This window comes from Pseudomonas sp. GM21, assembly GCF_000282215.1.
In the GTDB taxonomy this organism is placed as follows: Bacteria; Pseudomonadota; Gammaproteobacteria; order Pseudomonadales; family Pseudomonadaceae; genus Aquipseudomonas.
In genome coordinates, this window is the sequence record NZ_AKJS01000118.1 from 1 (window position 1) to 111952 (window position 111952).

General features: G+C 58.5%; 110 protein-coding genes, 2 tRNA genes and 1 pseudogene. 50 read left to right on the plus strand and 63 right to left on the minus strand.

The features are described 5' to 3' along the window. Positions 1-242 precede the first annotated feature (242 nt). The 5 genes from PMI22_RS09555 (at position 243) to recX (ending at position 3802) form a co-directional block, all read left to right on the plus strand. Positions 243-977, plus strand: a complete 735-nt coding sequence (locus PMI22_RS09555; protein ID WP_033049466.1) for a LexA family transcriptional regulator — start codon at positions 243-245, stop codon at positions 975-977. A 203-nt stretch (positions 978-1180) separates the two neighbouring features. Further along, on the plus strand, positions 1181-1531 hold the full coding sequence (locus PMI22_RS09550; RefSeq protein ID WP_007947172.1) for a phage holin family protein: 351 nt from the start codon (positions 1181-1183) through the stop codon (positions 1529-1531). Positions 1532-1689: 158 nt separating this feature from the next. Then, positions 1690-2190 (plus strand): CinA family protein, encoded by a 501-nt coding sequence (locus tag PMI22_RS09545; protein WP_007947173.1) that lies wholly within the window; start codon positions 1690-1692, stop codon positions 2188-2190. An 83-nt stretch (positions 2191-2273) separates the two neighbouring features. Further along, entirely contained in the window at positions 2274-3326 is a 1053-nt protein-coding gene (gene recA / locus PMI22_RS09540; RefSeq protein WP_007947175.1) for a recombinase RecA, read from the plus strand. An 8-nt stretch (positions 3327-3334) separates the two neighbouring features. After that, the gene (gene recX / locus PMI22_RS09535; RefSeq protein ID WP_007947176.1) at positions 3335-3802 is read left to right on the plus strand and encodes a recombination regulator RecX; all 468 of its coding nucleotides are present in this window, start codon (positions 3335-3337) and stop codon (positions 3800-3802) included. A 44-nt stretch (positions 3803-3846) separates the two neighbouring features. Here recX and PMI22_RS09530 read toward each other — a convergent pair whose 3' ends face one another. Further along, positions 3847-4965, minus strand: a complete 1119-nt coding sequence (locus PMI22_RS09530) for a TIGR00730 family Rossman fold protein (RefSeq protein ID WP_007947177.1) — start codon at positions 4963-4965, stop codon at positions 3847-3849. Between the two features lie 361 nt (positions 4966-5326). Between PMI22_RS09530 and PMI22_RS09525 the strand changes: the two genes are divergently transcribed. Continuing rightward, a complete protein-coding gene (locus PMI22_RS09525; RefSeq protein WP_007947178.1) occupies positions 5327-5521 on the plus strand; it encodes a hypothetical protein in 195 nt (64 codons plus the stop codon). Here the strand turns inward: PMI22_RS09525 and PMI22_RS09520 are convergent, their stop codons facing one another. Then, the gene (locus tag PMI22_RS09520) at positions 5522-5947 is read right to left on the minus strand and encodes a PA3611 family quorum-sensing-regulated virulence factor (protein ID WP_007947179.1); all 426 of its coding nucleotides are present in this window, start codon (positions 5945-5947) and stop codon (positions 5522-5524) included. It abuts the gene before it with no gap. Positions 5948-6136: 189 nt separating this feature from the next. Between PMI22_RS09520 and PMI22_RS09515 the strand changes: the two genes are divergently transcribed. The 3 genes from PMI22_RS09515 (at position 6137) to PMI22_RS09505 (ending at position 8176) form a co-directional block, all read left to right on the plus strand. Further along, a complete protein-coding gene (locus tag PMI22_RS09515; protein WP_007947180.1) occupies positions 6137-6895 on the plus strand; it encodes a tRNA-uridine aminocarboxypropyltransferase in 759 nt (252 codons plus the stop codon). 192 nt (positions 6896-7087) lie between these two features. Beyond that, positions 7088-7738 carry a response regulator transcription factor ErdR gene (gene erdR / locus PMI22_RS09510; RefSeq protein WP_007947181.1) on the plus strand — a complete coding sequence of 217 codons (651 nt, stop codon included), beginning with the start codon at positions 7088-7090 and terminating at the stop codon, positions 7736-7738. Between the two features lie 75 nt (positions 7739-7813). Continuing rightward, a complete protein-coding gene (locus PMI22_RS09505) occupies positions 7814-8176 on the plus strand; it encodes a diacylglycerol kinase (protein ID WP_007947182.1) in 363 nt (120 codons plus the stop codon). Here PMI22_RS09505 and PMI22_RS09500 read toward each other — a convergent pair. Then, the gene (locus tag PMI22_RS09500) at positions 8173-9099 is read right to left on the minus strand and encodes a LysR family transcriptional regulator (RefSeq protein ID WP_007947183.1); all 927 of its coding nucleotides are present in this window, start codon (positions 9097-9099) and stop codon (positions 8173-8175) included. The two genes, PMI22_RS09505 and PMI22_RS09500, sit on opposite strands and share 4 nt — an antisense overlap. A 122-nt stretch (positions 9100-9221) precedes the next feature. Here PMI22_RS09500 and fpr point away from each other — a divergent pair, with 122 nt between their 5' ends. After that, entirely contained in the window at positions 9222-10001 is a 780-nt protein-coding gene (fpr, locus tag PMI22_RS09495; protein WP_007947184.1) for a ferredoxin-NADP reductase, read from the plus strand. 122 nt (positions 10002-10123) lie between these two features. Here the strand turns inward: fpr and tsaA are convergent, their stop codons facing one another. From tsaA to rimO, 6 genes are all read right to left on the minus strand, one after another. Beyond that, on the minus strand, positions 10124-10822 hold the full coding sequence (tsaA, locus tag PMI22_RS09490; RefSeq protein WP_033049461.1) for a tRNA (N6-threonylcarbamoyladenosine(37)-N6)-methyltransferase TrmO: 699 nt from the start codon (positions 10820-10822) through the stop codon (positions 10124-10126). 170 nt (positions 10823-10992) lie between these two features. After that, positions 10993-11763, minus strand: a complete 771-nt coding sequence (locus tag PMI22_RS09485) for an SDR family oxidoreductase (RefSeq protein WP_007947186.1) — start codon at positions 11761-11763, stop codon at positions 10993-10995. 173 nt (positions 11764-11936) lie between these two features. Beyond that, entirely contained in the window at positions 11937-12404 is a 468-nt protein-coding gene (locus tag PMI22_RS09480) for a DUF1456 family protein (protein ID WP_007947187.1), read from the minus strand. A 76-nt stretch (positions 12405-12480) separates the two neighbouring features. Then, positions 12481-13191, minus strand: a complete 711-nt coding sequence (locus tag PMI22_RS09475; RefSeq protein ID WP_007947188.1) for an rRNA pseudouridine synthase — start codon at positions 13189-13191, stop codon at positions 12481-12483. Positions 13192-13381: 190 nt separating this feature from the next. Then, entirely contained in the window at positions 13382-13855 is a 474-nt protein-coding gene (locus PMI22_RS09470; RefSeq protein WP_007947189.1) for a GNAT family N-acetyltransferase, read from the minus strand. Positions 13856-13966: 111 nt separating this feature from the next. After that, positions 13967-15304 carry a 30S ribosomal protein S12 methylthiotransferase RimO gene (gene rimO / locus PMI22_RS09465; RefSeq protein ID WP_007947190.1) on the minus strand — a complete coding sequence of 446 codons (1338 nt, stop codon included), beginning with the start codon at positions 15302-15304 and terminating at the stop codon, positions 13967-13969. Between the two features lie 289 nt (positions 15305-15593). Here rimO and PMI22_RS09460 point away from each other — a divergent pair, with 289 nt between their 5' ends. Beyond that, the gene (locus PMI22_RS09460; RefSeq protein ID WP_007947191.1) at positions 15594-17495 is read left to right on the plus strand and encodes a potassium transporter Kup; all 1902 of its coding nucleotides are present in this window, start codon (positions 15594-15596) and stop codon (positions 17493-17495) included. Positions 17496-18009: 514 nt separating this feature from the next. On the opposite strand, the gene PMI22_RS09455 is transcribed toward PMI22_RS09460, so the two are convergent. Then, a complete protein-coding gene (locus PMI22_RS09455) occupies positions 18010-18336 on the minus strand; it encodes a DUF3077 domain-containing protein (protein WP_007947193.1) in 327 nt (108 codons plus the stop codon). 487 nt (positions 18337-18823) lie between these two features. Between PMI22_RS09455 and PMI22_RS09450 the strand changes: the two genes are divergently transcribed. The 3 genes from PMI22_RS09450 to PMI22_RS09440 are packed head-to-tail and all read left to right on the plus strand — an operon-like array spanning position 18824 to position 20959. Then, positions 18824-19591, plus strand: a complete 768-nt coding sequence (locus tag PMI22_RS09450) for a hypothetical protein (RefSeq protein ID WP_007947195.1) — start codon at positions 18824-18826, stop codon at positions 19589-19591. A 1-nt stretch (position 19592) separates the two neighbouring features. Beyond that, positions 19593-20291: a hypothetical protein gene (locus PMI22_RS09445; RefSeq protein WP_007947196.1), complete on the plus strand. Its 699-nt coding sequence runs from the start codon at positions 19593-19595 to the stop codon at positions 20289-20291. Beyond that, positions 20288-20959 carry a PP2C family protein-serine/threonine phosphatase gene (locus PMI22_RS09440; RefSeq protein ID WP_007947197.1) on the plus strand — a complete coding sequence of 224 codons (672 nt, stop codon included), beginning with the start codon at positions 20288-20290 and terminating at the stop codon, positions 20957-20959. The genes PMI22_RS09445 and PMI22_RS09440 overlap by 4 nt, the downstream gene beginning before the upstream one ends. 83 nt (positions 20960-21042) lie before the next feature. Here PMI22_RS09440 and PMI22_RS09435 read toward each other — a convergent pair whose 3' ends face one another. From PMI22_RS09435 to PMI22_RS09420, 4 genes are all read right to left on the minus strand, one after another. Next, positions 21043-22341, minus strand: coding sequence for a virulence factor family protein (locus PMI22_RS09435; RefSeq protein WP_007947198.1), 1299 nt, complete (start codon positions 22339-22341; stop codon positions 21043-21045). Continuing rightward, on the minus strand, positions 22341-24983 hold the full coding sequence (gene mprF / locus PMI22_RS09430; RefSeq protein ID WP_007947199.1) for a bifunctional lysylphosphatidylglycerol flippase/synthetase MprF: 2643 nt from the start codon (positions 24981-24983) through the stop codon (positions 22341-22343). The genes PMI22_RS09435 and mprF overlap by 1 nt, the downstream gene beginning before the upstream one ends. Positions 24984-25261: 278 nt before the next feature. Beyond that, positions 25262-25338: transfer RNA gene (locus PMI22_RS09425), tRNA-Met, on the minus strand. Between the two features lie 232 nt (positions 25339-25570). Next, a tRNA-Met gene (locus PMI22_RS09420) sits at positions 25571-25647 on the minus strand. 300 nt (positions 25648-25947) lie between these two features. Here PMI22_RS09420 and dinB point away from each other — a divergent pair. Further along, a complete protein-coding gene (dinB, locus tag PMI22_RS09415; RefSeq protein WP_007947200.1) occupies positions 25948-27009 on the plus strand; it encodes a DNA polymerase IV in 1062 nt (353 codons plus the stop codon). A gap of 113 nt (positions 27010-27122) precedes the next feature. Here dinB and PMI22_RS09410 read toward each other — a convergent pair whose 3' ends face one another. The 4 genes from PMI22_RS09410 to PMI22_RS09395 form a co-directional block, all read right to left on the minus strand. Next, positions 27123-28076, minus strand: coding sequence for a hypothetical protein (locus PMI22_RS09410; RefSeq protein WP_007947201.1), 954 nt, complete (start codon positions 28074-28076; stop codon positions 27123-27125). A gap of 17 nt (positions 28077-28093) precedes the next feature. Next, positions 28094-29809, minus strand: coding sequence for a proline--tRNA ligase (locus PMI22_RS09405; protein ID WP_007947202.1), 1716 nt, complete (start codon positions 29807-29809; stop codon positions 28094-28096). Positions 29810-29939: 130 nt separating this feature from the next. Further along, positions 29940-31499 carry an AmpG family muropeptide MFS transporter gene (locus PMI22_RS09400; protein ID WP_007947204.1) on the minus strand — a complete coding sequence of 520 codons (1560 nt, stop codon included), beginning with the start codon at positions 31497-31499 and terminating at the stop codon, positions 29940-29942. Between the two features lie 44 nt (positions 31500-31543). Next, positions 31544-31897, minus strand: coding sequence for an MGMT family protein (locus tag PMI22_RS09395; RefSeq protein ID WP_007947205.1), 354 nt, complete (start codon positions 31895-31897; stop codon positions 31544-31546). A gap of 163 nt (positions 31898-32060) precedes the next feature. Between PMI22_RS09395 and PMI22_RS09390 the strand changes: the two genes are divergently transcribed. Beyond that, positions 32061-33068: a DUF481 domain-containing protein gene (locus PMI22_RS09390; RefSeq protein WP_033049468.1), complete on the plus strand. Its 1008-nt coding sequence runs from the start codon at positions 32061-32063 to the stop codon at positions 33066-33068. 110 nt (positions 33069-33178) lie between these two features. On the opposite strand, the gene PMI22_RS09385 is transcribed toward PMI22_RS09390, so the two are convergent. Beyond that, positions 33179-33388 (minus strand): cold-shock protein, encoded by a 210-nt coding sequence (locus PMI22_RS09385; protein WP_002554837.1) that lies wholly within the window; start codon positions 33386-33388, stop codon positions 33179-33181. A 354-nt stretch (positions 33389-33742) separates the two neighbouring features. Between PMI22_RS09385 and dcd the strand changes: the two genes are divergently transcribed. Both dcd and PMI22_RS09375 read left to right on the plus strand, forming a co-directional pair. Further along, a complete protein-coding gene (dcd, locus tag PMI22_RS09380) occupies positions 33743-34309 on the plus strand; it encodes a dCTP deaminase (RefSeq protein WP_007947207.1) in 567 nt (188 codons plus the stop codon). Between the two features lie 107 nt (positions 34310-34416). Then, a complete protein-coding gene (locus tag PMI22_RS09375) occupies positions 34417-34626 on the plus strand; it encodes a hypothetical protein (RefSeq protein ID WP_007947208.1) in 210 nt (69 codons plus the stop codon). A 46-nt stretch (positions 34627-34672) separates the two neighbouring features. Here the strand turns inward: PMI22_RS09375 and pdeM are convergent, their stop codons facing one another. From pdeM to PMI22_RS09325, 10 genes are all read right to left on the minus strand, one after another. Beyond that, on the minus strand, positions 34673-35329 hold the full coding sequence (gene pdeM / locus PMI22_RS09370; RefSeq protein WP_007947210.1) for a ligase-associated DNA damage response endonuclease PdeM: 657 nt from the start codon (positions 35327-35329) through the stop codon (positions 34673-34675). Further along, complete coding sequence (locus tag PMI22_RS09365; protein WP_007947211.1) at positions 35326-37815, minus strand: ligase-associated DNA damage response DEXH box helicase; 2490 nt, start codon at positions 37813-37815, stop codon at positions 35326-35328. Before PMI22_RS09365 ends, pdeM begins: the two co-directional genes overlap by 4 nt. 157 nt (positions 37816-37972) lie before the next feature. Continuing rightward, a complete protein-coding gene (locus PMI22_RS09360) occupies positions 37973-38737 on the minus strand; it encodes an ABC transporter ATP-binding protein (RefSeq protein WP_007947212.1) in 765 nt (254 codons plus the stop codon). Between the two features lie 13 nt (positions 38738-38750). Then, positions 38751-39869, minus strand: coding sequence for a succinylglutamate desuccinylase/aspartoacylase family protein (locus PMI22_RS09355; RefSeq protein ID WP_007947213.1), 1119 nt, complete (start codon positions 39867-39869; stop codon positions 38751-38753). 24 nt (positions 39870-39893) lie between these two features. Next, on the minus strand, positions 39894-40604 hold the full coding sequence (locus PMI22_RS09350; protein ID WP_007947214.1) for an ABC transporter permease: 711 nt from the start codon (positions 40602-40604) through the stop codon (positions 39894-39896). Beyond that, positions 40601-41329, minus strand: coding sequence for an ABC transporter permease (locus PMI22_RS09345; RefSeq protein ID WP_007947215.1), 729 nt, complete (start codon positions 41327-41329; stop codon positions 40601-40603). Before PMI22_RS09345 ends, PMI22_RS09350 begins: the two co-directional genes overlap by 4 nt. A gap of 56 nt (positions 41330-41385) precedes the next feature. Beyond that, on the minus strand, positions 41386-42168 hold the full coding sequence (locus PMI22_RS09340; protein WP_007947217.1) for a transporter substrate-binding domain-containing protein: 783 nt from the start codon (positions 42166-42168) through the stop codon (positions 41386-41388). Between the two features lie 309 nt (positions 42169-42477). Continuing rightward, positions 42478-44166, minus strand: a complete 1689-nt coding sequence (locus PMI22_RS09335; protein ID WP_007947218.1) for an ATP-dependent DNA ligase — start codon at positions 44164-44166, stop codon at positions 42478-42480. Then, positions 44163-45197 (minus strand): ligase-associated DNA damage response exonuclease, encoded by a 1035-nt coding sequence (locus tag PMI22_RS09330; RefSeq protein ID WP_007947219.1) that lies wholly within the window; start codon positions 45195-45197, stop codon positions 44163-44165. The genes PMI22_RS09335 and PMI22_RS09330 overlap by 4 nt, the downstream gene beginning before the upstream one ends. A 191-nt stretch (positions 45198-45388) precedes the next feature. After that, positions 45389-47839: a penicillin acylase family protein gene (locus PMI22_RS09325; RefSeq protein ID WP_007947220.1), complete on the minus strand. Its 2451-nt coding sequence runs from the start codon at positions 47837-47839 to the stop codon at positions 45389-45391. Between the two features lie 294 nt (positions 47840-48133). Between PMI22_RS09325 and PMI22_RS09320 the strand changes: the two genes are divergently transcribed. Next, positions 48134-48691 (plus strand): cysteine hydrolase family protein, encoded by a 558-nt coding sequence (locus PMI22_RS09320; protein WP_007947221.1) that lies wholly within the window; start codon positions 48134-48136, stop codon positions 48689-48691. 144 nt (positions 48692-48835) lie between these two features. On the opposite strand, the gene PMI22_RS09315 is transcribed toward PMI22_RS09320, so the two are convergent. The 4 genes from PMI22_RS09315 to PMI22_RS09300 form a co-directional block, all read right to left on the minus strand. Next, positions 48836-49045 (minus strand): SEC-C metal-binding domain-containing protein, encoded by a 210-nt coding sequence (locus PMI22_RS09315; protein WP_007947222.1) that lies wholly within the window; start codon positions 49043-49045, stop codon positions 48836-48838. Next, complete coding sequence (locus tag PMI22_RS09310) at positions 49042-49536, minus strand: LEA type 2 family protein (RefSeq protein ID WP_007947224.1); 495 nt, start codon at positions 49534-49536, stop codon at positions 49042-49044. The genes PMI22_RS09315 and PMI22_RS09310 overlap by 4 nt, the downstream gene beginning before the upstream one ends. A 162-nt stretch (positions 49537-49698) precedes the next feature. Then, a complete protein-coding gene (locus PMI22_RS09305; protein ID WP_007947225.1) occupies positions 49699-50175 on the minus strand; it encodes a YchJ family protein in 477 nt (158 codons plus the stop codon). Between the two features lie 4 nt (positions 50176-50179). Next, entirely contained in the window at positions 50180-50677 is a 498-nt protein-coding gene (locus PMI22_RS09300; RefSeq protein WP_007947227.1) for a DUF6231 family protein, read from the minus strand. A 188-nt stretch (positions 50678-50865) separates the two neighbouring features. On the opposite strand from PMI22_RS09300, the gene PMI22_RS09295 reads away from it, so the two are divergent. The 4 genes from PMI22_RS09295 (at position 50866) to PMI22_RS09280 (ending at position 53541) form a co-directional block, all read left to right on the plus strand. Then, entirely contained in the window at positions 50866-51555 is a 690-nt protein-coding gene (locus PMI22_RS09295) for an OmpA family protein (RefSeq protein WP_007947228.1), read from the plus strand. 91 nt (positions 51556-51646) lie between these two features. Next, the gene (locus PMI22_RS09290) at positions 51647-52366 is read left to right on the plus strand and encodes an OmpA family protein (RefSeq protein WP_007947230.1); all 720 of its coding nucleotides are present in this window, start codon (positions 51647-51649) and stop codon (positions 52364-52366) included. Between the two features lie 145 nt (positions 52367-52511). Beyond that, entirely contained in the window at positions 52512-52790 is a 279-nt protein-coding gene (locus tag PMI22_RS09285; protein WP_033049463.1) for a DUF1145 domain-containing protein, read from the plus strand. Continuing rightward, entirely contained in the window at positions 52783-53541 is a 759-nt protein-coding gene (locus PMI22_RS09280) for a hypothetical protein (protein ID WP_007947232.1), read from the plus strand. The genes PMI22_RS09285 and PMI22_RS09280 overlap by 8 nt, the downstream gene beginning before the upstream one ends. Before the next feature lie 115 nt (positions 53542-53656). Here the strand turns inward: PMI22_RS09280 and PMI22_RS09275 are convergent, their stop codons facing one another. Next, a complete protein-coding gene (locus PMI22_RS09275; RefSeq protein WP_007947233.1) occupies positions 53657-54121 on the minus strand; it encodes a CopD family protein in 465 nt (154 codons plus the stop codon). 98 nt (positions 54122-54219) lie between these two features. Between PMI22_RS09275 and dinG the strand changes: the two genes are divergently transcribed. The 5 genes from dinG to pdxH all read left to right on the plus strand — a co-directional run bounded on the left by dinG (position 54220) and on the right by pdxH (position 62132). Next, positions 54220-56364: an ATP-dependent DNA helicase DinG gene (gene dinG, locus PMI22_RS09270; protein WP_007947234.1), complete on the plus strand. Its 2145-nt coding sequence runs from the start codon at positions 54220-54222 to the stop codon at positions 56362-56364. 95 nt (positions 56365-56459) lie between these two features. Further along, positions 56460-58961: a beta-galactosidase gene (locus PMI22_RS09265; protein WP_007947236.1), complete on the plus strand. Its 2502-nt coding sequence runs from the start codon at positions 56460-56462 to the stop codon at positions 58959-58961. A 130-nt stretch (positions 58962-59091) separates the two neighbouring features. Next, the gene (locus tag PMI22_RS09260; protein ID WP_033049469.1) at positions 59092-60237 is read left to right on the plus strand and encodes an EstA family serine hydrolase; all 1146 of its coding nucleotides are present in this window, start codon (positions 59092-59094) and stop codon (positions 60235-60237) included. Positions 60238-60350: 113 nt separating this feature from the next. After that, positions 60351-61460, plus strand: a complete 1110-nt coding sequence (locus PMI22_RS09255) for an OmpA family protein (protein ID WP_007947238.1) — start codon at positions 60351-60353, stop codon at positions 61458-61460. A gap of 24 nt (positions 61461-61484) precedes the next feature. Then, positions 61485-62132 (plus strand): pyridoxamine 5'-phosphate oxidase, encoded by a 648-nt coding sequence (gene pdxH / locus PMI22_RS09250; protein ID WP_007947239.1) that lies wholly within the window; start codon positions 61485-61487, stop codon positions 62130-62132. A gap of 5 nt (positions 62133-62137) precedes the next feature. Here pdxH and PMI22_RS09245 read toward each other — a convergent pair whose 3' ends face one another. After that, positions 62138-62374 carry a hypothetical protein gene (locus PMI22_RS09245; protein WP_007947241.1) on the minus strand — a complete coding sequence of 79 codons (237 nt, stop codon included), beginning with the start codon at positions 62372-62374 and terminating at the stop codon, positions 62138-62140. Between the two features lie 169 nt (positions 62375-62543). Between PMI22_RS09245 and PMI22_RS09240 the strand changes: the two genes are divergently transcribed. Beyond that, on the plus strand, positions 62544-63008 hold the full coding sequence (locus PMI22_RS09240) for a glycine zipper 2TM domain-containing protein (RefSeq protein ID WP_007947242.1): 465 nt from the start codon (positions 62544-62546) through the stop codon (positions 63006-63008). Positions 63009-63072: 64 nt separating this feature from the next. Here PMI22_RS09240 and PMI22_RS09235 read toward each other — a convergent pair whose 3' ends face one another. The 4 genes and pseudogenes from PMI22_RS09235 to nhaA form a co-directional block, all read right to left on the minus strand. Further along, positions 63073-63330, minus strand: a complete 258-nt coding sequence (locus PMI22_RS09235; RefSeq protein ID WP_007947243.1) for a DUF7683 domain-containing protein — start codon at positions 63328-63330, stop codon at positions 63073-63075. Beyond that, positions 63327-63557 (minus strand): DUF7683 domain-containing protein, encoded by a 231-nt coding sequence (locus tag PMI22_RS09230; RefSeq protein WP_007947244.1) that lies wholly within the window; start codon positions 63555-63557, stop codon positions 63327-63329. Before PMI22_RS09230 ends, PMI22_RS09235 begins: the two co-directional genes overlap by 4 nt. Further along, positions 63554-64740 (minus strand): annotated as a pseudogene (locus tag PMI22_RS0129545) (colicin E3/pyocin S6 family cytotoxin). Before PMI22_RS0129545 ends, PMI22_RS09230 begins: the two are co-directional and overlap by 4 nt. Positions 64741-64860: 120 nt before the next feature. Continuing rightward, a complete protein-coding gene (gene nhaA, locus PMI22_RS09225) occupies positions 64861-66048 on the minus strand; it encodes a Na+/H+ antiporter NhaA (RefSeq protein WP_007947247.1) in 1188 nt (395 codons plus the stop codon). A gap of 237 nt (positions 66049-66285) precedes the next feature. Here nhaA and PMI22_RS09220 point away from each other — a divergent pair, with 237 nt between their 5' ends. Next, a complete protein-coding gene (locus PMI22_RS09220) occupies positions 66286-67383 on the plus strand; it encodes a PLP-dependent cysteine synthase family protein (RefSeq protein ID WP_177323440.1) in 1098 nt (365 codons plus the stop codon). 123 nt (positions 67384-67506) lie between these two features. On the opposite strand, the gene PMI22_RS09215 is transcribed toward PMI22_RS09220, so the two are convergent. The 3 genes from PMI22_RS09215 to PMI22_RS09205 all read right to left on the minus strand — a co-directional run bounded on the left by PMI22_RS09215 (position 67507) and on the right by PMI22_RS09205 (position 70528). Next, on the minus strand, positions 67507-69120 hold the full coding sequence (locus PMI22_RS09215; protein ID WP_007947249.1) for an NAD(P)/FAD-dependent oxidoreductase: 1614 nt from the start codon (positions 69118-69120) through the stop codon (positions 67507-67509). 95 nt (positions 69121-69215) lie between these two features. Further along, a complete protein-coding gene (locus tag PMI22_RS09210; protein WP_007947250.1) occupies positions 69216-69869 on the minus strand; it encodes a COG3650 family protein in 654 nt (217 codons plus the stop codon). A 59-nt stretch (positions 69870-69928) separates the two neighbouring features. Continuing rightward, positions 69929-70528 (minus strand): short chain dehydrogenase, encoded by a 600-nt coding sequence (locus PMI22_RS09205; protein ID WP_007947251.1) that lies wholly within the window; start codon positions 70526-70528, stop codon positions 69929-69931. Between the two features lie 104 nt (positions 70529-70632). On the opposite strand from PMI22_RS09205, the gene PMI22_RS09200 reads away from it, so the two are divergent. Further along, a complete protein-coding gene (locus PMI22_RS09200; RefSeq protein WP_007947252.1) occupies positions 70633-71559 on the plus strand; it encodes a LysR family transcriptional regulator in 927 nt (308 codons plus the stop codon). A gap of 183 nt (positions 71560-71742) precedes the next feature. Here PMI22_RS09200 and PMI22_RS09195 read toward each other — a convergent pair whose 3' ends face one another. Genes PMI22_RS09195 through PMI22_RS09180 form a run of 4 tightly spaced genes read right to left on the minus strand, consistent with a single transcriptional unit; the run spans position 71743 to position 74171 of the window. Continuing rightward, the gene (locus PMI22_RS09195) at positions 71743-72225 is read right to left on the minus strand and encodes a DoxX family protein (protein ID WP_007947253.1); all 483 of its coding nucleotides are present in this window, start codon (positions 72223-72225) and stop codon (positions 71743-71745) included. After that, positions 72222-72983: an HvfC/BufC N-terminal domain-containing protein gene (locus tag PMI22_RS09190; RefSeq protein ID WP_007947254.1), complete on the minus strand. Its 762-nt coding sequence runs from the start codon at positions 72981-72983 to the stop codon at positions 72222-72224. The genes PMI22_RS09195 and PMI22_RS09190 overlap by 4 nt, the downstream gene beginning before the upstream one ends. Beyond that, the gene (gene bufB, locus PMI22_RS09185; RefSeq protein ID WP_007947255.1) at positions 72980-73834 is read right to left on the minus strand and encodes an MNIO family bufferin maturase; all 855 of its coding nucleotides are present in this window, start codon (positions 73832-73834) and stop codon (positions 72980-72982) included. The genes PMI22_RS09190 and bufB overlap by 4 nt, the downstream gene beginning before the upstream one ends. A 25-nt stretch (positions 73835-73859) precedes the next feature. Further along, positions 73860-74171 (minus strand): BufA1 family periplasmic bufferin-type metallophore, encoded by a 312-nt coding sequence (locus PMI22_RS09180; protein ID WP_007947256.1) that lies wholly within the window; start codon positions 74169-74171, stop codon positions 73860-73862. A gap of 271 nt (positions 74172-74442) precedes the next feature. Here PMI22_RS09180 and PMI22_RS09175 point away from each other — a divergent pair, with 271 nt between their 5' ends. Both PMI22_RS09175 and PMI22_RS09170 read left to right on the plus strand, forming a co-directional pair. Then, positions 74443-75909, plus strand: coding sequence for a DUF2599 domain-containing protein (locus tag PMI22_RS09175; protein WP_007947258.1), 1467 nt, complete (start codon positions 74443-74445; stop codon positions 75907-75909). Positions 75910-75943: 34 nt separating this feature from the next. Continuing rightward, on the plus strand, positions 75944-77182 hold the full coding sequence (locus tag PMI22_RS09170) for a DUF2599 domain-containing protein (protein WP_007947259.1): 1239 nt from the start codon (positions 75944-75946) through the stop codon (positions 77180-77182). 101 nt (positions 77183-77283) lie between these two features. On the opposite strand, the gene PMI22_RS09165 is transcribed toward PMI22_RS09170, so the two are convergent. The 5 genes from PMI22_RS09165 to PMI22_RS09145 all read right to left on the minus strand — a co-directional run bounded on the left by PMI22_RS09165 (position 77284) and on the right by PMI22_RS09145 (position 82286). After that, on the minus strand, positions 77284-77985 hold the full coding sequence (locus PMI22_RS09165) for an ABC transporter ATP-binding protein (RefSeq protein WP_007947260.1): 702 nt from the start codon (positions 77983-77985) through the stop codon (positions 77284-77286). Further along, on the minus strand, positions 77986-78753 hold the full coding sequence (livG, locus tag PMI22_RS09160) for a high-affinity branched-chain amino acid ABC transporter ATP-binding protein LivG (RefSeq protein ID WP_007947261.1): 768 nt from the start codon (positions 78751-78753) through the stop codon (positions 77986-77988). Further along, complete coding sequence (locus tag PMI22_RS09155; protein WP_007947262.1) at positions 78750-80006, minus strand: high-affinity branched-chain amino acid ABC transporter permease LivM; 1257 nt, start codon at positions 80004-80006, stop codon at positions 78750-78752. The genes livG and PMI22_RS09155 overlap by 4 nt, the downstream gene beginning before the upstream one ends. Further along, positions 80003-80926, minus strand: coding sequence for a high-affinity branched-chain amino acid ABC transporter permease LivH (gene livH, locus PMI22_RS09150; protein ID WP_007947264.1), 924 nt, complete (start codon positions 80924-80926; stop codon positions 80003-80005). Before livH ends, PMI22_RS09155 begins: the two co-directional genes overlap by 4 nt. Positions 80927-81158: 232 nt before the next feature. Further along, positions 81159-82286: a branched-chain amino acid ABC transporter substrate-binding protein gene (locus PMI22_RS09145; RefSeq protein ID WP_007947265.1), complete on the minus strand. Its 1128-nt coding sequence runs from the start codon at positions 82284-82286 to the stop codon at positions 81159-81161. A gap of 350 nt (positions 82287-82636) precedes the next feature. Here PMI22_RS09145 and PMI22_RS09140 point away from each other — a divergent pair, with 350 nt between their 5' ends. After that, on the plus strand, positions 82637-82942 hold the full coding sequence (locus tag PMI22_RS09140; protein WP_007947267.1) for a DUF2288 domain-containing protein: 306 nt from the start codon (positions 82637-82639) through the stop codon (positions 82940-82942). A 309-nt stretch (positions 82943-83251) separates the two neighbouring features. Here the strand turns inward: PMI22_RS09140 and PMI22_RS09135 are convergent, their stop codons facing one another. Then, the gene (locus PMI22_RS09135; protein WP_007947269.1) at positions 83252-85447 is read right to left on the minus strand and encodes a hypothetical protein; all 2196 of its coding nucleotides are present in this window, start codon (positions 85445-85447) and stop codon (positions 83252-83254) included. A 196-nt stretch (positions 85448-85643) separates the two neighbouring features. Here PMI22_RS09135 and PMI22_RS09130 point away from each other — a divergent pair, with 196 nt between their 5' ends. Then, the gene (locus tag PMI22_RS09130; protein WP_007947270.1) at positions 85644-86531 is read left to right on the plus strand and encodes an NAD(P)-dependent oxidoreductase; all 888 of its coding nucleotides are present in this window, start codon (positions 85644-85646) and stop codon (positions 86529-86531) included. Positions 86532-86534: 3 nt separating this feature from the next. Here PMI22_RS09130 and PMI22_RS09125 read toward each other — a convergent pair whose 3' ends face one another. Further along, entirely contained in the window at positions 86535-86900 is a 366-nt protein-coding gene (locus PMI22_RS09125) for a YkgJ family cysteine cluster protein (protein WP_007947272.1), read from the minus strand. Between the two features lie 292 nt (positions 86901-87192). Between PMI22_RS09125 and PMI22_RS09120 the strand changes: the two genes are divergently transcribed. Further along, on the plus strand, positions 87193-88542 hold the full coding sequence (locus tag PMI22_RS09120; protein ID WP_007947273.1) for a spinster family MFS transporter: 1350 nt from the start codon (positions 87193-87195) through the stop codon (positions 88540-88542). An 18-nt stretch (positions 88543-88560) separates the two neighbouring features. Here PMI22_RS09120 and PMI22_RS09115 read toward each other — a convergent pair whose 3' ends face one another. The 3 genes from PMI22_RS09115 to rapA form a co-directional block, all read right to left on the minus strand. Then, positions 88561-88983: a hypothetical protein gene (locus tag PMI22_RS09115; protein WP_007947274.1), complete on the minus strand. Its 423-nt coding sequence runs from the start codon at positions 88981-88983 to the stop codon at positions 88561-88563. 101 nt (positions 88984-89084) lie between these two features. After that, the gene (locus tag PMI22_RS29985; protein ID WP_007947275.1) at positions 89085-89915 is read right to left on the minus strand and encodes a lipid II-degrading bacteriocin; all 831 of its coding nucleotides are present in this window, start codon (positions 89913-89915) and stop codon (positions 89085-89087) included. A 350-nt stretch (positions 89916-90265) separates the two neighbouring features. Then, positions 90266-93112 carry an RNA polymerase-associated protein RapA gene (gene rapA / locus PMI22_RS09110; protein WP_007947276.1) on the minus strand — a complete coding sequence of 949 codons (2847 nt, stop codon included), beginning with the start codon at positions 93110-93112 and terminating at the stop codon, positions 90266-90268. Between the two features lie 216 nt (positions 93113-93328). Here rapA and PMI22_RS09105 point away from each other — a divergent pair, with 216 nt between their 5' ends. The 3 genes from PMI22_RS09105 to ccoM all read left to right on the plus strand — a co-directional run bounded on the left by PMI22_RS09105 (position 93329) and on the right by ccoM (position 94162). Then, positions 93329-93670, plus strand: coding sequence for a hypothetical protein (locus PMI22_RS09105; protein WP_007947277.1), 342 nt, complete (start codon positions 93329-93331; stop codon positions 93668-93670). 72 nt (positions 93671-93742) lie between these two features. Next, the gene (locus tag PMI22_RS31650; protein WP_007935839.1) at positions 93743-93904 is read left to right on the plus strand and encodes a hypothetical protein; all 162 of its coding nucleotides are present in this window, start codon (positions 93743-93745) and stop codon (positions 93902-93904) included. Positions 93905-94048: 144 nt separating this feature from the next. Further along, the gene (gene ccoM, locus PMI22_RS32345; protein WP_007947278.1) at positions 94049-94162 is read left to right on the plus strand and encodes a cytochrome c oxidase subunit CcoM; all 114 of its coding nucleotides are present in this window, start codon (positions 94049-94051) and stop codon (positions 94160-94162) included. A gap of 181 nt (positions 94163-94343) precedes the next feature. Here the strand turns inward: ccoM and PMI22_RS09095 are convergent, their stop codons facing one another. Then, positions 94344-95819 carry an inorganic phosphate transporter gene (locus PMI22_RS09095; protein ID WP_033049464.1) on the minus strand — a complete coding sequence of 492 codons (1476 nt, stop codon included), beginning with the start codon at positions 95817-95819 and terminating at the stop codon, positions 94344-94346. Positions 95820-96196: 377 nt separating this feature from the next. After that, entirely contained in the window at positions 96197-96397 is a 201-nt protein-coding gene (locus tag PMI22_RS0129555) for a hypothetical protein (RefSeq protein ID WP_007935837.1), read from the minus strand. A gap of 682 nt (positions 96398-97079) precedes the next feature. On the opposite strand from PMI22_RS0129555, the gene pcaR reads away from it, so the two are divergent. From pcaR to pcaC, 11 genes are all read left to right on the plus strand, one after another. Next, positions 97080-97922 carry a pca regulon transcriptional regulator PcaR gene (gene pcaR, locus PMI22_RS09090; RefSeq protein ID WP_007947281.1) on the plus strand — a complete coding sequence of 281 codons (843 nt, stop codon included), beginning with the start codon at positions 97080-97082 and terminating at the stop codon, positions 97920-97922. Positions 97923-98075: 153 nt separating this feature from the next. After that, positions 98076-99422: an MFS transporter gene (locus tag PMI22_RS09085; protein WP_007947282.1), complete on the plus strand. Its 1347-nt coding sequence runs from the start codon at positions 98076-98078 to the stop codon at positions 99420-99422. Between the two features lie 273 nt (positions 99423-99695). Further along, complete coding sequence (locus tag PMI22_RS09080; protein ID WP_007947285.1) at positions 99696-100553, plus strand: CoA transferase subunit A; 858 nt, start codon at positions 99696-99698, stop codon at positions 100551-100553. Beyond that, entirely contained in the window at positions 100553-101332 is a 780-nt protein-coding gene (locus tag PMI22_RS09075) for a CoA-transferase subunit beta (RefSeq protein WP_007947286.1), read from the plus strand. The genes PMI22_RS09080 and PMI22_RS09075 overlap by 1 nt, the downstream gene beginning before the upstream one ends. Beyond that, positions 101329-102534 carry a 3-oxoadipyl-CoA thiolase gene (gene pcaF, locus PMI22_RS09070; protein WP_177323442.1) on the plus strand — a complete coding sequence of 402 codons (1206 nt, stop codon included), beginning with the start codon at positions 101329-101331 and terminating at the stop codon, positions 102532-102534. The genes PMI22_RS09075 and pcaF overlap by 4 nt, the downstream gene beginning before the upstream one ends. Positions 102535-102571: 37 nt before the next feature. Then, positions 102572-103276, plus strand: a complete 705-nt coding sequence (gene pcaH, locus PMI22_RS09065) for a protocatechuate 3,4-dioxygenase subunit beta (RefSeq protein WP_007947288.1) — start codon at positions 102572-102574, stop codon at positions 103274-103276. A gap of 1 nt (position 103277) precedes the next feature. Beyond that, complete coding sequence (gene pcaG / locus PMI22_RS09060) at positions 103278-103844, plus strand: protocatechuate 3,4-dioxygenase subunit alpha (RefSeq protein WP_007947290.1); 567 nt, start codon at positions 103278-103280, stop codon at positions 103842-103844. Positions 103845-104083: 239 nt separating this feature from the next. Next, positions 104084-105388: an MFS family transporter gene (locus PMI22_RS09055; protein ID WP_007947291.1), complete on the plus strand. Its 1305-nt coding sequence runs from the start codon at positions 104084-104086 to the stop codon at positions 105386-105388. A 46-nt stretch (positions 105389-105434) separates the two neighbouring features. Beyond that, entirely contained in the window at positions 105435-106799 is a 1365-nt protein-coding gene (locus tag PMI22_RS09050) for a 3-carboxy-cis,cis-muconate cycloisomerase (protein ID WP_007947292.1), read from the plus strand. Between the two features lie 11 nt (positions 106800-106810). Next, positions 106811-107602 carry a 3-oxoadipate enol-lactonase gene (gene pcaD, locus PMI22_RS09045; protein ID WP_007947293.1) on the plus strand — a complete coding sequence of 264 codons (792 nt, stop codon included), beginning with the start codon at positions 106811-106813 and terminating at the stop codon, positions 107600-107602. A 10-nt stretch (positions 107603-107612) separates the two neighbouring features. After that, positions 107613-108005 carry a 4-carboxymuconolactone decarboxylase gene (pcaC, locus tag PMI22_RS09040; protein ID WP_007947294.1) on the plus strand — a complete coding sequence of 131 codons (393 nt, stop codon included), beginning with the start codon at positions 107613-107615 and terminating at the stop codon, positions 108003-108005. Between the two features lie 127 nt (positions 108006-108132). On the opposite strand, the gene PMI22_RS09035 is transcribed toward pcaC, so the two are convergent. From PMI22_RS09035 to PMI22_RS09015, 5 genes are all read right to left on the minus strand, one after another. Continuing rightward, entirely contained in the window at positions 108133-108954 is an 822-nt protein-coding gene (locus tag PMI22_RS09035) for a methyltransferase domain-containing protein (protein ID WP_007947295.1), read from the minus strand. A 37-nt stretch (positions 108955-108991) separates the two neighbouring features. Further along, entirely contained in the window at positions 108992-109753 is a 762-nt protein-coding gene (locus tag PMI22_RS09030) for a DUF3050 domain-containing protein (RefSeq protein WP_007947296.1), read from the minus strand. Positions 109754-109985: 232 nt separating this feature from the next. Further along, a complete protein-coding gene (locus PMI22_RS09025; protein ID WP_007947297.1) occupies positions 109986-110360 on the minus strand; it encodes a DUF1641 domain-containing protein in 375 nt (124 codons plus the stop codon). 23 nt (positions 110361-110383) lie between these two features. Beyond that, the gene (locus tag PMI22_RS09020; RefSeq protein ID WP_007947299.1) at positions 110384-111574 is read right to left on the minus strand and encodes an NAD(P)/FAD-dependent oxidoreductase; all 1191 of its coding nucleotides are present in this window, start codon (positions 111572-111574) and stop codon (positions 110384-110386) included. Between the two features lie 190 nt (positions 111575-111764). Next, a partial coding sequence (locus PMI22_RS09015) for an OprD family outer membrane porin (RefSeq protein WP_007947300.1) occupies positions 111765-111952 on the minus strand: 188 nt, incomplete at its 5' end.

The following is a 111952-nucleotide window of genomic DNA, read 5'->3' on the forward strand; positions in this document are numbered from 1 at the left end:
CATCGCCTGATTTCACGACTGCTGCGCAGCCGAACGCAGGCTTCGCCAGCTGCTACGGACAGCGTTATGGCTTAACTGATCGGCATTAGGCAGTGGCCCGGCTTTTCCGCAATGGGCGCAAGATTACCATGGGCGGTCCGCCCGACGCAGGCATGAAAGCCCTGCGGCACATTTCTGCTGGCTATGCACTGAATATGCAAAACAGCATTGTTTTCGACAAAAAGAACACGCAGTATTCGGTGATGCAAAAACGCAATGTTTCTACCGTCTTAAGAGCACTGCTCGATCAACACGGGATCTCCCCCACGGAGCTTCACCGTCGTACCGGCGTGCCTCAATCCACACTGTCGCGGATTCTCGGCGGAAAGATCGTCGATCCTTCGGATAAACACATTTCGAAGATCGCTGAGTACTTCGCCGTAAGCACCGATCAGTTGCGTGGCCGCGCGGATTTGTCGATGAGCGTCGACAGGGCGCGCGACGCAGTGCATTCCGAACTCAAGGATATAAGTCTGTGGGACGACGATACACCCGTCGATGACGATGAGGTGTCGGTCCCCTTTCTTCGCGAGGTTGAATTGGCTGCGGGATCGGGAAGATTCGTCATTGAAGAAAGCGAGCGCTCTAGCCTGCGCTTCGGCAAGCGCAGCTTGCGCCACAATGGCGTGCAATTTGATCAGGCCAAATGCGTGACGGTGCGTGGCAACAGCATGTTGCCGGTGTTGCGCGATGGCGCAACCGTTGGTGTGAACGCCGGCAAGTGCGGGATTGGCGACATCGTTGATGGCGACCTGTATGCGATCAACCACAATGGTCAATTGCGGGTGAAACAGCTTTATCGCCTGCCGTCCGGGATCCGCCTGCGCAGCTTCAACCGCGATGAGCACCCGGACGAGGACTACACCTTCCAGGAAATCCAGGAAGAGCAGATCGTCATTCTGGGGCACGTTTTTTGGTGGGGCATGTACGCCCGCTAGCCTTGTCGTGTTCAGATAAAAACCGCCATCCGGCGGTTTTTTTTCGCCTGTAAAAAATCGTCGGCACCTTTGTTTACGGTGTTTGTTATGCGTCAGTGCATTGTTGTTTTTCAAGTCAATGCATTTGCGCATTGGCTGTATATGCATCCATGCATATTCTCCGTTTGAAAGAACCCCTTATCACTCACACCAGGAGGCGAGATATGACGATCGAGCAACAAGTGTTGCTGGACATGCCGAGCTGGCTCGTCATTGTCCTTGCTCTGGTGGGCGGGGTGTCTGGCGAAATGTGGCGTGCCGACAAGGACGGTGCTCGCGGCTGGTCACTCCTGCGGCGGCTGGCCTTGCGTTCTGGAGCCTGCATGATCTGCGGGATCTCGGCCATCATGCTGCTGTATGCCGCTGGCATGTCGATCTGGGCCGCAGGGGCATTTGGATGCCTCACCGCCATGGCCGGGGCAGATGTCGCCATCGGGCTTTATGAGCGCTGGGCTGCCAAGCGGATTGGTGTTTGCGAAGTGCCGTCGCGCGATTCTCGTTCTGATCAACAGTGAGCGGGAGTCGCCGAACGCGGACTGATTGCCTTGCAGGCTTGTCAGGCCCGTATCAGAGCCCTCACACCCTCACATTTTGATTGATCCTGCGCCTTGCAAGCGCGATACGCTCGTGTACGGTAGTTCTAATTCCACTTCCGTTTTCTCAGGAGATGACCGTGAAAGAAATCACCCAACTGGCCGCTGAACTGGGCAGGCGCTTGCAGGTTCTCAATGCCCACGTTACGGCGGCCGAGTCCTGCACCGGCGGCGGCATCTCAGAGGCGATCACTCGCATCCCGGGGAGTTCGGCGTGGTTCGAGGTCGGTTATGTCACTTACTCCAACCGGCAGAAAACCGAGCAATTGAACGTTCCGGCCGAGTTGTTTTCGACCGTGGGCGCGGTCAGTCGCGAGGTGGTCGAGGCGATGGTGCGGGGTGCTCAGAAAAAGAGCCGGGCGCATTTTGCCGTGGCGGTCAGTGGTGTGGCGGGGCCGGATGGCGGTTCTCCGAGTAAACCGGTGGGCACGGTCTGGCTGGCCTGGGGCGTTGGCGAGCGGATGTTCAGCGAAGAACAACACTTCGCCGGTAATCGCGATGAGGTCCGCCGACAAACGGTGAAGGCCGCGCTAGAGGGGCTGCTGCGCCATGCTGCCGCAGAAATCTCAAATCAGGGGTAGGCGATCCTGAAACGCTGTGGAATAATACTGGCTACTTATACAGGTGTTGGCCGTCAGGCCTTATTGATTACGTGAGGACTTTAATGGACGACAACAAGAAGAAAGCCTTGGCTGCGGCCCTGGGTCAGATCGAACGTCAATTCGGCAAGGGTGCCGTAATGCGTATGGGCGATCAGGACCGTCAGGCGATCCCGGCTATCTCCACTGGCTCTCTGGGTCTGGACATCGCGCTTGGCATTGGCGGTCTGCCAAAAGGCCGTATCGTTGAAATCTACGGTCCTGAATCCTCCGGTAAAACCACACTGACCCTGTCCGTGATCGCCCAGGCTCAAAAAGCCGGCGCGACCTGCGCATTCGTCGATGCCGAACACGCCCTTGATCCTGAGTACGCCGGCAAGCTGGGCGTCAACGTCGACGACCTGCTGGTTTCCCAGCCGGACACCGGTGAACAGGCTCTGGAAATCACCGACATGCTGGTGCGTTCCAACGCCGTTGATGTGATCATCGTCGACTCCGTGGCCGCTCTGGTGCCAAAGGCCGAAATCGAAGGCGAAATGGGCGACATGCACGTCGGCCTGCAAGCCCGTCTGATGTCCCAGGCGCTGCGTAAAATCACCGGTAACATCAAGAACGCCAACTGCCTGGTAATCTTCATCAACCAGATCCGCATGAAAATCGGCGTGATGTTCGGCAGCCCGGAAACCACCACCGGTGGTAACGCGCTGAAGTTCTACGCTTCGGTTCGTCTGGACATTCGTCGTACTGGCGCGGTGAAAGAAGGTGATGAAGTCGTCGGTAGTGAAACCCGCGTCAAAGTCGTGAAGAACAAAGTGGCTTCGCCGTTCCGCCAGGCCGAGTTCCAGATCCTTTACGGCAAAGGCATCTACCTCAATGGCGAGATGATCGACCTGGGTGTTCTGCACGGTTTCGTGGAGAAATCCGGTGCCTGGTATGCCTATAACGGCACCAAGATCGGTCAGGGCAAGGCCAACTCGGCCAAGTTCCTGGCGGACAACCCGGAAATCGCCGCGACGCTTGAGAAGCAACTGCGTGACAAGTTGCTGACCCCGGCGCCGGACGTCAAAGCATCGCCAGTCAAAGAGACTGCTGATGACCTGGCTGACGCTGATATCTGATTGATCCGATGACCGCCGTACTCGATACACTCGTCGCGGTGCGGCGAACCGCAATGGACCTGCTCGCACGACGCGAGCACGGTCGGGTCGAGCTGACGCGTAAACTGCGTCAGCGCGGCGCCCTCCCTGAAATGATCGACACCGCACTCGACCGCTTGACGGAAGAGGGGCTGCTGTCCGAATCCCGTTACCTCGAAAGTTTTGTTTCCTACCGCGCCCGTTCCGGTTATGGCCCTTTGCGTATTCGCGAGGAGCTTGGCCAGCGCGGCCTGCAACGTACTGATATTGAACTCGCGTTACGCGAAAGCGGTATCAACTGGCAGGAACAACTGGAGGATACCTGGCGGCGTAAATTTTCCGGGCATCTACCGATAGACGCTCGGGAGCGCGCCAAACAGGGCCGGTTCCTGAGTTATCGGGGATATTCCATGGAGATGATCGGTCGCTTGTTTAGTGGCCGGGGAATGGATGATTGATAAAAAGTGGCTCGCTATTTCGATAGCGAGCCATTTTTTTTGCCTCAGGTCACCCTGGAGGGCTTGCGCGTCCGCTGTTGCGCCAAGGGTTTGGAGTGGGCCCGGTTTTCCGGCAGGTTGATGTAGTCCACCAGTTCGCGCAGTCGACCATGATCACGGGCGTTGAAGTTGAAGGCCAGTCGCGCCAGGTGGCTGAACTGCGCTTCGTCATGCTCCTCGCCGCTGTAGGCGTGCTGATGAAAACTATCGCTCAGGCACAGGTCGGCAAATGCCTCCTGCATGTGTTCGAGCGCATGCTCGCTGAGTGCGTGGTTCATGCGAATCACGAACTGATGCTTGAGCCAGCGGCTGGAGTGGAAGTTACTGTAGAACTGGTTGATCTGCTCCACCGCTTCTTCGGCTGTGTAGACCAGGCTCACGAGTTTCATGTCGGTCGGCAGGATGTAGCGATTTTCCTCCAGTTGATGGTGAATGAAGTCCAGCGCACCTTGCCAGAACTTACCGCCCGGCGCGTCCAGCAATACCACCGGGACCAACGGGCTTTTGCCGGTCTGAATCAGAGTCAGCACTTCCAGTGCCTCATCCAGGGTGCCGAAACCACCGGGGCACAGGACCAGTGCATCGGCTTCTTTGACGAAGAACAGCTTGCGGGTAAAAAAGAAGTGGAAGGGCAGCAGATTGGCGGTGCCTTGCACGGTGGGGTTGGCATGCTGCTCGAAGGGCAGGGTGATGTTGAAGCCCAGGCTGTGCTCCCTGCCGGCCCCTTCGTGCGCGGCCGCCATAATGCCGCCGCCCGCGCCAGTGATGACCATCAGGTCCGAGCGCGCGAGCGCAGCGCCCAGTTCTCGGGCCAGTCCATACAGCGGGTGTTCGATCGGTGTTCGGGCCGAGCCAAACACGGTGACTTTGCGCCGGCCGCGGAACTGTTCGAGCACACGGAAGGCGTGCTCCAGTTCGCGCAGCGCTTGAAGGGTGATCTTGGCATTCCAGCGGTTGTGATCTTCCTGGGCCATGCGCAGCACAGTCAGGATCATGTCGCGGTAGATAGGGATATTGGGACTGTTGGGTGAAACCAGGTTGAGTTGTTCTTCGACCTTGCTGGTGAGGTCGTGGCCGCTTTCTTCAAAATGACGGCTTAGCAGGTCATTCGGTTGGTAAGGCATCAATTTCTCCTTCCATACTGGCTCTGTTTTCCCTTGGATGAAGGAAACATTTGCACAACAAGACGCGTCGCGGGCGGCCCCTTTCCAGCCCGGAATTGAATGGGAACACTATGAATCTAGACCCTCGCAGTGATTTTCGCTGCCTCGATCATTGCGCCGCAAAGTCTTTCCTGGCAACCGCTTATTGCCGATTTGCAAGGTGATTTCACCGCTCGTCTGAACTCAGTCCGAGTGCCCGGTGCTCTGATTTACTAAGCTACAGGTATGACACGACAACTTTGCGTCAAAGGCAGGGCGCGCGGTTCAAGAAGTTGAAGGATTTTTCGCTCAAGCAGGGCGAGGAGCAAGGAGGCGGGACGTTATGACCAGAGTCATTCTGGAGATCGATACGCAACTGTATCGATTGCTCAAGTCATCAGCCGAGACCCATCATCTGAGTCTCGAAGAGGAGTGCTGCCGACGCCTGGAGGAGACTAAGCGGCGATCAAGTTACTTGCAGGCATTGCTGGCAGAGCTGCGCGCCGAGGATGAACAGCGGCGCGCCAATTCCGAGTGATTACTTTTTCTTGGTCGGAGCCGCTTTCGGGCAGTCCGATTCCTGATAGCTAGCGGAGCCGACCGCCTTGTTGGTTTTCACTTCCGTGAAGTCATAACGCATGATCGCGCCCTTGGCCATCAGTTTGCGGAACGACGGGTTGTTGCAAACGGAGGCGCCAAGCTGGAAATACACGGCTTTCGGATCAGCACGCATCTTGTTGGCGTGGCTGCTCTGTACGCTCAGGTGGTTGATCAGCGTTTTGCCTTCGACGGTGTAGCCCTGATCAAGAATGTCTTCGTTGATCGCCCGTGGAGTGCCAACACTGCTTTGTGAGGCGACGTTTTGCAGCTCTCTGTTGAGATTCTGCTCACTCAAGGACGCAGCCTGAGCGCTGAAGGACAACGCCAGCAAAATGGCAGCGGTGGGAACGATAAGGCGCAGCATGAAACTCTCCTGGTTCAGTGACTGGTGCTTCGACCCGTCACATGACTGTGCGTTCAGTGGCGGCGAATTATAGGGGACGCGTTCCGGACGGTACAGGCTTGCGCTGGCGCCTCTGATAAACTGGCGCCACTTTTTGCCCTGCCGAGTGCTTTTCGTGTCGATTTTCCTCTCCTGCCGGCGTTGCCTGCGATGAACCCTTCCACTCCACCCTTTGCTCCAAATGCCGTGGCCCGCTTGCGCGATGCGCGAGAGGAAGAGGGTATCAAGCCGATTCAGGCCCGAGGCTGGAGGGCGCCGCGTTGTCGTGCCTGCCGCGTGATCGAAAGCCATTGCCTGTGCGCCTGGCGCCCGCAAGTCGAGGCGCGCTCGGGCGTGTGCCTGATCATGACCAACAAGGAAGTGTTCAAGCCGAGTAACACCGGCTGGCTGATTGCCGATGTGGTGCGCGACAACCATGCGTTTATCTGGTCGCGTAAAGAGGTTGATGAACAACTGCTGGCCCTGCTGGCCGACCCGCAGTGGCAGCCGTATCTGGTGTTTCCGGGTGAGTACGTCGAACCGGAGCGTGTCACCAACAGCGTCGACACGGACAGTTCCAAGCGCCCGCTGTTCATACTGCTGGACGCCACTTGGACAGAAGCCCGAAAGATTTTTCGCAAAAGCCCCTATTTTGATCGTTTGCCGATCCTGAGCCTGCTGCCCGAAAAGCTGTCGCGATACCGGTTGCGCAGGTCGACCCGTAGCGAGCATTTGTGCACGGCTGAAGTAGCCGCACTGTGTCTCGATCTGGCGGGTGATACGGCGGCAGCATCGGCACTGGACGCTTATTTTGATGTGTTCAGCCAGCACTACCTCGACGCAAAACATCAGCTGGACATGGACATTGCAACCCCCGCTCACGCCGAACTGATGCCCTTCGTGCAAAGCTCGGCCCCGGTCATCTGCTGATTGTCGCCCATACTGCAAAGAACTGTACTCCCCATGCACCTTGACCACCCCGGTTTCGCTGGGCATGCTTGGCGCCGATTAGGGCGCGGCCAGGTTTGAGACGCTGTTTTTTTGATTGGCGTTGAGCGTGCCCTGTTGGTTCAGCTCCGTGGCTGTGCCTAGAGTTGTTTGAAAAACAGGATCATTTGAAAAATGGCCACATACGAAATCCTGATTGCCGACGATCACCCGCTTTTTCGTAGCGCGCTGCACCAAGCCGTGACCCTGGGCCTGGGCCCGGATGTACGGCTGGTGGAAGTGGCGAGCATTGCCGAGCTGGAAGCCCGTCTGGGTGAAAAGTCCGATTGGGATCTGGTGCTGCTGGACCTGAACATGCCGGGTGCCTACGGTTTTTCCGGGCTCGTGCTGTTGCGCGGTCAATACCCGCAAATTCCAGTGGTGATGGTGTCCGCGCAAGAAGAAGCGTCGATCATGGTCAAGTCCCGTGAATTCGGTGCCAGTGGATTCATTCCAAAATCCAGCGACCTGAGTGTTATCCAGAAAGCCGTACGCGCGGTGCTCAACGGAGATGTATTCTGGCCTCCTCAGGCGTTTGAAGCGGTCAGCGTTTCCGATGAAGCCAAGGCTGCCAGTGAAGGTCTTGCGAGCCTGACGCCTCAGCAATTCAGGGTATTGACCATGGTCTGTGAAGGGTTGCTGAACAAACAGATCGCTTACGAGCTGAGCGTCTCCGAAGCGACGATCAAGGCCCACGTCACGGCGATCTTTCGCAAACTGAATGTGCGGACCCGGACTCAGGCAGCGTTGCTCTTGCAACAACTTGAGTCAATTCCGAGCCACTAAACGGCTACCTGTTCACGCTTTTTTAACCTTGCTTCATCTAGCGTTCCCACTTCTATTCGATCAGTTGCCTACTCTATGTCTCCTTTCAAAGGCCAAACCGGCCTAAAACGCATCCTCAACGCCTCCGGATATTCGCTGGATGGCCTGCGCGCCGCTTTCACCGGTGAAGCGGCTTTTCGGCAACTGGTGTTGCTCAACGTCATCCTGATTCCGATTTCGTTCTTCTTGAACGTCAGCCGCGTCGAGCAGGCGTTGCTGATTGCCGTCTGCCTGTTGGCACTGATCGTCGAGCTGCTGAACTCGGCAGTAGAAGCGGCCATCGATCGCATTTCCCTCGAGTTGCACCCGCTGTCCAAGAACGCCAAGGACATGGGCAGCGCTGCTCAATTCGTGGCGTTGACCATGATCGCGCTGGTGTGGGCCGTCATCCTGCTTTAAGCAATGTTCGGCAGAACGATCTCGTCGCTGCGCTGGACCCCTGCGGTGAACGCGCGGCACAGGTCGAGGAATTCGCGCATCGCCGATGTCTGATATTTCTGTTTGTGCCAGATGAAATAGAATTGCCGCGCCAGGTCCAGGTCCGGGGTCTCCACCGGGACCAGGCTGCCACGGCGAATGGCATCGCGTAGCGCCAGCCGCGAAATACAACCAATCCCCAGTCCCGACTCCACGGCGCGCTTGATCGCTTCGGTATGTTCAAGCTCCAGGCGAATGTTCAGCGCACTGTGATGGTGGCGCATGGCCTGGTCGAAGGTCAGCCGTGTGCCAGAGCCTTGCTCTCGCAATATCCACGCCTCGTGACTCAGTTCCTCCATGGTCGCGATACCGCGTTTGGCCAGTGGATGCTGGGGCGCGCAAAACACCACCAGTTCATCCTCGACCCAACTCTGCACTTCGATATCCGGATGGCTGCAATCGCCTTCGATTAGACCCAGATCAATTTCATAGTGGGCCACTTGCTGCACGATATTGGCCGTGTTCTGCACGTGCAGCTTCACCTGGCTTTCCGGGTGGCGTTGCATGAAGCTGCCGATCAGCAGAGTGGCCAGGTAATTGCCGATAGTCAGGGTCGCGCCGACCGCCAACGAACCGAAACCGGTCTTGCCGTTGAGCAAGTCTTCGATTTCCTTGGACTGATCGAGCAGTGCCACGGCCTGTGGCAGCAGCTGCTTGCCGAGGGCGTTGAGGCTCAGCCGCTTGCCGGCGCGGTCGAACAGCTGGCAGCTGGACTGGCGCTCCAGTTCGGTGATCGAGGTGCTCGCCGCCGATTGCGACAGGTTGAGCAAGCCCGCAGCACGGGACACGCTTTCCTGCTGGGCGACGGCGACGAATACTTGAAGTTGACGGAGAGTAAATCGCATATCTATATAACCGATAACCCTTATCTTAATAATCCATTTAACAGATATTGTCTCTGCCTTTAGAATGCGATGCAATTGCGCATATCGATGGCGCAGGCAAAATCTCCAGGAGTCCCACGTACATGAGCAACATGAACCACGAGCGTGTCCTCAGTGTTCATCACTGGAACGACACTCTGTTCAGCTTCAAGTGCACCCGCGATCCGGGCCTGCGCTTCGAGAACGGTCAGTTCGTGATGATCGGCCTGCAACAGCCCAACGGCCGCCCGCTTATGCGTGCTTACTCGATTGCCAGCCCGAACTGGGAAGAGCATCTCGAGTTCTTCAGCATCAAGGTGCCTGATGGCCCGCTGACTTCCCAGCTGCAGCATCTGAAGGAAGGCGACGAGATCATCATCAGCAAAAAGCCTACCGGCACGCTGGTGCTGGATGACTTGAAGCCTGGCAAACATCTGTACCTGCTCAGCACCGGTACCGGTCTGGCGCCGTTCATGAGCGTCATCCAGGACCCGGAAACCTACGAGCGTTTCGAAAAAGTGATCCTGTGCCACGGCGTGCGTTACGTCAACGAAGTCGCTTACCGCGAGTTCATCACCGAGCACTTGCCGCAGAACGAGTTCTTCGGCGAGTCTTTGCGTGACAAGTTGATCTACTACCCGACCGTGACCCGCGAGCCGTTCGAGAACGAAGGTCGCCTGACCGACCTGATGCGCAGCGGCAAACTGTTCAGCGACATCGGCCTGCCTCCGATCAACCCGCAGGACGACCGCGCCATGCTGTGCGGCAGCCCGAGCATGCTCGACGAGACCAGCGAAGTGTTGAACAGCTTCGGCCTGAAAGTTTCGCCGCGGATGCGCGAGCCGGGTGATTACCTGATCGAGCGTGCGTTTGTCGAGAAGTAAGCAACAACTCTGATTTACCTGTGGGAGCGAGCCTGCTCGCGATAGCGGAGTGTCGGTCGACATCAATGTTGGCTGACAGACCGCATCGCGATCAGGCTCGCTCCCACAGTTGTTTCTGGTATTCAGACCTTTGCGGGAATGACTTCAAGGACTCGGATAATCCCGGCCTCTGGATAATGCCAACGCACATCCAGGTCCCAGAACTGCGCGCCATATTCCCGTTCAGGCGTAGGCGTCTGGTAAGCCGGGCGCGGATCTTGTGCCAAACACTGCTCGATCAATGCCACCAAGGGTTCGTCAAGGCGCTGAGCATGGCCATGAGCCTGTTGCAGCGCTGAGTCTGTCCACTGGACGGGAATCAGCTGTGGCGCGGCGCTGGCGATGCTGTTGGAGGCGCTGTCGATGATGTCGGCGTAAGGTACGTAGGGTTTGATGTCGAGAATCGGCGTGCCGTCCAGCAGGTCGATACCGGATATCCACAGGCGATTGGCTTCCACCTTGTCGAGTTTGACCACGGATTGCCCGATGCCATTGGGTCGATGCGTGGCGCGGGTGGCGAACACGCCCATGGTTTTGTTGCCGCCGAGGCGAGGCGGGCGGACTTTCAGGCGAGGTTTTTCTTCCAGTGCCTGATGGAACAGGAACAGCAGCCAGACGTGACTGACCTGCTCCAGGCCCTGCACCGCATCACCCTGATCGAACGGCGCGACCAATTCCAGAACACCGCGAGCGGCCGGGGCCAGTTGCGGCTGGCGCGGGATGGCGAACTTCTCCTTGAAGCAGGAGCGCACGAAGCCGATGGGGGAAACGCTGTAGGTCATGGTCTGGATCGAAGCGGGGGAGAGGGTGGGCATGATAACCCGAGCGGCCACAGGATCGGTGGTGCCTGTCAGTCCGCCATCGCGAGCAGGCTCGCTCCCACAGTAGATCTATGGTGCTCAGGAGATCCAGTGTGGGAGCGAGCCTGCTCGCGATGGCCGCGCCGCCGATCTCAGAGACTGAACCCACCATCCAAAGGAATAATATTCCCTGTCATATACGCACCGGCCGTGCTCGCCAGGCTGATCGCCAAGGCAGCCATCTCTTCCTCCCGCCCCCAGCGCTTCATGGGAATCAACGCCGTGTCGTCCGCCAGCGCCTGTTCATCATTGCCGATATGCTGGGTCATCTTGCTCGGGAAACGTCCCGGCGCAATCACGTTGACGTTGATGTGCTGGCTCACCAGCTCCCGCGCCAGAATCCGCGACAATTGGTGTAAGGCAGCTTTACTTGGGCCGTAGGCATACGCCTGTTCACCAAAGGAAGAAATCCCCGCTACGGAGCCGATGTTGATGATCCGCGCCGGATTCGCCTCTGAACCGGCTTTTCGCAACAGCGGCAAAAACTGCTGAATGCAGTTGAACACCGACGTCACGTTCAGCTGCATCACCTTTTCCCAGCCTTTGATCGGGTAGCTTTCCAGCGGCGCACCCCAAGTGGTGCCAGCGTTGTTTACCAGAATATCCAGATGAGTGATCTGCTCGCCCAGACGCATAGCTAGCTCAAGAACGCCTTCTTCGGTCGCCAGGTTGGCCGCCACTCCGTGGCAATGCCCGAATGCGCTCAATTCGTCAGCCGTTTGCTGGCAGGCTTCAGCATCCCGGGCGCAGACGTACACGGTTGCGCCGGCTTCGACATAAGACTTGGCGATCATTTTGCCGATACCACGGGTGCCGCCGGTCACCAGTGCGGTGCGGCCTTGCAGGGAAAAGTAGGGGTGCATGGCGAATCCTGAGAGCTGAGGGTTGATACACCCTAGTCGTCAGCCGCCGTCAGCGGAGCCACTATTTTTGCGAGGAATGGGGGGGCATTCGGCCCAGCTGCAAGCTACAAGCTACAAGCTAGGCACTATCCGCTTGCGGCTTGTAGCTTGTAGCTTGTAGCTTGCAGCTGCTTTTATGCTCTCACTCGAAGAGTGAGCCCTTTCAGGAAGTTGCGCAGCAACTGGTCGCCGCAGGTGCGGTAGTTGGTGTGGCCGAACTTGCGGAACAGTGCGCTCAGCTCAGGCTTGGATACCGGAAACTCGGCAGCCTTGAGGATGGCGTGCATGTCGTCTTCTTTCAATTCGAAGGCCACGCGCAGTTTTTTCAGGATGATGTTGTTGGTCACCGGGATTTCAATCGGCTGCGGGGGACGGCTTTCGTCCTTGCCGCGCTTGAAGATCACCAGGCCATCGAGGAAGTGCGCCATGACATCGTCCGGGCAGCGGACGAAGCCTTCCTCGTCTTCCTCTTTCTTGTCGAGGTAAGTCAGCAGGTCGGCGAGGGTCACGTCCATGCCGCCGAGCTTGATGATCTCGATGACTTTCTTGTCGCTGATGTCCAGCATGTAGCGAACGCTGCGCAATACGTCGTTGTGAATCATGGTGTGCAATCCTGATATTCAGCAGTGGGTGCCGCATCAAACAGCGGCGCCGGAATGTGTGGCGGCGGGAGAAGCCTTAGAACTTCTCTTTGCCGGACAGGTAGCGCCATTGCCCCAAAGGCACTTTGCCGATGGACACGCCGCCGATGCGGATGCGGCGGATGGCGACGACCTTCAGGCCAACGGCCTGGCAAAACAGGGCGATCACGCCCGGTTGCGGGTTCTTCATCGCAAAACGCAGGCGGTTTTCGTTCTGCCAGCTGGCTTTGACTGGCGGCAGTTCCTTGCCCTTGTAGGTCAGGCCGTGGTTCAGGCGGTTGAGGCCGTGAGCCACCATGTCGCCTTCGACCTCGACCACATACTCTTGCTCGATCTTGCTGGCATCGGCGGTGAGTTTGCGCAGGATCTTCCAGTCCTGGGTGAACACCAGCAAACCGCTGGCATTGGCCTGCAGGTCGGTGCTGGCGGTCAGGCGCAGGAAGTGGCCCTTGAGCGGGCGTTTGCTGAAGCGGTGTTCTTCGCTCAGCGTCTCGGCGCTCAGGGTAGCCATGGCGGTTTCCGCGTCCATGCCCACGGGTACGTTCAACAGAATGGTCACCGGTTCCGGTGCGGTGGCCTTGGCCTCTGGATCGAGTTCGACTTTTTGCGTGTCGACCTTGAACTGCGGCTCGTCGATGACTTCACCGTCCACGGTCACCCAGCCGCCCTCGATGAACAGCTCAGCCTCCCGACGGGAACAGCCGACGAGTTCGATGAGGCGTTTGGAGAGACGAATCGGGTCAGTCATGACAGGGCCGTAACAAAAAAGGGGTGGGCATTGTACCTGCCTGGCGCCGGTTAATCCCGGCTCCATTTGCGAGGTTCGGCTTTTTGTGGGAGCGGGCTTGCTCGCGAATGCGATTTATCAGTCAACATTGATGTTGAAAGTGATGGCCCTTTCGCGAGCAAGCCCGCTCCCACACTTGTTCTGTGTTGTGTCAGCCGTGCTTTGAGACCTGCTGACTTTGGCGCAAGCGCATGTGCAACAGCGGATAAGGCTGGCCCATGCCGTCAAATTCCGAGCGGCCAATCACTTCAAAGCCTTGTTTGAAATAGAACCCCAGTGCTTGTGAGTTCTGTTCGTTCACGTCCAGCGTATCTGCATTCATGTGTTCCAGGGCATAGCCTAGCAACTGTTTGCCCAGACCCTGGCCACGGTGAGCCGGATCGATGAAGAGCATTTCGACCTTGCCGGCGGCGACCCCGGCGAACCCGGTGATGCGCTGGCGCGGGTCTTTGGTGCAAATCAGCATCACGGCATCAAGGTAACGGGTCAGCACCAGGTCCTTGAGCAACAGGATGTAGCTGTTCGGTAGAAAATCATGGGTGGCGCGCACCGAGGCTTCCCAGACCCGGGCGAGTTCTTCGTAGTCACTTTGTTTCGGTGTATGGATGACCGAATGATGGCGCATGGCCGGGTGTCCTGTGTGCAATTGATTGTGCGAGTCCCTTCCCACAAAACGATAGACGTAAAAAAGCCCCGCATCTCGTCAAGAGAGCGGGGCTTTTGGTATTTTTTACGTCTAGATCTGTTCAGCCCACAGGTCGTATTCGTCGGCATCGGTCACTTTGCACCAGACTTTGTCGCCCGGCTTCAAGTTGCTGCCGTTGTCGATGAACACGTTACCGTCGATTTCCGGGGCATCGAAGAAGCAGCGGCCAACCGCGCCTTGCTCGTCGACTTCGTCCACCAGCACTTCGATTTCACGGCCGATGCGCATTTGCAGGCGCGCCGAGCTGATAGCTTGTTGGTGCGCCATGAAGCGGTCCCAACGGTCTTGCTTGACGTCGTCCGGCACGATCTCCAGGTCCAGGTCATTGGCGGGTGCGCCTTCGACCGGGGAGTACTGGAAGCAGCCGACGCGGTCGAGCTGGGCTTCGGTCAGCCAGTTCAGCAGGTACTGGAAGTCTTCTTCGGTTTCGCCGGGGAAGCCGACGATGAAGGTCGAACGGATGATCAGGTCCGGGCAGATTTCGCGCCAGTTCTTGATCCGCGCCAGGGTCTTGTCTTCGAAGGCCGGGCGTTTCATCGACTTCAATACTTTCGGGCTGGCGTGCTGGAACGGGATGTCCAGGTACGGCAGAATTTTGCCGGCGGCCATCAATGGGATCAGCTCGTCGACGTGCGGGTACGGGTAAACGTAGTGCAAGCGAACCCAGACGCCGAGCGTGCTCAGGGCTTCGCAGAGTTCGGTCATGCGGGTTTTCACCGGCGCGCCGTTCCAGAAACCGGTGCGATATTTCACATCAACGCCGTAGGCGCTGGTGTCCTGGGAAATCACCAACAGCTCTTTGACGCCGGCCTTGACCAGGCGCTGGGCTTCGTCGAGCACATCACCGACCGGACGGCTAACCAGCTTGCCGCGCATCGACGGGATGATGCAGAAGCTGCAGCTGTGGTTGCAGCCTTCGGAGATCTTCAGGTAGGCGTAATGGCGCGGGGTCAGCTTGATGCCTTGCGGTGGCACCAGGTCGATCAGCGGGTTGTGATCCTGACGCGGCGGCACGACGTCGTGCACGGCGTTGACCACTTGCTCGTACTGCTGCGGACCGGTCACGGCCAGCACGCTTGGGTGCACGTTACGAATGTTGCCTTCTTCGACGCCCATGCAGCCGGTCACGATGACCTTGCCGTTTTCCTTGATGGCTTCGCCGATCACTTCCAGGGATTCGGCCTTGGCCGAGTCGATGAAACCGCAGGTGTTGACCACCACGACGTCAGCGTCCTGATAGGTGGACACAACGTCATAGCCTTCCATGCGCAGCTGGGTAAGGATGCGCTCGGAGTCGACCAGTGCTTTGGGGCAACCCAGGGATACGAAGCCAACCTTTGGATTGGCCGGCGCAGGAGTGGTGGACATGTCTAACCTCGGTATTTGGGACGCCTCCAGCCGAAAACGGCAAGGCGACAGACGGGCACTTTGCGTGCCTCTGATCAAAAAGTGCGCAATTCTAGCGATGAGTCGCTCACTTGACCAGCTTTATGCAGGGAAATACGACGAGTGCTGCGCTATGCTTCGCGCCGTTAGGCTTTATCGAATTTTTACAGTCAAAAAATCGTCTGTAACCGTAAGTAAAACAGCGCATGCTGCACGACAAAGCATAGTGCTTCTTTCAAAGAAGCCCGGGTCTGGGAATCAGGAGTGGTGGATGGGTCAGGCAAGTAGTCAGGCGGCGGGTGCCGAGCATTCAGCGGCAAAGCCGATCGGCATGCTGGTCGCGGCGGTCGGGGTGGTTTATGGCGATATCGGCACGAGCCCGCTGTACACCCTCAAAGAAGTGTTTTCCGGTGCCTACGGCGTACCGGTCAACCATGACGGCGTGCTGGGGATACTGGCGCTGATCTTCTGGTCGCTGATCTGGGTCGTTTCGATCAAGTACATGATGTTTGTCCTGCGCGCCGACAACCAGGGCGAAGGCGGGATCATGGCGTTGACCGCGCTGGCCCGAAGGGCGGCGGCGGGGCATCCGAAATTGCGCACGTTGCTGGTGGTCTGCGGGTTGATCGGTGCGGCGCTGTTCTACGGCGACAGCATGATCACCCCGGCGATTTCCGTGCTCTCGGCCATTGAAGGGCTGGGGCTGGCCTTTGATGGCATCGACCATTGGGTGGTGCCACTGTCGCTGATCGTACTGGTGGCGCTGTTCCTGATCCAGAGCCACGGTACTGCGCGCATTGGCATTCTGTTCGGGCCGATCATGGTCACCTGGTTTGTGGTGCTGGGCGCGTTGGGCGTCTACGGGATCATGCAGCACCCGGAAGTGTTACAAGCGATGAACCCGGTGTGGGGCGTGCGTTTCTTCGTCGTGCACCCGGGCATGGGTGTCGCGATTCTTGGCGCGGTGGTGCTGGCGTTGACCGGTGCCGAAGCGCTGTACGCCGACATGGGCCACTTCGGTCGCAAGCCGATTGCCCGCGCGTGGTTCATCCTCGTGCTGCCGGCGCTGGTGCTGAACTACTTTGGTCAGGGCGCGCTGCTGCTGGGTGACCCGGAGGCCGCTCGTAATCCGTTCTACCTGTTAGCGCCAAGCTGGGCGTTGATTCCGTTGGTGGGCTTGTCGACCCTGGCCACGGTGATTGCCTCGCAAGCGGTGATTTCGGGTGCATTCTCCCTGACCCGTCAGGCGATCCAGCTCGGCTACATTCCGCGCATGCACATTCGACACACCTCCAGCGCCGAACAAGGCCAGATCTACATTGGCGCGGTGAACTGGGCGCTGATGGTCGGTGTGATTCTGCTGGTGTTGGGCTTCGAATCCTCCGGTGCTCTGGCCTCGGCCTACGGCGTGGCGGTGACGGGCACAATGCTGATGACCACCATCCTGGTGTCGGCGGTGATGTTGCTGCTGTGGAAATGGCCACCGGTCCTCGCCGTGCCGGTGTTGCTCGGATTCCTGCTGGTGGACGGTCTGTACTTCGCCGCCAACGTGCCGAAAATCGTGCAGGGCGGCGCCTTCCCGGTGATCGCCGGTATCGCGCTGTTCGTGCTGATGACCACTTGGAAACGCGGCAAGCAACTACTGGTGGAGCGCATGGACGAAGGCGGGCTGCCTCTGCCGATCTTCATCAGCAGTATCGCCGTGCAACCACCGCATCGCGTACAAGGCACCGCCGTGTTCCTGACCGCGCGCCCGGATGCCGTGCCTCACGCGTTGTTGCACAACCTGCTGCATAACCAGGTACTGCACGAGCAAGTGGTGCTGCTGACCGTGGTGTATGAAGACATTCCGCGCGTGCCCACGACCCGGCGCTTCGAGGTGGAGTCCCATGGCCAGGGTTTCTTCCGGGTGATCCTGCATTTCGGCTTCATCGACGAACCGGACGTGCCGCAAGCACTGAAGTTGTGTCATCTCGATGACCTGGACTTCAGCCCGATGCGCACCACCTACTTCCTCAGCCGCGAGACGGTCATCGCCTCCAAGCTGGAAGGCATGGCGCGCTGGCGGGAAGGGTTGTTCGCCTTTATGTTGAAGAACGCTAACGGCAATTTGCGCTTCTTCAATCTGCCACTGAACCGGGTGATTGAGCTGGGTACTCAGGTAGAAATGTAAGCCCAACAAAAAGCCCCCGTTGCCGTGAAGGTGGCGGGGGCTTTTTTGTGTCTGGGTTTTTCTTATGTTTCTCGTCTGCTGGCTTTGATCTATGTTCCGTCGACGCAATATTTTGCGATCACATAGGCGTGCATGCGCACAATAGTGAGGGAAAGGTGAGTATGGAGGCAGAGATAAAGCAGAAAGTGCTCGATGAGCTTGAGGAGCTTCGGATTGAAGCTGCTGCCCGGGAGCGACTGACTGGGTTTGATCAAGCCGAGGCGGTTAGTCACGATGAAATGCGGGCTCGGTACACGCAAAAAGACTGACGGCCGTGTTTTTTGCACCACAGCAAATTCCGTTGATGCAATGAAGATCCCTGTGGGAGCGAGCCTGCTCGCGAAAGCGGTCTGTCAGATACATCAATGGTAAATGTCAGTCTGCATTCGCGAGCAGGCTCGCTCCCACAGGGATTTTCGGTGTCTGCTGGAACGAAAAAGCCGCGTGGTTACGCGGCTTTTTCGTTTCCGTGAACTTACTTACTTTGGGGTAGCTCTTCTTCGGATTCGGTTTTTGTCCGGGCAGGCCGCGGGGTCAGGACCTTCAGCACATCATCAATGACTGCCTTACCCATCGCCGTCAGGTAATGCGCGGCCCAGGCATGGCGGTCGGTGTCTTTTGCGTAGGCGGCATCCTCGGCGAATGATTTGCCGAGGAATAGAAGGTCGGCGGCTTGTGACAGTGCTTCGACGATGGGGACGCCGGCGCGGACGTTGAATAGCGCCTGATCGGAGCAGTAGATGAGGGGGGTGAAGCCGATGGTTTTTAAATCTGAAATCGCGGAAGCATCTGTTTTGGTCATAGTCAATTTCCTAGTTGAGGAGCTAACCCACTCGTTTCCAAGCGAATGGGTGGCAGCTGTACGCAGGTTGGAAACCGGGAACTAGGAAACCGGCACGCCCGAGGGCGTCCCACGCACAGCTGCCATAACTCATGATCACAAAAAACGCATGCGATCATGAGGGGCACTGTTGCGGCTCGTATCCGACGGGTTTCCAAGCCCGATCGCTGAATGGTCAGCGACGTCCGGAGACTACCCCGTCGAAGAAAAGCGCAACAAGGCATCAAAGTGCCCAAACGTACGATTCGGAGTTTGCCTACAAGGTCTGCGGGCGTCATCCGATATTGCGACCCCTCAAAGTAAACGAAACTAAACGCGGTGAGGAATTTGACAAGTCGCGGGAGATTTCGCGTTGTTGCAAATATCGAAAGATCTTGACGGCTCAATATTTCCAATGAGACAAGTGTCCACGTTTTATGGAATGTGGACACTTGGAGTTCATGGCTTCATGAAGAGTCAAGACATTTTGCTTTTGTTCAAAATGGCCAGCCTGCACGCCCAAGAGGAAAACCTCGTTGGGAAGATGGAGTTTGAGTCGAATTCGAACACGGTTGAGGAGTTGTTGAAGCCCCAGCAGATAAATCGAATGACGGCAGGGGGGCGAGTGGGACAGTCGCTAATCACCTACCCCGCTGAGGGTGAAGAAATTGTATTCAACCGCAAGGCGTTCGACTCATCCATGGGTGATGAGGATGGCTGGGAAGGGTGGTCGGAGCCTGTGCCTTCTGCATCGCTGGCGAGTTGGAGTGAAGGCTACTCGTTGCGTGCGTTGTCTGCGTCTCTTGGGCTAAGCAAAAGCGAGGTTTCAAACGCTATAGCCAGGTGCCGTGAGTCCGGATTGCTCTCCAATGACTACGACACCGGGCTCCCGAAAGTTAATCGGCGAGAGCTGCTGAAAATTACCGAGCACGCTCTGAAATATTTTTTCCCCGTGAAGCCGGGCGCGATGGTTCGCGGGATTCCAACAGGCTTCGCTGCCCCCGCGCTATCCAAAAGCATCAAGAGCGCTGGCGGGTTGATTCCGGTTTGGCCTGATGCTCTCGGAACTGAGCGTGGCCAGGCGATAGAACCGCTCTACAAGACAGTTCCGGAAGCGGTGAAGCGGGACAGGATCCTTTATCACTATCTTGCGCTGGCTGATGCGATCCGTCTTGGTGGTCCGCGAGAGTGCGGTGTCGCGGTTAACATTTTAAAAGCAGGGATGGGCCTGAAATAACATGTCTTCAAACGCTGATCACAACTACGAGCTCATAGAATTTGTTGCAGACGGCTTGGGAGCGGCGTTTCTCACTGAGATTGCTTTTGTCGGCGGTTGCACCACTGCCATGCTGGTCACTGATGCTGCCGTGCTCGACGACATTCGTTTCACCGATGATGTTGACTTGGTGATCGAGCTGGCAGGCATTAGCGCCTGGCAACACCTCATAGAGCGGTTGGCGGCGAAGGACTTCAAAATTACCGGTGAAGATGAAGTCAACTGTCGTTTCCGTTTCAACGACGTCGTCGTAGATGTGATGCCTTCTGACTCTGCTGTTCTCGGGTATGCCAACCGTTGGTTCGTAGAGGGGCTGGCGAGGGCCGATAAGTTTGCGTTACCCAGCGGTACCGTCATCCAGATATTTAAACCGACTTACTTTCTAGCGACGAAACTAGAGGCATTTAGCGGTCGGGGTGGGGGTGACCCTTACCACAAAGATGTCGAAGACATCCTCATCTTGATTGATGGTCGTACAGAGCTTTTGGAAGAGGTTCGCCAGGCTGAACCTGAGCTCAAGGAGTTCATCACGTCTGGAATTCGAGAACTCATGGGGCTCAGTGGTATCGACTACGTGATTGAAAGTTCGGGCTCAGTGCAGGCCAATCCGGATAGAGGTCGAATCATTTACATGCGCATGAAAAACCTGAGCAACGCATGAGATACATCACCAGATCGGTGACAGGACGGACCAGGAAAGCCAATCATGACTCCGCTGGCGCTCTTTGCGACGGCGGCAGAGGGCTGTTCGTCATTACGGACGGTACGTCGAAGCCCGGGAGTGGGCAACTGGCTGAATGCTTCGTAAAAGGTGTTTTAGCGGCCTACCCGAAACACATGGATCAGAGGGGCGAAATCACCGAGCACGGAGCAGTTGGGCAGTTACTTGGTTCAGTGCTGGCGGAGCTTCACCCCATTTTGTTTGCGGATCAGACAGGGACCACGTGTTACCTGATCGGTTTCGCTGCTCATGGGAAGCTCACGCTTGCGTATGAAGGTGACTGTTCGTGCGGAGTAGTGACATCGGCAGGCACAATCGAGTGGATTACGCCGCCCCACTGCAAGGCCAATTGGAGGCGCGACCGTTCGCACCTTGAGTTGGCGCAAGACCCTGCTCGAAACCGGGTAACCCGATGCCTGAAGGTTAGTCGTGCTCCGGACCCTGAATTTGTTTTTCACCCATTGGCTGTGGGTGAGCGACTGGTGTTCGTAACCGATGGCTTCTGGGCAGAGTTAACGGAGTCGCAGCAAAGCAGCTTGTTGGCAGCACCGGATAGAGACTTTATCGCTGTTGAAGATGACGTAACGTGGATAGATGTCCAGCTTTAACCTGGAAGCACTTCACGTTTGCACATGTAAAAAAGCCCCCGCAACCAAACAGCTGCGGGGGCTTTTTCGTGGCGACGCTCAGATCACTCCTGCGCCGTCGCCTCTTCCTTGGCTTGCCGCTTCTCGATGATGTCCACCAAGCGCTTGGCCAATGCCGGGTAATTCTCATCAAAGTGATGGCCGCCAGGCAGTTTCATCGTTTCGCCCACGGCGGTCTTGTCGGTGCAGCCGCTTTCGTCGACTTCTTCTTCACCGTAGATGCACACCACTTTCTCTGGTGGCAGCTTGGCCATTTCCGGGCCTGTGGCGGCTTCTTTGCCGGCGTTGCCGAGCCAGCCTTCGACTTCGATTTCGAAGCTGCCGGTGCGGGCGAAGGCCAACAGGATGATGGCATCGACGCGCTGTTGTTCCGATTCGGCCAGGCGGTTGTAGATCGCCGGCAGTACGTCAGCGCCGAACGAGTAGCCGGTCAGGATGAAGCGCTTGGTGCCCCATTTCTGCCGGTAGTGTTGCATCAGTTCGGCGAGGTCCAGGGCGCTTTGCTCCGGGCTCTTGTGCTGCCAGTAGTAGCGCAGGGTGTCGATGCCGACTACCGGATAGCCGATCTTGGCCATTTCGCCCGCGACGTCGCGGTCGAGGTCACGCCAGCCGCCGTCGCCGGAGAGGAACAGGGTGACGGTGTCCTTGGCTTGGCCGGCCGGTACTTCGACTACAGGGATTTGCAGGCCGCCGGCGGCTTTGTCGCCGCCGACGAGGAGTTTGCGCAGTTCGTTGTTCAGCACCTGCGGCAGGTTGATGTCGTAGTCGCTGATGCTGGTTTCGGCGTTCGGTTGATCGCGCACGAAGCCGGCACTGGTGTCGTCCGGGTTGTCGTTCCACGCCACCAACCAGTGGCCGTGAGCAGCGGTTTTCGGCAGCTGGTGAGTGCAGCCCGGTTTTTCCAGGGCCAGGTCAACGGAGATGGCCTGAGCCTTGTCATTCTTCTGTTCGGACAACCAGCGCCAGGCCAACACAGCGCCAGGGCCGATACCGCTGACCAGGGTCGCCGGGCCTTTGAGTTCTCTCAGGCCAGATTGCAGTGCGCGGCTTTGCAGCAGGCAGTCTTTAGGCAGAATCACTTGAACAATCTGCGCCGAACCGGAGCGGCTCAGGGTGATCAGTTGTTGATCGCTGAGCTTCTGGTCTTCATTGACCGCCACCAGCACCTGAGCCTTCGGCGTGGTGCCGGGAATCACACGGGTCATGGCGGCGCCATCGGCGGGCGTCAACAGTTCGAGGGTCGGTGCCGGTGCCGGGCGTTTCAGGTACCAGAAACCGCCACCGAGAATCAGGGCCAGCACTACCAGTGTGGCCAGTACGTACCGCAAGGAGCGTTGAATCATCAGCGTTTCACCAATCCAGTCAAGCCGCCCGCAATCAGGGCAGCAGTATCGGCCAGGGCCACCAGCGGATCGAGTCCGGCGGGCACGGCCATATAACGGGGTTCCCAGTCAGGCTGGAACTTGTCTTTGAAGCGGCGCAAGCCTTGGAAGTTGTAGAGCTGCTCACCACGGCGGAACACCATCGAGCCCAGACGCTGGGTCAGTGGTGCGCCCCGACGGGGTTGCAACCCCGACAACGGCACCATGCCCAGGCTGAAACGCGCGTATCCATGATTTTTATAATGTTGAATCAGGCCGACCATCATGAATTCCATCGTCAGCTTCGGCGCGTCCGGGTGCGCACGCATCAGGTCGAGGCTGGCCAACTCATGGCCGTAGGTCTCGAGCAAGTTGGCGAAGGCTACCGGGCGACCTTCAAAGCGGATCACCGCAATGCGAAAGTGCTTGAGGTAGTCATCGCTGAAACGGCCGAGCGAGAAGCCTTTCTCGCGGACATTCTTGCCGGTCAGCCAGGCATCGGAAATCACCTTGAGCTCATCCATGGGTGCCTGGCCGGGCTCGTGGATTTCCAGCGACAGGCCATCGCGGGTGCCACGGTTCCAGGTGTAGCGCAGGTCTTTCATCTCTTTGCCCTTGGCTTCGAGATCAAAGCGATGCAGATCGACCCGGGCTTCTTCGCCCAGTTTTATCGCGGTCAGGCCGATGTCCATGTAGTACGGCAGGTTCTCGGCGCGTACCTGATAGAACACAGGGCGGGCGTGGTGGACGTCGCAGAGGTCGCGGAACTGCCAGATCATCTCAGCGCGTTGCTGCGTCGGGCCGATTGGGTCGTACAACGCCACCAGGCTGCGCCCACGGCGGGCGTACATCAGAAACGCCTCGTCGTCAGGGTGGAACAGCAGCGCCTTGTCGCCGGTCAGGGCCAGGCCGCCATCCGGTTGGGCGGAAGCCATGAGGATTTTTACTGCACGGTCGAGTTCATCCTGCGTGGGCAGGTGAATGACCGGGCGAGCGGTGCGCAGCAGCCATGTCAGCGACACCACGACCAACAGCACAGCGGCGCCCAGCAGCGAGCGCAAGCCGCGCGGCGCATCGGCATCCAGGGTGAATTGCCACCAGAGTTGATGGCTGTACGGAACGTCCTGATACGCAAACAGCAGCAACCAGATCGAGGCGCCCAGCACGCAGAGGCTGGACACCAGATACAGCGGTGAAAATGGCAGTTCGGTCAGGCGGCTAGGGCGATAGAAGGAGCTGCGGAATACCCCCAGCAAGCTGGCGGTAAGGGTCATCAGGCAGGCTTCTTCCCAGTCAAAACCCTTGAGCAGGGAAAGCAGGGCGCCGACCAGCAGCAAAATGGTGGTCAGCATCCAGGCGGCAGAGAGGCGTCGACGCAGGCCTTGAGCCAGCAACAGGCACAGCACGCCGATCAGGCTCGCGCCGAAGTGCGAGGCGTCGACCAGGCGATGGGGGATCAGAAAACCGATGTGTTCCAGGCGGGTGTCGATTTCCGGGGTCACGCCGGAAAACAGCAGGACCACACCGGACAGGAACACCAAAACCGCCAGAATCGGTGCCGCCAGGCCCGACGCTGCCCGCAGGGACTGACGCGACTGAAACAGGCGCTGGCCTTCGTTGATCAGCAGGAACAGGCAAGCCACCAGCAGGGGCAGCACCACATAGATCAGTCGATACAACAGCAAGGCGGCGGCCAGTGGTGCCGCGCCCAGTGAATCGGCAAAGGCGGCCAGCAGGATCGCTTCGAATACACCAACCCCGCCCGGCACGTGGCTGAGCACGCCGGCGGCCAATGCCAGCAGGTACACCAGCAGGAAAGCGCCAAAGGGCGGTGCCTCGGGCAACAATAGATAGAGCACGGTCGCGGCGGCTGCCACGTCCAGGGCGGTGATGATCAGTTGCAGGAAGGTCAGGCGGCGGCCGGGCAGGCGCAAGGTGCGGCGGCCGACTTTGACCAGGAGGTTGTCTGGTGAAGGTTGTTCCGGCAGGCGACGGCGGTAGATACCGATGGCCAGGACGCTGAAGAGCAGCAGGACTGCCGAGGCAATCGTGCCGAGCAATGTCTGCGACAACCCCAAGGCAACAGAAGCGGCAGGCAGGTTGCTGAGGGTTGCCAGGGCAGCCAGTGGTGGCAGGGCGCAACCGAGCGACAGGCTGGCAAACAACGTCATGTGAGCGACTTCTGATGCCCCCAGGCCATGACGTGCATATAAACGGTAACGAACCGAGCCCCCCGAGAGCATCGAAAGGCCGATCGCATTCCCGATCGCAAAGGCCGTGAACCCGCCGAGCGCCAATATTCGAGGCGCCAGCGTTACACCCGCATAGCGGCTGGCCGACCACTCGTAACCCAACAGAATAATGAAGCCGACCACGGTCGCACCCAAGGCACCCAGCAGTGCCGGTTTCGGGACTTCCAGAATCGAGTCGTGCAAAGCGTACAGGTCGAGTTCGCTCAGCAAGTGACGACAGGCGATCAGCGCGATAGCGAACAACAGCAGAGTGACCGCCAGGCCGATGGGCTGGCGATATTTGCTGATCAGATCGAGCAGGCGCAAGCGCTCGGCCTTGATCGGGTGTGTCGCTGTGACGGTGTCTTGTGGGTCAGACGAGTTGGCGCGCATCAATCACCTCTTGAATCGTGCGCGACAGGATGGAGGTATCGAGCCAAGTTACCAATCCCTGTAGTAAAAAATAATCACGAATATTAACGCCTCTTACCGGGTTCCGGCGATGGCACGTTATGAGTCGAAGAGGGGGCGGCCTGCGTTCCGGCAAGATGTGAAACCGGCATTTTGATGATCCCTGACGCTTCGCCACACTGTGACAGATCATTGTTGCGAAAGGACTTTTTCGGCAGATACAAAAAAGGCCACTCTTTCGAGTAGCCTTTTTTGATGTTTGGTTGCGGGAGCCGGATTTGAACCGACGACCTTCGGGTTATGAGCCCGACGAGCTACCAGACTGCTCCATCCCGCGTCTGTGTGGCGGCATTCTACAGGCGAACGGCGGGGTGTCAACCGTTAATCCCAAGATGGGTCAAATAAGTGCAAATGAGCGGCGAACGGTCGCAGGGGAGGCCTAAGTTTCGGAATCAGAACGATTTCTCGTTTTGGTGCGCTTAAGCGTAACGGCCTCATTTCTTCGCGGGAGCCTACAAAACAGACGCGCACAAAAAAGGCCACTCTTTCGAGTAGCCTTTTTTGATGTTTGGTTGCGGGAGCCGGATTTGAACCGACGACCTTCGGGTTATGAGCCCGACGAGCTACCAGACTGCTCCATCCCGCGTCTGTGTGTCGGCATTCTACAGAGGATCGCGGGGGTGTCAACCTTCAATATCTGAAAAACCTCTTCCTGTTCAACCGCTTAGCCTGAAATCAGGATGGGGTTGGTGGCTGTAAGGTAGACGTGGCAAGGCCTGTAGCTCTATTGGCAGGTTGCATTCGATTGAAAAAATAAATGCACAGAGTACTTTCCTACGTGTGAAAAAGAACATTCCGAGTACTGGTGCTATATACAGGTGTCGGTGAGATACTGCTTGTCCGACACCCCAATGCTCCATTTCTTCGTCATGAACTGCGCTTTTATATGACCCAGCGAAAAATCATCCACGTCGACTGTGACTGCTTCTACGCCGCCATCGAGATGCGTGATGACCCGCGCCTGGCCGGTAAGCCATTGGCAGTGGGTGGTTCGGCGGATCGACGGGGAGTGATTGCGACCTGCAACTATGAGGCGCGGGCCTATGGTGTACGGTCGGCCATGTCTTCCGGGCATGCGTTGAAGCTGTGCCCGGACCTGACCATCGTCAAGCCGCGCATGGACGCTTATAGAGAAGCCTCGAAGGAAATTCACACGATCTTTCGCGATTACACTGACATGATCGAGCCACTGTCCCTCGATGAGGCCTATCTCGACGTGTCGGACAGCGCGCATTTCGGCGGCAGCGCTACGCGTATCGCCCAAGACATTCGTCGGCGAGTGTCCAATCAATTGCACATCACCGTGTCGGCCGGTGTGGCGCCGAACAAGTTTCTGGCCAAGATCGCCAGTGACTGGAAGAAGCCCAATGGCTTGTTTGTCATCACACCGGATCAAGTGGAAGACTTTGTCAGTGGCTTGCCGGTGAGCAAGTTGCACGGTGTGGGCAAAGTCACTGCCGATAAGCTGGGAAGGCTTGGCATCGTCGATTGCTCGCATTTGCGCGAGTGGGACAAATTGGCGCTGGTGCGCGAATTCGGCAGTTTCGGCGAACGACTCTGGAGCCTGGCCCGGGGAATTGATGAACGTTTGGTCCACAACGACAGTCGTCGGCAGTCGATCAGCGTCGAAAACACCTATGACGTGGACCTGCCGGATCTGGTGAGCTGTCTGGATAAACTACCCGAGCTGTTGGAAACCCTGGCGGGGCGCATGGCGCGAATCGACAGCAGCTATCGGCCCGGCAAGCCGTTCGTGAAAGTGAAATTCCATGACTTTACCCAGACCACGCTGGAGCAGGCGGGCGCAGGGCGGGATTTGGGGAGTTATCAGTTGCTGCTGACCCAGGCGTTCAATCGCGGCGGGAAACCGGTGCGGTTGTTGGGGGTTGGGGTCAGGCTTGAGGATTTGCGGAGAGGGTTTGAACAGATGGAGTTGTTTGAGCGGTAGTTTTGTAGTGAATTTCAGGGCCTCATCGCGGGCAAGTCGGATCGCCGCACCGCCGCTCCCGCAAGAATGACGCGGTGCCTGTGGGAGCGGGCTTGCCAGCGATGCTTTAAGTCTTAATTCGGTCCCGGATCCGCCACCAAACGCCCGGCATCCTTGGTCAACGACTTGAGGAATTCGCTCTGCAACTCGGGGTCGTTGCGTGTCAGTTCGATCAGGCTTTGCTCAAGCTCGCTGGCTTCTTCCTCCAGACCCAGTTCTGACAGGCGCTTGACTCGGTGTACCCACTGGCTCACTTCGTCATCTTCAAGGTCGTCATAAATCAGCCCGTGGGCTTCGAGCAGCTTGCCACGCAAAGAACTGCTGACTTCCAGGGATGTGTTGGTGTGCACATCGTCGTTGCCATCTTCGACGCTGATCAGCAGGCGGCTCAGATGATTGATGTCATGTTCGGCAAACGGGCTGTCCAGCAGGTTCACGCGCAAAACGCCGTTTTTGTCGGTGCTCAGGTCGAACGTTTCCTTGCCAGCCTTGACCTCTACCGGACGTTCGCTCCAGGGCAGGCTCGAGTATTCAGTACGCTTGTCGAGCTGAACCTCATCGATGCCGGCCAGGTTTTGCTGGGCTCGGCCGTGAGACTGCACGTTCATGAACGGGTTGAGTCCGGCGAAACCGTAGCTCAGCCAATCCTTGGTCGCGCTGTCCGGCAGATTACCGAGGGTCAACACGTTGACGACGTTCGCGCCAGCACCGGCCACTACCGCCACCGCGCCCAGCGGGATCTCATAGACCTCCCGCCAGGGTTGGTAAGGTGTGTAGCGATCATAGTGGCGCGTGACTTCGAATTCGGTGACTTCGAATGTCTTCTGCTCGTGGATTTTCACCCGACGTTGCGGCAGATCAAGCACCTTGGGATCACCCACATCGATCTGCAGGCTGTGATCGAGCAATTTGCGCTCGACACGTTCCTCGTGCTCGCTGCGTTGCGACATCTGATTGGCACAGCCGCTGACCAGCAGGGTGCCGCACAGGGCAGCACCACCGAGGCCTAAGGTGTTTCGCTTGAACATGACTTCTCTATCTGGTGTCAGCGGCGGATACGGGCCTGGAGGAAAGACAACACGTCAGCGACCGGCAGCGCTTGCGCGTCAGGTTCGGTGCGGCTCTTGTATTCCAGATTGCCTTCGGCAAGGCCGCGGTCACTGACCACGATCCGGTGAGGAATGCCGATCAGCTCCATGTCCGCGAACTTGATGCCCGGACTGGTCTTTTTGTCGCGGTCGTCCAGCAGTACTTCGAAGCCGGCTGCGGTCAGTTCTGCATACAGCTTGTCGGTCGCTTCGCGAACCTGTTCGGTTTCGTAGCGCAATGGCACCAGAGCCACCTGGAACGGCGCAAGCGTGTCGCTCCAGATGATCCCGTTGGCGTCGTTGTTCTGCTCGATGGCGGCCGCCACCACGCGGGAAACGCCGATGCCGTAGCAACCCATTTCCAGGGTGACCGGCTTGCCGTTCTCGCCCAGCACTTCGCATTTCATCGCTTTGCTGTATTTGTTGCCCAGCTGGAAGATGTGCCCGACTTCAATGCCACGTTTGATTTCCAGCGTGCCCTTGCCATCAGGGCTTGGGTCGCCGGCCACCACGTTGCGCAGGTCGGCAACGGTCGGAACAGGCAGATCACGCTCCCAGTTCACGCCGAAGTAGTGTTTGTCGTCGATGTTGGCACCAATGCCGAAGTCGCTCATCAGTTCGACGGAACGGTCGATGATGATTGGCAGTGGCAGGTTCAGCGGGCCCAGAGAGCCAGCGCCGGCGCCAATGGCGTCACGCAGTTCGCTTTCGGACGCCATGACCAGCGGGCTGGCAACGCCTGGCTGGTTGGCGGCCTTGATTTCGTTCAGTTCGTGGTCGCCACGGATGATCAGGGCAATCAGCTTGCCTGGCTCTTCAGCGTGAACCACCAGGGTCTTGATGGTCTTTTCGATCGGCAGGTTGAAGCCTTCGACCAGTTGCGCAATGGTCTTGGCGTTCGGGGTGTCGACCAGACGCAGCTCTTCGGCAGGCAGCGCGCGCGAAGTTTCCCGTGGTACCGCTTCGGCTTTCTCGATGTTCGCCGCGTAGTCGGAACCGTTGCTGAAGACGATGTCGTCTTCGCCGGATTCGGCCAGTACGTGGAATTCGTGAGAGCCAGCACCGCCGATGGAGCCGTTGTCGGCTTCTACAGGACGGAACTTCAGGCCCAGACGGGTGAACACGTTGCAGTAAGCCTGGTGCATGCGGTCGTAGGTGACTTGCAGCGAAGGCTGGTCAGCGTGGAACGAATAGGCATCCTTCATGATGAATTCACGACCGCGCATCAAACCGAAGCGTGGGCGGATTTCATCGCGGAACTTGGTCTGGATTTGGTACAGGTTGATCGGCAGCTGTTTGTAGCTGCTCAACTCGTTGCGCATCAGATCGGTGATCACTTCTTCGTGGGTCGGGCCCGCGCAGAAATCACGACCATGGCGATCCTTGAAACGCAGCAATTCAGGGCCGTACTCTTCCCAGCGACCGGATTCCTGCCACAGCTCAGCCGGTTGTGTGCTCGGCATCAACACTTCAAGAGAGCCCGCGGCGTTCATTTCTTCACGAACGACGGCTTCGACCTTGCGCATGACTCGCAAGCCCATCGGCAGCCAGGTATAGAGGCCCGAGGCGAGTTTGCGGATCATGCCGGCGCGCAGCATCAGCTGATGGCTGATCACGACCGCATCGGAAGGCGTTTCTTTCTGTGTGGCGAGCAAAAATTGACTGGTGCGCATGGTTGGCCGTTGTCGGTTGCTGATGACGAGAAATGACGGAGCATTGTACGGGCGAGATCCGCTGGCGTACAGGCGTGCGGTCGGTGGCGTGGCAGGAGGGCGGGAATCACACCGCCCTTTGCGAAGATTCCTACGATTCTTCCACGATCTGGGTCGGAGCCGGCTCTGGCGTCGGCGTCGGACCTGCCCGACGGCTCTCCTGGTACCAGTGGAGGGCGATCAGCAGCAGTGTCGGAACGCCGAGCAGGGCGGTGATCAAGAAGAAATTGTGATAGCCGAATTTTTCGACCATGACTCCCGAGTAGCCGCCGATCAGGCGTGGCAGCAGCAGCATGATCGAACTGAGCAGGGCGTACTGGGTGGCGGAGAACTTGAGGTTGGTGAGGCTCGACAGGTACGCAACAAACGCCGATGTCGCCAGGCCCGAGCTGAAGTTGTCCAGGGAAATGGTGAGGATCAGCATGTTCAGGTTGGCGCCCATGTCGGCGAGCATCAGGAACAGCAGGTTGGTGCCGGCCGACGAAATGCCGCCGATCAGCAGAATCGGCAAGATACCGAAACGCACAATCAGCAAGCCGCCCATGCCGGCGCCGACCAGGGTCATGATCAGGCCGAAGACTTTACTGACCCCGGCTATCTGATCCTTGGTGAATCCCTGATCGATATAGAACACGTTGGCCATCACGCCCATGACCGTATCGGACATGCGGTAGGTGGCGATCAAGCCGAGCAGTAGCAACGCTTGCCAGCGATACCGCGTGATGAAGTCATTGACCGGCGTCAGCACCGGCGCCAGACCGCGGCGGCCCATGGCCGACAGGCACATGGCTGTCAGCATGATGTAGAGGATCGCCCGCAGGAGCGCCCGGTCTTCGAGTACCAGGTCGAGCAGGCTCACGCCTTCGAATAGCACGCTGGCGAAGTCGGTGTTGTAGAGCTGGGTGAACATGGCGGGCACGGACACCAGCAGCACGATCAGCACAAACACGGACGCCAGTTGATGCGCAAAACTGTAACGGCCGGCCTGAAGCTGAGTGCGCAGTGGCACAGGTGGTTCGCGCATGAACAGTGAGGTGATCAATGCCGGAAGCATCAGCGCGCCGAACAGTATGTAGGTACCCGCCCAGGCCGAATGCTGATAATTGAAACCGGTGGATCCGAAGCCTTCAGCGAAGAACAATGCGCCGGCCGTCGCCAACAGCGCGGCGATCCGATAACCCGACATGTAGCTGGCGGCGAGTGCCGCCTGACGACTGTCCTCGGCGATTTCCAGACGATAGGCGTCGACCGCAATGTCCTGCGTCGCCGAGGCGAAGGCGACGACCACTGCGATGGCGATCAGCCAGGACAAATGCTTTTGTGGGTCGCAAAAACCCATGCCTACCAGACCGAGGATCACCAGCGCCTGCGACAGCACCAGCCACGAGCGTCGTCGCCCCAGCTTGCCGAGAAATGGCAGGCGCCATTGGTCGAGCAGGGGGGACCAGACCCATTTAAAGGCGTAGGCCAAGCCGATGAGACTTGCATAACCAATGGTCTCGCGAGCTACACCTGCCTCGCGGAGCCAGACGGAAAGCGTCGAAAACACCAGCATGTAGGGCAGGCCGGCGGCGAAACCAAGCAGCAACAACACAAGCGTCGAGGGGCTGGCATAGGCGGCGAGCGCGGCGCGCCAGGTTTTACGGGGCATGGGCTGGAGTCTGCCTCAAGAATTACGGAAACAAAGGGCGCACTCTAACCGCTGTGCTCTACCGGGCGCCAGCCATGGCGCTGAATATCAACACGATTATTCTGGATGCTGACACCTTCCGAGCGCAATCGCGCGCGCTGTTCATCCCCCGAAGGGCTGCCCACAGGCAGGCTGATCCGACCGCCGGCACCGAGAACCCGATGCCAGGGTAATTTGGTATCGCCCGGCAATTGGCTCAACGTGCGTCCGACCCAGCGGGCAGCGCGACCGAGTCCGGCCAGCTCCGCGAGTTGACCATAGCTCACCACTTTGCCTTCAGGCACTTGGGCCAGGGTCAGGTAGAGCGCCGTGCGTCGGATCTGCGCCGCACTTTCGGTTTCCGAGGTTGGTTCGATCACGTGCGCAATTCCAGAAAAAAGGTCGCATTGCCGTTTGTAGAGTAAGTCCCGGATCACTGTTTGAGAAATGAACTCAATAGAAATAGTCGGGTCATTCCTTGCTAGGGTCTTATTCCTGAGGATAATGCCGACGTTTTTCGCAAACTTGAGTCTGTTTTTGCTTATGTTGTCCAGAACACTGCTTTGCCTCGCTGTCCTGAGTGCTTCCACACCTTTGCTCGCCGATACCGTCTGGTTGAAAAACGGTGACAAGTTGAGTGGCAAGATCACGTTATTCGATGGCGGAAAATTGGTAATCCAGACCGAGTACGCAGGTTCGATCGCGATCGACTGGAAACAGGTCAAAACCCTGGAAAGCGATCAGGAGGTGCTGGTCAAGCAGGATGCGTACACAGGCGAGAAAACCAAGTCGCTGCATGCGGCAGGCGACGGCAAGGTAACGCTGGAAAACGGCGAGGCTCCCAAGACGGTAGAGCTGGCCAGTATTCAGCAGATTCTCAAGCCCAAGCCGGTGGTCGAAGATCTGGTGTGGAAAGGGAATATCGACGCGGCGCTGGATTACCAGCGGGCGGAAAACAACACCGACGATTACAGTATCGACTTCAAGACGACGGCGCGCCATGGCAAATGGCGGCACACGGCGGAAGGTGAGTACAACCGCGAATTCCAGGATGACGTTGTTACGACTGACAACTGGCGGGGCGAATACTCGCTCGACCGCTTCCTGACAGAGAAATGGTTCTGGCAGGGTCGGGCAGTCTATAAGCGCGATAAAGTCGAAAACCTTTCCCGTCAGCGCACCCTCGGTACCGGTCCGGGTTACCAGTTCTGGGATGACGAATTGGGCGCATTCTCCTTGGGCTCGCTGGTCAACCGCACGGACTATGAGTTCACGGACGGCGGCAAGGACGACTTCTATGCCTTGGCAATGACGTGGGATTACAACCGTTACCTGATCGGCAAGAAGGTGGAACTCTTCACCAATGGCGAAGTGGGCAAGCCGTTGTCAGACGTGGCCAATTATGCGCTCGATGCGGAATTGGGCTTGCGCTACAAGGTGACCGAATGGGCGTCGCTTAACCTGAAGGCCGAGCGAGACGTCGTCAGCGGTACCGAAGACGCTGATCAGGACCAGATTCGCTACACCGCAGGGTTTGGCGTAGCCTGGTAAGGCAAAAAAAATCGCAGTCATGGGCTGCGATTTTTTTGTACCTGTAAATCAGTCAGGCACAAAAAAGCCCCGCTTTTGAGGGCGGGGCTTTTTACTAAAGCAAGTACAAGTTAGATAACTTGAACTTCTTCAGCTTGCATGCCTTTCTGACCGCGGGTAGCGATGAAAGAAACCTGTTGGCCTTCTTTCAGGCTTTTGAAGCCGTCGGATTGGATAGCTTTGAAGTGAACGAACAGGTCGTCACCGGATTGTGGAGTGATGAAGCCGAAGCCTTTTTCATCGTTGAACCACTTAACGGTACCGGTTTGGCGATTAGACATGGTGTAACTCCTTGAACAAAGATAACTGCGACTCAGGAAGAACCCTGGCCGAGACTGAGTGCAAAGAGCAGGAAAAATTCTTGTAGATGGTTGGATCGAAATTCAACATATCGTGTAGAGATTCTCAGTGACACAAGCAGCACAGTGGCGCCACCTTAACCCTTTTTCCCGAACGTGCCAATGCTTCTTGCGAAGGTTTCTCTGAATTCAGGACTGACGGTCTATCGGATTTTGGGAAAGGCCCCGAATTCACGGGGGATCCGCGAGAATTGCGCCTCGGACTTTGAACCCGGAGCGCGCGGCCGGTAAGATGCCGGACAGAATTTTTCCACCTCGCTATTCAGGACACCCGCCATGAGCATCAAATCGGACAAGTGGATTCGCCGCATGGCGCAAGAGCACGGCATGATCGAACCCTTCGTTGAGCGCCAGGTGCGCGGCGAAGGTGCCGAGCGCGTGATTTCCTACGGTGTTTCGAGCTATGGCTACGATGTGCGCTGCGCCGATGAATTCAAGGTGTTCACCAACATCAATTCGGCCACCGTTGATCCGAAGAATTTCGACGAGAAGAGCTTCGTCGACGTTAAAAGCGATGTTTGCATCATTCCACCCAACTCCTTTGCCCTGGCCCGTACCGTGGAATTCTTCCGCATTCCACGCAACGTGCTGACCATCTGCCTGGGTAAAAGCACCTACGCGCGCTGCGGCATTATCGTCAACGTGACGCCGCTTGAGCCTGAGTGGGAAGGGCATGTGACGCTGGAGTTCTCCAACACCACGACGCTGCCGGCGAAAATCTACGCCAACGAAGGCGTCGCACAGATGCTGTTCTTCGAATCCGACGAAGAGTGCGAAGTGTCCTATAAGGACCGTGGCGGCAAGTATCAGGGCCAGCTCGGCGTCACCCTGCCGCGCACCTGATCCGTTCATCTGGTCAATCAGCGGGAATTCTTGAGCGGGTAGACACTCTATGGGGTGTACTGCCCGGTTCGCGCACAGCGGACGGGGCCTTCGCTCAGGAGTGCTTTATGAAGATCGATCCGCGAATAAGTGCCGAACTGGCAAGGCTTGAGCCCAATCAGATTGGCGTTTTGGCCTGGTCCTTGTTGGCACATCCGCCCGTCAGCATGGCGGGGGGCATCCCCGGTCAGCCAGACCCCGATACCCCGAATGAACAGCCGACAGAACCCGGTGAACCCACCTTGCCGGATGAGCCGCCTCCCGCGCCGGTAGCCTGATCTGCTGTCGAAAGGAATGGCCAGTCAGCTGATGTCTGTAAAGACTTCAGCTGACTGGCCATATTTCGTTGTCGCCAATGACAAAGATCCTGCAGTTGTCGTCCCGCTCGATCTGATACCCGCCGGTAAACACGCCGAAGGCCGGCAGCAGGCTGATGGCTTCTCCCAACCTGAAACACGCCAATCGCAAGCATTGTCGACCTCTGCCTCTTAGGCGATATACGGGATGTACGTGCCCGGCGAGTACAGGCCGATCAGGATGAGGATGCGGTTCATGCTGCAAGGCGAACGGCCCCAGCAGCAACGGTTCAGGCACCACACGAATGTTTAACGAGGCAGGTGGGTCGCCCGCTCGTTTATCGTGGTTGCCGCGGATCAGTGTCATTGGCAAATCAGGATGCCCCGCTCGCCATTCGGTCAATGCGCTCAACGTGGCCATTGCATGAGAGCCAGGCCCGTGAAGAAAGTCGCCGAGGAAAATCAGCTGCCGACAGGGTAGGGCCGCCAGCAACCTTTCCAATACAGCGATATTGCTGGCGGTGGTGCCATGAGGCACCGGCTGACCAAGGCTTCGATACGCAGCAGCTTTACCGAAATGCACATCGGCGATCAGCAGGGCTTGTTGCTTTGGCCAATAGATAGCTTTTTCCGGCAGCAGCCACAATTCCTCGCCAGCCAGGTTCACGGGATAGGGCGTACTCATCCTGTTTTCCCGTTAGCGGCGGATTTCTCAAGATCACTGACCATGCGTCGGATACGGTCCGCGAGTTTTTCCGAACTCATGCTTTCGCGCATGCGTTCCACCCATAGTGGAAAGGCCAGCGGTGTGGGGCGTTTGATCTGATGCAGGTCCATTTTCAACCGAGTAACCCGCTCCAACGTCTGTTCCAGTCGATGAATATCCAGTTCATTGCGCAGGACTTCTTCCCCGGCCTGGGCCAGCAGCAGATTCCCGGCGTCGTACTGTTTGAATACTTCGAAGAACAACCCGCTCGACGCCTGAACCTGACGTGTACTTTTCGGCGCGCCGGGATAGCCGGCAAACACCAGCCCGGCGATCCGCGCGATTTCACGAAAGCGTCGCAGAGCAAGTTCGCCGGCATTCAGACTGGCGAGCACATCTTCCAACAAATGATTGGGACTCAAAAATTCGCCGTTCAGGATCTGCGACCAATCCACGCGCGTGGCGCTGAGCAACTCCAGCCCGTAGTCATTTACCGCGATGGAAAACGTCACCGTCTGCAGTTGACTGACGCGCCACGCCAGCAGACTCGCAAGCCCCAGATGCACCTGGCGCCCGGCAAAGGGATAAAGAAACAGGTGCCAGCCTTCGCGGGATTTCAGCGCTTCGGCGAGCAAGGAGTATGAGGTCGGCAATCCGGACCAGCGCTGTTGCACCTCCAGCAATGGCCGTAATGCCTGCATTTCGAGACCAATGAACTCGCCCCGCGCCGCCGCACTGAATTGCTCGATCACCGCTTGGGCCAATTCGTTGGATAGCGGCATCCGTCCGCCATTCCAGCGTGGCACAGCGGCTTTTTTCGCGGCACTGCGTTTGACATAAGCGGTCATGTTTTCCACCCGGACCAATTCCAGCAAACGCCCGGCAAACAGAAAGCCGTCACCCGGCTTGAGCCGCGCGATAAACCCTTCCTCGACACTGCCCAGCTGTTTGCCGCCGCCACCCTTGCTCCAGAACTTCAGCTGGATGCTCGCATCGCTGACGATGGTGCCGATGCTCATGCGATGTCGTCGGGCGAGGCGCGCATCCGGCACGCGCCAGACACCGTGTTCATCCGGTTCGACCCGGCGGTAATCCGGATAGGCTGTGAGAGATAGTCCGCCATGGCGTACGAATGCCAGTGCCCAGGTCCAGTCCGCCAAGGTGAGGTCGCGATAAGCCCACGCACTGCGTACTTCTTCGTACAACTGATCAGGTAAAAACCCACCGCCCAGGGCCATGCTGACCAGATGCTGAACCAGCACATCCAGAGGTTTTTCGGGCGACTCGCGGGGTTCGATACGTCGTTGCGCCACGGCAACTTGCGCGGCAGCCGCCTCGATCAATTCCAGACTGTGGGTCGGCACCAGCGTCACCCGCGAAACCCGTCCTGGCGCGTGCCCGGAACGGCCCGCCCGCTGCATCAATCGCGCCACGCCTTTGGCTGAGCCGATTTGCAGCACGCGCTCCACCGGCAGAAAATCCACGCCCAAGTCCAGGCTTGAAGTACAGACCACCGCCTTGAGTAGACCTTCCTTCAGTGCGCGTTCGACCCAGTCGCGGGTGTCCCGTGACAGGGAGCTGTGATGCAAGGCGATCCGCCCGGCCCAATCGGGGCGTGCATCCAGCAAGGCCTGATACCAAATCTCGGATTGGGCACGGGTGTTGGTGAAGACCAGGCTGCTGGGGCTGGTCTCCAACTCCGCGAGGACCTGAGGCAACATCTTCAAACCGATATGTCCGGCCCATGGAAATCGTTCGATGGCCGGGGGTAACAAGGTGTCGACCTGCAGCACCTTGGACGTTTGACCCTGGACGCTGACACCACCACCTTGAGGGAGCAATACCTGTTCGGCGTGGGACTGATTGCCGAGGGTGGCGGAAACACCCCATACAATCAGCTCCGGATGCCAGCAACGCAGGCGGGCGAGCGCGAGCTGCAATTGCACGCCGCGTTTATTGCCAAGCAGTTCATGCCATTCGTCGACCACTACCATGCGCAATGTCGCCAGCGCTGTTTGCGCATCGGCATGGGCGAGCAGCAGGGTCAGACTTTCCGGCGTGGTGATCAGGGTGGTGGGTAATCGCCGACTCTGGCGAGCACGTTCACTGCTGCTGGTGTCACCGGTGCGCAGGCCGACGCTCCATGGAATGGGTAAATCCAGCAGTGTCGTTTCCAGCGCACGAGCAGTGTCGGCCGCCAGTGCGCGCATGGGGGTTATCCACAGCACCGTCAGTGGTTGGGCGACCGGTTTTCGTTTACGAGGGGGGGCAGCGGGTGTGACAGACGTGGCAAAGCGATTGAGCGCTGCAAACCAGACCGCATAGGTTTTACCAGCGCCGGTGCTGGCATGCAGTAATCCGGATTGGCCGCGTTTAACCGCCGCCCACACCTGTTTTTGAAAGGCGAAAGGTTTCCAGCCGCGATCGGTAAACCATTGTTTTGCGTAGTCGGGGGAGGTTCCCATGCCGGCGGTGTGCGCTCTGAACGTCTTCTTTCAGTGACCGCGCAGGGATGCGAAAGGTTTAATGCAACAACGCGATCCCGTAGGAGCACGGCTTGCCGGCGATGGCGGTCTCAAGGATTCCATCGCGAGCAGGCTCGCTCCCACAGGTTTTGCGGTGTTACTTCAGGTTGCCGCTGAGGAATTGCTTCAACCGTTCACTCTTCGGGTTGCCCAGTACGTCTTCCGGCGCGCCTTCTTCCTCTACCAGCCCTTGGTGCAGGAACAGCACCTGGTTGGAGACTTTGCGGGCGAAGCTCATTTCATGCGTCACCATGATCATGGTCCGGCCTTCTTCGGCCAGGCCCTGGATCACTCGCAATACTTCACCCACCAGTTCCGGGTCGAGTGCCGATGTCGGTTCGTCAAACAGCATGACTTCCGGTTCCATGGCCAGCGCCCGGGCAATGGCGACCCGCTGTTGCTGACCGCCAGACAGAAACGCCGGGTACTGGTCGGCAACGCGCGCGGCCAGGCCAACCTTGTCCAGATAGCGCCGGGCTCGGTCTTCGGCCTCTTCCTTGCTGCAGCCCAACACCCGGCGCGGGGCCATGGTGATGTTTTCCAGCACGGTCATGTGGCTCCACAGGTTGAAGTGCTGGAACACCATGGCCAGGCGGGTGCGGATCCGTTGCAGCTCATTGGCATCGGCCACGTGCATGCCGTGACGATCCTTGATCATGCGGATGTTCTGCCCGTCGAGGCTCATGGCGCCGTCGTTGGGCTGTTCAAGAAAGTTGATGCAGCGCAGGAACGTACTTTTGCCCGAGCCGCTGGCGCCGATCAGGCTGATGACGTCACCGGTATTGGCCTTGAGCGAAACGCCTTTGAGAACTTCATGATCGCCATAGCTTTTATGCAGGCCTTCGATGGTCAGTTTGTACATGGGGCATGCATCCTCAAGGCGAAAGTAGGTAGCCGCTGCGATAGGCTTCGGCGCCCGCGACGTGCGCGATCACCATGCCGGCAGTGGCCATGCGCCGTAGCGAGCGGGCGTACATCAGCCCGGCGGCGGTGCAATGAACAGGGGTGACGCGATCGTTGATCGGGTCAATGATTTCGGCGATCAGTTGTCCGGCTTCCAGGTACTCCCCCGGCAGCGCGTTGAACACCAGCAGCCCGCCGACCGGTGTCGCCACAGGCTCTACACCCGCCAGCGGCGTGGCCGGGTAGGGCAGCTCGGGCAGTGGAGCCGGTTCGCCGGCAATGGCGCCGAAGTGAATCAGGTAATCGATCATCGCCTGGCAATCGAGGCTGGCCAGCGGATGATTGACGTCACCCTGGCCGCGTAATTCGACCGTCACTGAAAAACTGCCCAGCGGTATGTCGAAGTGTTCGCCGAAGCGTTCCTTCAACTGCCACCACAGCAGGGTGAAGCATTCATCAAATGATTGGCCGCCGGAGTCGGTAGCCAGCAAGCTCGCCTCGGCACCGATGTATCGCGCCAAGGGCTCGACCTGTGGCCAGGCTTGCGGCGTGGTGTAAAGGTGCGCGACGGCTTCGAAATCGCAATGCAGGTCCAGCACCATGTCCGCATCGCAGGCCAGGCGTTGCAGGGTCAGGCGCAGGGATTGCAGTTGGGTGCTGGCGGTTTGCCTGGCCAGGGCATTGCGCAAACTGTCGCGGATCAGCCCGAGGTTGTGTTGTGGATCGTCACTGAGTTGGCCTTCGATCTCATTGCCGACCGCTTCGCTCACATCGACGAACCAGCGATTGAAGTTTTGGCCGCTTTCGAGCTCGAAGCGACCCAGCGGGACCTCCAGCAGCACTTGTTCCAGGCCCACCGGGTTGGCGACCGGCACCAGCACGATTTCGCTGCGCAGCCGGCCGGCGGCTTCGAGTTCGGCCAGGCGCTGCTTGAGGTGCCAGGCCACCAGCATGCCTGGCATTTCATCGGCGTGCAGGGACGACTGGATGTAAATCTTGCCGTTGGCCGATGTCGGGCCGAAGTGGAAGCTGTGAATTTGTCGTGCGGTCCCCGGCAGTGGGGCCAGCAGGTCATGAATCTGGTGGCGCATGTTTCTTTATTCCTAAAGCGGGTCCTAGTGAGTCGGCCCGAGGAAGGCCAGCCATCGCCGTTCGGCGAGACGGAACAGGCCGACCAGCGCAAAGGTCACAGTCAGGTAGATCAGTGCGGCAATGCCGAACGACTGAAAGGTCAGGAAGGTCGCCGAGTTGGCGTCCCGAGCGACTTTCAAGACGTCCGGAATGGTCGCGGTGAACGCTACGGTGGTCGAGTGCAGCATCAGAATCACTTCGTTGCTGTAATACGGCAACGAGCGACGCAGGGCCGACGGCATGATGACGTAGGCATACAGCTTCCAGCCGGTCAGGCCATACGCCTTGGCGGCTTCGACTTCACCGTGGTTCATGCTGCGAATCGCCCCGGCGAAAATCTCCGTGGTGTAGGCGCAGGTGTTCAGGGCGAAGGCGAGGATGGTGCAGTTCATCGCATCGCGAAAGAACGCATCCAGCACCGGTTGGGCGCGAATGGCCGCCAGGCTATAAATCCCGGTGTAGCAAATCAGCAGCTGAATATAGAGCGGCGTACCCCGAAACAGATAGGTGTAGAACTGCACCGGCCAACGGATGTAGAAGTGCGGCGACACCCGAGCGATGGACAGCGGGATCGACACCAGGAAACCGATGACGATCGAGGCGGTCAGGAGCCACAGGGTCATGGCCAGGCCGGTGATGTTGTTGCCGTCGGTATAAAGGAAGGGTTTCCAGTACTCCTGCAAGAGTTCGATCATCGTACGGCCTCCCGGGAACCGGCGGCGTAACGGCGTTCAAGCCAGCGCAAGACGAAGTTGGAGGCGCTGGTAATCAGCAGGTAAATCACCGCGGCCACCACCAGGAAATAGAACAGTTGATAGGTGCTTTTGCCGGCGTCCTGAGCGGCCTTGACCAGGTCGGCGAGGCCGATGATCGACACCAGCGCAGTGGCCTTGAGCATCACCATCCAGTTATTGCCGATACCCGGCAGGGCAAAGCGCATCATTTGCGGGAACACCACGATCCAGAAACGCTGGCCACGCTTGAGGCCATAAGCGGTTGCGGCTTCGACCTGGCCACGCGGGACTGCGAGGATCGCGCCACGGAAGGTCTCGGTGAAGTACGCGCCATAGATGAAGCCCAGGGTGATGACCCCGGCGCTGAACGGGTTGATCTCGATGTATTCCCATTCCATGAAGTCGGTGAACGACGTCAGCCAGGTTTGCAGGCTGTAGAAGATCAACAGCATCAGCACCAGGTCCGGCACGCCGCGAATCAGCGTGGTGTAGACCTGCGCCGGCACGCGCACCAGTTTGACTTTGGACAGTTTGGCACTGGCGCCCAGCAAGCCGAGCAAGACGGCCACCAAGAGCGACAACGCCGATAATTTGATGGTCATCCAGGTGCCTTCCATCAGCAACGGACCGAAGCCCTTGAGGCTGAAGGCAGAGAGCCCCAGATTTTGTAATAGGTTTTCGAACATAAATCAGCAACCTGATCGGATAAAAAAAGCGCCCATCGCGAGATGGGCGCCGGGCATTATTTGCCGCTGTACAGGTTCAGATCGCCAAAGTGTTTCTTTTGAATCTCGGCGTATTTGCCGTCATCGTGTAACGCTTTGATACCTTTATCCAAAAGCGCTTTCAGCTCGGTGTTACCTTTCTTAATACCGACAGCCGTTTTGGCCGGCAGCAAAGCGTTGTCGACTGGCTTGCTGACATCGTAATCGGCACCCTGTGGCGACTTCAGGAAGCCCAGTTCGGCTTGCAGCATGTCCTGAATCCCTGCGTCGAGACGCCCGGAAGTCAAGTCGGCATAGACCTGGTCCTGGTTGGCGTAGGCCTGGGTTTTAACGCCGGCCTTGTCCAGTACGGCTTTGGCATAGGCCTCCTGGATGGTGCCTTGTTCGTAGCCGACGGTCTTGCCCTTGAGCGAGGCGACGTCTTCAGTCACGCCAGAACCTTTTTTGAACACGTAGGCGGTCGGGCCGGAGAACAGTTCGCTGGAGAAGTCGATGACTTTTTCGCGGGCTTCGGTGACGGTCATCGAAGAGATCACACCGTCGAATTTATTGGCCTTGAGGCCCGGAATCATGCCGTCGAAATCGCTTTCGACCCATTTGCACTTGACCTTCAGCTCGGCGCAAATCGCGTTCCCCAGATCGATGTCAAAGCCTACCAGGCTACCGTCGGCCGCTTTGGACTCGAAAGGTGCGTAGGAAGGGTCAACGCCAAAACGCAATTCTTTGTATTCCTTGGCCAGTGCGGAACCCGCAGCCATGCACAATGCGAGTGCAGAAAAGGTCAGCAATGCTTTTTTCATTATTCAATCCCTAAGAACCAATATGAGCGCTTGTGGCGCAGAATTATTGTTACTGGAAAGCGTAAGACCCGATGAAAGTAGCAATTTCCGAACCAGAGTCCCGAACAAGCGTTTTAAAAGGTCATACAAGAAATGACGGCGCAGGGATTGTGCACGAAAACGGGCGTCGTGGAACTACTGCACCAAGTTGGTTCGGGTTGGCACAAATCCCTGTGGGAGCGAGCTTGCTCGCGATAGCGGTGTATCAGTCACAAAAAGGATGAATGACACGGCCTCATCGCGAGCAAGTTCGCTCCCACGGGGATGGGGTCAGCTTAATAAATTCTGCAACGTGCCGAGGTCGTCAGCCTCTTCAACCGACTTGTCCTGGCGCCAGCGCAGCATCCTCGGAAAACGCACGGCGATCCCGCTCTTGTGTCGTTTCGAAAGGGCAATGCCTTCAAATCCCAGTTCAAAGACCAGGCTCGGTTTCACACTGCTCACCGGCCCGAATTTCTCCACGGTGGTTTTGCGCACGATGCTGTCGACCTGGCGCATTTCTTCATCGGTCAGCCCTGAATAGGCTTTGGCGAAGGGCACTAGCGTGCGTTCGCTGGAGTCGGGTGGGCCATCCCAGACCGCGAAGGTGTAATCACTAAAGAGGTTCGCCCGGCGTCCGTGGCCTCGTTGTGCATAGATCAGCACCGCGTCAACGCTGAACGGGTCGACTTTCCATTTCCACCACACGCCCATGTCCTTTGTTCGACCAACGCCGTACAGCGCATCCCGCGCCTTGAGCATCATGCCTTCGACGCCGAGACGGCGGGACGCTTCCCTTTGGCGGGCGAGGTCGAACCAGTTGTCGCCGGTCAATACCGGTGAGACGAGTAACGCCGGGCTGTGACAGGTGGCGACGAGTGTTTCCAGCTGAGTGCGACGCGTGGCCTGTGTCTGATTGCGCCAGTCGGCGCCTTGCCATTCCAGCAGGTCGTAAGCGAGGACCACCACGGGCACCTCGTCGAGGATTTTTTTGCTGAGGACTTTGCGTCCGATTCGTTGTTGCAGCAGGGCGAACGGTTGCACGGCGGGAGGGGCGAGCGAGGCGGGGTCAAAGGCATCCACGGTGCCGGGGCTTGCAGTTTTCCAGGCAACGATTTCGCCGTCGATCACGGTGCCGTCGGGTAAACCGTGCACCAGATGCTCAAATTCGGGGAAGCGCTCGGTGACCAATTCTTCTCCACGCGACCAGACCCACAGACGTCCGTCGCGCTTGACCACCTGGGCACGGATGCCATCCCATTTCCATTCCACCAGCCATCGGCTCGCGGGGCCGAGCAGCGCTTCGAATTGCTCCACCGGTTGCGACAAGGCATGGGCCAGGAAAAACGGATAAGGCTGCCCCCCACGCTGAGCGTGTTCATCACTGGATTCAGCCGCGATCAATTTCAGGTAACTGGCAGCGCTGGGTCGATGGGACAGGTCGGTGTAACCAACCATTCGCTGGGCCACGCGCTTGCTGTCGAGGCCGGCCATGGCCGCGAGGGCGCGGGTCACCAGCAGCTTGGAAACGCCTACACGAAAGCTGCCAGTGATCAGTTTGATGCAGAGCATCAGACTGGTGCGGTCCAGCTGCGACCAGAGTGCGGGCAATTGTACGGCGAGCACTTCGGTGGATTCGCCACGCAAGGGCAGCAGCTTGTCTTCAATCCATACCGCCAATCCGTCGCTGGAACGGTGTGGCGATTCGGGCAGTACCAGGGAGATGGTTTCTGCCATATCGCCAACCGCTTGATAACTTTCTTCGAACAGCCAGGGTTGAAGGCCGGAAAATTCTACGGCCAGTTCTCGCAGCACACGCACGGGCACCAATTGCCGGGGGCGCCCGCCGGACAAAAAATAAACCGCCCACGCGGCATCTTGCGGTGCAGCCTGTGCAAAGTAATGTTGCATGGCAGCCAGTTTGGCGTTGCTCGACGTGGTGGCGTCGAGTTCGGCATACAACTCGGCAAAGGCCTTCATGGCAATGCCTTGTCTTGCTCAGGGTCGACCACGGCGTTTTCTTCTTCGTCGTCGCCGTACTCGGTGTTGAAGCTCTGTGCATCAAGACCCTGTTCACGCAGATGGCGCACCAGTACGGCGACCGAACCGTGGGTCACCATTACCCGCTCGGCGCCGGTTTGTTCAATGGCCCAGAGCAGCCCCGGCCAATCGGCATGGTCGGACAGCACAAACCCCCGGTCGACACCGCGTCGGCGGCGGGTCCCGCGCAAGCGCATCCAGCCGCTGGCGAAGCCGTCGCTGTACTCGCCGAAACGACGCATCCAGGTGCTGCCGCCCGCTGATGGCGGCGCGATGACCAGCGCTTTGCGCATCATCGGGTCACTCTTTTGAACCGCGCCGGCATAGATCGTTGGCGGCAGATAAACGCCGCTTTGGCGATACACCTGGTTGAGTGGTTCTACGGCGCCGTGCACCAGAATGGGGCCGAGGCTGGCGTCGATACCGTGAAGAATTCGCTGCGCTTTGCCGAAGGAGTAGCAGAACAGCACGCTGGCCATGTCGGCGGCGGCGTTGGCCTGCCACCACTGATTAATCTCGGCAAACACCTGAGTCTGAGGTTGCCAGCGATAGATCGGCAGGCCGAAGGTCGACTCGGTAATGAAGGTGTGGCAACGCACCGGTTCGAAGGGCGCACAGGTGCCGTCGGCTTCGGTCTTGTAATCCCCCGAGGCGACCCAGACTTCGCCGCCGTATTCCAGTCGCACCTGGGCCGAGCCGAGCACGTGGCCGGCGGGGTGAAAACTGAGGGTGACGCCATGATGTTTGAGGGGCTGGCCGTACGGCAGGGTTTGCAGGTTGATATCTGCACCGAGGCGAGCACGCAAGATGCCTTCGCCGGCTGACGCGGCCAAGTAGTGTTGATTGCCGCTACGGGCATGGTCGCTGTGAGCGTGGGTGATGACCGAACGTTCGACGGGCCGCCACGGGTCGATGTAGAAATCCCCGGCCGGGCAATACAAACCTTCAGGACGCGCGATAACAAGATCCATGTTGTTGCCAGGATGGAGGGACTTGTTAGGTATGAGGTAGGCGTGAAGCCAGAAGTTCTATCTGAATTCTATTGAGCAATCACATTTCCATGTGGGAGCGAGCCTGCTCGCGAAAGCGGAGTGTCAGTCACCTGAAATGTTGGCTGACAGGGCCGATTCGCGAGCAGGCTCGCTCCCACAGGATCGGGGGGTTACTTGCCAGGTGCCAGGGTCAACTGCGTCTTGCCATACACCTTGTCAAAGTTCTGTGGCTGCATCGGCAAGCTCATGTATTGCCCTTTGAGCCAAGGCTCGATGCTGTTGAGGTAGTTCGGGCTGGCAGGGTTGCCTGACTGACCGGTGCTGTTCTGACCCATCAGCGGCTCGGCCTGGCTGAAGTCGACGATAAAGCGCATGGCCGGGGCCAGCGTGGTGTTGAAGTCCTGACCCCAGGCGAAGGCCGCCGTGTTCAGCGTAGTGTGGTCTCCGCCCGCCGCGACGGGCCCGCGAACGATCTGGCCGTTGGCGTTTTTCCACTCGTAGTGGTGCAGTTTGCCCCACTGCCAGGCTTTGTGATCGCCGCCCAACTGACTGTCGCCTGCGCTGATCGCCGCTGCCAGACTGCGAGCGAGGATCGCCGGCTTGTCTTCTTTTTGTGGTGTGCGCACGTCATCCCAGAACGGGCTGTCGTCGCGCCCAAGCAGATGATCGGCCTGCGCGGCATAGGACAGCTTGCCGTTGGCGACAAAGGCTTTCCACGCCGGACTGCTTTGCGGACCGAGTTCGTCGAGGAAAATTTGTTTCATGCTTTCTTGCAGAAACAATTCATACATCGCCGCATCGGCGGAGGTTGCGCTGAGCTTGCCGTCGAACGCCATCAGGCGCGTATACGCCTCACGCGCCATGCCACGCTCTGCCACCGGCAGCGCTTCAATGGCCTGCTTGAGTGGCTGGGCCATGCCCGGGGCTTCAAACATTTTCTTCAGTTTGGTGGCAAAGGTGGTGGTCTGGTCATACTGCATGGCGATCACGCTGCGTGCGTCGTGTTTGCCCGCGCCCGCCAGTTCGGCCAGGCGTTCGCCCCGCTCCGGTGCCGCCCAGGAATTGGACAATTGCATGCCGTAGCCGTGGGGGATGACACGCTGGTTGGCAGTGCCGAGCCAGCCTTGGGCCGGGTCCTGATCGTAAGGGTGGAGCATCGGGTCGGCGTAACCGTCCCAATCGTAACGACCTTCCCAGCCCGGCGATGGCAGCAGGCCTTCGCCTTCGCGACGGTTCGGGTAACGGCCGGTCACTTGCCAGGCGATGTTACTGACGTCAGCGAAGACCATGTTCAGTGCGATGGCGCGGATTTCGCGACTGGCGTCCGACGCTTTCTCTACGGTCTGGGCCCGGGACAGGTCGAAAAACGCGTCCAGGGTTTTGTCATCAGTGAAGTTCGGCATTTGCAGGGCCAGGCCGAAACCGTTCGCCAGTGTCATGCCTTGGGCACTGTTGAGCAGCGGACCGTGACGGGTTTCGTACACGGCTTCGCGAACGGGGCGCTGGCCTTTGACGAAGAAGGTTTCGTTACGCACGACGGCGGGCTGCCATTTGCCACCCACTTCGTACGTGAGGCCGTTGCCCTGACGCTTGATTTTTTCCAGGAACAGGTCCTGGTTGTCGCCCATGACCGTGGCCATGCTCCAGGCCACTTTGCCGTTGAAGCCACCGAGCACCATCGGCAGGCCGGCAATGGTCACGCCCGAGGCCTGATATTTCGGCGCGCGAATCTGCACGTAACTGAACAATGACGGCACGCCGAGCGAGCCATGACTGTCGCTGGCCAGCAGGCTTTTGCCACTGCGGCTGCGTTGCGGGCCAATCGCCCAGTTGTTCGAGGAACTGGCGCCCAACAGATTCAGGTCGGACAGTTGGCCCGTGGCTTTGTTGATCTCGGCCAACCCAGGGGTAGCCCCGTTGAGCTTGATCCCTTGCAATTTTTCGGCTTCAGCCAGCGGCAATTTTTCATCGGGTGCGGACGGCGTCAGCCAGGCGAGTTTGTCGGTGGTGACGGTCTGAGCCAGCATCAACGAGGAAATTTCTTCCGGCAGGTTGGCCGATTGGCTGAAGTTCAGCAGGCAGAAAATCAGCGCCGAATCTTCCGGTTTCCAGTATTCCGGTTTGTAACCGGAGGCCGCGAGGTCCGCCGGCAGCTTGTCGCGGTAGCGGAACAGGTAGGCGTTGACGCCGCGAGCATAGACTTCGAAGAAGCGTTTGAGGCGCGGCGAAGAAGCTTTATACAGCTCGCCCGCGCTTTTCTTCAGGTTGACCGCACGCATATAGCGGTCAGCATCCAGCAAGTCAGCGCCGGACATTTCCGCCAGCCGTCCTTCGGCCAACAGGCGTAATGTCACCATTTGCGTGATGCGGTCGCTGGCGTGAACGTAACCCAGGGCGAACAACGTGTCGTGGAAGCTGTTGCCTTCGATCAATGGCATGCCCATGGCATTGCGACGCACCGATACGTTCTGCGCCAAGCCCTTGAGCGGCTGCACACCGGAGGTCGGCGGGAGGGTGTCCTGAGCGTTCATGGTCTGACAACCGGTCAGACTCAAAACACTGGCCACTGCTGCGGCAACGCCGAACCGGGGAAGAAAATGTGTAAGGGCTGGCGAGGCCATGGCAAAGCTCCTGCGGGGGTAGAGGCGCAATAAAGGCGCTACGTTAGTGAGCAGGAGGAGGGCGCGCAAGCGGCGGGCGGGTTATTTCTTTCCGAAGATCGTTCCCACGCTCCGCGTGGGAATGCCTCAACGGACGCTCCGCGTTCGGCTTTGGATGGGACGCGGAGCGTGACGGGCAGCATTCCCACGCAGAGCGTGGGAACGATTAGTCCTCCAGCGTTCGATGACTTGCCTGTTAGAGGAGGTGATGCTGAAGTGCGTGAAACTCAAAGACCTTGCATGAGAACGTCCGCAATGGAGCTCAAGACCCACGCAGCGCTGATCATCATTGATCAACAAAAAGGCATTCTGCATCCCCGACTCGGTCGCCGAAATAATCCACAGGCCGAAGAAAGAATCCTTGAGTTGTTGGCGTTTTGGCGTCGAACCGGGCGACCGGTGATTCATGTGCAGCACCTGTCCCGCTCCCCGGATTCAGTGTTCTGGCCGCAGCAATCAGGCGTGGAATTTCAGCAACGGTTTGAGCCAATGGCGGGCGAACAGCTGATTCAGAAACAAGTGCCGGATGCTTTTTGTGCAACGGATCTGGAGGCGCGTTTGCGCGAGGCGGGCATTGATCAATTGGTGATTGTTGGTGTGGCAACGAACAACTCGGTGGAGTCCACGGCGCGAACGGCCGCAAATCTGGGGTTTGAAACGTGGGTGGCGGAGGATGCGTGTTTTACCTTCGACAAGGCGGATTATTTTGGTAATGCCCGTTCGGCCGAAGACGTGCATGCGATGTCGCTGGGGAATTTGCACGGGGAGTATGCGACGGTCGTCAGCACTGCGCAGATCCTGAGCCGAGGGTGACTTCGAGTCAGTCATCGCGAGCAGGCTCGCTCCCACATGGGATCTGCTGTGGACACACTATTTGTGAATCCTGGAGATCTATTGTGGGAGTGAGCCTGCTCGCGATTGCGATTCAACAGGCGAAAAATATTTTCGCCCGCAGCATCAAGCGCCGTGGCACTTCTTGAATTTCTTGCCGTTGCCGCATGGGCAAGGGTCGTTGCGACCGACGTCTTTCAGGGCGTTGCGCACCGGTTCCTGAGGGGCGTGGCCACAGTTCGGGCCGTGAACATGGCCATGCTCGTGATCATGGTGGTCGTGATGGTCATGATCGTGGTTGCAGTCAGGGCCATGGACGTGAGGTTGCTGGGTCATTGGGTGTGCTCCGGAATTAAATCGGCGGGGATTATCACGCCATTGCGCGCCAGGTGCACGTCATGAGGGATGAATAAACCGGTTTTCAGTTCACCTTCCAGACGATAGGGAATGGATTGATCGGGATTTTTCAGCATTTTCACCAGGTCTCGCACCTTGGGCCACAGGTTGGTACGGATCGGCACTTTTACATAGGCGCTGTGCTTGGGTCCGATGCTGAACCAGTTGTCGTACTCGCCTTCGGTCAGCAGGATGTCACCCAAGTGAATCCGGTATTCGAGGCTGCGCACGTTCAAGTCGCTGTCATTGGGGTTGTCGATACGAAAGTGCAGGAGAAATTTCTGTTCCAGCAGTTTTGCCCGCACGACTTCAACCTTGACCAGATGCACCACGGGGTCCGGCTCATCGTCAACGAACCAGGACGCACAGCCGGTGAGCCCCAAAAACAGCAGCAGGCTGAGCAGATAAAGTGCGTGTCGCCGGGTGATCATGGTCGTGTATCTCCCTTGAACCTGTAGCAGCTGCCGGAGGCTGCGTCCGACTGCGAAGCAGTCGTATTCCTGTCACCTCGATCCAACTGAACAACGCTTTGCCTGGTCTTGCGACTGCTTCGCAGTCGGACGCAGCCTCCGGCAGCTGCTACGAGGCGTCACTCAATTGCTGAAATAACCTGCACAACACTTCTTGAATTTTTGACCGCTGGCGCATGGGCAAGCGTCATTGCGCCCGGCCTTGAGTTGCACGGTAGGGTCGATGAAGTACCAGTGGCCAGCATTCTGTACGAATGACGAGCGCTCGCGGTGGCTGTGTTCGCCGCTGCCATCGTGCCAGCGCGCGGTGAAGGTCACGAAGGCATGTTCCGGCTGGCCGCCAAAGACTTCGGAGCTTTCGACTTCCAGACCCAGCCAGGTGCTTTGCGCACTCCAGTCGCTGATGGACTGACGATTCAGGCCAGCCTGCTGGGCAGGCAGGGTGGTCGCCACCAGATAGTCGATCAACCCCAGTACGTAGGCGCTGTAGCGCGAACGCATCAAGGCTTCGGCACACGGCGCCGGATGCCCGGCATGGTAATGACCGCAACAGGCATCGAGCAGGGTGCCGCTGCCACAAGGGCAAATGGATGTACTCATGGCATTACCACCAATATTTCCCGAAGTTTTCCGGATTGGCCCAAAAGCGTGAGTTGAGCCAATCGGGTACTTGCTTGTATTCAAGCAGATCATAGGTAAACAGCGTCAACACTTGTTCGTCGCGCTGGAAGCGCTCGCTCGCTTGCAGGGCCAGTGAGAAAAAATCCGTCTCCTGCCAGCCACTGGCCGACAAGTCCGCCAACACGGCAATGCGGCTGGCGTTGAGGTTGCGGATCCCTCCGAGCAGGTTCAGGCCATCGCGCTTGGGCAAATGTTCGAGGCAATCGACTGCCAGCGCCAGGTCAAACCGGCGCGCCGCCAGGTCCTCCGGCAACGGCCCCGGTGCCGCATGGGCCACACACGTATCCGGGTGGGCAAGTTTGAATGCTGCCAGCGCGGGGAACTCACTGGCACCGATCAGCAACAGCTGCGCGGGGGCGTAACGGTCTAGCAAAGCCGCCAACGCCTGTTGCGGCGTGCGCGAAGAAATACCTGCAGTCATCAAAGATCCTCAATCAGAGCGCCAAGACTAGCCTGCCCAAACGTCCGGGCCTAGCGCAGGTTTACAGCAAATACGACATTGCGTGGTGAACGCAGATAAAACAGCCGTGGCCTCTTGCTGGCGCAGATTAATACTCGGGTCTTTACTACCAGAATCGGTTCTAAGCCGATCCCTCAGGAGAAAACTAGATGAGCATAGTTCGGACAGCATTACCCTTGGTTCTGCTAACCAGTGTGTTGACTGGTTGTGCAGGTTTGCAGAAAACCGACTGGCCGACCTGTGCGGCTGTCGGGGGTGTCATTGGTGCGGGTCTCGGCGCGACCGAGAGCTCCGCATGGGCAGGCTATGGTGCGCTGCTTGTCGGCGGTACGGCCGCAGCCTATTGCTGGGTACACGGTGATGGCGACGAAGATGGCGATGGTGTGCCGGACAGTCGCGACAAGTGCCCAGGCACACCTCACGGTGTGACGGTCGATGCCAACGGTTGCCCACCACCTGCGCCTGTGGTCGAAGAGGCCGTCGTGGTCAAGGAAGAAACGATTGTCATCCGCGATGTTCACTTCCAGTTTGACAAAGCTACGCTCACCGAGTCCGACAAAGAGGTACTCGACAAGGTTGCCACGCGCTTGAAAGGGGAATCGTCTTCCGCTCAATTGACCGTTACCGGCCATACCGATAGCGTGGGCAGCGATGCCTACAACCAGAAACTGTCGGATAAACGCGCTCACTCGGTGGTTGAATACCTCATCCAGGAAGGTGTGCCACGCAGCAGCTTCGTATCTGTGGTCGGTGCGGGTGAAAGCCAGCCGGTCGCCGATAACAGCACCGCTGACGGCCGCGCGCAGAACCGTCGCACGGAAATCAAAATCAACCGTTAAGTCCCTTCCGCTCCGCGGCTTGTGTAGTCGCGGATGCGGGTCTTTACTCCTGTGTAACCGGTATTAAGCCGGTAACACAGGAGCTTTTAATATGAGCGTTCTCACAAGGACCGTCTTGCCGGTTCTGCTGCTTGGCAGCCTGTTGACCGGTTGCGCAACTCACAGTGATGGTACTGCCCCCCTCAATCAACGAACCTGGCCGATCTGCAGCCTCATTGGCGGTCTGGTGGGCGGAGGTTTGGGCGCCATCGAAAGTGGTGCCTGGGCGGCCGGGGGCGCAGCGCTTGGAATCTTGACCGGTGGCTTGATCTGTTACGCTCAGGATGGCGATCAGGATAGCGATGGTGTCTTCGATCGACGTGATCGCTGCCCCGATACCCCTGCCGACACGCCTGTCGAACATCATGGTTGTCCGCGGCCGCAATACCCGGGCGGTGTGACAGAACCTGTCGTGCAAGCGGAAGTCATCACCCTCAGCGATGCGGGCGATGTGTTGTTTGCCACCAACCAGTCTGACCTGACCCCCGCAGCGAAGAGTCAGCTGGATGCCTTGATGACCAGGTTGCAAGGCGCGGATGTGTCGAGTATCAAAGTGGTCGGCCATACCGACAACGTCGGTACCGATGCCTACAATCAGACACTTTCGGAACGTCGCGCCAACAGCGTGGCGGACTACCTGTTGAGTCAGGGCGTGGCGCCGAACAAAGTCAGCAGTGAAGGTAAAGGCGAAAGTGAGCCTGTGGCTGAAAACGATACCGAAGAAGGGCGCGCGAAAAACCGTCGCGTGGATTTGCACATCAATGTGACCTGAGCCACGAATTAGAGCCGTCGACCACCCGCACAGTGGGTCGACGGCCATTCGGCAGTCTTCATCAAGATTTTTCTGTTGCCCTCTGGCATATTCCTCGTGGAAGCCGCTACTGTGCTCGCAAACAATAATGATCAGCGGGGGGCGTATGAAGGTGTTTTGGTGGCTGGGGAAGTTGTTGACCCTGCTGTTCTGGTTGGTGGTGCTGGTCAATCTGCTCGCGCCGTTTGTTTATCCCCTGCACTCGTTGGTCGAGCTGGCCGGTGGCGCGCTGGCACTGTTCCATCTTCTGGAGTTGGTGTTCTGCAACCGCAGTCTCAGAGGCCGCGCGCATCCTTGGCGTGATCGCCTTCAAATTGCCATTTTCGGCGTGTTTCACCTGCAAACCCTCCCGACTCCCTCCGCACCTAAGGCTTCCCATGCGTAATCTCTGTCTGCTCGCCGCTTTTATCAGTCCACTGGCTTGCGCTCAGGTTGTCAGCGTCGAAAGCAACTCACTGATGCGTCTGCCCAATACGGCCAGTACCTTGCAACTGGAGCGGCTGGAAGTCGCTGATTACGGCACGTTGCTGATTCCTTCGAATGTGACCGAAGTGACGGTGGGCGAATTGCATTTGGGGCGTGAAGCGCGAATTGCCATTGTGCCAAGTGAACAAACGCTGGCATTCAAAGTGCGCCGCGCCGAATTGTCTGAAGGCAGCCAGATCACCGCGAGGGGCGCACCGGGCAGTTTCCAGAAAGCTGCACGGTCGGGGCGCAACCTGAACTTGCAGATCCATGCGTTGAATGCCCCGCAATTGTCGGTTGACGCTCGCGGCGGCGCGGGCGCTCCGGGGTTTTTCGGTCTTGATGGCGCCAATGGCCAGGCACCGGGGTGCACCTGGGGGCAGGCCGGTCGCGGTGCGGATGGCAGCAATGGCAGCGATGGTCAGCCGGGTGCTTCGGGCGCGCAGGTAAGGCTGGAGGTGCCGCGTGATTTTCCGACGGATAAAATCAAGGTGCAGGTGGCGGGAGGTGCCGGTGGCCTTGCAGGTCCTGGCGGTAAACCAGGAGCGGGTGGCAAGGCCAAGGGCTGTCTCGTGTACACCACCGATGGCGGCAAGAGTGGTAAACCGGGTGCTGATGGTCAGCCAGGACCTGCCGGTGCGGCGGGGTCGGTGACGGTTCAGCGGTTGTAAGCAGTTTTGATTGATCGTTCCCACGCTCCGCGTGGGAATGCCTCAAGGGACGCTCCGCGTCCAGTGACGCGGAGCGTCACGGGCTGCATTCCCACGCAGAGCGTGGGAACGATCATTAAAACATCGGTCGGGCCGCGGCAATCGCCACCAGCAACAAGCCCACCAGAAGATTAATCCCCACCAACCGCCGAATTCTCCCTAGCACCGCCGCCCCTGCCGGCCAATCCTGCGCCGTCACCGCCGCGCGCAACTCAGGCAACATTAATGCCTGAATCCGGATAAACAGCGCCGTCATCACCACGTACAAGCCCATCATCACCTGCACATACCGCGGCGCGGTCTCGAACCCGATGTGTTGCAGATGAATCATGCCGACACCGCTGACCGGCAACAGCACCACCGCGACCCACACCCAGCGGAAAAATCCTTGAAACACTTCCACCCACAGTTTCAACCGGGCGGGGCCTTCCAGCGCTGTCACTGCGGCGGGGCGCAAGACCATCCAGGCGAAAAACATGCCGCCCACCCACACGAGGGCGGACAGGACATGCAGGGTATAAACGATGCCAAAAGGTGTCATTGGGGTACTCCGTTCTGCGCGGGATTAATTAGCGGGGTATGATAGCGGCGATCCGAACCACTGAAAATTTATCCAGCGTTTTTTGCGCCCGACAATCCATGATCAGCACCGAACTCAAAACCACGATCCAGGGCGCCTACTCGCGTTTTCTCGAAGCCAAGAGCCTCAAGCCGCGCTACGGCCAACGCCTGATGATCGCCGAAATTGCCAAAGTCCTCGGTGACATTGACACCGACGACGAAGGCCGGCGCAGTGGCGACCCCGCGATTGTTGCGGTGGAAGCCGGCACCGGTACTGGCAAAACCGTAGCCTACAGCCTGGCGGCGATCCCGACCGCCAAGGCTGCCGGCAAACGCCTGGTGATCGCCACTGCCACCGTGGCTCTGCAAGAGCAGATCGTCTACAAGGACTTGCCTGACCTGATGCGCAACAGCGGGCTGAATTTCAGCTTCGCGTTGGCCAAGGGCCGCGGGCGCTACATGTGCCTGTCCAAGCTCGACATGCTGCTGCAGGAAGGCCACGCACAAACCGCTACCGCGCAGTTGTTCGAAGAAGAAGGCTTCAAGATAGAGGTCGACGAGGCCAGTCAGAAGCTGTTCACCAGCATGATCGAAAAACTCGCCGGCAATAAATGGGACGGCGACCGCGACAGTTGGTCCACGGCCCTGGAAGACGCCGACTGGGCGCGCCTGACCACCGATCACAGCCAATGCACCAACCGCCATTGCCCGAACTTTGGCCAGTGCGCCTTTTACAAGGCCCGCGAAGGCATGGGCAAGGTCGACGTGATCGTCACCAACCACGACATGGTGCTGGCTGACCTGGCCTTGGGCGGCGGTGCTGTTTTGCCGGATCCACGTGACACCATCTACGTATTCGACGAAGGTCACCACCTGCCAGACAAGGCCATCGGCCATTTCGCCCATTACACGCGTCTGCGCTCCACCGCCGACTGGCTGGAAACCACCGCGAAAAACCTCACCAAATTACTGGCCCAACATCCGTTGCCGGGTGACCTCGGCAAGCTGATCGAGCAAGTGCCGGAACTGGCCCGCGAGATCAAGACCCAGCAGCAATTCATGTTCACCGCCTGTGAACAGGCCGCCGATTTCAAACCCGGCGAAGACGTCGAAGGTCGCGAGCGGCCGCGCCACCGCTTTGTTGGCGGGGTGATTCCCGAGCACATGCGCGAGATGGGCATTGAGTTGAAGAAGGGCTTTGCCCGTTTGACCGACCTGTTCACCCGGCTCACCGAGTTGCTCAAGGAAGGCATGGACGGCGAGGTCAACATCGGCATCGCCAGCAATCAAGCCGAAGAGTGGTATCCACTGTTTGGCAGCCTGTTGTCCCGTTCCTCGGGCAATTGGGAATTGTGGGGCGCGTTCACCGCCGAAGACCCGGAAGACAACCCGCCCATGGCCCGTTGGTTGACCCTGGCCGAAAGCGGTTCGCTGTTCGACATCGAGGTCAACGCCAGCCCGATCCTCGCGGCGGAAATGCTCCGGCGCAATCTGTGGAACGTCGCATACGGCGCACTGGTGACTTCGGCAACGCTGACGGCCCTGGGCACCTTCGACCGTTTCCGCATGCGTGCCGGGCTGCCGAAAAAAGCCGTGACCGCCGTGGTTCCGAGCCCGTTCCATCATGCTGATGCCGGCGTGCTGCGAGTACCGGATCTGAAAGCCGATCCGCGTGATGCACCGGCCCACACCGCCGCGATCATTCGGGATCTGCCGCAACTGGTTGAGGGCTCGCGGGGCACGCTGGTGTTGTTCTCTTCCCGCAAGCAGATGCAGGACGTGTTCGACGGCCTCGACCGCGACTGGCGCAAGCAGGTGTTCATTCAAGGCAACCTGTCGAAGCAGGAAACGTTGAACAAGCACAAGGCACGCGTCGATGGCGGGGACTCCAGCGTGTTGTTCGGCCTCGCGAGTTTCGCCGAAGGCGTCGACTTGCCGGGCGCGTACTGCGAGCACGTAGTCATCGCGAAGATTCCGTTCTCGGTGCCGGACGATCCCGTCGAAGCGGCGCTGGCGGAATGGATCGAAGCCCGTGGCGGCAATCCATTCATGGAAATCTCCGTGCCCGATGCCTCGCTGAAACTGGTCCAGGCCTGCGGTCGCTTGCTGCGCACCGAAGAAGACCGCGGCACCATCACCTTGCTGGATCGACGTCTGGTCACCCAGCGTTACGGCAAAGCCATCCTCAATGCGTTGCCGCCATTCCGTCGCGAAATTTCCTGATTCACCGGTGGGCACATTTGCCCACCGCGTTGTCTATCTCTCTACCATCGCTTTTCCACTGACCATTGAAGGTCGTTAGGGAGAAACACGTTCCTATGATTCGCCGTTCGTTGCCCGCTGTATTTGCCCTGATGTTCGCAGCTCCTTTGCTGGCGGCCCCTGCCAGCCAACAGACGCTGTTCAACTTTGTACGCCCTGCCGACGTGGTCCAGGTGACGACTCAGGATGCCAGCCTGCCGCAATCCAATGCGGAGCAAACAGCCGAAGGCGAAGTGTTGCGCCGGGTCACTTTCAATCCGGTGGCCCAGCCGAGTTTGCGACTGACGCCGCAAACCGGTGCCTGGGACTGGTCACAGTCGGGTGTGATGAGCCTGCGGATTCAGAGTGCGATGGACTGGGCCGTGACCCTTTACGTAAAAATCCAGAGTAATGACGGCAAGACACTGTTCAGTCGCGTCGATTTGCCGGCCGGCCCTGCGCAGACCTTGCTGGTACCGTTGGTGGCAAGCTCACCCTTGAGCCAGGGCATGAAAGCCGGGCCGCCGATGCCGATGACGGTCGACGGGCAGCGCATTTTGCTGGCCAGCAGCGCCGGTCAACTGGATCGCGGCCAGGTGGTGTCGGTGACCTTGTCGATGGATCAACCGAAAGTGGCCCAGAACATTTTGCTCGAACGTTTTGGCGTGCAGGACGGCGAGGCGGTGATCCACGCCGTTTATGGCGGATTGGTGGATGCTTACGGTCAGTCGACCCGGGCCAAATGGCCGGAAAAAATCAACAACGATGAGCAACTCAAAAGCGCCGCCGCCAAGGAACAGCAGCAACTGAAAACCTGGCTGGCCGAGCGCGAAAAATCTTCCTTGGACACTTTCGGTGGCTGGACCAAAGGCCCGACGTTCAACGCCAGCGGTTACTTCCGTACCGAAAAGCGTGACGGTCGCTGGTATCTGGTGACCCCGCAAGGGCATCCGTTCTATTCGCTTGGGGTCAATACCGTGACCCCGGACGTTAACCAGACCTACGTCGCTGGTCGCGAGTGGATGTTCGAATCCCTGCCAAAACCCGATGAAGCGCTGGCTAATCATTTTGGTGAAGGCAACAACCGTGGCGGCAATGGTGCGGATCAGGGGCGCAGCTACGACGCCGGTCGCTGGTACGACTTTTACGGCGCCAACTTGCAGCGTTTGTATGGCGAACCTTGTGTATTGGGCAGCGACACCAAGGCCGGCGTCGCCGCCGCGGCCAAGGCCGACGCGGTCGAAGCGACGGTCGAGAAGGCCGCCGAGCCACCGGTGATCCCGGCGACCACCGAAGCCGGCGTTGCCGAAGCCGCCAAGACCGGCGCCGTTGACGCGACTGTTGCGAAAGCGGCTGAGAACACTCCCGCCGAACCCTGCAAAGCGGTGGTGGATGAACAACGCTGGACCGGCCACACCCTGGATCGCCTGCAAACCTGGGGTTTCAACACCATCGGAAACTGGAGCGCTGAGTCGCTGGGCAATGCTGATCGAGTGCCTTACACCTTGCCGCTGTCGATCGTCGGCGATTACGCCAGCATCAGCACCGGCACCGACTGGTGGGGTGGTATGCCCGACCCGTTCGATCCGCGTTTCGCCATGGCCACCGAACGAGCCGTGGCCATTGCCACCCGCGACCATCGCGATGACCCGTGGCTGATCGGCTACTACGCTGACAACGAATTAGCCTGGGCCGGTCCCGGTGATGACCCGAAAGCCCGTTACGCCTTGGCTTACGGCACCTTGAAAATGACCACCGACGTGCCGGCCAAACGCGCGTTCCTCAAGCAACTGCGGGACAAATATCGCAATCAGGCCGGTCTGTCCAAAGCCTGGGGTATCGACTTGCCGGCATGGGAATTGATGGAAGACCCGGGGTTCGTACCGCCGCAGCCAAGCGCTGAGCACCCGGAAATCGAGGCCGATTTCAAATACTTCCAGAAGGTCTTCGCTGACACCTATTTCAAAACCATTTCCGATTCGCTCAAGTGGCATGCGCCGAACCAGCTGTTGTTGGGCGGTCGTTTCGCCATCAGCACCCCGGAAGCCGTGGACTCCTGCGCTCAATATTGCGACGTGTTGAGCTTCAACATGTACACCCTGCAACCGCAGGATGGCTACGACTTCGCCAAGCTGCGCAGCCTCGACAAACCGGTGCTGATCACCGAATTCAACTTCGGCTCGGCGGATCGCGGCCCGTTCTGGGGCGGTGTGACACAAGTGGCAAAGGAAGAAGATCGTGGGTTGGCTTACGCGAACTTCCTTAAACAAGCGCTGAGCGAACCCTCGATTGTCGGAGTGCACTGGTTCCAGTATCTGGACCAACCCGTCACCGGGCGGTTGCTGGACGGTGAGAATGGGCACTTTGGTCTGGTGGGCATCACCGATCTGCCGTTCCAGGGGTTTGTCGAGTCTGTGCGCAAGAGCAACCTGGCGACTGTCGACCAGTTGGGAAAAGCCGCTGAGAAAGCGGCGGCTGAGGCAGACAAAGCCAGCCACGATGCCCAAGGCGGCAGAAAGGCCGAGGCCGGCAAAGGCCCGGGGAAGGGCGCCGGTGGGCACTCCGGCCAAGGTCACTGATTTCCTGTGGCGAGGGGTTGTGCTGAGTCATTTCAACAGGCGACCGCCCGACCCGACCCCATTCCCAAAACCCTCAAGGGCTGGAACAATGCGGGCCAGTTTGTATAGCGATTATCCGGGAGCAATGCGGGTGCAGATTCAGGGTCATTACGAGCTTAAGTTCGAAGCAGTGCGCGAAGCCTTCGCAGCGTTGTTCGACGATCCTCAGGAACGTGGCGCAGCCTTGTGCATCCAGATCGGTGGCGAAACTGTCCTCGACCTCTGGTCCGGCACCGCGGACAAGGACGGCAGCGAAGCCTGGCACAGCGACACCATCGCCAACCTGTTCTCTTGCACCAAGACGTTCACAGCTGTCACGGCCCTGCAATTGGTGGCTGAAGGCAAGCTGCAACTGGACGCGCCGGTTGCACGCTACTGGCCCGAATTTGCCGCTGCCGGCAAAGAGTCCGTGACCCTGCGTCAGTTGCTCTGCCATCAGGCCGGCTTGCCGGCGTTGCGTGAATTGCTGGCGCCAGAAGCGCTTTACGACTGGCAAACCATGGTCGACGCCCTGGCGGCCGAAGCACCGTGGTGGACGCCGGGTCAGGGTCATGGCTACGCCGCGATCACGTACGGCTGGCTGGTGGGCGAATTACTGCGCCGCGCCGACGGTCGTGGGCCGGGCGAGTCCATCGTGGCGCGGATTGCGAAGCCATTGGGGCTGGATTTCCACGTTGGCCTGGCCGATGAAGAATTTCATCGTGTGGCGCACATCGCCCGTGGCAAGGGTAACGTCGGCGACGCAGCGGCCCAACGTCTGCTGCAAGTGACGATGCGTGATCCGACTGCAATGACCACCCGTGCCTTCACCAATCCGCCGTCGATCATGACCAGCACCAACAAACCCGAGTGGCGGCGCATGCAGCAACCCGCCGCCAACGGCCATGGCAATGCGCGCAGCCTTGCCGGGTTTTACGCCGGTCTGCTCGACGGCAGCCTGCTGGAAAGCGAAATGCTCGATGAGCTGACCCGCGAACACAGCCTCGGCGACGACAAGACTTTATTGACCCGGACCCGATTCGGCCTGGGTTGCATGCTCGATCAACCGGATGTACCCAACGCGACTTACGGCCTCGGCCCGCGTGCGTTTGGTCATCCGGGCGCTGGCGGCTCCATCGGTTTTGCTGACCCGGAACGCGATGTGGCCTTCGGTTTTGTGACAAATACCCTGGGGCCGTACGTCTTGATGGATCCACGCGCGCAAAACCTTGCGCGAGTACTGGCCACTTGTCTGTAAACACGGCTGCCGGGTTCCAGAACGGAACCCGGCAGCCCTTTTTGATTCAAAGCGTCAGTTTGTGCGGGCCGCTCCGGTCTGACTTTTCATTACTTCAATTTTGTGGATATCCAATGTCATCCAAACCAACACTCGCCTTGGCCCTGTGCTTCGCTATCACCGGTTGCGCACAGACCCCACAAAGTGATTCCGAGGGCAGCAGCTGGTGGCCGTTCGGTTCGTCCGACAAAGTCGCCGCTAAAGAACCGACCCCGGCCCCAGCCCCGCTGAAACCCGCCGCCACAGCACCCGTAGCCAAGACTGAAAGCGCCAACCCTTGGTACTGGCCGTTCGGTTCCGATGGCGCCGCTGAAATGACTAATGCAGAGCTTGTAGGAAAACCTGCAGCCAAGCCGGCCCAAGTGGCCAAGGCTGATGCAGACGCGGGTAACCAATGGTGGTGGCCGTTCGGCGGCAAGGAGCAGAGCGGCTCCAAAGTCGTGCCAATGCCAGACCCAAAAGTCACCCAGGCCTGGCTTGACGACTACGAGCCGCGCCTGCGCGAAGCGATCAAGGACAGCAAGCTGCAGCTTGAACGCCGTGAAAACGTGTTGGTGATCATCGCGCCGGTAGAAGGCTCGTTCAACCCGGATCGTCCGTCCATGCTGTTGCCGGTCACCCTTGGCCCGTTCACTCGTGTCGCGAAGATCCTCGAAGTCGACCCGAAAACGGCCGTGTTGGTCCTGGGCCACAGTGATACCTCGGGTGCCGCACCGGCCAATGTGAAACTGAGTCAGGAACGTGCACAATCGGTGGCCGCAATCTTCCGTCTCAGCGGTTTGCAGCGTGATCGCCTGATGCTTCGTGGCATGGGTGGTGACGCCCCGCGTGCGGCCAACGACAGCGTCGAAGGTCGAGCCCTGAACCGTCGCGTGGAATTGCTGGTGACCCCGCAAAACACCATGGTGGCGCTGCTGAGCAAGTACAACATGCCGGCCCCTGCGCCCGTGACCATGGTCGCTGCCAAGGACATCAAGCCAGTCGCCACCCCGACCACACCGGTCACTCCGGCGCCTGCCGCGAAGAAAGCCGCTGTACCTGCCGCGAAAAAGGCCCCGGCCAGCAAAGCCACCGCCAAGAAAACGCCCGCTAAAACCGCAACTCCGGCGAAAAAGACTGCACCGGCCAAAGCAGTTGCCGACACCAAGAAAGTCGACGTCGCCACTGAAACCGCCAAGAAGTGATTCGTTAACCAAAAGGACTGCGCCATGACCCAGCGCCTGGCTGATATGCGTCGTGACTACACCCGTGATGGCCTGACCGAGGCTCAAGCCCCGGCAGAGCCGTTCGGGCTGTTCCACCAGTGGTTTGCCGACGCGGTGAAAACCGAGCAAGCGCCGGTGGAGGCTAACGCCATGACCTTGGCGACGGTCGATCAGGACGGTCGGCCGCATTGCCGCATTCTGTTGCTCAAAGGTCTGGACGCACAGGGCTTTACGTTCTTCACCAACTACGAAAGTGCCAAGGGACAGCATCTGGCAGCGAATCCGTTCGCAGCCATGACCTTTTTCTGGCCGGCCCTGGAGCGCCAGGTGCGCATCGAGGGTCGAGTGGTGAAAGTCTCGCCTGAAGAGTCCGACGCCTATTTCCAGGTTCGTCCGCTGGGCAGCCGACTCGGTGCCTGGGCGTCACCGCAGAGCCGGGTGATTGCTGATCGCGGGGAACTGGAAGCGCTGCTCAAGAACACCGAGCAGCGTTTCAGTGACACCGCGCCACACTGTCCGGACCACTGGGGCGGTTATCGCTTGTTGCCGGAGCGCATCGAGTTCTGGCAAGGCCGCGCGAGCCGCTTGCATGATCGCCTCAACTACCGCCTACAGGGCGTCGACTGGATTCTTGAACGTCTGGCACCCTAGGCAGTCTACCGTTCGGGATACCTTGCAGCAGCGGCTTCAAGCCACTGCTGTAAGTCTCGACGCTTGATTTTCTGCGCTTGAGCGTTTTCCAGCTGCTGGAGCATGAACGTTTTTTTAAACTCGTCATCCCCCGCCAAGGCCAACGCCAGGTCTCGGACCATCCAGCGTTTTATCCGCACGTACAGCCACCCGTGGAAGTACAGCCCCGCGACGGTCGTGACGACAATGATGAAGTAGTCCATGAAAAATCCTTGGTGCGGCGTGGATTCCGGCAATTGCCGCTAACCGGTTGGTGAGTTATTCGAGGCGCCTGTACCGGGCCTGAATCAAACCACTTTTATCCGGGCGTTGCCGTGACACGCGTCAAAGTGCGGGGTTTATAATGAATACCTGTCCTTTGGAGTTGATGCTATGCGTAAGTCTGTTTTGTTGGTTGCTTCCTTTTCCACGATGGCGATGTTGCTCACCGGCTGCCAATCGAGCCTGACCGGTGACTCCTACTCCCGTGATGAAGCGCGTCGTGTGCAAACGATTCGCATGGGCACCATCGAAGCGCTGCGCCCAGTGAAAATCGAAGGCACCAAAACCCCAATCGGCGGCGCTGCAGGCGCAGTGGTTGGCGGTGTAGGCGCAAGCTCCATCGGTAGCGGCAACGGCAGCATCGTCGCCGCGGTCATCGGCGCAGTCGCTGGCGGCCTGTTGGGCTCGGCAGCCGAAGAAGGCCTGACCCGCACCCAGGGTGTTGAAATCACCGTACGCGAAGACGACGGCAGCATGCGCGCCTATGTACAGCAGGTTCAGGAAAATGAAATTTTCCGCGTGGGTGAGCGGGTACGGATTGCTACGGTTGATGGGACTAGCCGCGTTTCGCACTAAGCGGGAAACGGGTAAAGGAAAACCCCGATCAGGTGACTGGTCGGGGTTTTTTACGAGTAGAAAATTACTTGCTTGCATGACTTCCGAGCTGAAAATCGTACTTCGGGTCGTAGAACGTAATGCCGATCAAAGCTTCCAACTGCGTTATCTGAGCACTATCAAGATCGTAACCATAGATTTCGTCTTCTGGTTCGCTCCACTTCATTATTATTCTCAGTTCTTCAATATTCTCCTTGGGGATGGGCACTTCAAACACTAAAAATTCTGTTTTTTTATCAAAAGCTTCAACTGCATGGCGTACCGCTGGATAGCTCCGCGTCATTCTGTGCATACCAGTTGTACGACATTATTTGCACCTAAGAGGGATTTTCCTGTCCAGTCTTCCAATACCTTTACTTGTTCTGAAGACAAGTCGTGACCGTCGAATTCATCGTCCGGTTGCTGCCAGTTCATCAGAGCTCTCAAAGCTTTACGTCGACTGGCAGGTACATCTACGGTAAGAAGCAGATCTTCCGTCTGACGGTCGAAAACCTCTATTACATGTTTCATTTTTCTACTCTCCTTGCCGGATCGGCTGGTTTTGTCTGCTCTCCGGTTTCCGGGTTGTACTCTCCCAGATGTTTTCCTTGTTTCGTGTACAACTCAACCTTGCCATGTTGTGAGTCCCATTCATAAATTCTCCCTGACGGATCCTTCCAGCGTCTGCGCTTTTTTCCGCCGCCCCGCACGGAAGTTTTCATCGGCGCAGGTTTTATATCTGGAAAAGCTGGTAACGCCGTTGGCGCAGGGTGGTACTTCAGATCTCCCGTGACACTCAGCACAATGTAAACCGGCTTCACCCCCGAGTCCGCCGGAAACACAAGAATGAAATCCTTGTACTCTGGCGGATACACCGGGTTCACGATAATGCGGTCCGCCGCAGGCGTCGGTGGATACACCCAGATATGTGGCGCTTGCGGCGCAGCTTCCAGTGCTGGAATACCGAGGATGTCCGAGCCATCCACAGCCGGTGTCCAGATCAGTTCAACGCCATCCCCGAGATCTGCCACCTGCTGACTGCCGCGCAATGTGATCTGCACGACATCCACCATTTCCCAATCGCGGTTTTTGCCAGTGTAGAAACCGTAGCCGTTGAGACTGCCGTCAGCCTGTTGCTCGACCTGCAAACGAACGCGGGTTCTGGCCTGCTTGAGGGCGCGCAATTGATCTTCGGTGTAAAGCGCGCTGTCACCCAGGCTCGGCGTCCAGAACAACGCGACGACACCGGCCAATGTGGCGGCTGCGGCAGCTTCAGTGCCAGGCCCGGAGCAACGAGAGTCGGGGCGCTAAGTGCAAGTCGGCCAATGCCAAGCGAGACGGTACTGCCACTGATGGTTTCAAGATTCAGCAGTCCGGCTTCGTCTACATTACGAGCACCAAGCCAGGCGATTTCGCCGTAGTCCTTGAGACTGTCAGTCGGAACCATGCCCGAAGGATTCGAGTAATCAATGATGGCATCGGGGAGTTTGCAAGGCTTGGCGAAGACGCATCCCGCGCGGGGGATGTCGGTCTTTTTCGCCGAAACCTGAAGACGATCTTCAAAAGCCTGCTGCCGGGCGAGCATGGCGTCGTAAGCGCTTTGCCGGGCATCGCGTTCGGCCAGTTCGGTGGCCGTCATGAGGCGGTAGGTGACGTGATGACCGTCACCGGAGGGTGGGTTTTTAACCCGGGGAACTTCCTTGTGGCCAGCCACTGATCTTCCTTGCGTTCGTCCGTCGACAGCCCCCGAAGAGGAGCTGTGCGACGTTAACGAACGAGGTTAATCGTGGCTGTAGGACGAATCCTTAATGCTGCCAGGAGAGTTCTCTATCGCTCAGGATTTCAGCATCGCGCTTTTGCGACTTGCCATCGCCGTCACGGCATAACCGATCAATGCCGCAAGAATCGAACCGGTCAAAATCCCCATCCGGTCCATCCCGGCGTAGTCGCTGACGCCTGGCTCAAACGCCAGGGAGCCGACAAACAGGCTCATGGTGAAACCAATCCCGCAGAGGATCGCGACACCCAACACTTGGCCCCAGTTAGCGCCTTGGGGCAGGGCGGCGATGCCGATTTTCACGGCCAGCCAGGTCAGGCCGAACACGCCAACGGTTTTACCCAGTAACAGGCCAATCGCGATGCCCATCGGTACGTGGTGAGTGAAGCTTTCAACGGTGACGCCGCTCAGGGACAGGCCGGCGTTAGCGAAAGCGAACAGCGGCAGGATGCCGTAAGCGACCCACGGGTGCAGGGCGTGTTCAAGGGTCAGCAGCGGCGAAGACTCGGCGTTTTTGGTGCGCAGTGGTATACAGAAAGCCAGCGTCACACCCGCGAGAGTCGCGTGGACACCGCTCTTGAGCACGCACACCCAGAGGATCAAGCCGACGATCATGTACGGCCCGAGCTTTACCACGCCGAGCCGGTTCATGGCGATCAACGCGATGATGCAGGCGGCCGCCAGCGCCAGCGACAGCGTCGACAACGTCCCGGAATAGAAGACGGCGATGACGATGATCGCGCCCAGGTCGTCAATGATTGCCAGTGTCATCAGGAACAGCTTCAGCGACACCGGCACCCGTTTGCCCAGCAAGGCGAGTACGCCGAGGGCAAAGGCAATGTCGGTGGCCATCGGGATGGCCCAGCCACCCAGGGCTGCCGGGTCTTCACGGTTCAGAAACCAGTAGACCAGCGCCGGTACGACCATGCCGCCAATCGCTGCGGCACCGGGCAGGACGATTTGCGAGGGGTTCGACAGTTGGCCGTCGAGGACTTCACGTTTCACTTCCAGGCCGATCAACAGGAAGAACATCGCCATCAGGCCGTCGTTGATCCACAGCAGCAACGGCTTGGCGATTTTCAGCGCGCCGATCTGAGCGACCACAGGGGTGTCCAGCAGCCCGCTATAGAGCCACGACAGGGAAGAGTTGTTGATGATTAAAGCCAGGGCTGCAGCGGCGATCAATAACAGACCGCTGGCAGCTTCCAACTGAAAGAAACGCGTGAAAGTGCTACGCAGAGGCAAGGTCGCTCTCCATCGATGAATTCAAAAGGTGGCACACCCTAACCCGTACTGTTAGTTGTTAAAACAAAAGTTATATTCTTTTTTGTTATATGTCGTTACAACGCGAAGGACGGGACCGGACTTGAGCCTAGCAGTTGCCGGCGGTATTGAGCGTCAGCTGTACCTGTGCGTGTTGTAGGTTTTTTCCTAAGCTTGAAGGCTGAGCCTTATAAATAAGGCCGACCCAACGAGAAAGCCATCATGAGCGACAACCGACAGTGGGCCCGCGAAGCCATCCGGATTATCGAAGCGGACTTCCAGCGCAGCGCCGATACCCACCTGATCCCCTTGCCGCTGCCCGGTTTTCCGGGCATCGAGTTGTATTTCAAGGATGAATCCAGTCACCCCACCGGCAGCCTGAAGCACCGCCTGGCGCGCTCGTTGTTCCTCTATGCCCTGTGTAATGGCTGGTTGAAACCCGGCGCGCCAGTGATCGAGGCGTCCAGCGGCTCGACGGCGATTTCCGAGGCGTACTTCGCCAGCTTGCTGGGCTTGCCGTTCATTGCGGTAATGCCGGCGACCACTTCCAAAGAGAAGATCGCGCAAATTGCTTTCTACGGTGGCAAGAGTCATCTGGTCGACGACCCGACCCGGATCTACGCCGAGTCCGAACGGCTGGCGCGCGAGCATGATGGTCATTTCATCGATCAGTTCACCTACGCCGAACGCGCCACCGACTGGCGGGCGAACAACAACATCGCCGAATCGATCTTCCACCAAATGCGTTTTGAACAGCACCCTGAGCCGAGTTGGTTGATCTCCAGCCCCGGCACTGGAGGTACCACCGCAACGCTGGGTCGTTACGTGCGTTATCGCCAGCATTGCACCCGTGTGCTGTGCGCCGATGCCGAACGATCGGTGTTTTTCGATTATTACCAGACCGGCGATGCCAGCCTGCGCCTGGACTGTGGTTCGCGGATTGAAGGCATTGGCCGGCCACGGGTGGAAGCGTCGTTCCTGCCCAAGGTGATTGATGCCATGGTGAAAGTGCCGGACGCGTTGTCCCTGGCGGCCATGCACTACTTGGCGCAACGACTGGGGCGACGGGTTGGCGGATCGAGCGGGACCAACCTGATCGGCGCCTTGATGGCGGCCCAGCAGATGGCGGCGGCGAGGGAGTCGGGGTCGATCGTGGCGATTCTGTGTGATGGCGGCGAGCGCTATGCCACCACCTATTACGATCAGGATTGGCTCAAGGGCCAGGGGTATGAGTTGGGTGGCTTGATGGATACGGTGGCGGCGAGTGTCGAGCGCGGTGAGGCACTTCCGGCCAGCGTGCTGCGCGCCAATATCTGACGTGTTGATCGTTCCCACGCTCTGCGTGGGAATGCCTTACCGGACGCTCTGCGTCCGCTTTGGGACGCGGAGCGTCCCTGGCTGCATTCCCACGCGGAGCGTGGGAACGATCCAGGTCTCGGGTCAGGCTTCCAGGCCCAGGATGTCGCGGGCAACCGCTTCGGCAATCCGAATCCCGTCCACACCCGCCGACAGAATCCCGCCCGCATAACCCGCGCCTTCACCCGCCGGGAACAAGCCCTTCACGTTCAGGCTCTGCATCGACTCGTTACGGGTGATGCGCAGCGGTGACGAAGTTCGCGTCTCAATGCCGGTCAACACGGCGTCATGCAGCGAGTAACCGCGAATCTGCTTCTCGAACGCTGGCAACGCTTCACGAATGGCTTCGATGGCAAAGGCTGGCAAGGCCAGCGCCAAATCACCCAATGCCACGCCTGGTTTGTAGGACGGTTCAACGCTGCCCAGCTCAGTGGATGGCTTGCCGGCAATGAAGTCGCCGACCAGTTGCGCCGGTGCTTCGTAGTTGCTGCCGCCCAGCACAAAGGCGTGGGATTCCAGGCGCTCCTGCAATTCAATGCCGGCCAGCGGGCCGCCCGGGTAATCGACTTCCGGGGTGATCCCGACGACGATCCCGGAGTTGGCGTTGCGTTCGTTACGCGAGTACTGGCTCATGCCGTTGGTGACTACGCGGTTCGGTTCGGATGTGGCCGCAACCACGGTGCCGCCCGGGCACATGCAGAAGCTGTAGACCGAACGACCGTTCTTGGCGTGGTGCACCAGTTTGTAGTCGGCAGCCCCGAGTTTCGGGTGGCCGGCGTACTTGCCCAACCGCGCGCGGTCGATCAGCGACTGCGGGTGTTCAATGCGGAAACCCACGGAAAACGGTTTGGCTTCCATGAACACACCACGGCCGTGGAGCATGCGGAAAGTGTCCCGGGCACTGTGGCCGAGGGCCAGAATCACGTGCCTGGAATGAATCTGTTCGCCGCCATTGAGTTCGACGCCGACCAATTGGCCGTCTTCGATCAGCACGTCGGTGACACGTTGCTGGAAGCGTACTTCGCCGCCCAAGGCGCGAATCTGTTCACGCATGTTTTCCACCACACCGGTCAGACGGAACGTACCGATGTGCGGTTTGCTGACGTAGAGAATTTCGTCCGGCGCACCGGCCTTGACGAACTCGTGCAGGACTTTGCGGCCGATGAATTTCGGGTCCTTGATCTGGCTGTAGAGCTTGCCGTCGGAGAAAGTCCCCGCACCGCCCTCACCGAACTGCACGTTGGATTCGGGGTTGAGCACGCTTTTGCGCCACAGGCCCCACGTGTCCTTGGTGCGCTGGCGCACTTCGGTGCCGCGCTCGAGGATGATGGGCTTGAAGCCCATTTGCGCGAGCAGCAACCCGGCGAAAATCCCGCACGGCCCGAAACCCACGACCACTGGACGTTGCTGCAGATCGGCCGGTGCATGACCGACCACTTTGTAGCTGACATCCGGCGCCACGTTGACGTTACGGTCATCGGCGAACTTGTGCAGCAACGCGGCCTCATCCTTGGCGGTGAGGTCGATGGTGTAGATGAAGCACAGTTCGGAAGACTTTTTGCGCGCATCGTAGCTGCGCTTGAACAAGGTGAAATCGAGCAGGTCATCGCTGGCGATGCCCAGGCGCTGCACGATGGCAGGGCGCAGGTCTTCTTCGGGATGGTCGATCGGCAACTTGAGTTCAGTGATTCGTAACATGGCAGGACCCGGTTCGCGGGGCGCACAACTGCGCCAAGGCGTTTGAAACCGGCGATTATAAGCCCCAAAGGCGGATTCCCGTGAGGCTTAAACGATCAGTCGTTACGCGAACCGCCGAAATACCCGCAACCGCGCTGCACCTGACCATTGATACGCAGTTCGGCGCTCATGTGCTGGACGCTGCCGGTGGTGCTGTCGACGCAACGTTGCGGCGTGACCCACAATTCGATGTGCTGGTTATTGGCTTCGGTACCGAGGTTGAAACGGCCATCGCCCAGTTGTTCTTCCACGTACGGCAGGGCCAGAGGCGGTTGACCGGCGCGAACAATCACCATGCCTTTGCCGGTGACCTTGACGCTCCACTCAGGCGAGTGACCGGCTGCGCGCAGCGTCTGCAGTTTGAAATCGGGATCGTCGCATGCCGTGCCCGAGCGCTCGACGCGGTACAGCTGCTCAAGATCGAGACGGCTGTCGACGATGCGCCCGCGTACGTCGGCGAACAACTTGCCCTTGGTATCGGCCAGTGACGCTGCCTGTTGCAGCACGCTGGTGTTGCCGGTGTCGTTGACCACAAAGCTGCGTGTTTCATTGCACGGCTGGAACAGCAGCTTGCCGTCCACCGCCGTCAACTGGCCTTGCATGCGGGTCTGGCCCGCGTGGGAGGCGCTTTCACGCGGGCCATCAAACAACTGACAGGCAGCAAATAGCGGCAGCAGGGCAACAACGACTAAGGAACGGGCAACACGCATCTTCGGCTCTCCAGACAAGTGCCGCCACGTTACTCAGCCTGACCGTTCATCACAAGGGCTCAGCCCACATGAAAAGTCTGACCTGTCTGCAAGCCTTCTACGCTTTTGGCGTAGGCCAATGCCACATCGGCGGCCGGAACCGGTTTGAAACCACGGAAATAAGGCGCGTACTTGCCCATGGCTTCCACCAGCACATTGGGGCTGATCGAGTTCACGCGCAGGCCGCGAGGCAGTTCGATGGCGGCGGCGCGCACGAAGCTGTCCAGTGCGCCGTTGACCAGCGCTGCCGAGGCGCCGCTGCGAATCGGGTCATGGCTGAGCACGCCCGTGGTGAAGGTGAACGAGGCACCGTCGTTGGCGAACTCGCGGCCGATCAGCAGCAAATTGACCTGGCCCATCAGTTTGTCTTTCAGACCTAGCTCGAAGCTGGCTTCGGTCATTTCATCCAGGGGCGCGAAGGTCACGTTACCCGCTGCGCAGATCAGCGCATCGAACTTGCCGGTCTGTTCGAACAGCTTGCGGATCGAGGTGCTGTTGCTGATATCCACCTGAAAGTCGCCACTGCTGCGGCCGATGCGGATGATCTCGTGACGCTCGGACAGTTCCTTGTCGACCGCCGAACCGATGGTGCCGCCGGCGCCTATCAATAGAATTTTCATCGTGCTGTTCCTCGATTGGTTGAGTGAGGTCTCAGTCTAGAGTGGTTTTTTCCGTTGATAAGCGCACTAATAGGTAACCTTTGGTTTTCAATTGGAAACAATCCATGAGCGAGATGGATGACCTTGCGGCGTTCGCGGTATTGATCGAAGCGGGGAGTTTTACCTTGGCAGCGCAGCAATTGGGTTGCAGCAAGGGGCAGCTGTCCAAGCGCATCAGCTTGCTGGAGACGCGGTTTTCCGTGGTCCTGCTGCAACGCACCACCCGCCGTTTAAGTCTGACGGCGGCGGGTGCGGCGCTGTTGCCCCAGGCTCAGGCGCTGGTCGTGCAAGTCGAGCGGGCGCGTCAGGCATTGGCGCGGTTGAGGGACGACATGGCCGGGCCAGTGCGTATGACCGTCCCGGTGTCGCTGGGGGAAACCTTCTTCGACGGTTTGTTGTTGGAATTTTCCGGCAAATACCCCGAGGTGCAGATCGAACTGGACCTCAACAACCAGTTTCACGACCTGTCACGGGATGGCTTTGATCTGGCGATTCGCTCCGAGGTGGGCAAGGACGAGCGTCTGGTAGCCCGACCGTTGCTGGCCTGGCACGAAATGACCTGCGCCAGCCCGGCGTATCTTGAACGGTTCGGCGAACCGCAGACACCCCAGGCGTTGGCCGATCACCGTTGCTTGCTCAACAGCCATTACAGTGGTCGCGAAGAATGGCTCTATCACCAGCAACACGAGTTGCTGCGGGTGCGGGTCTCGGGTCCGTTTGCCAGCAACCATTACAGCTTGCTGAAAAAAGCCGCATTGGCGGGGGCAGGCATTGCGCGTCTGCCGTCGTATCTGCTGCAAGCAGAATTGGCGGATGGACGCTTGCGCTGGCTCATGCGCGATTATCAGACCCGGCGCATGCCAATGTACCTGGTTCACCCCTATCAGGGCGGTCTGCCGAAACGCACGCAAGTATTGGCGGATTACCTGATCGGCTGGTTCAAGCGCAGCGGCGAAGCGCTGGATCGGCTTAGCCTCGCACGGTCCCTGTAGCTGTCGAGCTTGCGAGGCTGCGTTCGGCTCTGTAGCAGCTGTCGAGCCTTGGCGAGGCTGCGTCCAGCTGCGCAACAGTCGTACAACCAGTCACTGTTGTCTGACAGGTAAACTGCGTTCGCAGGTTTGGCGACCGCTTCGCGCTCGAACGCAGGCTTCGCCAGCTGCTACAGGGGATCTGAGTTAGAGGGAGTAACGCCGGGCGATTAAGTGGTCTATGGACAATTTCCCCGGCCCGGTCGCCATCAGGTAGAGCAACACCGCCACCCATGTGCCGTGAGTCGGGTAGGCATCCGGGTACACGAACAGTTGAATGGTCAGGGTCATGCCCAGCAAGGCCAGCGCCGAAAAACGCGTGGCAAAGCCAATCAGGATCAGCACCGGGAAAAAGTGTTCGGCAAACGCCGCCATGTGCGCAGCGATCTCTGGCGACAGCAACGGCACGGGGTACTCGCTCTTGAACAATGGAATGGTCGAATCGGCCAGGCGCGGCCAACCCAATTCGAACGTCCCCTCGATCAGGTCGATGGCCAGTTCTTCGACTTTGGTTTGCCCTGATTTCCAGAACACCGCCGCGATGGAGAATCGCGCAATAAAAGCGATCAGGCTCTGTGGAATCAACGCCAGTAGCGCGATGGCGCGGCTGATCGGGTTCTGTGTGTTCATGGCGCTACCTTGTTGTGGCGTAAGTGAGTAATGGCGTTGTGGCTGATCAACAGGGCCAGGGTCTGGCTGAGATCGAACTCGGGTGCGTTTTGCGCGGCTTGAATCAGCGGCTGGCCGCTTTGCAGGTTGTGAATGAAGGCACTGGCGCCGGGTTCGATGACGAAGACTTCAACGTCCAGACCGTTACGCAGGATCAGCGCGTGTTGCTCCCGGTGCAGGTCTATCCCGGCCAGCGTTGCGTCCTGCTGATGGGCCGCCCAGATCGAGACCACGGCGAAGGTAGAGGTCAGCACGTTCAGCGAGGGATGAAGTCCGACGGTCAGCTCGCTCAGGGCTTGCGGATCAGCGAGCTGCTCGCTGATCTGTTCATGGCTCGACGGTTGGGCGTCGGCTGCGTGATAAGCAGTGGTGCGCAACCGTTCGAGTCTGGCGACATCCGCCAGATACGGCACGCTGCTCGCCGGTTTGAAGCCTTCGATAAACCCCGGGAAGTTGTTGCCGTAATCTTTGATCAACGTGCTCTGAGGCGCGTTGTTGAGCAAATAGACGCTGGCCATGGCATGGAAGAACTCCTCACCGACCAGTTGCATGACAACGGGGTAGCTGTAGGCCAACGCGTTGATCAGCGAGCTCTGTACATTGTTGCGATACACCGCGAAACGGCTGGCGGGATCGGCGCCATTGGCACTGAACAAGCCCTCGGGGCAGCTCGATCGGGGATCAAGCAGGGCGGCGGAAAAAGCGGCTTGCGTGCTCAAGGACGACCTCCCGGAAAAAGTAGCAACTCATCGGCCTGACGCGCCTCGGCCTGCAAGACGCTGAAGGCCGGCAACTGATTGTCGCGTTCGATCAGGGTGGCTATCGGGCCTGTTCGCTCCAGCACGCGCTGGTACAACGACCAGACGGCGGTATCGATGGGGGCGCCGTGATCATCAATCAGCAGACGGTCACCGAGGCTGTCGGTGTCTTCGGAAAAACCCGCCAGATGAATCTCGCCGACGGCATGAAGGGGCAGGGCGTCGATGTAGGCTTCTGGATCACGACGATGATTGGTGCACGATACATAGACGTTGTTCACATCCAGCAATAGCCCGCAGCCTGTGCGCTGGATGACTTCGCTGATGAAGTCTGCTTCATCAATGGTCGAGCGCTCGAACGCCAGGTAGGTGGCCGGGTTCTCTAGCAACATTGGGCGTTTAAGGGTGTTTTGAGCTTGATCGATGTGTTCGCAGACACGGTTCAGCGTTGCGTTGTCATAGGCCAGAGGCAACAGGTCATTCAGGAACACCGGACCATGGCTTGACCAGGCCAGGTGTTCGGAAAAGGCGCGGGGTTGGTAGCGCTCGATAAGTGCGGCGAGGCGCTTGAGGTGCAGAGTGTCCAGCGGACCTTCGCCGCCAATCGACAGACCCACGCCATGCAGCGACAGCGGATACTGCTCGCGAATCAACCCCAGATAATGATGAAACGGGCCGCCGGCCACCATGTAGTTTTCGGCGTGGACTTCGAAGAAACCGATGTCCGGTTGTGAACCGAGCACTTCACGAAAGTGCTCGGTCTTGAGCCCCAGCCCGGCGCGGGGCGGGAGCCCGAACGGTGAATGGTTCATGGTCGACACTCGGGCGGGGTCCGGATCAGGCCTTGGCTTTGGCTTTGAAGGCTTCCAGCTGACCGTATTCGGTCGGAGAGGTCTTGCTTTCAGTCTTGACGCAGGTGCCTTTCGGAACGAGTTTCCAGGCGTTTGCCTGATAGTCTATTTTTGAAGTGCCGGCACAGGTGGTGCCAGCGCCAGCTGCGCAATCGTTATGACCTTTCATGGCCACGCCGAAGCATTTTTCCATGGTGTCGTCGGCCGCGTGGACGGTGGAAACAGCGGCCATGCTCAAGGCAGAACCGAGGGTCAGAACCAGGGCGGTGGCGGACAGGGTGCGGGTGGTAGCAGTCATGAAGTTTCTCCGGTTTCATTCAGGTTTTTACAAACGGTTTGCGCTTGCTTGTCCCTCTAGAGAAACGAGGTGGCGATGCGTTACAGCCGAGCTCAAACTTTTTTACTGCACTGATCATTCCCATGCTCTGCATGGGTTGTTTGAACAACAAACTGGCTCAACTACCAAACGACCGTTCGTCGCAATGCAGCGCTTGCCTGTTATTTCTGACAGTAGCCAGCCTCCTGTCGAGGGTGTTCCATAGTCACCTGTACGCCAAGGACGGTGACCCATGACGGACGATCAATCAGCTTCGCAATGGCCGTGGACTTTGAAGTTTGCAGGTGGCGAGAGCGGGTCGCTTATCACCGAAAGGCAGACCTTGAAGTCGGCAATGTACGCAGCCATGCGTTCGTTTTTTGCCCTGGCCTGCACTCTGCCGATGGTGTTCTGTACGGTTGCCGCCCAGCCGCTGCTCGATCCGCTGGATACTCTTAAGCGCATCAACCACAACTACAACACTCTGAAGGACGCTTGCCAGGAACCCGATACCGGCGCCGCGCGCGGCCTCTATTACTGCAGTGGCGTGACCTTGCGCATGGTCAACGACGGGCCCTTCAATCCCTGGGACTACAGCCCCTACGCGATCAAGATCGGCGGAACGTCGTATTCATGGATCCGCAAGGATCTGAGCACCCGAATGCTCATTCACCCGGCCGGTTTCATCCTGCGAACTCCAACAGATGCTGCGGCGTTGAGCCTGCCGGTCAAGGAGCAGGGCTGGACCTGCATCTACGCCTTCGATGGTGGTACCGGGCCGGAGCGCAAGTGGTACGGCTGCGGCTTCTTCGACAGCCGCGAGCCGCCGCGTGCGGCCCAAGGCGTGATGAACAACCGCAATTCCGCCTTGGCTTACGGCACCTGTGCAGAAGTCGGGGTGAGCACCGATGAGCAATGGACCCGGAATTACACCGGGCCGAAGGCGGGCTCGATCCAAACCGGCCAGTGCTCCTGGAACGCGGAAAAACCCAGCGACTGGAACGCCATGATCCGGACTCACGAGTCCCGGCTGAACCCCACCAGCAAGGACCCCTACGCCTTCAATGGCCAAGTCAACGAGTTCATGTTGAAGAATGCTTCGGCAACCAACGACGGCAGCGAAAACATGAAATACATCGATGCCTTCATCTACGACGTCAACGCCACGCGCAACTTTGCTACTCGCGGTGACCAGGCCCCACCGAAACAAGAGAATGGGCTGAACAGCGCGCGCAACTTCCAGAAGAAACTCCAGGCCCAGGGCTACAGCGTGCCGATCCTGCGGCTGGATTTCACCAAGCCGGCGGAGCAGCGTTTCAGCTATATCGCCACCGACCAGGCGATAGACCTGACGGGTGCCAGCGGTGCACAGCCAACCCCGGTTGCACCTGCGCCCAGCTACATCGCCTCTGCCGATTGGATCAAGCGTTACGACCCCGGTACCCGCAAGGATGAATGGACCTTGAGCGTGGTGCCCACGGCGACTGGTCGCGCCTTGCCCAACAAGCAGGCCGGGGCTCTGTACGACCAGCTGTTCACCCTCAAAGGTGCAGACAGCAACTGGCGTGACAATGAACATTCCGCAGGCAGCATGCGCCAGCAATTGAGCTGCGTCCTGGCCAATTACCGCACCAAGAAGCCCTGGAATCTCGAGCCTTTCAGGCCCGCTTTGTCGGATGGCGAGACGCGGGCCGCGGGTTGCAACCCGGTCCCGCGTTGAAGGTGTGTTTTGGCTAATCAAGGAGATGCAAGCCATGAAAAACCGTCTGAACAGGATCGCTCCATTACTCATGTTCCCGCTGCTGGTGCAGGTGACATGGGCCTATGCCGAGTCATGCGAAGAGACGCTGAAAAAGGTTGAAACGTTGTACAACAAAACAGTCGATCGTTGCGGGCCGGATCCCGCGTCGGACTGTTCGGGATTGATAATCAGGGGCACTCACCGGCCCGATCCGGCAAAGGGGCAGAAATGGGATGTGTGGAATCCAAGCCCGACAGCAATAGAAAAGGGTACTTTTGCCGCTTCCTATATGCGTACCGACGGCATCAGCTATGCAGATCCTGGCATGAGTACTCAGAACGGCTACATCATCACTCCGATAGATCAGGTACGCGAGCCCGAGACTCCGGTGCATGTCTACTGTGCGTTTCCTAACGACGCCTGGACCGACTATCGAGAGGACCGAGGCTGTGGGAACAACAAAAACACTGTCCAGACAGAAGCCGTATGCCAGGCCATGCCGCCACCTGTCTTGAACGCGAAAGACTGGGTCGCGCATTTCACAAAATTCAACAACGACAAAAACCAGGATCAGTTGCAATGTGGGTTCAATATGCGCAATCCCATGAGCAGCAAGGATCGGGTAGACGCTTTTCGCAATTTCATCGAGGCGCGGAAAGTCATCAATAGTCGTGAGTTTCAAACCCAGACAGAATTGCGCCTGGGTAACCCTAAAACCGACGAGCTACCTATTCTGGCGTTTTTTTACAGCGATCAACGTGGTTTGAACGATGCCTTGGCCAATCAGCGGGACTATAAAGCCAAGACAGGCAAGGACCGCAACATCATCAAGATTGATTTCCCCAAAACCCCGGTCAGCAAGGCCACCTTCTCGTGCATCCAAACCACGCCGTCGCCGACACAACAATTCTGTGACAAGTACATCGAGTCAAGCACCTGGGTAAAACGTCCCGATCCGGAACTTGGGCCGAACACCTGGTCGCTCGTGGTGGTGCCTACCGCTTGCGGCCGCGCTATCAAGGATGATCAGACCGACAGAATGTTTGCCGAGTTGTACAACAAACATAAAGGCGATGAGCAATGGCGACAGTACAGCGTCAATGGCGGGTCACTCCGTCGGCAAATGGTTTGTCATCTGGCGGCAACCGTCGACGGCACGCCTGTCAGGAACAAGCCCGAGTGGAACCTTGAACCGGCGCGGCCATACGTCGACCAGGCCACGGCCGTAGCGCAGTACTGCAATCCGTACTGAGGCTATTCAGCGGAAAAAGCCGATCTGCCGATACCCCAGGTATTGGCAGATTATCCGCAATAAAAAACGGCCCGAAGGCCGTTTTTGTTCACCGCGAAGACTCAACCACCCAGATACGCTTCACGCACTTTCGGATCAGTCAGCAGCGCTTCACCCGTGCCTTGCATCACCACCCGGCCGTTCTCCAGAACGTACGCGCGGTCGGCAATTTTCAGTGCCTGGTTCGCGTTCTGCTCAACCAGAAACACGGTCACGCCATCCTTGCGCAGTTGTTCGATGATGTCGAAGATCTGCTGGATGATGATCGGTGCGAGGCCCAACGAAGGTTCGTCGAGCAACAGCAGCTTGGGTTTGCTCATCAACGCACGGCCGATGGCGAGCATTTGCTGTTCGCCGCCGGACATGGTGCCGCCGCGCTGGGCGAAACGTTCTTTCAGGCGTGGGAAAAGTCCGAGAACCTTGTCCATCTGTTCCTGATAGTCGCCCTTGTCGGTGAAGAAACCGCCCATGGCGAGGTTTTCTTCCACGGTCAGGCGCGAGAACACCCGACGACCTTCCGGCACGACGGCGATGCTTTTGCGCATGATCTGCGACGAGCTCTGGCCGACCAGTTCCTCACCCATGTAGCGGATGCTGCCGCTGTGAGCTTGCGGCGAACCGCAGAGCGTCATCAGCAGGGTCGACTTGCCGGCACCGTTGGCGCCGATCAGGGTCACGATTTCGCCCTGGCGGACTTCCACGTTAACGCTGTGCAGGGCCTGGATCTTGCCGTAGAAAGTGGAAACGTTTTCGAATTGCAGCATTTACGCTTCCCCCAGGTAGGCTTTGATCACTTCGGGATTGTCGCGGATCTGTTCCGGCGTGCCGTTGGCCAGGGGGGTGCCCTGGTTGATCACGACGATGTGGTCGGAAATGCTCATGACCAGTTTCATGTCGTGTTCGATCAGCAGTACGGTGACGTTGTGCTCTTCACGCAACATGCTGATCAGGGCCTTGAGGTCTTCGGTTTCCTTCGGGTTCAGGCCGGCAGCCGGTTCGTCGAGCATGAGGATCCGCGGACGGGTCATCATGCAGCGAGCTATTTCCAGACGACGTTGCTGACCGTAGGCCAGGGTGCCGGCCGGGCGGTTAGCGAACTGCGTGAGGTTGACCTTGTCCAGCCAGTAGGCGGCGAACTCCATGGCTTCGCGTTCGCTTTTGCGGAACCCCGGGGTCTTGAACAGGCCGGACAGGAAGTTGGTGTTCAGGTGACGGTGCTGCGCGATCAAGAGGTTCTCGACCGCGGTCATGTCCTTGAACAGCCGCACGTTCTGGAAGGTGCGCACCACGCCTTTGAGGGCGATCTTGTGGCCCGGCAGGCCTTCGATCGGCTCGCCGTCCAGCAGGATGCTGCCGCCACTCGGTTTGTAGAAACCGGTCAGGCAGTTGAACACCGTGGTTTTGCCGGCACCGTTAGGGCCGATCAACGCAACCACCTGCTTTTCTTTCACGGTCAGGGCTACGCCATTGACCGCCAGCAAGCCGCCGAAGCGCATGCTCAGATTTTCGACTTTCAGGATCTCGCGGCTCATTTGCGCAGCTCCATGTGAGGACGTTGCATGGGCAGCAGGCCTTGAGGACGCCAGATCATCATCAGCACCATCAAGGCGCCGAACATCAACATGCGGTACTCACTGAACTCACGCATCATTTCCGGCAACAGGATCATCACCACGGCAGCCAGGATCACGCCCAGTTGCGAGCCCATGCCACCCAATACGACGATGGCGAGAATGATCGCCGACTCGATGAAGGTGAAGGACTCCGGTGTCACCAGTCCCTGACGGGCAGCGAAGAAACTACCGGCAAAACCGGCGAAGCTGGCGCCCAGGGTGAAGGCCGACAGCTTGATGACCGTAGGATTGAGACCCAGCGCACGGCAGGCGATTTCGTCTTCACGCAACGCTTCCCAGGCACGGCCAATGGGCATGCGCAGCAAACGGTTGATGACGAACAACGCGCCGAGGGCCAGCAACAGCGCAACCAGGTACAGGAAAATCACCTTGTTGATCGAGTTGTATGCAATGCCGAAGTACTCGTGGAACGTCTGCATCCCTTCGGCGGCTTTACGTTCGAAGGTCAGGCCGAAGAACGTTGGTTTTTCGATGTTGCTGATGCCGTTCGGGCCACCGGTGAGACCGGTCAGGTTACGCAGGAACAGACGGATGATTTCACCGAAGCCCAGGGTCACGATGGCCAAATAGTCACCGCGCAGACGCAGGACCGGGAAGCCCAGCAGGAAGCCGAAGGTGGCCGCCATCAGGCCGGCAATCGGCAGGCAGATCCAGAAGCTCAGGCCGTAGTAGTGCGACAGCAGCGCATAACTGTAGGCACCGACGGCATAGAAACCGACGTAACCCAGGTCAAGCAGACCGGCCAGGCCGACCACGATGTTCAGGCCCAGGCCCAGCATCACGTAGATCAGCACCAGTGTTGCGATGTCCACCGCCCCGCGAGAGCCGAAGAACGGCCAGACCAGCGCACCGGCGATCAGCGCAATGATGATCCAGCGCTGGGTGCTCGGCAGGGTCAGGAAGTTACTGGCCTTGGCCGGAATCAGCGGCATGCTTGGCGACGAACGCCAGGCCGAGCTGATCTGCTGATCGAACAACACGCGCAGGAACATCAGTACTGAACATACCGCGATGGTGATCAGCGTGGCGTCGCTGGTGCCATGGACTTCCAGGTTGATGCCGACGATGGTCAACTTCAGACCCAGTACCGGGTAGGCAACGGCCCACACCAGCAAGGCGCTGAACAGCGCCTGTTTAAGATTCCTAGTCATACTTTCTCAACCTCCGGACGGCCCAGCAGGCCGGTTGGCCGGAACAACAACACCAGAACCAGCAGGCCGAACGCCACAACGTCCTTGTACTGGTCGCCGAAGATATCGGCACCGAAGGCTTCTGCGACACCGAGTACCAGCCCGCCGAGCATGGCGCCAGGGATGCTGCCGATACCGCCCAGTACTGCGGCGGTGAAGGCCTTGAGGCCGACCAGGAAACCGGCGTTCGGGTTGATCACGCCGTATTGCATGCTCAGCAGCACCGCCGCGATGGCCGCCAGTGCGGCACCGATGACGAAGGTCAGGGCGATGATGTTGTTGGTGTTGATACCCAGCAGGTTGGCCATCTTGATGTCTTCGGCACAGGCGCGGCAGGCGCGACCCAGGCGAGAGCGGGAGATGAACAGCGTCAGACCGAGCATGGCGACCAGAGTCACCACGAACACCACGATTTGCATGTAGGAAATCAGCACTTCATGTGCACCACCTGGTCCGAAGGCAAAGTTGCCCGGAATCAGGTTGGGGATGGATTTGTCCTTGGAGTCTTGCGCCAGCAGAACCGTGTTCTGCAGGAAGATCGACATGCCGATGGCGGAAATCAGCGGGATCAGACGGTTGCTGCCGCGCAGGGGGCGGTAGGCGATCCGTTCGATGCTGTAACCGTAGGCACTGGTCACGACAATGGTCGCGAGGAAAGCGGCGGTCATCAACAGCGGAACACTGTCGAGTCCCAGCATGGCCAGCCCGGCGATGGCGATGAACGCCACGTATGAACCGATCATGTACACCTCGCCGTGGGCGAAGTTGATCATTCCAATGATGCCGTAAACCATCGTATAGCCGATGGCGATCAGGGCATACGTGCTGCCAATGGTCAGACCATTAACCAGCTGTTGGAAAAAGTGATAGATGTCAGGCATTACAGCGCTCCTAAAAACCTGATACGCATTTCACTGGTGGAGTCATTTTCCCGCTCGAGCCCCGTGGATCTGCATCCACTTCGAATTCGAGGTTTGCCAGCGAACCGCTGATGACGGTTTTGAGATTTTCAGGTGGGGAGACTGGCGGATCACGCCAGCGCGGCCCAAAACGTTCGTAAAACAAAGCCCACGGCACGCCGTGGGCTTTATTGGCAGTCAGTATGGCAAAGCCTTACTGAGGCGAAGCTTCAGTTTTTGGTTTGCCGAAGTGCCACTCGTAAACCACAAATTTGAAGTCTTTCAGGTCGCCCTTGTCGTCGAAAGCCAGGTCGCCGGTCGGGGTCTTGAACGTGCCTTTGTGGATAGCTTCAGCCACTTTGGCAGTGTCTTCGGACTTGGCAGACGTGATGCCTTCGGCGATGACTTGCACGGCCGAGTAGGCCGGGAACACGAACGGACCGCTCGGGTCTTCTTTCTTCGCCTTGAACGCGTCAGCCAGGGCGATGTTCGCCGGATCCTGGTCGAAGGATTTCGGCAGGGTTACCAGCAGACCTTCGGAAGCGTCCTTGGCGATCTGCGAAATGGAGTCGTTACCCACGCCTTCCGGACCCATGAACTTGGCTTTCAGGCCTTTTTCCTGGGATTGACGCAGGATCAGGCCCAGTTCCGGGTGGTAGCCGCCGTAGTAGACGAAGTCGACGTTGGCTTGCTTGAGCTTGGCGATCATCGACGAGAAGTCTTTGTCGCCGGCGTTGACGCCTTCGAACACGGCAACCTTGACGCCTTTCTTCTCGAGAGTCTGTTTAACGGCGGTGGCAATGCCTTCACCGTATTGCTGTTTGTCGTGCAGCACAGCAACGATTTTCGGTTTTACGTGATCGGCAATGTAGTTACCGGCGGCAGGGCCTTGGGCGCTGTCCAGACCGATGGTGCGGAACACCATTTTGTAACCACGAGCGGTGATGTCCGGGCTGGTGGCAGCCGGGGTGATCATGATCACGCCTTCGTCTTCGTAAATGTCCGAAGCCGGTTGAGTGGAGCTGGAGCACAGGTGGCCAACCACGAACTTGACGCCGTCGTTGACGACCTTGTTCGCGACCGCGACCGCTTGTTTCGGATCACAGGCGTCATCGTATTCAACGGCTTCGAGTTTCTTGCCGTTGACGCCGCCTTTGGCGTTGATCTGTTCGATGGCCATTTTGGAGCCACTGAACTGCATGTCGCCGTATTGGGCTACAGGACCGGTCTTGGGGCCGGCGATGCCGATCTTGATCGTGTCAGCTGCGAACGAATGGCTGGCAACCCCGGCCAGAACCATAGCGGCAAACAGTTTGGAAATCTGCTTAGTAGCCTTAGTCATAGTGCTCCACTCTTACTGTTGTAGTTTTTATAGTCCTGGCGCCGTAGCAGCAGAACCGGGTCAGATATCTTCGATACCTTCCGGAAAATGCCCCCGGCAACTGTACCGGTACAGTGTAGAGCGCCAATTGTTAGCCTGGGAAGCTGGCGCAAGGGGGCAAAACCCGAGGGTGTCGCTTTTTTGAAAGAAAAAGACAGAATTGCAGTGGGATGTTAGCTGGCTAATTGCTTGATTCAGCAGCATTCCTTGGCTTTCCTGGGTTTTTCAATCGGTGACTCAATTGCATCCGGGTTTTGCTGACGGACCACCGACGTTATCATTCGCGTCGATTTCTTTTCCGGACAGGACCCATGACTCAAGAACCTAGCACCCTCTATGCCAAGCTGCTTGGTGAAACCGCATCTATTACCTGGAAAGAGCTGGAGCCGTTCTTCGCCAGGGGTGCCCTATTGTGGGTCGACCCGGGTCTGGATTTGATCGCCGCCGCCGAGGCCGTGGCCCAGGATGAAGGCGAGAAAGTCGCAGCCTGGCTGGCCGCCGATCAAGTCGCCAAGCTCTCTGAAACGCGGGCGCTGGATCTTTTTGAACGCGATCCAGAGCTGTGGGCCGTGGTGGTTTCACCGTGGATTCTGATCCAGGAAAGGGCGACGAGCTGAGTCGTTGCACTTTATTGGTGCGCCATGTTGGTGGCTAAAAGTGTGTAGGTGAGTAGCGTGATGGCATGTTGCCGTGGAGAAAGGCCACAGGCATGGCCAGCATCACGGTGACGTAAACGTAACGGGAACAGTTCAGTAAGCAGCCGATGGGCTGCTTAATTGTTTCCGGATGTTGGATTTGTGGCGGATTTGAGGCCCGCCATCGCGAGCAAGCCCGCTCCCACATTCGACCGCATTCCTTCGGGGGAACTCGGTTAAATGTGGGAGCGGGCTTGCTCGCGAAGGGGGCGACGCGGTGTTAAGCCGGTCTTATGCGGTCTTGCCAGTGTGGTTATTAAGCGAAATAACCTTGGTCTTGCCAATCCGGTGACGGTAGATCTCGCGCAGGTACTTGATCGCCTTCTTCACGCAATCACGTGACAGACGAATGTCGTTGATCGAGACAAACTTGTCTTTGTCATTGATCAACTCGCGGTACTTCTTCTCGTACATCGGTTTGATCGCGTACCAGTTGGTATCGAGGATCTTCGCCGGGTTCTCGAATTCATTGAGCAAGTCGTCGATCCGGCCTTCGTCGAACTCTTCATTAATAATGAAGTCGAGGATCGAGTTATCCAGCGTCTCGTCAAAGCGGTACGGGTTCTTCGCGAAGCAGCGTTTGATGAACGCCACGATCAGCGTCAGGAAGTCGTCCGACAGGCACGGGCTCTTGGCGATCAGAGTGGTCAGCGACAAGTTGGCCGATGCACCGATGACCAGCGCGTAACGCTTGAGCGTGGTGTTCGGGAACAGGCTGTTGAGGTGGGTCTTCAACCGGTTCAGGTCCATGTAGGACAACTTGTAGTCTTTGGGCAAAGACACAATCGACACCACCGACGAGCAGTTCTTGAAGAAATGCAGGTCGTGCAACGCCGCCGCGTCGTAACCGGAATTCTTGTACTGTTCCAGCGAGGCGCGATAGCGCTTGGACTCGATCGGCAGCAGGCTGATGCCTTCGATGGCCTGGGTCACTTTGTTGAAGTGCGGCAGGTCGATGGAGCGGAAGAACAAATCGTCGATGTTCAGGCGCTGTGGCTCTTTCTCGAAGACCTTGAACTTGTCGCTGCTGGGCGGCGGAGTTTCCGGTACCACGGATTCGGCGTAGGCAATCGCCACCGGGCCGGCGAGGCTCATGAACAGGTCGTTGGCGTCGAGGCGAATGGTTTCGCCGATGTCGATGCCGGCGCGGCGGAAATAGTTCTGGTCGTAGTCCGTCGTGACTGCTTGCGCTGTCAGGATGTTGAAGATCTGCTGCGAGATGTATTGGTTGGCGTGTTTTTCCATGGCATTGACGTCAATGTTCTGGATGTTGCCATCATCGCTTTCTTCGGCATAACGCATGATGTCGTTGGAGATCAGCATCATGGCGTTCCATGGGCGGATACGCCCCATGACGCTGGCTTCGCTGCTGTCTTCATTGGCGAAATTGTAGGAGAAGTCCCACTCTTCCGACAGGTATTTGCACAGCAGGCGGCCGGCGTTGATGTGCAGCGCCTCGGACATTTCGCTGCGGTGGTCGGAAATGTTCGGCAGTACGCAAATGCCGCTGGTGAAGATCGGCTCGAAGACGAAGGAATGACCGCTCTTGCTGTCGTGCTCGTCCATCGGCTTGGTGTCGAACGTTTTGTTCATGTACGAGTGCTGCTGGGCCAGGCCGAATTCCGAGGCCATGCCCGAACCGGTACCGCCGCCGGCGCTGAAAATCGAGAAATACAGGCGCGACTGGTTGGCCTTGATCCCGCAGCTGTCGATCAGGTACGAGTGAATCATCTTCCAGTCCGGACTGGAGAAACGCTGGGTGTCCTTGTTCAGGATGATCTTGGCCAGGTACTGACCGAGGATCGGCGCGTTACCGGCACCACCGGCGTGGACTTCCGACAAGTCCATGATTTTCATTTTGCTGTAGTCGCGCAGGAAGCCGCTTTTTTCGCCCTTGCGCGAGAAACGGATGCGACCGGCAATGTCTTTGTCCAGGTCACCGAGCATCACCAGCGGTTCCACCAGGAACACCGGTTTGGCGCCCTTGTTGGTACCCAGGCGCAGGTTGTTGCGAATCCATTGCGCCGGGCTGTAGCCCTTTTCCGCAAAACGTTTGTCCGGCGACAGACGGTCTTCGTTATTGAATTCGTTGAGGTAAAACTTGCGGGCGTTGTACACCAGCTCCGCAACATCCAGAGCGATGTTGGAGCCGCAGCGGCCCAGACCAATCAGGCACACCGACGGGAATTCCTGATCGCTGTGTTGTTCGCTGGCGCCTTCCAGATGGGGCGGGCGCGGGAACACCATGTCGCGCAGGCCGTCGAGGTTATCGAGGATGCGATCGGTATTGGTTTCAGTGAAATACAAGTATTGCTGAGTGGCCAGCGGGCGCGCCGGGGTCAATGGCTTCAACGGTGAGGGGCTGTTCGCCGCAGGGCTCAGCAGCAGATCGGAGACCGCAGGGGCCGGGTTATTTTTAGAAGTCATTGTGCGCCGTCTACCTGGACTTGTTGGTTGAGCGACAACTGTCGTCGAACCTTCACGGAATGGGGTCTCGCGTCTTTTTTTGCGCGTATTTGGCCCAAGTCTCAGGGACTCGCCTGAGCAGCAATGGGGGGAATCCTTTCCTTGGTCATGATGAATCGGCCAATATTCGGCGTTCTTTAATCAAAGGAGAGGCTAAATGATGTCAACGCTACCTTCGTTGGGATTCGCCGGGATCGGTCTGATGGGCCTGCCAATGTGTCGGCGCCTGTTGGCGGCGGGCTATCCGTTGACCGTGTGGAATCGTAATCCAGCCAAGTGCGCGCCGCTGGTTGAGGCTGGTGCCCGGCAAGTGGCAACCCCCGCTGAACTGTGTCAGCACGCCGACATCGTCATGCTGTGCCTGGCGGACACCACCGTGGTGCGTGAGGTGGTTTTTGGCCCGGCCGGGGTGGCAGTGGGGGCGAAAAGCGGTCAGTTGCTGGTGGACTTTTCCAGCCTGGAGCCCAGTGCTACACGAGAAATGGCCAAACAGTTGATCGACACCACCGCCATGGGTTGGCTGGATGCCCCGGTGTCTGGCGGTGTGGTCGGCGCCGAGTCCGGCAGCCTGGCGATCATGGTGGGTGGCGAGGCAGGGGACCTGCAGCGAGTGCGTCCGATATTGCTGGCCCTGGGGCAGCGTGTCACCCATATGGGCGGTGTCGGGGCAGGGCAGGTGACCAAGGCGTGTAATCAGATGATCGTGGCGTGTAATGCGCTGGTCATCGCCGAAGTGGTGGCGCTGGCCGAGTGTTCCGGGGTTGATACCCGATTGATCGCCGAGGCACTCGCCGGTGGTTTCGCCGATTCAAAACCGTTGCAGATCCTCGCTCCGCAAATGGCCAATAGCCAATTCGAACCGGTGAAATGGCATGTGCGCACGCTGCTCAAAGACCTCGACAGTGCCGTGAAATTTTCCCGCGAACAGGGTTCGGCCACGCCACTCAGTGGGTTGGCAGCACAGCTGATGCGGCTGCATGGAAGCCAGGGGTTCCTGGAAAAAGATCCGTCGACGTTAGTGCAGATGTACCGCGAGCCAGACTAAGCCTCAGGCGATTTGTTCGTAGGGGATTTCGAATTCCGGCTGCAAGGCTGGAAGGCCGAACGCTGCCCGGGCCGCGTCGCAATCCACATTCGCCTCGCCATTTTCCCAGGACGCTTCGAACTCACGGCAAGTGCTGGAACGTTCGTTGTAAATCGAGCATTTGACCTCACTGCCCACGTCCCCCACCAGGCCGATGCAGCGGGTGGGTTTGCAGTCGGTGCCGAGCATCGCTACCCGACTGGGGCTGATCGACGCAACCAGGTCGTCAGGCACCGTTCCCCCGGCCGAGGTGCATTCACCCCAGAAAAAAGACACACGGAAATGAGAACAGCAGGCACCGCAATTCAGGCATGGGCTGACATCGGACATGGGGCGTTTTTCTAAGGATGAGTGGGCGCGCGGGGGAGCGGACAGGGTCGCTATTCTAGGCTTCGCTACGGGCTTTGGAAGGGGGGGCGAAAGGTATTTTTCAATGACGGGTGGCTCCGTGAAAATACGGCCTGATACCCGTGAATCCTGGGCCTGGCGATCAGCAAGGCTGCTTGGATGCCATGAACTGATATCAGCCTTACAAATAATGACAGACAGTGTTGGCAGGCCTGTCTAGATTGACGGTTCCGGGGACAGTGAGACCCCAATAACAAGAAAAAGAGACGGACCCATGCAGAACTCGACCCAAGCGGCGAATGCCTGGCGCATTCTGTTCCTGTTGTTTCTGGCCAACCTGTTCAACTTCTTCGATCGTACCATCCCCGCCATCATCATCGAGCCGATCCGCATGGAATGGCACCTCAGTGACTTTCAGCTGGGGATCGTCGGCACCGCTTTCACCCTCGTTTATGCCATAGCCGGCCTGCCTCTGGGGCGGATGGCCGATACCGGTTCGCGCAGCAAATTGATGGGTTGGGGCCTGGCGGTATGGAGCGGGCTGACGGCGGTCAATGGGCTGGTGGGCAGCTTCTGGAGTTTCCTGATCGTGCGCATGGGCGTCGGTATCGGTGAAGCCAGTTATGCACCCGCCGCCAACTCGCTGATCGGCGATTTGTTTCCGGCACATCGCCGGGCGCGGGCGATGGGCATCTTTATGCTGGGTCTGCCCTTGGGATTGCTGCTGGCTTTCTTTACCATCGGCGCAATGGTCAAGGCGTTCGACAGCTGGCGTGCACCGTTCTTTATCGCGGCGGTGCCGGGGTTGATCCTGGCGATCTTCATGTTCTTCATCAAGGAGCCGAAACGCGGCGCAGCAGAAACGGTGCAGGTGTCCCAGGAACGCATAGACCGGCCGATCCGTCGGGTGCTGGCAGTACCGACTTTCCTGTGGCTGGTGATGGCGGGTCTGTGTTTCAACTTTGCGACCTACGCCTGCAATTCATTCCTGGTGCCGATGCTGCAGCGCTACTTTCTGATGCCATTGCAGGAGGCTGCAGTGGCCACGGGTGTGATCGTCGGCGTCACCGGCCTGTTCGGTCTGACGCTCGGTGGCTTGGTCGCGGACAAGATTCACCAGCGGGTGGCCAACGGGCGGCTGTTGTTCGCAGCGTTCAGCCTGATTATCTCGACCCTGTGCACGGCGTGGGCGCTGCATGCCGGGCGAATCGAGATCGGCGTGTTTGTGGCGGTCTTCAGTGTGGGCTGGTTATTTGCCTATAACTTCTACACCTGCGTCTACACCGCGATTCAGGACGTGGTCGAGCCACGCTTGCGGGCCACGGCGATGGCGCTGTTCTTTGCCGGGCTGTATTTGCTGGGCGGAGGTTTGGGGCCAGTGGTGGTGGGCGGTTTGTCCGACCACTTTGCGCACACGGCGATGCTGGCGGCCGGTGCCGAGCAGATGACCGAGGCATTCAAGGCGGTCGGCCTGCATGACGCCATGTACCTGATCCCTGTGGCGTTGTTCTTAACCATGGTGTTTCTGTTTATTGCATCGCAGTGCTTTGTGCGGGATGCGAAGCGGATGAAGGAAGGGTTGGTGGCGGTGGTTGAGCCGGGAGTTGCTGTGGCGACTGCCTAAAGATGTTCAAGGGAGTTTTCACTTTTGGTTTTTGTCTGCTACCCGCTTAGGGGTGGCAGACATTATCAGGCCAATCACGCCCAAAAAAAGAATGACCCCGATGATACTGTTTAATGTCTCTAGCACAAATAAACCAATCACGAGTATTCCTAGAAGTGAGGAAAGTAATAGGGCGGAATGTGTAATAAAAAAAATAAGTAGTCTTACAGGAAATGATTTGGATTTTGTAAAAAACGATAAAAAAATGCCTGCGCTCGAAAGTATGATGGCTGGAATGCCTATGGATATCAGTGCTATCGTCGACAGTAATACAACGGATAGGCCAGAGGTGTCGGAAAGATCTTTTGAGTTTGGAGGGAGCTGGATTGCTGCATGAAACAAGGAAAACCAGGCGGCAATGAATAGTACAAATGAAGTTAGTAGTCGTTGGTATGGACGCATGGAGTGTTGCTCCTGTTATATGGATTGGTCGCCGTTGTGTGCGCGACCAATTTTACTTCTAAGAATAACATCCCAGATTGTAATGTGTTCTTGATAGGGGGTTAGCGTTCTATTGTGATCACATTCGTCCCCTTAATGGCTATTTGGTAGGGTTGGGCGTTTAAGTATTTTTCAACGGCGGCAAGAACGCGGGTGGCACTTTCACCTATTGCACTGCGAAAATCGCTTGGGTTAGCGTCGTAGATGTCATTGTAAGATCGAGCGCCTCCATTGAAGGACAATTTGCCGCTTTCATGTTTCATGATTGTGCCTTCAATTTTTAAAGTGATATTGCCAAGCCACATCTCGGTGAGAAAAGAGTTTGAGCCGGTATTGTACGGTACCTTATCTAGAACAATTGCTGTTTGCCCCGTCGGAGCATTGATGAGCGCCGATTCCAGCATTGGTATCGTTGTGCTAGAGAGTTTCAAACCCAAACTGTTGATATTCGTTTCAGCAGTAGCTCCTTTTCCAAAAAGGAAATGGCCAAAGGCGGCAAATACAGTTAATAGCCCTCCAGACAATCCTTTGGACTCCGGAACAGATCCTGCTTTGAAGTTTTTAGTTGCGTAATGTAGTGCTTGTGCGGGCGATATGTTCGGATTCAAGCAGATATAGTTATCGGCAAATGGAATGGTTTGCATGTCCCGCATTATGGATTGAACTATGCTGGTAGCAATTCCGTTTTTAATATATGGCTTTTGTTCGTCAGTGATCTTTATGATCATTTCGCGCCACATGCCTTGGCTGTAGTAAGCGTTGCGTTCCTGTTGTTGCGCGGTGAAAACCAGTGCAGGGTTTGGCGATGGCCAACTGACTCCTCGTGTTGATGAGGAATATCCTGGTGCAAAAGCTGTAATGTCGAGGGGAGGGAGAGTTAATCCATTACTCATTGTAAAATCCTAAAATATTTTGTGGTTGTCAGTAGCGGATGCTACGTGTATCGCTGTGCTTGGTGCGGTGGTCTGTATTTTTATACTAGAGTGTTAATAGTCGGAATGGGTCTGAGAGTTGAGTAGGAAAGTTCGTTTTGAGCGCGGGGAGGGGCGACGTTAAATGTGTTTATTTGCTGTTCTATGGCTTTAACGAATTCTCCTATTCGGTTGTCAGAAATGTCCTGCGCAATTATTAGAAAGCTCCGCTTGGAAGTTTGAAATCTTGAACTGACAGAACCAAAAATTCGTCCAATAAAAAAGCCCGCATCGCTGCGGGCCTTTTTTATTGACGCAGTAGATGCGGAAGATTAACCCGCCACCAACACTCGAATCGCTTCCAGTCGCAGCGCAGCCTTTTCAAGCATGGCCAAGCCTTGCTCGCGTTGTTTGCGCAGGGCAACCAGTTCGCTATCGCGCACGGTCGGGTTGACGGCTTGCAACGCTGTCAGGCGAGCCAGTTCTTCGTCGGTGTCAGCTGCCAGACGACGCTGCGCTTCGGCAACACGCTCGGCATGACGCGGGAAGATCTTGTCTTCGCCGGCGTTGATCCGTGGCGTCAACTGATCACGCTGAGCCTGGATGAACTTGTTGGCGCTGGCACGCGGTACGCTTTCCAGCTGATCGTTCAAGGTCTCGAACGACACGCGGGCCGAGAGGTCGTTGCCGTTGGTGTCGAGCAGGCAGCGCAGGGCAGCCGGTGGCAGGTAACGGCCCAGTTGCAGCGAGCGCGGTGCAACCACTTCGCTGACGTAGAGCAGTTCCAGCAATACGGTGCCAGGTTTGAGCGCCTTGTTTTTGATCAGCGCCACGGCGGTGTTGCCCATCGAGCCGGACAGGACCAGGTCCATGCCGCCCTGAACCATCGGGTGCTCCCAGGTGATGAACTGCATGTCTTCACGAGACAGCGCCTGGTTGCGGTCGTAAGTGATTGTCACGCCTTCGTCGTCGCCCAGCGGGAAGCTGGCGTCGAGCATTTTTTCGCTCGGTTTGAGGATCAGCGCATTTTCCGAATGGTCTTCGCTGTCGATGCCGAACGCGTCGAACAGGGTTTCCATGTAGATCGGCAGGGTGAACTGATCGTCTTGCTCAAGAATGTCTTCAACCAGTGCGTCGCCTTCACCGGCACCGCCGGAATTGAGCTCCAGCAAGCGGTCACGGCCGGTGTGCAAGTCGGCTTCCAGTCGCTCACGCTCGGTGCGGGCTTCGTCGATCAGCGCTTGCCACTCGCTGTCGTCGGCCTCTTCCAGCAGCGGCAGCAGGCGCGGGCCGAACTGATGCTGCAAGGCGTTGCCGGTCGGGCAGGTGTTGAGGAACGCGTTCAGCGCCTCGTGATACCACTGGAACAGGCGCTCTTGCGGGCTGGTTTCCAGATAAGGCACATGCAATTCGATGGTGTGCTTCTGGCCGATCCGGTCCAGACGACCGATACGCTGCTCCAGCAGATCCGGGTGCGCAGGCAGATCGAACAATACCAAGTGGTGCGAGAACTGGAAGTTGCGACCCTCACTGCCGATTTCCGAGCAGATCAGCACTTGTGCACCGAATTCTTCATCGGCGAAATAAGCGGCGGCGCGGTCACGTTCGAGGATGTTCATGCCTTCGTGGAACACCGTGGCCGGAATCCCGGAACGTACGCGCAGGGCGTCTTCCAGGTCCATGGCAGTTTCGGCGTGCGCGCAGATCACCAGCACCTTGGTGCGCTTGAGCATCTTCAGGGTATCGATCAGCCACTCGACGCGCGGGTCAAACTTCCACCAGCGCTCTTCTTCGTTGGCGTCCGGCTGGGCCTGGAAGCTGACTTCCGGGTACAACTCGGCGTGATCGCCCAGTGGCAGTTCGAGGTATTGGTCAGGGCAGGGCAGCGGGTACGGGTGCAGTTTGCGCTCCGGGAAACCCTGCACGGCGGCGCGAGTGTTACGGAACAGCACGCGGCCGGTGCCGTGGCGATCCAGCAGTTCGCGCACGAGGCGGGCGCTGGCTTCGGTGTCGCCATCGTTCACGGCGGCCAGCAGCGCTTCGCCTTCGTTGCCGAGGAAGCCGTGAATGGTCTTGTGTGCTTCAGGCGACAGGCGCCCCTTGTCCAGCAACTCCTGAACGGCTTCGGCCACCGGGCGATAGTTTTCGCTCTCGGCGCGGAAGGCGGCCAAGTCATGGAAACGGTTCGGGTCGAGCAGGCGCAGACGGGCGAAGTGGCTGTCCTGACCCAGTTGCTCCGGGGTCGCGGTCAGCAACAGCACGCCGGGGATGGTCTCAGCGAGCTGCTCGACCAGGGTGTATTCCGGGCTGGCGTTGTCTTCATGCCACACCAGGTGGTGAGCTTCGTCGACGACCATCAAGTCCCAGCCGGCGGCGAACAGCGCATCCTGAGCCTTTTCGTCTTCCACCAGCCACTCCAGAGCAACCAGCGCAAGCTGGGTGTCTTCGAACGGGTTGGTGGCATCGCTTTCGATGAAGCGTTCTTCGTCGAACAGCGCGACTTGCAGGTTGAAGCGGCGGCGCATCTCGACCAGCCACTGGTGCTGCAGGTTCTCGGGAACCAGGATCAGCACGCGGTTGGCGCGGCCCGAAAGCAGTTGGCGATGGATCACCAGACCGGCTTCGATGGTTTTACCCAGGCCTACTTCGTCGGCCAGCAGAACACGCGGCGCAATGCGGTCGGCGACTTCACGGGCGATATGCAATTGGTGCGCGATCGGTTGCGCACGTACGCCACCCAGGCCCCAAAGGGCGGACTGCAATTGGCGGCTGGTGTGTTCCAGGGTGTTGTAACGCAGGGAGAACCAGGGCAGCGGGTCGATCTGCCCGGCGAACAAACGGTCACTGGCCAGACGGAACTGAATGAAGTTCGACAGCTGGGTTTCCGGCAGGGTCACCCCTTCGTTCTGCGCGTTGAGGCCGTGGTAAACCAGCAGGCCATCGACGTCGTCGACTTCCTGAACCGTCAGTTTCCAGCCTTCAAAGTGAGTGATCGAGTCACCGGGCGAAAACCGCACGCGGGTGAGAGGCGCATTCCTTAGCGCGTACTGGCGAGTTTCGCCAGTGGCCGGATAGAGCACGGTCAACAAGCGGCCGTCCTGTGCCAGAACGGTGCCTAAACCCAGCTCGGCTTCGCTGTCACTGATCCAGCGTTGCCCCGGTTGATACTGCTGCGCCATGCTGCCTGACTCCCACCTTGAAAAAGCGGGCTATCTTAACGGAATGAGACCTCGAGGGCCAAAGGACTCTCATAAAAACTCGCAGTCTTACGTTAGCCCAACGAAACCTTGCCCGCAGGCCAGGCCACCCATTCGTGCCAAACAGGTCACAGTTTGCGACCGATGGCTCAAGTCGCCATCCTCGCAGCCGACAGCCTGCTGACAGGAGACTGAATTATGCTGCCACCGATGCTCCCCTTGAGTGCCGTGCCGATCACCTCACAGCAGGACCCGATTCGCCCGCGCCCGGAGATTGCGCCGGTGGCGCCGGTGCAGGAAAGCTCCAGCGAAAGCACGATCGACCTGCAGCAGCGCGATCCCGAGGAAGCGGCTTTTCAGTTGCGCGAGGAACAGCGTCGCAAGCAGGAGCGAGAGCGTCGCCGTCGCGAGGCCGATGATGACCCGGAGGCACACCTGGCGATTCCCGGTGACGAACTGAATGCCGATAACACGGTGCCGGTGGCGCCGTTGATGGAGGATGAGCCGCGGCAGGGCCTGTGGGTCGATATTCAGATTTGAGGTTGCGGCTGGTCAGCGCGGTCGTCAGACCGCATTATTGCAATAACCCTGTCAAACGATGCACAGAGCACCATGAGCCAAGACGATAAGCTGATAGATCTCAATTCGGAACGCGCCAAGCGGGTTCACGACCTCAATGAAAAACGTCTGAACGAAGTTCGTCAGGCGTTCGAGCAGGCGATGCCATTGGGTAAAGCCAAGAAGAAGCCGAAGAACAAGCCGAAAAAGCGTTGAAGTACCCTGCATCTTTTGATGCAGGTCAGTTATTTCCCCTCGTTTACGTCCGGTCTCGGGCGACATTGATCCAGGTCAATTTTCTTCTGCGACTGTTTGGTTAACTTAGCCCTATCGCAACAGAACAAGTCCTGGAGGCCAGTCATGTTTTTCGACAACGTGGTGTTCGCCGGAGTGCTGACTGTCAGCCTCATGGTTTTGTTTTTCGCAGGATTAGGCGTTTTTATCTGGAAAGATTCGCACAAGCGCAAATCGTAGTTCTTTCCGGATGTAATGAGCACGCAAGGCATTTTGGGCAACTTATGGTTGCCCTTTTTTTGTGCCTGCGATTTCGATCTGGCAATACAAAACCCTGTGGGAGCTTTGGTGTCTGGAAGTTAGTAAGCACAAAAAAGGCGCGAACCTCTCGGATCGCGCCTTTTTATTTAGCAGCGAGATATCAGCTACCCAATGCCTTTGATGCCAGCCAGAACAGGCCGGCCGACAGGGCCACCGTCGCAGGCAGGGTCAGGACCCAAGCCAGCAGGATGGTTTTCACCGTGCCGCCTTGCAGACCGCTTTTGTTCGCGACCATGGTGCCGGCCACGCCCGAAGACAGCACATGAGTGGTGGACACCGGCAGGCTGAAGATGTTGGCCAGGCCGATCATGCACGCGGTGGTAATCTGCGCCGACATGCCTTGGGCGTAAGTCATGCCTTGCTTGCCGATCTTCTCGCCGATGGTCAGTACCACGCGTTTCCAGCCGACCATGGTGCCCAGGCCCAGCGCCAGTGCCACCGCCAGAATCACCCAGAACGGAGCGTATTCGGTGGTGGTGGTCAGGTCTTTGCGCAGTTTGTCCAGGTCAGCCTTTTCACGGGCATTGAGGGTAGGCAACTTGGCGACTTTCTTTGCCGTGTCATCCAGGCAGAGCAGATAACGACGCACTTCGATGCGGCTTTCCGACGACAACGAGTGATAGTCCGATACACCTTTAAGGGTGCCAAGCAGGGCGGTGATGGTCGGTTCGGTCTGTTGCGGGTTGCAACGGAATTTCTCCGGCAGATCGCCTTCTATGCTTTTGCCCAGCGCCAGGTATTCACCCAGGGTGTCGGCGTTGCGCTTGTAGAACTGGCTCAAGTGCAGGGTCGCATCACGAGTCCGTTCGATCTGGTAAGTCGTGCTGCCCAGGTCGAGTACGAACTGCGCCGGCACGATACCGATCAGCACCAGCATGATCAGGCCGATACCTTTCTGGCCATCGTTGGAACCGTGCACGAAGCTAACGGCCATGGCCGAGATCACCAGGACCAGACGGTTCCAGAACGGTGGGTGCTTCTTGTCATCGAGCTTGCGGCGCTGGTCCGGTGTCTTGTGCATCTTGGACAGTGGGCGCCACCATTTAAGGCCGATCAACACCAGTGCCGCGACAGCGAAGCCGGCCATTGGCGAGAACACCAGGGAGGCGCCGATATCGATCGCCTTCTGCCAGTTCACGCCATCGGCCAACGGAATGCCGTTGATCAACGCGTTGGCCAGGCCAACACCGAGGATCGAACCGATCAGGGTATGGGAGCTGGACGCCGGGATACCGAAGTACCAGGTGCCCAGGTTCCAGGTGATGGCAGCAGCAAGCAGCGAGAACACCATGGCCAGTCCGTGACCGGTGTTCACATTGATCAGCAGTTCTACCGGCAGCAGGTGGACGATGGCGTACGCCACGCCTACACCGCCCAGCAGCACGCCGAGGAAGTTGAACACACCGGAAAAGAACACCGCCAGATGAGGCGGCATGGCTTTGGTGTAGATAACAGTAGCCACCGCGTTTGCGGTGTCATGAAAGCCGTTGATGAACTCGAAGGCGAGGACAAAGGCCAGGGCGAGCAAGAGGCTCACAAGCACCCAAGCATCAAGTCCGCTGAATAAATCGATCATGAAGGTTTTCTGACCCGGTCGTAAGGGGGCGCGATTATGCCAGAAAAGACCGCTAATCAATGCACTTGCTGCTCATCGGTTACATTCTTCAACGAATTAGTTTGTGGCATCAGCCTATCTCCCAGCGTTTTGCCGGGTTTTGCAAGTCTTTGAAATTATGGGGGAATGCCGCAGCCACAAGGGTTTCTCTCGTGAAGTCGAGAGGTTTAAACGCCCGTGGGAAATTTCTGAGAGGAGGGTCAGAAACAAGCCATTTACCTCATCCGATGGGTGAGGTGGCCGCTGCCCGCTTGTAGCGGGCGCGAAAGGCTTCATCGATGCAGCCCGCTTTTAACGGGAGCAGACGCAGACCTCTGAAAGGAGTTGTGCCGAGTCGGTCAAGGCTCTTCGGCTTTGAGTTCCTTTTCCATCTTCTGCAATTCCTGAGTGAACGCCTGATCCTGAACGGTGGCGCGTTTACGCCAGGGTTTGCGTTCCGGCTCGGGCTGAGCGGCGTAGGTGGTGACTTCCCCGCCGTAAACTTCCTTGTAACGTTGTTCCTGGCGCTCAAGTTCCGCGCGCAGTTCGTCTTTCGTCACAGTGCTACCTGTATGAGTTGAGATTAATTCTGGTGAAACGCGCTGCATTGAATCTATTGACCACACTCGCGGAAAGGACAATGCCAAAAGCATCGTTTTACGGCATGCGAACAATACTTCCATGTTGCAGGCGGCCACGGCACCAGAGAAAAACAGCTGACGTAGCATCAGTTACCTGTTTCAGCGCGGGCGTTGGCGGAGCATATGAATGAGCGCCAAGCGCTTGCTGTGGGCAGCAACGGTAGAATACCGGGCCGTCCGGTGGCGCAACCGGTACATAAAAACCGGGTTGCCACTGAGGTGTATTATAGCGGTCGATTCGAAGAACACTATCATTTGAGAGTTAAAAGTTGTTCTTCGTGTGTGATGGTTTTGTTACTCGCAACTTTCAACGTTAATAAGGGGGTGGCGATGATGTCACTTTGCAGTGATGTCTTTCTGGCGCCATGAAGTCGATAAGTTAGGCCGAAGACATGACTTTTCAAGTCCGTGATCGAACACGGTTAAAACCGTTTAGTGTTCGGTGCGAAAACCAGCGGCGAGCAGCTTGGGCGGTGAGGGGTACGGGTTGCGATTATCGCCCTGTGGTTCGATAATCGCCCGATCTCGGCAGTCCCTGTCTTGTGTGCTGAAGCGGGGGCCGCGTGTAATAACCGCTGATCCGCCTCGGAAAGGACCTGTCATGAACGATCAAATGCGCAACTCTTTCACTTCAGTCGCGCCGCCGATTGTCGCCTCACCCGCCAAGCGAATTCAGGCCCTGACCGGCGACCCCGATTTCATGACCTCCCTGGCTCGCGGCCTGGCGGTAGTGCAAGCGTTTCAAGAGCGCAAGCGGCATCTGACCATTGCCCAGATCAGTCATCGTACGGAAATTCCCCGTGCAGCGGTGCGACGTTGCCTGCATACCTTGATCAAACTCGGCTACGCCACCACCGACGGTCGTACCTATTCGCTGCTGCCCAAAGTGTTGACCCTGGGCCATGCCTACGTGTCGTCGACACCTCTGGCGGTGTCGGCCCAGCCGTATCTGGACCGCATGAGTGAGCAACTTCATGAGGCGTGCAACATGGCCACGCTGGAAGGTGACGACATTTTATACATCGCGCGTTCGGCAACGACCCAGCGGCTGATTTCGGTCGACCTTTCAGTGGGCGGCCGTTTGCCCGCCTATTGCACTTCAATGGGTCGGATACTACTCGCCGCGCTGGATGACACCTCGCTGCGTGAATACCTCGATCATGCAGAGCTGCAAGCCAAGACCAGCCGCACCCTGCACACGCCCGAGGCGTTGCTCGAATGCCTGCAAGAAGTGCGGCAACAAGGCTGGTGCATCGTTGATCAGGAACTGGAACAGGGTCTGCGTTCGATTGCCGTGCCGGTGTACGACGCTTCTGGCCAGGTGGTGGCCGCCTTGAACGTCAGCACCCACGCCGGCCGTGTCAGTCGCAATGAGCTGGAGCAGCGATTCCTGCCGGGACTGCTCAGCGCCAGCCGCGACCTCAGCGCGCAGCTCTTCGCCTAAGGCGCCGTTCCAGGTTCTCCGCCTAAGATGTTCGATAAACGCACAGACTCGCGTTTATCGAATTGACGGTCTTTCCCCCGGATCATTACTGTCGCGGCAGTGCCGGCCCTGGCTGGCACTTGTCCGATAGTGTTTTTGTGTGGAATAAAAATAATGAACCAGCCCCAGTCTTCTGTAGGTAACTGCCTCGACGTGCAGTCCTTCATCAATGCTCAGCCCATTTCGCGCTATCAGTGGCGAGTGGTGATCCTGTGTTTCCTGATTGTCTTCCTTGATGGCCTCGATACGGCGGCCATGGGCTTTATTGCGCCTGCGTTGTCGCAGGATTGGGGCATCGACCGCGCCAGTCTCGGCCCGGTCATGAGTGCTGCGTTGATCGGCATGGTCTTCGGTGCGCTGGGTTCCGGCCCATTGGCGGACCGTTTCGGGCGAAAAGTCGTGCTGGTCGGCGCGGTGTTGGTGTTTGGCGCCTTCAGTCTGGCATCGGCCTACAGCACCAATGTCGATCAATTGCTGGTACTGCGTTTTCTCACCGGTCTGGGTCTAGGCGCGGGTATGCCGAACGCCACGACTTTGCTGTCGGAATACACCCCGGAACGCAAAAAGTCCCTGCTGGTGACCAGCATGTTCTGCGGCTTCAACCTCGGGATGGCCGGCGGCGGGTTTATCTCGGCCAAGCTGATCCCAGCGTTCGGCTGGCACAGCCTGTTGCTGATCGGCGGGATCCTGCCGCTGATCCTCACCGTGGTTCTGCTGTTTTGGCTGCCGGAATCGGCGCGCTATCTGGTCGTCCGTAACCGGGGCACCGACAAAGTGCGCAAGACGCTGGCCCCCATCGACCCGAGCGTTGTCGCGCAGGCTTCGAGCTTCAGCGTGCCAGAACAGAAAACCGTGAAAGCTCGCAACGTGCTCGCAGTGATCTTCTCGGGCACTTACAGCACCGGCACATTATTGCTGTGGCTGACCTACTTCATGGGGCTGGTGATTGTGTACCTGCTAACCAGTTGGCTGCCGACGTTGATGCGTGACAGCGGCGCGAGCATGGAGCAGGCCGCATTCATTGGCGCACTGTTCCAGTTTGGCGGTGTGCTGAGTGCGGTGGGCGTAGGTTGGGCGATGGACCGGTTCAATCCGCACAAGGTCATCGGCATTTTCTACCTGCTGGCCGGGGTGTTTGCCTACGCGGTAGGGCAGAGCCTGGGCAACATCACGCTATTGGCGACGTTGGTGCTGGTGGCAGGCATGTGCGTCAACGGGGCGCAATCGGCGATGCCATCGCTGGCGGCGCGGTTTTACCCGACGCAAGGGCGGGCGACCGGTGTGTCGTGGATGCTCGGGATTGGCCGTTTCGGCGCGATTCTCGGTGCGTGGATGGGCGCGACATTGCTGGGGCTGGGCTGGAATTTCGAGCAGGTGCTGACGGCGCTGGTGATTCCGGCGGCGCTGGCGACCACGGCGGTGGTGATCAAGGGCATGGTCAGTCATGCGGATGCGACCTGATAGCCTGATTTGATCGTACCCACGCTCCGCGTGGGAATGCCTCAATGGACGCTCTGCGTCCGCTTTGGGACGCGGAGCGTCCCTGTCTGCATTCCCACGCAGAGCGTGGGAACGATCATCGATAGGCAGACAACAATATGTTCGATAAACGAACACATAGTCGATTATCGGATTGTTTGGTGTTTTTCAGAGGCTTAATCTTTAGGCACTCCGGCGCGCGCATCGCGCCTTTTTCTTCCACTGTCGGTTCATAACAAAACGGGAGCCTGCCCCATGGCTGAAATCCTTTCGCTGCACGACGCGGTGAAGCAATTCGTAAACGACGGCGATACCGTCGCACTCGAAGGCTTTACCCATCTGATTCCTACGGCGGCGGGTCATGAAATCATTCGTCAGGGCAAGAAAGACCTGACGCTGGTACGCATGACCCCGGACCTGATCTACGACCAGTTGATCGGCGCCGGTTGTGCTCGCAAGTTGATTTTCTCCTGGGGCGGCAACCCGGGTGTCGGTTCGCTACACCGTCTGCGTGATGCCGTCGAAAAGCAGTGGCCGCACGCGCTGGAGATCGAGGAGCACAGCCACGCCGACCTGGCCAATGCCTACGTCGCTGGTGCCTCCGGCCTGCCGTTCGCGGTGTTGCGTGCCTACGCCGGTTCCGACCTGCCGAAGGTCAACCCGTTGATCAAAACCGTCACCTGCCCGTTTACCGGTGAAGTGTTGGCCGCCGTGCCTTCGGTGCGACCGGACATCACCGTGATTCACGCCCAAAAAGCCGACCGCAAAGGCAACGTGCTGCTCTGGGGCATTCTCGGCGTACAAAAAGAAGCGGCACTGGCCGCCAAGCGCTGCATCGTTACCGTCGAGGAAATCGTCGACGACCTCAATGCCCCGATGAACTCCTGTGTTCTGCCGACCTGGGCGTTGAGCGCGGTCTGCCACGTCCCTGGCGGTGCGCATCCGTCCTACGCTCACGGTTACAACGAGCGTGATAACCGTTTCTACCAAGCCTGGGACCCGATTGCCCGCGACCGTGAAACCTTCACCGCGTGGATCAACGAATACATCCACGGCTGCGCTGACTTCAGCGAGTTCCAGGCCAAGCTGGCCGCTGCTTCGGAGGCCAAGTAATGACTTACACCACCAATGAAATGATGACCGTTGCCGCCGCTCGCCGTTTGAAGAACGGTTCTGTGTGCTTCGTCGGCATCGGCTTGCCATCGAAAGCGGCCAACCTGGCGCGTCTTACTTCCTCGCCTGATGTAGTCCTGATCTACGAATCGGGTCCGATTGGCGCCAAGCCAAGCGTACTGCCGCTGTCGATCGGTGACGGTGAGCTGGCGGAAACCGCTGACACCGTAGTCCCGACCGGTGAGATTTTTCGCTATTGGTTGCAGGGCGGGCGCATTGACGTCGGTTTCCTCGGTGCCGCGCAAGTCGACCGTTTCGGCAACATCAACACCACCGTCGTCGGCGACTACCATGCGCCGAAGGTTCGTCTGCCGGGTGCCGGTGGCGCACCGGAGATTGCCGGTTCGGCCAAAAGTGTCCTGATTATCCTCAAGCAGTCGGCGCGCTCGTTTGTCGATAAACTCGACTTCATTACTTCGGTTGGCCATGGCGAGGGTGGTGATTCGCGCAAGCGTCTCGGTCTGCCGGGCGCTGGTCCGGTGGGCATCATTACCGACCTGTGCATCATGGAACCGGAAGCCGGCACCCATGAATTTGTGGTTACCGCATTGCACCCAGGTGTGACCCGCGAGCAAGTGGTCGCCGCCACCGGTTGGGCGATTCGCTTCGCTGACACGGTTGAAAACACGGCTGAGCCGACTGAAGTCGAACTCACGGCTCTCAGGGATCTGGAAGCCCGCACCGCTGCCGCCCACGGCCAAGCACCCGGAGAAGCCTGATGCGTGACGTTTATATCTGCGACGCCATTCGCACGCCTATCGGCCGTTTCGGCGGCGGTCTGTCGGCGGTTCGCGCTGACGATCTGGCCGCCGTGCCGCTCAAGGCGCTGATGGCGCGCAATCCGTCGGTGGACTGGAATGCGGTAGACGAGGTGTTCTTCGGCTGCGCCAACCAGGCTGGCGAAGACAACCGTAACGTCGCACGCATGGCGCTGCTGCTGGCCGGACTGCCGGAAGCCATTCCGGGCGTCACGCTCAATCGCCTCTGCGCCTCGGGCATGGATGCTATCGGCACCGCGTTCCGCGCCATCGCCAGCGGCGAAATGGAGCTGACGATTGCCGGTGGTGTCGAGTCGATGTCCCGCGCCCCGTTCGTGATGGGCAAAGCCGACGCAGCGTTCTCGCGCAACATGAAGCTGGAAGACACCACGATCGGCTGGCGCTTCATCAACCCGTTGATGAAAGCGCAATATGGCGTGGATGCCATGCCGCAGACCGCCGACAACGTGGCTGACGATTACGAAGTGTCCCGTGAAGACCAGGATGCTTTCGCTTTGCGTAGCCAGCAGCGCACAGCTGCCGCGCAAGCTGCAGGATATTTCGCTGAAGAAATCGTAGAAGTACGGATTGCCCACAAGAAGGGTGAAACGGTGGTCACGCAGGACGAACATCCGCGCGCCGACACCACCCTGGAAATGTTGGCCAAACTCAAGCCGGTCAACGGCCCCGACAAAACCGTCACCGCCGGCAACGCTTCAGGCGTGAACGATGGTGCGGCGGCATTGATTCTGGCGTCCGCCGAGGCGGTGAAGAAACACGGACTGACCGCACGCGCTAAAGTGCTGGGTATGGCGAGCGCCGGCGTTGCGCCTCGGGTGATGGGCATTGGCCCGGTCCCGGCGGTGCGCAAACTGACCGAGCGTCTTGGATTGGCGGTCAGCGATTTCGATGTGATCGAACTCAACGAAGCCTTCGCCAGCCAAGGCCTGGCGGTGTTGCGTGAACTGGGGCTGGCGGACGACGCGGCTCAGGTCAACCCGAACGGCGGCGCCATTGCCTTGGGTCATCCGCTGGGCATGAGCGGTGCGCGTCTGGTGCTGACCGCATTGCATCAGCTGGAAAAGACCGGTGGCAAGAAAGGTCTGGCGACCATGTGCGTCGGCGTAGGCCAGGGTCTGGCGCTGGCGATCGAACGCGTCTGACACGTCGCGTCGACAAATAAGAACAGAGGAAAGCGAAATGACTGACAAGCCTGGTTACCGCCGCCCGCAGGCGGGCACTCAGCCCGATTACCTGCACCCGACATATCAATCCACCAACCTGCGCTCACCGTCCAAGCCGTTGGTGTTTTTGCCACACTCGCTGTCGGAAATCACCGGGCCGACCATTGGCGCTGATCGCGTCAATGAGAAGGACAACGACCTGACCGCTCAACACGAAGGTGAACCACAGGGCGAGCGCATCATCATTCACGGCCGCGTGCTGGATGAAAACGGTTTGCCGGTACCGGGAATTCTGGTGGAAATCTGGCAGGCCAACGCCGCCGGTCGCTACAACCACGCCCGTGACCTGCACGACGCGCCGCTGGACCCGAACTTCACCGGCACCGGCCGCACCGTGACCGACGCCGATGGCTGGTATCAGTTCCAGACCATCAAGCCAGGCGCCTACCCGTGGGGCAACCACCACAACGCGTGGCGCCCGGCGCACATCCATTTCTCACTGTTCGGGCCGAGCATTCTGACGCGCTTGGTCACGCAGATGTATTTCCCGGGCGACCCGCTGCTGGCGTACGACCCGATCTACAACTGCGTGCCCGATACCAGCGCCAAAGAGCGTTTGATCGCGACGTTTGATCTGGAAAAAACCATCCCTTCCTATGCCCTCGGTTATCGCTGGGACATCGTCTTGCGCGGCCGCGACGCCACGCCGATGGAGAAATAAGATGACGCTGAACGCGACCACGTCCCACACCGTCGGGCCGTATTACCACATCGGCCTGACCTGGCTGAACCGCGAAGACCTGACCGTTGCACAAACCCTCGGCGAGCGCGTGGCGATCACCGGGCAAGTTGTCGATGGCAACGGCGATGTCGTCAACGATGCGATGCTGGAAGTCTGGCAGGCCAACGCCGCCGGCAAATACGACCATCCGGAAGATGATCAGGACAAACCGCTGGACCCGAACTTCGAAGGCTTTGGCCGGGTGCCGGTGGATGCCGAAGGGCGCTTTCGTTTCACCACCATCAAGCCGGGTACGGTTGAAGGCCTGAAAGGCTCGACCCAGGCGCCGCACCTGGTGGTGCTGGTGTTTGCTCGCGGGCTGGTCAAGCACTTGCTGACGCGGATTTACTTCGATGGCGAGCCGGCCAACGTGGCGGATCCGCTGCTGGAATGTGTTCCGGCCGAGCGCCGCAGCACGTTGCTGGCGAAGCAGGATGCGTCGGGTGTCTATCAGTGGAATGTGATTTTGCAGGGCACTGATGCCGAGACGGTGTTCTTCGATTATTGAGAACACCGGAAATCCCTGTAGGAGTGAGCCTGCTCGCGATTGCGGAGTGTCATTGTGATCGTTCCCACGCTCTGCGTGGGAATGCCGCCATGAACGCTCCGCGTTCACTGTGACGCGGAGCGTCACGGGATGCATTTCCACGCGGAGCGTGGGAACGATCAGTGTGAATACGGCATTTGCGGAACGGGATTGTTGCGAAGTGTGTCTAGACTCTCAACGTCCCCATTGAGTGAAAAACAATGACTACGCCCACAGCTATTGAAGCTCATTACACCGGTGAAGAACGCAGCAAGCGGATCTTCGCCATTGTCGGCGCTTCGTCCGGCAACCTCGTCGAATGGTTCGACTTCTACGTTTACGCCTTTTGCGCGATCTATTTTGCGCCAGCCTTTTTCCCGTCCGACAACCCAACCGTGCAGCTGGTCAACACCGCTGGCGTATTCGCCGCCGGGTTCCTGATGCGTCCCATCGGCGGCTGGATTTTCGGGCGGCTGGCGGACAAGCACGGGCGCAAGAATTCGATGCTCATCTCGATTCTGATGATGTGCTTCGGTTCGTTGCTCATCGCTTGCCTGCCGACCTACAAGGACATCGGCGTCTGGGCCCCGATCCTGTTGCTGTTCGCACGTTTGATTCAAGGTTTGTCGGTGGGCGGGGAGTACGGCACCACCGCCACCTACATGAGTGAAGTCGCGCTCAAGGGCCAGCGCGGCTTCTTCGCCTCGTTCCAATACGTGACGCTGATTGGAGGGCAGTTGCTGGCGGTGTCGCTGGTGGTGGTCCTGCAACAGTTCCTCACTGAAGATGAGTTGCGCGCCTACGGCTGGCGGATTCCGTTTGTAGTCGGTGCGCTGGCTGCGTTGGTTTCGCTGTACCTGCGTCGTTCACTGAAAGAAACCAGCAGCAAGGAAATGCGCGAAAACAAGGACGCCGGCAGCATCAGTGCGCTGTTCCGCGACCATAAAGCCGCATTCATTACCGTGCTCGGTTATACCGCCGGTGGCTCGCTGATTTTCTACACCTTCACCACGTACATGCAGAAGTACCTGGTGAACACCGCCGGCATGCAAGCCAAGACCGCCAGCTACATCATGACCGGCGCGCTGTTCCTTTATATGTGCATGCAACCGTTCTTCGGCATGCTCGCGGACAAGATTGGCCGACGTAACTCGATGCTCTGGTTCGGCGCCCTCGGGACGTTGTGCACCGTGCCGATTCTGTTGAGCCTCAAAAGTGTCAGCAGTCCGTTCCTGGCCTTTGTGCTGATTACCGTGGCACTGGCAATCGTGAGCTTTTACACCTCGATCAGTGGCCTGGTAAAAGCCGAGATGTTCCCGCCGGAGGTGCGTGCCCTGGGTGTCGGCCTGGCCTACGCGGTGGCCAATGCGATCTTCGGCGGTTCGGCGGAATACGTTGCCCTGAGCCTGAAAGCCGTGGGCATGGAAAACTCCTTCTACTGGTACGTTACGGTAATGATGGCGGTGGCGTTCCTGTTCAGTTTGCGTCTGCCGAAACAGGCGAAGTATTTGCACCACGACCTTTGATCTTTACGCGCGGGCCTGACGGGCTCGCGCCTCCAGGGACTGTTTTATGAACGAGCGACCGGGCAATCAATTGTTCGATGCCTATTTCACTGCACGCGATATGCGTGAAGTGTTCTGTGATCAAGGCCGCGTTCAGGCCATGCTCGATTTCGAAGCCGCACTGGCCCGGGCCGAGGCGCGTGTCGGGCTGATTCCGCAAACGGCTGTCGCCCCCATTGAAGCCGCGTGTCAGGCCGGGCATTACGATTTCGCCGCCCTCGGCGAGGCCATTGCCACGGCAGGCAATTCCGCCATCCCATTGGTCAAGGCGTTGGGCAAGCAGATCGCAGCCAGTGATGCCGAAGCCGAGCGCTACGTGCATTTGGGTGCGACCAGCCAGGACGTGATGGACACCGGTCTGGTGTTGCAATTGCGTGAGGCGCTGGCGCTGATCGAAAGTGATCTGGCGCAACTGGGCGACACCCTCGCGACTCAAGCCGGACGTCATGTCGCCACCCCCTTGGCTGGCCGCACGTGGTTGCAGCATGCAACACCGGTCACCCTCGGCATGAAAATCGCCGGTTGGCTGGGTGCGGTCACTCGCAGCCGTCAACGTTTGCAAGAGCTCAAGCCACGTCTGTTGGTGCTGCAATTCGGCGGCGCCTCCGGAACCCTGGCCGCACTGGGCGAACAGGCGATGCCGATTGCTGAAGCCCTGGCCGAAGAACTGCAACTGACCTTGCCGGAGCAGCCTTGGCACACCCAGCGTGATCGTCTGGTGGAGTTTGGTTCGGTGCTGGGATTGATTGCCGGCAGCCTGGGCAAACTCGGCCGCGACATCAGCCTGTTGATGCAAACCGAGGCGGGCGAAGTCTTCGAACCATCGGCGCCCGGCAAGGGCGGTTCCTCGACCATGCCGCACAAGCGCAACCCGGTGGGCGCAGCGGTGCTGATCGGTGCGGCGACTCGCGTTCCCGGTTTGCTCTCGACCCTCTTCAGCGCCATGCCGCAAGAACACGAACGCAGCCTCGGTCTGTGGCATGCGGAATGGGAAACCTTGCCAGAGATTTGCTGCCTGGTGTCCGGCGGCCTCAAGCAAGCGTTGCTGGTGGCGCAGGGGATGGAAGTGGACGCGAATCGCATGGCGCGCAACCTCGATCTGACCCAAGGCCTGGTGCTGGCCGAAGCGGTGAGCATCGTCCTCGCCCAACGGGTCGGCCGCGACACCGCGCATCATCTGTTGGAACTCTGCTGCAAGCGTGCGGTGGCTGAACAGCGTCATCTGCGCGCCGTCCTCGGTGACGAACCGCAAGTGACCGCCGAGCTTTCTGATGCTGAACTTGATCGTCTGCTGGACCCCGCCCATTACCTCGGCCAGGCCCATACCTGGGTCGAGCGGGCGGTGGCTGAACATTCTGCGTTGACTGCCTGAAGGAGATTGCTGTGGCTTTTGTACAACTCGCCGAGGGCGAACTGCACTACCAACTTGATGGGCCTGAGGATGCACCGGTATTGGTGCTGTCCAACTCGCTGGGCACCGACCTGCACATGTGGGACGCGCAAATTGCGGCGTTCACCGAGCATTTGCGCGTGTTGCGTTTCGACACCCGTGGTCACGGCCAATCGCTGGTGACACCTGGCCCGTACAGCATTGAACAACTGGGCCGCGACGTGTTGGCGCTGCTGGATGCGTTGCACATTGAACGCGCGCATTTCTGTGGTTTGTCGATGGGCGGATTGATCGGCCAATGGCTGGGGATCAATGCCGGTGATCGATTGAACAAACTGGTGGTGTGCAACACCGCCGCGAAAATCGGCGACCCGTCGATCTGGAACCCGCGCATTGAAACTGTATTGCGCGACGGTCCGGCCGCGATGGTCGCGCTGCGCGATGCCTCGATTGCGCGCTGGTTTACCCCGGACTTTGCCGAAGCCAATCCGTCTGCCGCGAAGCGAATCACCGACATGCTGGCCGCCACTTCGCCTCAAGGCTACGCGGCCAATTGCGCGGCGGTGCGTGATGCCGACTTCCGTGAGCAGTTGTCTTCGATCAAGGCGCCGCTGCTGGTCATTGCTGGTACCGAAGACGCGGTCACGCCGCCATCCGGCGGACACTTCATTCAAGAACATGTGCAGGGCGCCGAATACGCAGAGTTCTATGCTGCGCATTTGTCCAACGTCCAGGCCGACGCTGCGTTCAGCGAGCGAGTGTTGGCGTTTTTGAACGCTCATTAAGGGGATTGTTGTGGACGAGAAACAACGTTACGACGAAGGCATGAAAGTCCGTCGCGCAGTGCTCGGCGACGCTCACGTCGACCGCAGCCTGACGACCCTGACCGAGTTCAACTCGGAATTTCAGGAGATGATCACCCGCCACGCCTGGGGCGACATCTGGACCCGCCCGGGCCTGCCGCGCCACACCCGCAGCCTGATCACCATTTCCATGCTGATCGGCATGAACCGCGAGGGCGAACTCAAACTGCACCTGCGCGCCGCCGCCAACAATGGCGTGACCCGTGGCGAGATCAAGGAAGTGATCATGCAGAGCGCGATCTACTGCGGCATCCCGGCGGCGAATGCGACGTTCCACTTGGCGGAGTCGGTTTGGGATGAGTTGGGGGTTGAGTCGCGGGAGTAACATTCGGTTTTTTTGTTGCCTGTACTGACGCCATCGCGGGCAAGCCACGCTCCCACAGGGGAATGCGTTTCAATTGTGGGAGCGGCGGTGCGACGATTCGACTTGCCCGCGATTCCGATGTCATGGCTTACACAGTGGCCACAATGAAAACCCGCTTGAACGGAAACAACGTATGCCCATCCCCCTCCTGCGGGTAATGCGCATGCACCCGCCTCATGAAGTGAAAGATGAACCGCGCCTGTTCGTCATCCTTCAATCCCTGCATTACCTCTCGTAACGCCGACACCTTGACCCAGTCATAAATCGGCGACTTGCCGTCGACGACCTGTAGCTGCTCGGTTTCCCAGATATCCAGCGTTGCACAGCGCGGCGCCAGCAGACGGTAGTAGTCCTCAAGCGACAACAATGGCCGCCGCGCCATGCTTTCACGTAGCTGCGGGGTGCCCAGCGGTTGCCCGTCGTGGCCACCACTGTCGAGGGTGTCGAGCATTAGCCGATACCACATCGCATCGCGCCAATCGGGCATGTGCGCCGCCAGACAACCACCCGGGTCCAAATGCTTGAGCAATCGAGGCAACAGCTGTGGATGATCGTCGATGAAATGCAGCACGGCAGCGGCAAACAGCAAGTCAGCGGGCTGTTCGGGTTGCCAGTTTTGCAGGTCGCACTGTTTCCATCGGGCCCTGATCGGCAGACTTCTGGACTCTTGAAGCATTTGCTCCGAACTGTCGATGCCCATCAAGTTCGCTCGGGGCCAGCGCTTGGCGAGAGCCTGCGTCGCTATGCCTGTGCCGCAACCCAGATCGTAGATGTGTTTGGGATTTTTGATGTCGACACGATCAAGCAGTTCATTCACCGGTCGTTGTCGAAGTCGGGAGAATTGCTGGTAGGCCTTGGCGTCCCAGTCGGTAGTGCTTACTGAAACCTTAAGCTCTCGTTGTGTGGGCATGAGGTGGTCCTCTCTATCCTTGAGTGGCAGTGAATGACTAGGCATATGCATCCGATTTTTTTATTTCTCGATAGATACCGTTCCATAACTTGATTCGGTGTTCGATCGCGTCAATGGCCGCTTGCAGTGCTTTTTCCCGCACCTGCGGCGTGATGATTAAACGAGACAGTATTTTTTGTGCGCCAGGGCCATGGTCGCCGCTGTCTACTTCGATGTGTCGATTAAGGTAATAAGTCAACTTCGGCGCTTGATGAGCCGTTAGCCCCCAGCGCTCCATTAGAGTTTGGAACATTTGGGGGATTGGGTCTTCACGGCCAAAAAGAAAGCTGCTGGCCACTTCGGCAGTTGAGCTGTTGCGCGCTGTCTTAATCGTATGTTTGACAAATGTCTTTACGTACGCCGGAGCGCGGGATTGGTCCAGTGACTTTCCGAGAGAGTAAGAGTGGGCAAATTGATGGATAAAGGTGTCGATTTTTTCAGTGGGTGCACTGACTTCAGTCATGGCATCGAGGTACAGTCGGAAATGACTGACCGGGTGGCCATCATGGCCAATATCCGATTCTTCACCGGTTATGATTTCATTGATGAGGCGAGCGCTGTCTTCATTCAGCACCGGCATCCAAGGCAGCTCTACACAGGTAAAGTCACGCTGCAGGCGTTTGGCCAGGCTCATGAAGTCCCATACTGCAAAGACATGGTGACTCATGAATATTCTGACGTGTTCGACCGAACGAATAGCGCCATAAATCGGGTGTTGAGCCAATCGATCCTGATACGGCCTGAGCTCTTGTTCAAACATGGGTTGCGTCCTTGCGAAGAGGTTTAAACGCGCTGTCCAGCACGGCGTTAAATGGCGATACGCGGTTGATGCAGGTCTGTAAAAAGTCGGTCGTGGTTGACGTCGGTAGATATTTTTCCTCAAGGAACTTTAGAAGTTTGGTAGGGGGGGATCTACTGTTAGAACTAACAGGTTTTAGGTTTTTTTAATAATAGAGTGGTATCCAATTAGTTCTAACTTAGTCTGCCGGCGGTTACAGTTGTCTTCCGATGACGTTCAGCGTTTTCAAGACAATAGCCACGCCTTTGCGTGTGTCCGGGTCGTTCAGCAATTTGATCAAGGCATAGGCTCCCGGTGGTGCCGGGGCGGCGGCGACCTCGGCTTTGGCCAGACGCACGGCATTGCCTATCATCCAGGTGGACGCCGTAGCGTTTTCGAACAGCTGCGCCAGTTTTTCCACCATCGCAGGGTCCAGCAGGTCAATCATGTCCGAGACCAGCGACAAGGCATCGACAATGTTGTCCAGCCGCCCACCGTCGATCAGCGGCTGAAGTTTTGCCATCAGGGCATTCCACCCCGGCGTACTGGTAGCACTGGCCCCCAGCGTTTCATCCGTCAGTTTATTCACTGTTCACTCCTCCCTGTGCAGGGTCAAAGTATTCCACGGGCAACCGCCCAATACAGGCCACGATTGAAGCCGTTCCTGAGCAAACCGCCGAGTTTGGTCGGCGGTGTCGGCAGCACGTCATGGGCGTAGTCGTACACCAGCGGCATACCGGCATTGAGGCCCATCTGCGCCACGGCCTGAACCCGTCCGTCATACACACTGTTGGGCGCGCCATGGCGAATCTCGGAGGCAATGTTATTGGCGATCACGGGTGCCTGGTTATGGCAGGCGCCCCCGGCCTTGCTCACCGGCAGGTCGACGGTGTCGCCAATCACGTAGACGTTTTCGAGGCCATAGACCCGTAACGTTTCGTGGTTGGTCGGCAACCAGCCTTCATCGTTCGGCGCTTGCGAGACGCCGCACTCGCGCACGGCCTCCACGGCGCAAATCGGCGGCGTTGCCATCAGGATGTCGAACGGTTGCGCATCGCCTTCTGCCGAGTAGGCGATCTTCTGATCCGGATCGACCCGGTCGAGGGTGAAACCGCGTTGGAAGTGAATATTCTTCTGTTCGAAAATGCCGGGCAATATTTCACCGGTAGGCCGTTGCAGAAACAGGCAGTTGCGCAGCAGCTGTGCGGTGGTCGGGTAGGTGTAGATGATTTCCACATGGGCGCGCACACCCCGACGCCGCAGGAAATCGTCGAGCATCAGCGTTGTTTCAACCGGGGCGATGCCGCATTGATGCGGCACGTTGGGAGTTTGCGGAAAGGACACCGTGATGAAAATCCGACCCTTTTTGATCGTGCTCAGGCGTTCAGCCAATTGTCGGGCGGGTTGATATTGGTAGAAGTGGTCGCCGGCTTCTTTCAAGCCTTCGATACGCTCTGGTGCGGGCACGCAACCAGTGGCAATGACCAGAAAGTCATAGTCATAACGCTTGCCGCAGCGGGTTATCAGACATTGGCCGGGAAAATCAAATCGCGTGACCTCTTCGATATGAAAGCTGATTTCCGGGCGCAACAATGAACGTTCCGGGCGTTTAAGTTCTTCTTCAAAGAACTGATTGAACGCCGCATACATGAACGCAGGTTTGTAGAAGTGATCGGGGGAATTGGACAGTAGTGCAATCGAGACTTCGCCGCGCAGGATTTCTGGATACAACTTGCTGACCAATTGATTGGCCAGCATGGTTCCACCTACACCGCCACCGACGATAACTATTCGCTTGCTCATACCTGACCTCCTTGGTCATGGCAGCTTCACGTACAGCATCCGGAGATAACGGAAGAAAAAGGGGCTCCTACATCAGGCTGGAGAATTTAAACGCACAGCCTGACTGTATCTGCGGTTGTACATACCGCCAGTACGAAGTGACCAGCGGTTAGCGCCGGCACTCCCTGAGCGTGAGTGCCGGCGCCGAGGTTTATAACAAACTGATCGGATAGTTGATGATCACCCGGTTTTCGTCGAACTCGTTGTTACTGTAGTCGCGGCGCATGGTCGAGTTGCGCCATTTGACGTTGAGGCTTTTCAACGGCCCGCTTTGTACGGTGTAGCCCAGTTCCGACTCGCGACCCCATTCCTTGCCGTCGGTGATGGTGCCGGTGTGGA

What these genes read in the sequence shown, in the direction of transcription:
- PMI22_RS09555 (WP_033049466.1), top strand. Translation starts at nt 243, where the DNA reads ATGCAAAAACGCAATGTTTCTACCGTCTTAAGAGCACTGCTCGATCAA.
- PMI22_RS09550 (WP_007947172.1), top strand. Translation starts at nt 1,181, where the DNA reads ATGACGATCGAGCAACAAGTGTTGCTGGACATGCCGAGCTGGCTCGTC.
- recA (WP_007947175.1), top strand. Translation starts at nt 2,274, where the DNA reads ATGGACGACAACAAGAAGAAAGCCTTGGCTGCGGCCCTGGGTCAGATC.
- recX (WP_007947176.1), top strand. Translation starts at nt 3,335, where the DNA reads ATGACCGCCGTACTCGATACACTCGTCGCGGTGCGGCGAACCGCAATG.
- PMI22_RS09530 (WP_007947177.1), bottom strand. Translation starts at nt 4,965, where the DNA reads ATGCCTTACCAACCGAATGACCTGCTAAGCCGTCATTTTGAAGAAAGC.
- PMI22_RS09525 (WP_007947178.1), top strand. Translation starts at nt 5,327, where the DNA reads ATGACCAGAGTCATTCTGGAGATCGATACGCAACTGTATCGATTGCTC.
- PMI22_RS09520 (WP_007947179.1), bottom strand. Translation starts at nt 5,947, where the DNA reads ATGCTGCGCCTTATCGTTCCCACCGCTGCCATTTTGCTGGCGTTGTCC.
- PMI22_RS09515 (WP_007947180.1), top strand. Translation starts at nt 6,137, where the DNA reads ATGAACCCTTCCACTCCACCCTTTGCTCCAAATGCCGTGGCCCGCTTG.
- erdR (WP_007947181.1), top strand. Translation starts at nt 7,088, where the DNA reads ATGGCCACATACGAAATCCTGATTGCCGACGATCACCCGCTTTTTCGT.
- PMI22_RS09505 (WP_007947182.1), top strand. Translation starts at nt 7,814, where the DNA reads ATGTCTCCTTTCAAAGGCCAAACCGGCCTAAAACGCATCCTCAACGCC.
- PMI22_RS09500 (WP_007947183.1), bottom strand. Translation starts at nt 9,099, where the DNA reads ATGCGATTTACTCTCCGTCAACTTCAAGTATTCGTCGCCGTCGCCCAG.
- fpr (WP_007947184.1), top strand. Translation starts at nt 9,222, where the DNA reads ATGAGCAACATGAACCACGAGCGTGTCCTCAGTGTTCATCACTGGAAC.
- tsaA (WP_033049461.1), bottom strand. Translation starts at nt 10,822, where the DNA reads ATGACCTACAGCGTTTCCCCCATCGGCTTCGTGCGCTCCTGCTTCAAG.
- PMI22_RS09485 (WP_007947186.1), bottom strand. Translation starts at nt 11,763, where the DNA reads ATGCACCCCTACTTTTCCCTGCAAGGCCGCACCGCACTGGTGACCGGC.
- PMI22_RS09480 (WP_007947187.1), bottom strand. Translation starts at nt 12,404, where the DNA reads ATGATTCACAACGACGTATTGCGCAGCGTTCGCTACATGCTGGACATC.
- PMI22_RS09475 (WP_007947188.1), bottom strand. Translation starts at nt 13,191, where the DNA reads ATGACTGACCCGATTCGTCTCTCCAAACGCCTCATCGAACTCGTCGGC.
- PMI22_RS09470 (WP_007947189.1), bottom strand. Translation starts at nt 13,855, where the DNA reads ATGCGCCATCATTCGGTCATCCATACACCGAAACAAAGTGACTACGAA.
- rimO (WP_007947190.1), bottom strand. Translation starts at nt 15,304, where the DNA reads ATGTCCACCACTCCTGCGCCGGCCAATCCAAAGGTTGGCTTCGTATCC.
- PMI22_RS09460 (WP_007947191.1), top strand. Translation starts at nt 15,594, where the DNA reads ATGGGTCAGGCAAGTAGTCAGGCGGCGGGTGCCGAGCATTCAGCGGCA.
- PMI22_RS09455 (WP_007947193.1), bottom strand. Translation starts at nt 18,336, where the DNA reads ATGACCAAAACAGATGCTTCCGCGATTTCAGATTTAAAAACCATCGGC.
- PMI22_RS09450 (WP_007947195.1), top strand. Translation starts at nt 18,824, where the DNA reads ATGAAGAGTCAAGACATTTTGCTTTTGTTCAAAATGGCCAGCCTGCAC.
- PMI22_RS09445 (WP_007947196.1), top strand. Translation starts at nt 19,593, where the DNA reads ATGTCTTCAAACGCTGATCACAACTACGAGCTCATAGAATTTGTTGCA.
- PMI22_RS09440 (WP_007947197.1), top strand. Translation starts at nt 20,288, where the DNA reads ATGAGATACATCACCAGATCGGTGACAGGACGGACCAGGAAAGCCAAT.
- PMI22_RS09435 (WP_007947198.1), bottom strand. Translation starts at nt 22,341, where the DNA reads ATGATTCAACGCTCCTTGCGGTACGTACTGGCCACACTGGTAGTGCTG.
- mprF (WP_007947199.1), bottom strand. Translation starts at nt 24,983, where the DNA reads ATGCGCGCCAACTCGTCTGACCCACAAGACACCGTCACAGCGACACAC.
- dinB (WP_007947200.1), top strand. Translation starts at nt 25,948, where the DNA reads ATGACCCAGCGAAAAATCATCCACGTCGACTGTGACTGCTTCTACGCC.
- PMI22_RS09410 (WP_007947201.1), bottom strand. Translation starts at nt 28,076, where the DNA reads ATGTTCAAGCGAAACACCTTAGGCCTCGGTGGTGCTGCCCTGTGCGGC.
- PMI22_RS09405 (WP_007947202.1), bottom strand. Translation starts at nt 29,809, where the DNA reads ATGCGCACCAGTCAATTTTTGCTCGCCACACAGAAAGAAACGCCTTCC.
- PMI22_RS09400 (WP_007947204.1), bottom strand. Translation starts at nt 31,499, where the DNA reads ATGCCCCGTAAAACCTGGCGCGCCGCGCTCGCCGCCTATGCCAGCCCC.
- PMI22_RS09390 (WP_033049468.1), top strand. Translation starts at nt 32,061, where the DNA reads ATGTTGTCCAGAACACTGCTTTGCCTCGCTGTCCTGAGTGCTTCCACA.
- PMI22_RS09385 (WP_002554837.1), bottom strand. Translation starts at nt 33,388, where the DNA reads ATGTCTAATCGCCAAACCGGTACCGTTAAGTGGTTCAACGATGAAAAA.
- dcd (WP_007947207.1), top strand. Translation starts at nt 33,743, where the DNA reads ATGAGCATCAAATCGGACAAGTGGATTCGCCGCATGGCGCAAGAGCAC.
- PMI22_RS09375 (WP_007947208.1), top strand. Translation starts at nt 34,417, where the DNA reads ATGAAGATCGATCCGCGAATAAGTGCCGAACTGGCAAGGCTTGAGCCC.
- pdeM (WP_007947210.1), bottom strand. Translation starts at nt 35,329, where the DNA reads ATGAGTACGCCCTATCCCGTGAACCTGGCTGGCGAGGAATTGTGGCTG.
- PMI22_RS09365 (WP_007947211.1), bottom strand. Translation starts at nt 37,815, where the DNA reads ATGGGAACCTCCCCCGACTACGCAAAACAATGGTTTACCGATCGCGGC.
- PMI22_RS09360 (WP_007947212.1), bottom strand. Translation starts at nt 38,737, where the DNA reads ATGTACAAACTGACCATCGAAGGCCTGCATAAAAGCTATGGCGATCAT.
- PMI22_RS09355 (WP_007947213.1), bottom strand. Translation starts at nt 39,869, where the DNA reads ATGCGCCACCAGATTCATGACCTGCTGGCCCCACTGCCGGGGACCGCA.
- PMI22_RS09350 (WP_007947214.1), bottom strand. Translation starts at nt 40,604, where the DNA reads ATGATCGAACTCTTGCAGGAGTACTGGAAACCCTTCCTTTATACCGAC.
- PMI22_RS09345 (WP_007947215.1), bottom strand. Translation starts at nt 41,329, where the DNA reads ATGTTCGAAAACCTATTACAAAATCTGGGGCTCTCTGCCTTCAGCCTC.
- PMI22_RS09340 (WP_007947217.1), bottom strand. Translation starts at nt 42,168, where the DNA reads ATGAAAAAAGCATTGCTGACCTTTTCTGCACTCGCATTGTGCATGGCT.
- PMI22_RS09335 (WP_007947218.1), bottom strand. Translation starts at nt 44,166, where the DNA reads ATGAAGGCCTTTGCCGAGTTGTATGCCGAACTCGACGCCACCACGTCG.
- PMI22_RS09330 (WP_007947219.1), bottom strand. Translation starts at nt 45,197, where the DNA reads ATGGATCTTGTTATCGCGCGTCCTGAAGGTTTGTATTGCCCGGCCGGG.
- PMI22_RS09325 (WP_007947220.1), bottom strand. Translation starts at nt 47,839, where the DNA reads ATGGCCTCGCCAGCCCTTACACATTTTCTTCCCCGGTTCGGCGTTGCC.
- PMI22_RS09320 (WP_007947221.1), top strand. Translation starts at nt 48,134, where the DNA reads ATGGAGCTCAAGACCCACGCAGCGCTGATCATCATTGATCAACAAAAA.
- PMI22_RS09315 (WP_007947222.1), bottom strand. Translation starts at nt 49,045, where the DNA reads ATGACCCAGCAACCTCACGTCCATGGCCCTGACTGCAACCACGATCAT.
- PMI22_RS09310 (WP_007947224.1), bottom strand. Translation starts at nt 49,536, where the DNA reads ATGATCACCCGGCGACACGCACTTTATCTGCTCAGCCTGCTGCTGTTT.
- PMI22_RS09305 (WP_007947225.1), bottom strand. Translation starts at nt 50,175, where the DNA reads ATGAGTACATCCATTTGCCCTTGTGGCAGCGGCACCCTGCTCGATGCC.
- PMI22_RS09300 (WP_007947227.1), bottom strand. Translation starts at nt 50,677, where the DNA reads ATGACTGCAGGTATTTCTTCGCGCACGCCGCAACAGGCGTTGGCGGCT.
- PMI22_RS09295 (WP_007947228.1), top strand. Translation starts at nt 50,866, where the DNA reads ATGAGCATAGTTCGGACAGCATTACCCTTGGTTCTGCTAACCAGTGTG.
- PMI22_RS09290 (WP_007947230.1), top strand. Translation starts at nt 51,647, where the DNA reads ATGAGCGTTCTCACAAGGACCGTCTTGCCGGTTCTGCTGCTTGGCAGC.
- PMI22_RS09285 (WP_033049463.1), top strand. Translation starts at nt 52,512, where the DNA reads ATGAAGGTGTTTTGGTGGCTGGGGAAGTTGTTGACCCTGCTGTTCTGG.
- PMI22_RS09280 (WP_007947232.1), top strand. Translation starts at nt 52,783, where the DNA reads ATGCGTAATCTCTGTCTGCTCGCCGCTTTTATCAGTCCACTGGCTTGC.
- PMI22_RS09275 (WP_007947233.1), bottom strand. Translation starts at nt 54,121, where the DNA reads ATGACACCTTTTGGCATCGTTTATACCCTGCATGTCCTGTCCGCCCTC.
- dinG (WP_007947234.1), top strand. Translation starts at nt 54,220, where the DNA reads ATGATCAGCACCGAACTCAAAACCACGATCCAGGGCGCCTACTCGCGT.
- PMI22_RS09265 (WP_007947236.1), top strand. Translation starts at nt 56,460, where the DNA reads ATGATTCGCCGTTCGTTGCCCGCTGTATTTGCCCTGATGTTCGCAGCT.
- PMI22_RS09255 (WP_007947238.1), top strand. Translation starts at nt 60,351, where the DNA reads ATGTCATCCAAACCAACACTCGCCTTGGCCCTGTGCTTCGCTATCACC.
- pdxH (WP_007947239.1), top strand. Translation starts at nt 61,485, where the DNA reads ATGACCCAGCGCCTGGCTGATATGCGTCGTGACTACACCCGTGATGGC.
- PMI22_RS09245 (WP_007947241.1), bottom strand. Translation starts at nt 62,374, where the DNA reads ATGGACTACTTCATCATTGTCGTCACGACCGTCGCGGGGCTGTACTTC.
- PMI22_RS09240 (WP_007947242.1), top strand. Translation starts at nt 62,544, where the DNA reads ATGCGTAAGTCTGTTTTGTTGGTTGCTTCCTTTTCCACGATGGCGATG.
- PMI22_RS09235 (WP_007947243.1), bottom strand. Translation starts at nt 63,330, where the DNA reads ATGACGCGGAGCTATCCAGCGGTACGCCATGCAGTTGAAGCTTTTGAT.
- PMI22_RS09230 (WP_007947244.1), bottom strand. Translation starts at nt 63,557, where the DNA reads ATGAAACATGTAATAGAGGTTTTCGACCGTCAGACGGAAGATCTGCTT.
- PMI22_RS09215 (WP_007947249.1), bottom strand. Translation starts at nt 69,120, where the DNA reads ATGTTACGAATCACTGAACTCAAGTTGCCGATCGACCATCCCGAAGAA.
- PMI22_RS09210 (WP_007947250.1), bottom strand. Translation starts at nt 69,869, where the DNA reads ATGCGTGTTGCCCGTTCCTTAGTCGTTGTTGCCCTGCTGCCGCTATTT.
- PMI22_RS09205 (WP_007947251.1), bottom strand. Translation starts at nt 70,528, where the DNA reads ATGAAAATTCTATTGATAGGCGCCGGCGGCACCATCGGTTCGGCGGTC.
- PMI22_RS09200 (WP_007947252.1), top strand. Translation starts at nt 70,633, where the DNA reads ATGAGCGAGATGGATGACCTTGCGGCGTTCGCGGTATTGATCGAAGCG.
- PMI22_RS09195 (WP_007947253.1), bottom strand. Translation starts at nt 72,225, where the DNA reads ATGAACACACAGAACCCGATCAGCCGCGCCATCGCGCTACTGGCGTTG.
- bufB (WP_007947255.1), bottom strand. Translation starts at nt 73,834, where the DNA reads ATGAACCATTCACCGTTCGGGCTCCCGCCCCGCGCCGGGCTGGGGCTC.
- PMI22_RS09180 (WP_007947256.1), bottom strand. Translation starts at nt 74,171, where the DNA reads ATGACTGCTACCACCCGCACCCTGTCCGCCACCGCCCTGGTTCTGACC.
- PMI22_RS09175 (WP_007947258.1), top strand. Translation starts at nt 74,443, where the DNA reads ATGACGGACGATCAATCAGCTTCGCAATGGCCGTGGACTTTGAAGTTT.
- PMI22_RS09170 (WP_007947259.1), top strand. Translation starts at nt 75,944, where the DNA reads ATGAAAAACCGTCTGAACAGGATCGCTCCATTACTCATGTTCCCGCTG.
- PMI22_RS09165 (WP_007947260.1), bottom strand. Translation starts at nt 77,985, where the DNA reads ATGCTGCAATTCGAAAACGTTTCCACTTTCTACGGCAAGATCCAGGCC.
- livG (WP_007947261.1), bottom strand. Translation starts at nt 78,753, where the DNA reads ATGAGCCGCGAGATCCTGAAAGTCGAAAATCTGAGCATGCGCTTCGGC.
- PMI22_RS09155 (WP_007947262.1), bottom strand. Translation starts at nt 80,006, where the DNA reads ATGACTAGGAATCTTAAACAGGCGCTGTTCAGCGCCTTGCTGGTGTGG.
- livH (WP_007947264.1), bottom strand. Translation starts at nt 80,926, where the DNA reads ATGCCTGACATCTATCACTTTTTCCAACAGCTGGTTAATGGTCTGACC.
- PMI22_RS09145 (WP_007947265.1), bottom strand. Translation starts at nt 82,286, where the DNA reads ATGACTAAGGCTACTAAGCAGATTTCCAAACTGTTTGCCGCTATGGTT.
- PMI22_RS09140 (WP_007947267.1), top strand. Translation starts at nt 82,637, where the DNA reads ATGACTCAAGAACCTAGCACCCTCTATGCCAAGCTGCTTGGTGAAACC.
- PMI22_RS09135 (WP_007947269.1), bottom strand. Translation starts at nt 85,447, where the DNA reads ATGACTTCTAAAAATAACCCGGCCCCTGCGGTCTCCGATCTGCTGCTG.
- PMI22_RS09130 (WP_007947270.1), top strand. Translation starts at nt 85,644, where the DNA reads ATGATGTCAACGCTACCTTCGTTGGGATTCGCCGGGATCGGTCTGATG.
- PMI22_RS09125 (WP_007947272.1), bottom strand. Translation starts at nt 86,900, where the DNA reads ATGTCCGATGTCAGCCCATGCCTGAATTGCGGTGCCTGCTGTTCTCAT.
- PMI22_RS09120 (WP_007947273.1), top strand. Translation starts at nt 87,193, where the DNA reads ATGCAGAACTCGACCCAAGCGGCGAATGCCTGGCGCATTCTGTTCCTG.
- PMI22_RS09115 (WP_007947274.1), bottom strand. Translation starts at nt 88,983, where the DNA reads ATGCGTCCATACCAACGACTACTAACTTCATTTGTACTATTCATTGCC.
- PMI22_RS29985 (WP_007947275.1), bottom strand. Translation starts at nt 89,915, where the DNA reads ATGAGTAATGGATTAACTCTCCCTCCCCTCGACATTACAGCTTTTGCA.
- rapA (WP_007947276.1), bottom strand. Translation starts at nt 93,112, where the DNA reads ATGGCGCAGCAGTATCAACCGGGGCAACGCTGGATCAGTGACAGCGAA.
- PMI22_RS09105 (WP_007947277.1), top strand. Translation starts at nt 93,329, where the DNA reads ATGCTGCCACCGATGCTCCCCTTGAGTGCCGTGCCGATCACCTCACAG.
- PMI22_RS31650 (WP_007935839.1), top strand. Translation starts at nt 93,743, where the DNA reads ATGAGCCAAGACGATAAGCTGATAGATCTCAATTCGGAACGCGCCAAG.
- ccoM (WP_007947278.1), top strand. Translation starts at nt 94,049, where the DNA reads ATGTTTTTCGACAACGTGGTGTTCGCCGGAGTGCTGACTGTCAGCCTC.
- PMI22_RS09095 (WP_033049464.1), bottom strand. Translation starts at nt 95,819, where the DNA reads ATGATCGATTTATTCAGCGGACTTGATGCTTGGGTGCTTGTGAGCCTC.
- pcaR (WP_007947281.1), top strand. Translation starts at nt 97,080, where the DNA reads ATGAACGATCAAATGCGCAACTCTTTCACTTCAGTCGCGCCGCCGATT.
- PMI22_RS09085 (WP_007947282.1), top strand. Translation starts at nt 98,076, where the DNA reads ATGAACCAGCCCCAGTCTTCTGTAGGTAACTGCCTCGACGTGCAGTCC.
- PMI22_RS09080 (WP_007947285.1), top strand. Translation starts at nt 99,696, where the DNA reads ATGGCTGAAATCCTTTCGCTGCACGACGCGGTGAAGCAATTCGTAAAC.
- PMI22_RS09075 (WP_007947286.1), top strand. Translation starts at nt 100,553, where the DNA reads ATGACTTACACCACCAATGAAATGATGACCGTTGCCGCCGCTCGCCGT.
- pcaH (WP_007947288.1), top strand. Translation starts at nt 102,572, where the DNA reads ATGACTGACAAGCCTGGTTACCGCCGCCCGCAGGCGGGCACTCAGCCC.
- pcaG (WP_007947290.1), top strand. Translation starts at nt 103,278, where the DNA reads ATGACGCTGAACGCGACCACGTCCCACACCGTCGGGCCGTATTACCAC.
- PMI22_RS09055 (WP_007947291.1), top strand. Translation starts at nt 104,084, where the DNA reads ATGACTACGCCCACAGCTATTGAAGCTCATTACACCGGTGAAGAACGC.
- PMI22_RS09050 (WP_007947292.1), top strand. Translation starts at nt 105,435, where the DNA reads ATGAACGAGCGACCGGGCAATCAATTGTTCGATGCCTATTTCACTGCA.
- PMI22_RS09035 (WP_007947295.1), bottom strand. Translation starts at nt 108,954, where the DNA reads ATGCCCACACAACGAGAGCTTAAGGTTTCAGTAAGCACTACCGACTGG.
- PMI22_RS09030 (WP_007947296.1), bottom strand. Translation starts at nt 109,753, where the DNA reads ATGTTTGAACAAGAGCTCAGGCCGTATCAGGATCGATTGGCTCAACAC.
- PMI22_RS09020 (WP_007947299.1), bottom strand. Translation starts at nt 111,574, where the DNA reads ATGAGCAAGCGAATAGTTATCGTCGGTGGCGGTGTAGGTGGAACCATG.